The 115,343-nt window shown below is 38.1% G+C and carries 118 protein-coding genes, 5 tRNA genes, 1 other RNA gene, 2 pseudogenes and 2 other annotated features (1 of these 128 running past the window's edge); of the genes and pseudogenes, 97 read left to right on the top strand and 29 right to left on the bottom strand.

The annotated features are described in order from the left end of the window. From AC5WOF_RS00630 to AC5WOF_RS00615, 4 genes and pseudogenes are all read right to left on the bottom strand, one after another. Positions 1–467 (bottom strand): annotated as a pseudogene (locus AC5WOF_RS00630) (nucleotidyl transferase AbiEii/AbiGii toxin family protein); it reaches 352 nt to the left of the window's first position. Between the two features lie 89 nt (positions 468–556). After that, positions 557–1,162, bottom strand: a complete 606-nt coding sequence (locus AC5WOF_RS00625) for a type IV toxin-antitoxin system AbiEi family antitoxin domain-containing protein (RefSeq protein ID WP_496048017.1) — start codon at positions 1,160–1,162, stop codon at positions 557–559. Between the two features lie 125 nt (positions 1,163–1,287). Continuing rightward, the gene (locus tag AC5WOF_RS00620; protein WP_496048016.1) at positions 1,288–2,199 is read right to left on the bottom strand and encodes a Na/Pi cotransporter family protein; all 912 of its coding nucleotides are present in this window, start codon (positions 2,197–2,199) and stop codon (positions 1,288–1,290) included. 97 nt (positions 2,200–2,296) lie between these two features. After that, positions 2,297–2,587, bottom strand: a complete 291-nt coding sequence (locus AC5WOF_RS00615; RefSeq protein ID WP_496048015.1) for a hypothetical protein — start codon at positions 2,585–2,587, stop codon at positions 2,297–2,299. Positions 2,588–2,663: 76 nt separating this feature from the next. Between AC5WOF_RS00615 and AC5WOF_RS00610 the strand changes: the two genes are divergently transcribed. From AC5WOF_RS00610 to glyS, 27 genes are all read left to right on the top strand, one after another. Further along, positions 2,664–3,005, top strand: coding sequence for a histidine triad nucleotide-binding protein (locus AC5WOF_RS00610; RefSeq protein ID WP_496048014.1), 342 nt, complete (start codon positions 2,664–2,666; stop codon positions 3,003–3,005). Positions 3,006–3,176: 171 nt separating this feature from the next. Continuing rightward, a complete protein-coding gene (gene rpsU / locus AC5WOF_RS00605) occupies positions 3,177–3,356 on the top strand; it encodes a 30S ribosomal protein S21 (RefSeq protein WP_240873640.1) in 180 nt (59 codons plus the stop codon). Between the two features lie 14 nt (positions 3,357–3,370). Then, positions 3,371–3,814 carry a GatB/YqeY domain-containing protein gene (locus AC5WOF_RS00600; protein ID WP_496048013.1) on the top strand — a complete coding sequence of 148 codons (444 nt, stop codon included), beginning with the start codon at positions 3,371–3,373 and terminating at the stop codon, positions 3,812–3,814. A gap of 54 nt (positions 3,815–3,868) precedes the next feature. After that, positions 3,869–4,549: an NfeD family protein gene (locus tag AC5WOF_RS00595; protein ID WP_496048012.1), complete on the top strand. Its 681-nt coding sequence runs from the start codon at positions 3,869–3,871 to the stop codon at positions 4,547–4,549. A 52-nt stretch (positions 4,550–4,601) separates the two neighbouring features. Then, on the top strand, positions 4,602–5,585 hold the full coding sequence (gene floA / locus AC5WOF_RS00590; protein WP_496048011.1) for a flotillin-like protein FloA: 984 nt from the start codon (positions 4,602–4,604) through the stop codon (positions 5,583–5,585). 59 nt (positions 5,586–5,644) lie between these two features. Next, a complete protein-coding gene (locus AC5WOF_RS00585) occupies positions 5,645–6,052 on the top strand; it encodes a hypothetical protein (RefSeq protein ID WP_496048010.1) in 408 nt (135 codons plus the stop codon). 165 nt (positions 6,053–6,217) lie between these two features. Continuing rightward, complete coding sequence (locus AC5WOF_RS00580; RefSeq protein ID WP_496048009.1) at positions 6,218–6,493, top strand: hypothetical protein; 276 nt, start codon at positions 6,218–6,220, stop codon at positions 6,491–6,493. Positions 6,494–6,969: 476 nt separating this feature from the next. Next, a complete protein-coding gene (locus AC5WOF_RS00575; RefSeq protein WP_496048008.1) occupies positions 6,970–7,593 on the top strand; it encodes a TetR/AcrR family transcriptional regulator in 624 nt (207 codons plus the stop codon). Between the two features lie 20 nt (positions 7,594–7,613). Continuing rightward, complete coding sequence (locus AC5WOF_RS00570) at positions 7,614–9,971, top strand: PEP/pyruvate-binding domain-containing protein (protein WP_496048007.1); 2,358 nt, start codon at positions 7,614–7,616, stop codon at positions 9,969–9,971. A 130-nt stretch (positions 9,972–10,101) separates the two neighbouring features. Then, positions 10,102–10,494 (top strand): GntR family transcriptional regulator, encoded by a 393-nt coding sequence (locus AC5WOF_RS00565; RefSeq protein ID WP_496048006.1) that lies wholly within the window; start codon positions 10,102–10,104, stop codon positions 10,492–10,494. Continuing rightward, complete coding sequence (locus tag AC5WOF_RS00560) at positions 10,491–11,183, top strand: ATP-binding cassette domain-containing protein (RefSeq protein ID WP_496048005.1); 693 nt, start codon at positions 10,491–10,493, stop codon at positions 11,181–11,183. The genes AC5WOF_RS00565 and AC5WOF_RS00560 overlap by 4 nt, the downstream gene beginning before the upstream one ends. Before the next feature lie 12 nt (positions 11,184–11,195). Continuing rightward, positions 11,196–11,930: an ABC transporter permease gene (locus AC5WOF_RS00555; RefSeq protein ID WP_496048004.1), complete on the top strand. Its 735-nt coding sequence runs from the start codon at positions 11,196–11,198 to the stop codon at positions 11,928–11,930. A 22-nt stretch (positions 11,931–11,952) separates the two neighbouring features. Further along, positions 11,953–12,876: an ABC transporter ATP-binding protein gene (locus AC5WOF_RS00550; protein ID WP_496048003.1), complete on the top strand. Its 924-nt coding sequence runs from the start codon at positions 11,953–11,955 to the stop codon at positions 12,874–12,876. 15 nt (positions 12,877–12,891) lie between these two features. Further along, the gene (locus tag AC5WOF_RS00545) at positions 12,892–14,031 is read left to right on the top strand and encodes an ABC transporter permease (protein ID WP_496048002.1); all 1,140 of its coding nucleotides are present in this window, start codon (positions 12,892–12,894) and stop codon (positions 14,029–14,031) included. A gap of 100 nt (positions 14,032–14,131) precedes the next feature. Further along, positions 14,132–14,461, top strand: coding sequence for a hypothetical protein (locus AC5WOF_RS00540; RefSeq protein ID WP_496048001.1), 330 nt, complete (start codon positions 14,132–14,134; stop codon positions 14,459–14,461). A gap of 90 nt (positions 14,462–14,551) precedes the next feature. Further along, positions 14,552–14,740 carry an alpha/beta-type small acid-soluble spore protein gene (locus tag AC5WOF_RS00535; protein WP_496048000.1) on the top strand — a complete coding sequence of 63 codons (189 nt, stop codon included), beginning with the start codon at positions 14,552–14,554 and terminating at the stop codon, positions 14,738–14,740. A gap of 110 nt (positions 14,741–14,850) precedes the next feature. Then, positions 14,851–15,120 (top strand): YabP/YqfC family sporulation protein, encoded by a 270-nt coding sequence (locus AC5WOF_RS00530; RefSeq protein WP_496047999.1) that lies wholly within the window; start codon positions 14,851–14,853, stop codon positions 15,118–15,120. 12 nt (positions 15,121–15,132) lie between these two features. Further along, entirely contained in the window at positions 15,133–16,320 is a 1,188-nt protein-coding gene (gene yqfD, locus AC5WOF_RS00525) for a sporulation protein YqfD (RefSeq protein WP_496047998.1), read from the top strand. Positions 16,321–16,325: 5 nt separating this feature from the next. Beyond that, complete coding sequence (locus tag AC5WOF_RS00520; protein ID WP_496047997.1) at positions 16,326–17,300, top strand: PhoH family protein; 975 nt, start codon at positions 16,326–16,328, stop codon at positions 17,298–17,300. Between the two features lie 2 nt (positions 17,301–17,302). Beyond that, entirely contained in the window at positions 17,303–19,411 is a 2,109-nt protein-coding gene (locus tag AC5WOF_RS00515; protein WP_496047996.1) for an HD family phosphohydrolase, read from the top strand. Continuing rightward, positions 19,412–19,879 (top strand): rRNA maturation RNase YbeY, encoded by a 468-nt coding sequence (gene ybeY / locus AC5WOF_RS00510; RefSeq protein ID WP_496047995.1) that lies wholly within the window; start codon positions 19,412–19,414, stop codon positions 19,877–19,879. It abuts the gene before it with no gap. Positions 19,880–19,892: 13 nt separating this feature from the next. Continuing rightward, positions 19,893–20,579: a diacylglycerol kinase gene (locus tag AC5WOF_RS00505; RefSeq protein ID WP_496047994.1), complete on the top strand. Its 687-nt coding sequence runs from the start codon at positions 19,893–19,895 to the stop codon at positions 20,577–20,579. Positions 20,580–20,791: 212 nt separating this feature from the next. Next, positions 20,792–21,694, top strand: coding sequence for a GTPase Era (era, locus tag AC5WOF_RS00500; protein ID WP_496047993.1), 903 nt, complete (start codon positions 20,792–20,794; stop codon positions 21,692–21,694). An 85-nt stretch (positions 21,695–21,779) separates the two neighbouring features. After that, positions 21,780–21,917 carry a YqzL family protein gene (locus AC5WOF_RS00495; protein WP_496047992.1) on the top strand — a complete coding sequence of 46 codons (138 nt, stop codon included), beginning with the start codon at positions 21,780–21,782 and terminating at the stop codon, positions 21,915–21,917. Between the two features lie 14 nt (positions 21,918–21,931). Then, complete coding sequence (gene recO / locus AC5WOF_RS00490; RefSeq protein ID WP_496047991.1) at positions 21,932–22,693, top strand: DNA repair protein RecO; 762 nt, start codon at positions 21,932–21,934, stop codon at positions 22,691–22,693. A 1,051-nt stretch (positions 22,694–23,744) separates the two neighbouring features. After that, on the top strand, positions 23,745–24,635 hold the full coding sequence (gene glyQ, locus AC5WOF_RS00485; protein WP_496047990.1) for a glycine--tRNA ligase subunit alpha: 891 nt from the start codon (positions 23,745–23,747) through the stop codon (positions 24,633–24,635). Then, complete coding sequence (gene glyS, locus AC5WOF_RS00480; RefSeq protein ID WP_496047989.1) at positions 24,625–26,703, top strand: glycine--tRNA ligase subunit beta; 2,079 nt, start codon at positions 24,625–24,627, stop codon at positions 26,701–26,703. Before glyQ ends, glyS begins: the two co-directional genes overlap by 11 nt. A gap of 165 nt (positions 26,704–26,868) precedes the next feature. Here glyS and AC5WOF_RS00475 read toward each other — a convergent pair whose 3' ends face one another. Further along, on the bottom strand, positions 26,869–28,719 hold the full coding sequence (locus AC5WOF_RS00475; RefSeq protein WP_496047988.1) for an MFS transporter: 1,851 nt from the start codon (positions 28,717–28,719) through the stop codon (positions 26,869–26,871). 380 nt (positions 28,720–29,099) lie between these two features. Here AC5WOF_RS00475 and ccpN point away from each other — a divergent pair, with 380 nt between their 5' ends. From ccpN to AC5WOF_RS00405, 14 genes are all read left to right on the top strand, one after another. Beyond that, complete coding sequence (ccpN, locus tag AC5WOF_RS00470; RefSeq protein ID WP_496048806.1) at positions 29,100–29,756, top strand: transcriptional regulator CcpN; 657 nt, start codon at positions 29,100–29,102, stop codon at positions 29,754–29,756. A 13-nt stretch (positions 29,757–29,769) separates the two neighbouring features. Then, positions 29,770–30,579, top strand: coding sequence for a pyruvate, water dikinase regulatory protein (locus AC5WOF_RS00465; RefSeq protein ID WP_496047987.1), 810 nt, complete (start codon positions 29,770–29,772; stop codon positions 30,577–30,579). A gap of 9 nt (positions 30,580–30,588) precedes the next feature. Then, on the top strand, positions 30,589–33,243 hold the full coding sequence (gene ppdK / locus AC5WOF_RS00460) for a pyruvate, phosphate dikinase (protein WP_496047986.1): 2,655 nt from the start codon (positions 30,589–30,591) through the stop codon (positions 33,241–33,243). A 404-nt stretch (positions 33,244–33,647) separates the two neighbouring features. Then, entirely contained in the window at positions 33,648–35,465 is a 1,818-nt protein-coding gene (gene dnaG / locus AC5WOF_RS00455; protein ID WP_496047985.1) for a DNA primase, read from the top strand. Between the two features lie 18 nt (positions 35,466–35,483). Next, on the top strand, positions 35,484–36,587 hold the full coding sequence (gene rpoD / locus AC5WOF_RS00450) for an RNA polymerase sigma factor RpoD (protein ID WP_496047984.1): 1,104 nt from the start codon (positions 35,484–35,486) through the stop codon (positions 36,585–36,587). A 208-nt stretch (positions 36,588–36,795) separates the two neighbouring features. After that, entirely contained in the window at positions 36,796–37,935 is a 1,140-nt protein-coding gene (locus tag AC5WOF_RS00445) for an acyl-CoA dehydrogenase family protein (protein ID WP_496047983.1), read from the top strand. 363 nt (positions 37,936–38,298) lie between these two features. Continuing rightward, a complete protein-coding gene (locus AC5WOF_RS00440; RefSeq protein WP_496047982.1) occupies positions 38,299–38,883 on the top strand; it encodes a GNAT family N-acetyltransferase in 585 nt (194 codons plus the stop codon). A 223-nt stretch (positions 38,884–39,106) separates the two neighbouring features. Next, positions 39,107–40,519, top strand: a complete 1,413-nt coding sequence (locus tag AC5WOF_RS00435; RefSeq protein ID WP_496047981.1) for a M1 family metallopeptidase — start codon at positions 39,107–39,109, stop codon at positions 40,517–40,519. An 83-nt stretch (positions 40,520–40,602) separates the two neighbouring features. Then, a complete protein-coding gene (locus AC5WOF_RS00430; protein ID WP_496047980.1) occupies positions 40,603–41,334 on the top strand; it encodes a tRNA (adenine(22)-N(1))-methyltransferase in 732 nt (243 codons plus the stop codon). Next, positions 41,307–42,410, top strand: coding sequence for a Nif3-like dinuclear metal center hexameric protein (locus AC5WOF_RS00425; protein WP_496047979.1), 1,104 nt, complete (start codon positions 41,307–41,309; stop codon positions 42,408–42,410). The genes AC5WOF_RS00430 and AC5WOF_RS00425 overlap by 28 nt, the downstream gene beginning before the upstream one ends. Before the next feature lie 97 nt (positions 42,411–42,507). Continuing rightward, an RNA gene (gene rnpB, locus AC5WOF_RS00420) (RNase P RNA component class A) lies at positions 42,508–42,924 on the top strand. Positions 42,925–43,056: 132 nt separating this feature from the next. Further along, complete coding sequence (locus tag AC5WOF_RS00415) at positions 43,057–43,344, top strand: hypothetical protein (RefSeq protein WP_496047978.1); 288 nt, start codon at positions 43,057–43,059, stop codon at positions 43,342–43,344. Between the two features lie 2 nt (positions 43,345–43,346). Further along, a complete protein-coding gene (locus AC5WOF_RS00410; protein ID WP_496047977.1) occupies positions 43,347–44,414 on the top strand; it encodes a M42 family metallopeptidase in 1,068 nt (355 codons plus the stop codon). Positions 44,415–44,543: 129 nt separating this feature from the next. Further along, the gene (locus AC5WOF_RS00405; protein ID WP_496047976.1) at positions 44,544–45,158 is read left to right on the top strand and encodes a DedA family protein; all 615 of its coding nucleotides are present in this window, start codon (positions 44,544–44,546) and stop codon (positions 45,156–45,158) included. 63 nt (positions 45,159–45,221) lie between these two features. Here the strand turns inward: AC5WOF_RS00405 and ftsW are convergent, their stop codons facing one another. Continuing rightward, positions 45,222–46,337, bottom strand: coding sequence for a putative lipid II flippase FtsW (gene ftsW / locus AC5WOF_RS00400; protein ID WP_496047975.1), 1,116 nt, complete (start codon positions 46,335–46,337; stop codon positions 45,222–45,224). A 178-nt stretch (positions 46,338–46,515) separates the two neighbouring features. Here ftsW and AC5WOF_RS00395 point away from each other — a divergent pair, with 178 nt between their 5' ends. The 11 genes from AC5WOF_RS00395 to AC5WOF_RS00345 all read left to right on the top strand — a co-directional run bounded on the left by AC5WOF_RS00395 (position 46,516) and on the right by AC5WOF_RS00345 (position 53,872). Beyond that, positions 46,516–47,205, top strand: a complete 690-nt coding sequence (locus AC5WOF_RS00395; protein ID WP_496047974.1) for a zinc metallopeptidase — start codon at positions 46,516–46,518, stop codon at positions 47,203–47,205. A gap of 6 nt (positions 47,206–47,211) precedes the next feature. Continuing rightward, positions 47,212–47,649 carry a YhcN/YlaJ family sporulation lipoprotein gene (locus tag AC5WOF_RS00390; protein ID WP_496047973.1) on the top strand — a complete coding sequence of 146 codons (438 nt, stop codon included), beginning with the start codon at positions 47,212–47,214 and terminating at the stop codon, positions 47,647–47,649. Positions 47,650–47,851: 202 nt separating this feature from the next. Continuing rightward, entirely contained in the window at positions 47,852–48,124 is a 273-nt protein-coding gene (locus tag AC5WOF_RS00385; RefSeq protein ID WP_496047972.1) for a DivIVA domain-containing protein, read from the top strand. 87 nt (positions 48,125–48,211) lie between these two features. Next, complete coding sequence (locus AC5WOF_RS00380) at positions 48,212–48,529, top strand: DUF4190 domain-containing protein (protein WP_496047971.1); 318 nt, start codon at positions 48,212–48,214, stop codon at positions 48,527–48,529. 117 nt (positions 48,530–48,646) lie between these two features. Then, complete coding sequence (locus AC5WOF_RS00375) at positions 48,647–49,276, top strand: O-methyltransferase (protein WP_496047970.1); 630 nt, start codon at positions 48,647–48,649, stop codon at positions 49,274–49,276. After that, entirely contained in the window at positions 49,273–49,509 is a 237-nt protein-coding gene (locus AC5WOF_RS00370) for a PGPGW domain-containing protein (protein ID WP_496047969.1), read from the top strand. The genes AC5WOF_RS00375 and AC5WOF_RS00370 overlap by 4 nt, the downstream gene beginning before the upstream one ends. A gap of 49 nt (positions 49,510–49,558) precedes the next feature. Continuing rightward, complete coding sequence (locus tag AC5WOF_RS00365) at positions 49,559–50,056, top strand: DUF6042 family protein (protein ID WP_496047968.1); 498 nt, start codon at positions 49,559–49,561, stop codon at positions 50,054–50,056. A 14-nt stretch (positions 50,057–50,070) separates the two neighbouring features. Next, complete coding sequence (gene msrA, locus AC5WOF_RS00360) at positions 50,071–50,541, top strand: peptide-methionine (S)-S-oxide reductase MsrA (protein ID WP_496047967.1); 471 nt, start codon at positions 50,071–50,073, stop codon at positions 50,539–50,541. A 167-nt stretch (positions 50,542–50,708) separates the two neighbouring features. Further along, positions 50,709–51,848, top strand: a complete 1,140-nt coding sequence (locus AC5WOF_RS00355) for a cysteine desulfurase family protein (RefSeq protein WP_496047966.1) — start codon at positions 50,709–50,711, stop codon at positions 51,846–51,848. 7 nt (positions 51,849–51,855) lie between these two features. Beyond that, complete coding sequence (thiI, locus tag AC5WOF_RS00350; protein WP_496047965.1) at positions 51,856–53,028, top strand: tRNA uracil 4-sulfurtransferase ThiI; 1,173 nt, start codon at positions 51,856–51,858, stop codon at positions 53,026–53,028. A gap of 181 nt (positions 53,029–53,209) precedes the next feature. Continuing rightward, on the top strand, positions 53,210–53,872 hold the full coding sequence (locus tag AC5WOF_RS00345; RefSeq protein WP_496047964.1) for a TerC family protein: 663 nt from the start codon (positions 53,210–53,212) through the stop codon (positions 53,870–53,872). 45 nt (positions 53,873–53,917) lie between these two features. Here the strand turns inward: AC5WOF_RS00345 and AC5WOF_RS00340 are convergent. Together AC5WOF_RS00340 and AC5WOF_RS00335 are read right to left on the bottom strand one after the other, a co-directional pair. Beyond that, positions 53,918–53,992 (bottom strand) — tRNA-Gln (locus AC5WOF_RS00340). Between the two features lie 199 nt (positions 53,993–54,191). Beyond that, positions 54,192–55,505, bottom strand: a complete 1,314-nt coding sequence (locus tag AC5WOF_RS00335) for a helix-turn-helix domain-containing protein (protein ID WP_496047963.1) — start codon at positions 55,503–55,505, stop codon at positions 54,192–54,194. A 296-nt stretch (positions 55,506–55,801) separates the two neighbouring features. Here AC5WOF_RS00335 and AC5WOF_RS00330 point away from each other — a divergent pair, with 296 nt between their 5' ends. The 13 genes from AC5WOF_RS00330 (at position 55,802) to AC5WOF_RS00270 (ending at position 63,494) form a co-directional block, all read left to right on the top strand. Beyond that, positions 55,802–56,110 (top strand): hypothetical protein, encoded by a 309-nt coding sequence (locus tag AC5WOF_RS00330; RefSeq protein ID WP_496047962.1) that lies wholly within the window; start codon positions 55,802–55,804, stop codon positions 56,108–56,110. Positions 56,111–56,231: 121 nt separating this feature from the next. Further along, positions 56,232–57,320, top strand: coding sequence for a GspE/PulE family protein (locus AC5WOF_RS00325; protein WP_496047961.1), 1,089 nt, complete (start codon positions 56,232–56,234; stop codon positions 57,318–57,320). Further along, positions 57,313–58,320, top strand: coding sequence for a type II secretion system F family protein (locus AC5WOF_RS00320; RefSeq protein ID WP_496047960.1), 1,008 nt, complete (start codon positions 57,313–57,315; stop codon positions 58,318–58,320). Before AC5WOF_RS00325 ends, AC5WOF_RS00320 begins: the two co-directional genes overlap by 8 nt. A 9-nt stretch (positions 58,321–58,329) precedes the next feature. Next, positions 58,330–58,641 (top strand): competence type IV pilus major pilin ComGC, encoded by a 312-nt coding sequence (locus AC5WOF_RS00315; RefSeq protein ID WP_496047959.1) that lies wholly within the window; start codon positions 58,330–58,332, stop codon positions 58,639–58,641. Then, a complete protein-coding gene (locus tag AC5WOF_RS00310; RefSeq protein ID WP_496047958.1) occupies positions 58,632–59,072 on the top strand; it encodes a prepilin-type N-terminal cleavage/methylation domain-containing protein in 441 nt (146 codons plus the stop codon). Before AC5WOF_RS00315 ends, AC5WOF_RS00310 begins: the two co-directional genes overlap by 10 nt. Further along, positions 59,065–59,409: a PilW family protein gene (locus AC5WOF_RS00305; protein WP_496047957.1), complete on the top strand. Its 345-nt coding sequence runs from the start codon at positions 59,065–59,067 to the stop codon at positions 59,407–59,409. The genes AC5WOF_RS00310 and AC5WOF_RS00305 overlap by 8 nt, the downstream gene beginning before the upstream one ends. Beyond that, positions 59,346–59,852 (top strand): competence type IV pilus minor pilin ComGF, encoded by a 507-nt coding sequence (locus tag AC5WOF_RS00300; protein WP_496047956.1) that lies wholly within the window; start codon positions 59,346–59,348, stop codon positions 59,850–59,852. The genes AC5WOF_RS00305 and AC5WOF_RS00300 overlap by 64 nt, the downstream gene beginning before the upstream one ends. Next, a complete protein-coding gene (locus AC5WOF_RS00295) occupies positions 59,845–60,219 on the top strand; it encodes a hypothetical protein (protein ID WP_496047955.1) in 375 nt (124 codons plus the stop codon). The genes AC5WOF_RS00300 and AC5WOF_RS00295 overlap by 8 nt, the downstream gene beginning before the upstream one ends. A gap of 26 nt (positions 60,220–60,245) precedes the next feature. After that, entirely contained in the window at positions 60,246–60,779 is a 534-nt protein-coding gene (locus AC5WOF_RS00290) for a shikimate kinase (RefSeq protein WP_496047954.1), read from the top strand. A 13-nt stretch (positions 60,780–60,792) separates the two neighbouring features. Further along, on the top strand, positions 60,793–60,969 hold the full coding sequence (locus AC5WOF_RS00285) for a YqzE family protein (protein WP_496047953.1): 177 nt from the start codon (positions 60,793–60,795) through the stop codon (positions 60,967–60,969). Between the two features lie 263 nt (positions 60,970–61,232). Further along, a complete protein-coding gene (gene ispG / locus AC5WOF_RS00280) occupies positions 61,233–62,333 on the top strand; it encodes a flavodoxin-dependent (E)-4-hydroxy-3-methylbut-2-enyl-diphosphate synthase (RefSeq protein ID WP_496047952.1) in 1,101 nt (366 codons plus the stop codon). Positions 62,334–62,472: 139 nt separating this feature from the next. Next, a complete protein-coding gene (locus AC5WOF_RS00275) occupies positions 62,473–62,694 on the top strand; it encodes a DUF378 domain-containing protein (protein WP_496047951.1) in 222 nt (73 codons plus the stop codon). 80 nt (positions 62,695–62,774) lie between these two features. Beyond that, positions 62,775–63,494 carry a gamma-glutamyl-gamma-aminobutyrate hydrolase family protein gene (locus AC5WOF_RS00270; protein WP_496047950.1) on the top strand — a complete coding sequence of 240 codons (720 nt, stop codon included), beginning with the start codon at positions 62,775–62,777 and terminating at the stop codon, positions 63,492–63,494. A 123-nt stretch (positions 63,495–63,617) separates the two neighbouring features. On the opposite strand, the gene AC5WOF_RS00265 is transcribed toward AC5WOF_RS00270, so the two are convergent. Together AC5WOF_RS00265 and AC5WOF_RS00260 are read right to left on the bottom strand one after the other, a co-directional pair. Then, entirely contained in the window at positions 63,618–64,631 is a 1,014-nt protein-coding gene (locus AC5WOF_RS00265; RefSeq protein WP_496047949.1) for a cytochrome d ubiquinol oxidase subunit II, read from the bottom strand. Then, positions 64,631–65,965: a cytochrome ubiquinol oxidase subunit I gene (locus AC5WOF_RS00260; RefSeq protein WP_496047948.1), complete on the bottom strand. Its 1,335-nt coding sequence runs from the start codon at positions 65,963–65,965 to the stop codon at positions 64,631–64,633. The genes AC5WOF_RS00265 and AC5WOF_RS00260 overlap by 1 nt, the downstream gene beginning before the upstream one ends. 183 nt (positions 65,966–66,148) lie before the next feature. Between AC5WOF_RS00260 and AC5WOF_RS00255 the strand changes: the two genes are divergently transcribed. From AC5WOF_RS00255 to AC5WOF_RS00175, 17 genes are all read left to right on the top strand, one after another. Next, positions 66,149–66,460 carry a DUF1294 domain-containing protein gene (locus AC5WOF_RS00255; protein WP_496047947.1) on the top strand — a complete coding sequence of 104 codons (312 nt, stop codon included), beginning with the start codon at positions 66,149–66,151 and terminating at the stop codon, positions 66,458–66,460. Between the two features lie 59 nt (positions 66,461–66,519). Further along, positions 66,520–67,362 (top strand): VanW family protein, encoded by an 843-nt coding sequence (locus AC5WOF_RS00250; protein WP_496047946.1) that lies wholly within the window; start codon positions 66,520–66,522, stop codon positions 67,360–67,362. A gap of 205 nt (positions 67,363–67,567) precedes the next feature. Then, a complete protein-coding gene (locus tag AC5WOF_RS00245) occupies positions 67,568–68,566 on the top strand; it encodes a 3D domain-containing protein (RefSeq protein WP_496047945.1) in 999 nt (332 codons plus the stop codon). Between the two features lie 113 nt (positions 68,567–68,679). Further along, on the top strand, positions 68,680–68,877 hold the full coding sequence (locus tag AC5WOF_RS00240) for an SEC-C metal-binding domain-containing protein (RefSeq protein WP_496048805.1): 198 nt from the start codon (positions 68,680–68,682) through the stop codon (positions 68,875–68,877). A 149-nt stretch (positions 68,878–69,026) separates the two neighbouring features. Then, positions 69,027–70,187, top strand: a complete 1,161-nt coding sequence (locus tag AC5WOF_RS00235) for a hypothetical protein (protein WP_496047944.1) — start codon at positions 69,027–69,029, stop codon at positions 70,185–70,187. A 101-nt stretch (positions 70,188–70,288) separates the two neighbouring features. Then, complete coding sequence (locus tag AC5WOF_RS00230) at positions 70,289–70,456, top strand: hypothetical protein (RefSeq protein ID WP_240873712.1); 168 nt, start codon at positions 70,289–70,291, stop codon at positions 70,454–70,456. 68 nt (positions 70,457–70,524) lie between these two features. Beyond that, on the top strand, positions 70,525–71,364 hold the full coding sequence (locus tag AC5WOF_RS00225) for a PHP domain-containing protein (RefSeq protein WP_496047943.1): 840 nt from the start codon (positions 70,525–70,527) through the stop codon (positions 71,362–71,364). 97 nt (positions 71,365–71,461) lie between these two features. Beyond that, the gene (locus AC5WOF_RS00220) at positions 71,462–71,998 is read left to right on the top strand and encodes a phosphatidylglycerophosphatase A family protein (RefSeq protein WP_496047942.1); all 537 of its coding nucleotides are present in this window, start codon (positions 71,462–71,464) and stop codon (positions 71,996–71,998) included. A 338-nt stretch (positions 71,999–72,336) separates the two neighbouring features. Beyond that, positions 72,337–72,519, top strand: a complete 183-nt coding sequence (locus tag AC5WOF_RS00215; RefSeq protein WP_496047941.1) for a hypothetical protein — start codon at positions 72,337–72,339, stop codon at positions 72,517–72,519. A gap of 55 nt (positions 72,520–72,574) precedes the next feature. Continuing rightward, a tRNA-Met gene (locus AC5WOF_RS00210) sits at positions 72,575–72,651 on the top strand. Between the two features lie 5 nt (positions 72,652–72,656). After that, positions 72,657–72,733, top strand: a tRNA-Asp gene (locus AC5WOF_RS00205). A gap of 36 nt (positions 72,734–72,769) precedes the next feature. Further along, a tRNA-Ile gene (locus AC5WOF_RS00200) sits at positions 72,770–72,845 on the top strand. A gap of 13 nt (positions 72,846–72,858) precedes the next feature. Further along, positions 72,859–72,933 (top strand) — tRNA-Val (locus AC5WOF_RS00195). 32 nt (positions 72,934–72,965) lie between these two features. After that, on the top strand, positions 72,966–73,118 hold the full coding sequence (locus tag AC5WOF_RS00190; protein WP_496047940.1) for a hypothetical protein: 153 nt from the start codon (positions 72,966–72,968) through the stop codon (positions 73,116–73,118). 347 nt (positions 73,119–73,465) lie between these two features. Further along, complete coding sequence (locus tag AC5WOF_RS00185) at positions 73,466–74,662, top strand: hypothetical protein (RefSeq protein ID WP_496047939.1); 1,197 nt, start codon at positions 73,466–73,468, stop codon at positions 74,660–74,662. A 616-nt stretch (positions 74,663–75,278) separates the two neighbouring features. Continuing rightward, positions 75,279–76,625, top strand: coding sequence for an MFS transporter (locus AC5WOF_RS00180; protein ID WP_496047938.1), 1,347 nt, complete (start codon positions 75,279–75,281; stop codon positions 76,623–76,625). Between the two features lie 65 nt (positions 76,626–76,690). Continuing rightward, positions 76,691–77,308, top strand: a complete 618-nt coding sequence (locus tag AC5WOF_RS00175) for a flavin reductase family protein (RefSeq protein WP_496047937.1) — start codon at positions 76,691–76,693, stop codon at positions 77,306–77,308. 611 nt (positions 77,309–77,919) lie between these two features. Here the strand turns inward: AC5WOF_RS00175 and AC5WOF_RS00170 are convergent. The 3 genes from AC5WOF_RS00170 to AC5WOF_RS00160 form a co-directional block, all read right to left on the bottom strand. Further along, positions 77,920–79,050, bottom strand: a complete 1,131-nt coding sequence (locus tag AC5WOF_RS00170) for an NADH:flavin oxidoreductase (protein WP_496047936.1) — start codon at positions 79,048–79,050, stop codon at positions 77,920–77,922. Positions 79,051–79,112: 62 nt separating this feature from the next. After that, positions 79,113–79,496 carry a hypothetical protein gene (locus AC5WOF_RS00165; protein WP_496047935.1) on the bottom strand — a complete coding sequence of 128 codons (384 nt, stop codon included), beginning with the start codon at positions 79,494–79,496 and terminating at the stop codon, positions 79,113–79,115. Positions 79,497–79,515: 19 nt separating this feature from the next. Next, complete coding sequence (locus tag AC5WOF_RS00160) at positions 79,516–81,126, bottom strand: FAD-dependent oxidoreductase (RefSeq protein ID WP_496047934.1); 1,611 nt, start codon at positions 81,124–81,126, stop codon at positions 79,516–79,518. Positions 81,127–81,277: 151 nt separating this feature from the next. Between AC5WOF_RS00160 and AC5WOF_RS00155 the strand changes: the two genes are divergently transcribed. After that, positions 81,278–81,757, top strand: coding sequence for a MarR family winged helix-turn-helix transcriptional regulator (locus AC5WOF_RS00155; RefSeq protein ID WP_496047933.1), 480 nt, complete (start codon positions 81,278–81,280; stop codon positions 81,755–81,757). Between the two features lie 612 nt (positions 81,758–82,369). On the opposite strand, the gene AC5WOF_RS00150 is transcribed toward AC5WOF_RS00155, so the two are convergent. The 6 genes from AC5WOF_RS00150 to AC5WOF_RS00125 all read right to left on the bottom strand — a co-directional run bounded on the left by AC5WOF_RS00150 (position 82,370) and on the right by AC5WOF_RS00125 (position 88,823). After that, entirely contained in the window at positions 82,370–83,395 is a 1,026-nt protein-coding gene (locus tag AC5WOF_RS00150; RefSeq protein ID WP_496047932.1) for a CobW family GTP-binding protein, read from the bottom strand. Positions 83,396–83,414: 19 nt separating this feature from the next. Continuing rightward, on the bottom strand, positions 83,415–83,765 hold the full coding sequence (locus tag AC5WOF_RS00145) for a hypothetical protein (protein WP_496047931.1): 351 nt from the start codon (positions 83,763–83,765) through the stop codon (positions 83,415–83,417). Positions 83,766–83,842: 77 nt separating this feature from the next. After that, a complete protein-coding gene (locus AC5WOF_RS00140; protein WP_496047930.1) occupies positions 83,843–84,727 on the bottom strand; it encodes a polysaccharide deacetylase family protein in 885 nt (294 codons plus the stop codon). Between the two features lie 265 nt (positions 84,728–84,992). Then, a complete protein-coding gene (locus AC5WOF_RS00135) occupies positions 84,993–86,087 on the bottom strand; it encodes a GerAB/ArcD/ProY family transporter (RefSeq protein ID WP_496047929.1) in 1,095 nt (364 codons plus the stop codon). 22 nt (positions 86,088–86,109) lie between these two features. Further along, positions 86,110–87,270 carry a Ger(x)C family spore germination protein gene (locus AC5WOF_RS00130; protein WP_496047928.1) on the bottom strand — a complete coding sequence of 387 codons (1,161 nt, stop codon included), beginning with the start codon at positions 87,268–87,270 and terminating at the stop codon, positions 86,110–86,112. A gap of 29 nt (positions 87,271–87,299) precedes the next feature. Then, positions 87,300–88,823, bottom strand: a complete 1,524-nt coding sequence (locus AC5WOF_RS00125) for a spore germination protein (protein ID WP_496047927.1) — start codon at positions 88,821–88,823, stop codon at positions 87,300–87,302. 503 nt (positions 88,824–89,326) lie between these two features. Between AC5WOF_RS00125 and AC5WOF_RS00120 the strand changes: the two genes are divergently transcribed. Both AC5WOF_RS00120 and AC5WOF_RS00115 read left to right on the top strand, forming a co-directional pair. Further along, positions 89,327–90,448, top strand: coding sequence for an oxidoreductase (locus AC5WOF_RS00120; protein ID WP_496047926.1), 1,122 nt, complete (start codon positions 89,327–89,329; stop codon positions 90,446–90,448). 107 nt (positions 90,449–90,555) lie between these two features. Further along, complete coding sequence (locus tag AC5WOF_RS00115; RefSeq protein ID WP_496047925.1) at positions 90,556–92,283, top strand: sigma-54 interaction domain-containing protein; 1,728 nt, start codon at positions 90,556–90,558, stop codon at positions 92,281–92,283. A 90-nt stretch (positions 92,284–92,373) separates the two neighbouring features. On the opposite strand, the gene AC5WOF_RS00110 is transcribed toward AC5WOF_RS00115, so the two are convergent. Beyond that, a complete protein-coding gene (locus tag AC5WOF_RS00110; protein WP_496047924.1) occupies positions 92,374–92,976 on the bottom strand; it encodes a DUF1989 domain-containing protein in 603 nt (200 codons plus the stop codon). A gap of 216 nt (positions 92,977–93,192) precedes the next feature. On the opposite strand from AC5WOF_RS00110, the gene AC5WOF_RS00105 reads away from it, so the two are divergent. Then, positions 93,193–94,023, top strand: a complete 831-nt coding sequence (locus AC5WOF_RS00105) for a carbon-nitrogen hydrolase family protein (RefSeq protein ID WP_496047923.1) — start codon at positions 93,193–93,195, stop codon at positions 94,021–94,023. 196 nt (positions 94,024–94,219) lie between these two features. Here AC5WOF_RS00105 and AC5WOF_RS00100 read toward each other — a convergent pair whose 3' ends face one another. Beyond that, positions 94,220–95,086 carry a LysR family transcriptional regulator gene (locus tag AC5WOF_RS00100; protein WP_496047922.1) on the bottom strand — a complete coding sequence of 289 codons (867 nt, stop codon included), beginning with the start codon at positions 95,084–95,086 and terminating at the stop codon, positions 94,220–94,222. 189 nt (positions 95,087–95,275) lie between these two features. On the opposite strand from AC5WOF_RS00100, the gene AC5WOF_RS00095 reads away from it, so the two are divergent. From AC5WOF_RS00095 to AC5WOF_RS00080, 4 genes are all read left to right on the top strand, one after another. Then, positions 95,276–95,926 carry a DsbA family oxidoreductase gene (locus AC5WOF_RS00095; RefSeq protein WP_496047921.1) on the top strand — a complete coding sequence of 217 codons (651 nt, stop codon included), beginning with the start codon at positions 95,276–95,278 and terminating at the stop codon, positions 95,924–95,926. Between the two features lie 120 nt (positions 95,927–96,046). Further along, positions 96,047–96,439, top strand: coding sequence for a RidA family protein (locus AC5WOF_RS00090; RefSeq protein WP_496047920.1), 393 nt, complete (start codon positions 96,047–96,049; stop codon positions 96,437–96,439). Positions 96,440–96,996: 557 nt separating this feature from the next. Next, positions 96,997–98,202: an S-methyl-5-thioribose kinase gene (mtnK, locus tag AC5WOF_RS00085; protein ID WP_496047919.1), complete on the top strand. Its 1,206-nt coding sequence runs from the start codon at positions 96,997–96,999 to the stop codon at positions 98,200–98,202. Positions 98,203–98,475: 273 nt separating this feature from the next. After that, on the top strand, positions 98,476–99,723 hold the full coding sequence (locus AC5WOF_RS00080; RefSeq protein WP_496047918.1) for a Glu/Leu/Phe/Val family dehydrogenase: 1,248 nt from the start codon (positions 98,476–98,478) through the stop codon (positions 99,721–99,723). A gap of 227 nt (positions 99,724–99,950) precedes the next feature. Here the strand turns inward: AC5WOF_RS00080 and AC5WOF_RS00075 are convergent, their stop codons facing one another. From AC5WOF_RS00075 to AC5WOF_RS00060, 4 genes are all read right to left on the bottom strand, one after another. Further along, positions 99,951–100,733, bottom strand: a complete 783-nt coding sequence (locus AC5WOF_RS00075; protein ID WP_496047917.1) for an alpha/beta fold hydrolase — start codon at positions 100,731–100,733, stop codon at positions 99,951–99,953. A gap of 150 nt (positions 100,734–100,883) precedes the next feature. Continuing rightward, a complete protein-coding gene (locus tag AC5WOF_RS00070) occupies positions 100,884–101,192 on the bottom strand; it encodes a hypothetical protein (RefSeq protein ID WP_496047916.1) in 309 nt (102 codons plus the stop codon). Positions 101,193–101,463: 271 nt separating this feature from the next. Next, on the bottom strand, positions 101,464–101,979 hold the full coding sequence (locus tag AC5WOF_RS00065) for a tetratricopeptide repeat protein (RefSeq protein ID WP_496047915.1): 516 nt from the start codon (positions 101,977–101,979) through the stop codon (positions 101,464–101,466). A gap of 183 nt (positions 101,980–102,162) precedes the next feature. After that, complete coding sequence (locus tag AC5WOF_RS00060; protein ID WP_496047914.1) at positions 102,163–103,383, bottom strand: tetratricopeptide repeat protein; 1,221 nt, start codon at positions 103,381–103,383, stop codon at positions 102,163–102,165. A gap of 348 nt (positions 103,384–103,731) precedes the next feature. Here AC5WOF_RS00060 and AC5WOF_RS00055 point away from each other — a divergent pair, with 348 nt between their 5' ends. The 5 genes and pseudogenes from AC5WOF_RS00055 to AC5WOF_RS00035 all read left to right on the top strand — a co-directional run bounded on the left by AC5WOF_RS00055 (position 103,732) and on the right by AC5WOF_RS00035 (position 108,303). Next, positions 103,732–103,941, top strand: coding sequence for a hypothetical protein (locus AC5WOF_RS00055; RefSeq protein WP_496047913.1), 210 nt, complete (start codon positions 103,732–103,734; stop codon positions 103,939–103,941). Between the two features lie 174 nt (positions 103,942–104,115). After that, positions 104,116–105,459, top strand: a complete 1,344-nt coding sequence (locus tag AC5WOF_RS00050) for a phenylacetate--CoA ligase family protein (RefSeq protein ID WP_496047912.1) — start codon at positions 104,116–104,118, stop codon at positions 105,457–105,459. Between the two features lie 32 nt (positions 105,460–105,491). Further along, on the top strand, positions 105,492–106,727 hold the full coding sequence (locus tag AC5WOF_RS00045; protein ID WP_496047911.1) for a phenylacetate--CoA ligase family protein: 1,236 nt from the start codon (positions 105,492–105,494) through the stop codon (positions 106,725–106,727). A 96-nt stretch (positions 106,728–106,823) separates the two neighbouring features. After that, positions 106,824–107,636: pseudogene (locus tag AC5WOF_RS00040) on the top strand (bifunctional 3-deoxy-7-phosphoheptulonate synthase/chorismate mutase); the annotation flags it as partial. Between the two features lie 55 nt (positions 107,637–107,691). Beyond that, positions 107,692–108,303, top strand: a complete 612-nt coding sequence (locus AC5WOF_RS00035; RefSeq protein WP_496047910.1) for a chorismate pyruvate-lyase family protein — start codon at positions 107,692–107,694, stop codon at positions 108,301–108,303. Positions 108,304–108,405: 102 nt separating this feature from the next. Here the strand turns inward: AC5WOF_RS00035 and AC5WOF_RS00030 are convergent, their stop codons facing one another. Then, positions 108,406–108,675 carry a hypothetical protein gene (locus tag AC5WOF_RS00030; protein ID WP_496047909.1) on the bottom strand — a complete coding sequence of 90 codons (270 nt, stop codon included), beginning with the start codon at positions 108,673–108,675 and terminating at the stop codon, positions 108,406–108,408. 27 nt (positions 108,676–108,702) lie between these two features. Further along, the gene (locus tag AC5WOF_RS00025; protein ID WP_496047908.1) at positions 108,703–108,963 is read right to left on the bottom strand and encodes a hypothetical protein; all 261 of its coding nucleotides are present in this window, start codon (positions 108,961–108,963) and stop codon (positions 108,703–108,705) included. Positions 108,964–109,127: 164 nt separating this feature from the next. Between AC5WOF_RS00025 and AC5WOF_RS00020 the strand changes: the two genes are divergently transcribed. Beyond that, positions 109,128–109,841, top strand: coding sequence for a hypothetical protein (locus AC5WOF_RS00020; protein WP_496047907.1), 714 nt, complete (start codon positions 109,128–109,130; stop codon positions 109,839–109,841). Positions 109,842–110,333: 492 nt separating this feature from the next. Here the strand turns inward: AC5WOF_RS00020 and AC5WOF_RS00015 are convergent, their stop codons facing one another. Then, the gene (locus AC5WOF_RS00015) at positions 110,334–113,021 is read right to left on the bottom strand and encodes a valine--tRNA ligase (protein WP_496047906.1); all 2,688 of its coding nucleotides are present in this window, start codon (positions 113,019–113,021) and stop codon (positions 110,334–110,336) included. Between the two features lie 23 nt (positions 113,022–113,044). Continuing rightward, positions 113,045–113,298 (bottom strand) — a binding site (T-box leader). A gap of 182 nt (positions 113,299–113,480) precedes the next feature. Beyond that, on the bottom strand, positions 113,481–114,560 hold the full coding sequence (locus AC5WOF_RS00010; protein ID WP_496047905.1) for an alpha/beta fold hydrolase: 1,080 nt from the start codon (positions 114,558–114,560) through the stop codon (positions 113,481–113,483). Between the two features lie 183 nt (positions 114,561–114,743). Between AC5WOF_RS00010 and AC5WOF_RS00005 the strand changes: the two genes are divergently transcribed. Next, positions 114,744–115,037 carry a hypothetical protein gene (locus tag AC5WOF_RS00005; protein ID WP_496047904.1) on the top strand — a complete coding sequence of 98 codons (294 nt, stop codon included), beginning with the start codon at positions 114,744–114,746 and terminating at the stop codon, positions 115,035–115,037. A gap of 42 nt (positions 115,038–115,079) precedes the next feature. After that, positions 115,080–115,325: a binding site (T-box leader), on the top strand. The last annotated feature ends 18 nt before the right edge of the window (positions 115,326–115,343 follow it).

Raw genomic sequence — 115,343 nt, 5'->3', positions numbered from 1 at the left:
GCGAGTTTAATCATCGTTTCAAATTTTTCAGCAATAACTGATTCTTAGGAGTATACAAACATTTGGGCATAATCCATATCCAATAAAGTAGGGTATTGCATAAGTTTAGGTTTTGGTACAATTACGTCACCAAATCCGATATCAATCTGTAGTTTTTTTATCGCTTGGCCTAGACGACACTCAATTAAGACACGTACACCTTCATAGTCGGCTCCTTCTTTAATGCGTATTGTTTTAATGGTGTCTGTTACATATAAAATACCATCATCTTCTTCAGTTTGACATATCTCTCTGAATATTTCCCCAATCTCTTCAAGTTGTGAAGCAAGTAACTTTGCCAAAAAGTCTACATCTTTTGTTGTTCTGTGTGGGTCATTAAAAATTACACACAACAGAAGCCCGCCTTTTAAAACAAAGTTTTTCTTAAAACGGGAACAAGATAAGCGATAGAGTAAACGTTCAAGCATATACATTGTTAAAATTTCATCAAATGACCTACCTTGCTGTTTGGCCAAGTTTAACAATCTAGCTCTGATTGAACTAGACATGTCTTTGATCATATAAGTACCTCCAAGTAAGTTTTTACCATTTTGTAGATTCTTAATTTTTTAGCATATTCTATAAGTCTTTGCAAGTTTTTTTCAGGATTGATTATATATCTTTCTATCATCTCTTTGACGATATCCATACCAATCTTGTTCCGATAAATGATAGTATCGCATACTGTTTTTTCCAAATCGTATATTTTTATGGTGCAATTACCGATCATCGTCTCCATGATACCTGTTTCAAATCGATATTTTGATAAATGGAATATTTTTATTGGAGGATAACTTGGTATGATTGGTTTACGCATGGTGCGTGGAATAGCTACTGTATGTTCTTTCGGGATGTAAGTGGTTAGTTCATGATAACTAAGGGCTGAAAAGAGGAAAAGTACACTTTCTGGTATTATTCCCATAACGTCAGCGATTTCATTATACTCTTGTTCGATCTGTGTCCATTTATAAAGCCCGCGTTTTATTCTTTCCAATCGTCCATCTTTAAGCAATGTATGAATATCATAAGTATTAAATCCTTGACTTTTTAAGCTTTTTGCTGAAATAAAAGGTTCCTTAATTTCTAATATTTGTTCTACTATCTTTTCTTTATCATTTCTCAAATTAATTCCCTCTTTACACGTATGCACTTAATTTTAACTGCATACGTTTTGTTAGTATAATAGCAAGATTATTCCAATATATCAAGTAATCATTCAGTGATTCTCTCTAATCTTTAGTTTCCCATCTAGCTAGGCACCATCCACTCCACCAACTTAGCAAATCCAGCACATACAGGAAGCACTAACAATGAGCAGACGATGTTGTAGATCGTTTGGGTATGTGCGACTTGAATCGAAGGATTGCTCGAAAATTGAGAGACTACATCTAGGAGAAGAGGGATGAGTGGGAGGAATAAGAGTGCTCCACTAACATTTAGTACAAGATGTGCAATCGCAACTCTTTTGGCGGATGGTTTGGTTTGGAGTGCTGCGATCAAACCAGTCGCACATGTACCCACATTGCTTCCGATTACGACAGCAATAGCAAAAGGCAGCGTAATGACGGAAGAGGCATAAAAACCCATTGTGATGGCTACCATAGCACTACTGCTGTGGATGAGTGCAGTGATCACCATACCTGTAAGAAATCCCATCAAAATGGGATAATCAGTACTTGACATCAGCCAATCGATATATCCAGCTTGCTCTAAAGGAGTGGCAACACCTTGCATGTATTTTACTCCGGCAAAAATAAGCCCAAGTCCAAACCATATTGATCCCGTGCGCTGTTTCATTACAATCAAAATAAGTCCAATAACGACTAAAGGCCAGGAAAAATCATCTAATTTTAATGCCAATAATTGTGTAGTAATCGTGGTTCCGATGTTGGTGCCAAGGATGATGCCTAATGATTGAGCAAAAGTTAGCAGTCCTGTATCAACTAAACCAATAGTGAAGACTGTCACTGCTGTACTGCTTTGCAGTAATGCGGTTAAGATTGTTCCGCATACCATCCCCCGCCAAGGTGTTTTGGTAAAGCGTAACAATATGTTTTGGAGATGTTTTTCTGCTAGGCTTTCAAGACCATTTCGCATCATTTTCATTCCATATAAAAAGATAATAAGTCCCCCACAAAAGGGTAGTAAAATAGCTGCCATAATCCTTCCTCCTCCTTACATCATATGGGGAAGAGGACATGCACATGCTAGATAATAAAAAAGCGATTCCTTGTTAGGAATCACTAGAAAAGAGGAGTTATTTCTTTTTGGGCTGCCTGTTTAAAAAAGGGGGGGCATCTATCTCACCAAGCTCAGGATAAAATGTATCTTGCCATTCTGGGTGTTCAGATGGTGCTTGTTGTTTGGAGCGAGTATTTTTTTGGTCACCTGCTGGTGTTGGTTCTCCTAGATAAAACCAAGGGTCTTCTTGAAATTCATCGATAAAAGGTCCGTTAGGTTGATTCCACTTTTTTTCTACTTCCTCTGTCACCAATTGTTTGACTAATCTCCGTAACGCAGCTTCACTAACTGTATATTTTTTCGCCAAAATGAACTCTCCCCTTTGTTAAAATCGTGTTATAGTGTATGCTGATAAGATGCAAAGGTGAATAGTGGAGGTTACAATGGACTGTATTTTTTGTAAAATTATATCGGGAGAAATTCCATCAAAAAAAGTATATGAAGATGAAGATTTATATGCCTTTTATGATATTCAGCCTGCTGCACCTACTCATGTCTTACTCATTCCAAAAAAGCATATACCTTCCATGATGGATGTAAAAGAAGAAGATAAACAACTGATGGGTAACTTAATACTCGGTATCCAAAAAGTAGCTGGACAGTTGGGTATGGATAATGAGGGTTTCCGTGTTGTCAACAACATAGGAGTGTTTGGGCAACAAACGGTGCCTCATATTCATTTTCATCTGGTAGGTGGACGTCAACTGACTTGGCCTCCAGGTTAAGAAGCTTTGACATCGCCTCATTTGATGATTTATAATGGAGAATGACCTTTTGTGTTCAAAATTTTACAAGGTTATTGCAGGTGTCGTGGATGCTGACCTCCTTTATATTGGATCAGGCCGCTATCTGCTTACTCTAGTGGCTTTTGTTTGCCCTTGGAGGGAGGGAGAAGCATGGTTGAAACACGTGTGAGAAAAAATGAATCACTCGATACTGCTTTACGTCGTTTCAAACGTTCCATCTCAAAAGATGGGGTTTTATCGGAGGCTAGAAAGCGCGAGCGTTATGACAAACCCAGTGTGAAACGGAAAAAGAAAGCGGAAGCAGCAGCACGCAATAAAAAGCGTAGATAAGAGGTGTCCGATCTGTGAGCTTAATCCAGCAGTTGGATCAAGATATGAAAGCTGCGATGAAACAAAAAGACAAAGAAACATTGTCTACCATTCGCATGGTTCGTGCCTCCATTAAAAAGGTGGAGATCGATAATCGAAGCGGACTAAGTGAAGATCAAGTATTAGAGGTACTTGTACGCGAGATCAAGCAACGCAAGGACTCTCTGCAAGAATATGAAAAAGCAGGTCGTGAAGATCTTGCTTCAAAGGAAAAACGTGAGATTGAAATTTTGTCTGCGTATCTTCCTGCGCAATTAACCGAAGAAGAACTTCTTGAAATTGTGAAAAAGGCAATTGCTGATACAGGTGCTTCTTCGAAAAAAGAAATGGGCAAGGTGATGAGTGTTGTTGTGCCGCTTACAAAAGGGCGTGCGGACGGCAAGAAAGTAAATCAGTTGGTCCAGCAGTTACTCGGATGACAGCGTGTTTTTTGCGCTGTCTTTTTTTCAACATCAAGAGAGGGGATAGAAGATATGACCCTTGGAACCACTCTGCTTGCAGCTTCGACTAGCTGGGATATCGTTACACATCCTGCTATCATGGCTATTCTTCTAACGATTGGTTTAGCGGGCATTTTTGTAGAATTACTAGCTCCTGGACATATTATTCCCGGTGTAATCGGCATTGGAGCTTTTGTGCTGTACTTTTATGGGCAATTTGCAGCAGGGATAGCTGAATTGAGTGCACCTATTATATTCGTAGTTGGATTAATATTACTCATAATTGAGATGCTTGTACCTGGAGGTATTTTCGGAACATTGGGTACTATCGCTCTCTTTTATTCTGTAGTAACAGCTGCAAAAAGTGTGGCCGTAGGACTCAGTGCTTTGGCTATTGGAATCGTTGCTACTGTCTTGTTCATTTGGATTCTTTACAAATTTTTTGGGTTTCGTACTACATGGCGCAAAATTATTCTTTCGAGTCAGCAAAATAATGAAGAAGGTTATACTTCTTCCAAAAATCGTAAATATTTGATTGGGAAAAAAGGTGTGGCACTGTCCGCACTGAGGCCAGCTGGATGGGCCATGATCGAAGGTCAAAAAGAAGATGTGGTAAGTGAGGGAGAGCTTATCCCAAAAGATGCGGTGATTATTGTCACAAATGTAGAAGGAACTCGAGTAGTTGTAAAAATAGTGGATGAAGAGATAGAATAATTAGGTTATTATTAGGGATATATCCATATCATATCATGTTAGGAGAATTTTAGTGGATGATACTAGTTTGTTAGGTCCTATTGTTATTGTTGTTTTAGCGATTATTGTTTTGTCTATCTTGTTCTCATTTGTTCCGGTAATGCTTTGGATTAGTGCAATGGCATCAGGAGTTTATGTCGGTTTGACCACACTGATCGGTATGCGTCTTCGCCGAATTACTCCTGCTCGAATTGTCAATCCATTAATTAAAGCACATAAAGCTGGTCTTGGTGTAAACATTCAGCAGTTAGAAACACACTTTTTAGCTGGTGGTAATGTTGACAGAGTAGTAGATGCTCTTATAGCTGCACACCGTGCTGATATCGATTTGGTATTTGAACGTGCAGCGGCGATTGATCTGGCAGGACGTGATGTATTACAAGCAGTCCAAATGAGCGTAAATCCTCGTGTCATTGAAACTCCAGTCGTTTCAGCTGTAGCCAAAGATGGGATTGAATTAAAAGTTATTGCTCGTGTAACCGTAAGAGCAAACATTGAACGTCTTGTTGGTGGTGCTGGAGAAGAAACGATTATTGCACGTGTAGGAGAAGGAATCGTTACCACAATTGGTTCTTCCGCTAGTCACAAAGCGGTACTTGAAAATCCAGACAGTATCTCCAACACGGTTCTTTCCAAAGGTCTCGATGCTGGAACCGCTTTCGAAATCCTCTCGATTGATATTGCAGATATTGATATTGGTAAAAATATTGGTGCAGAACTGCAAACAGATCAAGCAGAAGCAGATAAAAGGATTGCTCAAGCAAAAGCAGAAGAACGCCGTGCAATGGCTGTAGCCCAAGAACAAGAAATGCGTGCACATGTAGTAGAGATGCGTGCCAAAGTTGTAGAATCAGAAGCAGAGGTGCCAAAAGCACTTGCAGAAGCATTGCGCTCTGGGAAGATGGGAGTGCTTGACTACTACCAACTTCAAAACATAGATGCGGATACCAAAATGCGTCGTACCATAGGGGATACGGGCGAAGATGATACAGAGTAATCTCTTAACGAAATCCCATATCAGTCTCTTGCTTATGGGGAAGGAACGGGAGGGATGATATGATTGCCATCTTAGAATTAATCAAAACGCTCATCCCTTTTGGCATCGCTTTTCTAATATTGTGGGGTATTGGTCGTCTATGTTGCACTTCTAGTGCGAAACAACCAGCAGGGGATCAGTTGAAACATAAGCAGAAAAAATCGAAGCAGATGAACAAGAAACCAAGTACAGATCCAAATCAAGGCTCTGCTCAAAAAGAGAGTATGATAGATAACAAATCTGACTTTTTCTCCTCCAAAAAATCCATGATCCCGTCAGATAGGCAGCATGATGAATTAAATACTGTTTTGCCATTACCAATAGCGAAACAAAAGAAACTAAAACCATTGCAAAAAGCGTTTTTGCTTAAAGAGGTTTTAGATTCACCAAAAGCAATCAAACCATATAAACGAAAATATCCTAGGTAAAATTCAGATCCTCTTTATGAGGGTCTTTTTTGTAATGTATTATTTTTATCAGCTATCCTATTATTCAGAAGTGTGCTAATCTAATTATAACTTTAGGTGACTTCTGCATGGATAGCGGATGTTGTCCCTAAAATCAGTGTTAAGGTCAAATTCTTAGGAGCTTTCGTGAAGAGCATCTATCGCGTCGCTGGTTTTGTTTTCGTCCTCGCGGTTCTCACGGAATGGAAGGAGAACCTTCCCTACATCCTTTCCGCCGTAGTAGGCTTTGCATGCATCATCGTAGCGACCTTCCGAGCAATGCGCTGGATTGTGAGGGGAATGCTGTTCACTTTCGGTGCTCTCATGGTCTTGGGTGTGTTCTTCGGGATGGTATTCATCGTCATTGGAATGGTTTATGGTTTCGCCATGACTATTCGGGCGTTGCTTCGCTGTGCTCGTTGAGAATACACCAAGTGGATGTGAAAGTTTTGTTATTTGTGTCTTCACGTCTACAGTCTGGGTTGAGTCTCCTCGATCCAGATCCCGTAAATAAGTTATTTTTCATAGATTTTAAAAGTGGTTTTATTTATGTAATCCATCAATAAAAATATTGGTGGATTTTTTTATTATTTTAATGGTTGGCCAATTGGGTTATCAATGATGAAAAGTTTAGTAGAAACGGGTAAAACATTGCGTGTTAGTTAAAACATCAGTTTTAATTATGGAAAAGCCAGATTCCTTAGTGGGAATGGCTTTTTCTGTTTCTAAACATTCCCCATCCCACTTTTTTGTTGTGTGTATTTAAAAAGGATATATTGTTGTTGCCATATCTCTAGATGAGTAAATGTTTATAACCTTTCCTATTGACCACATTGGTCAATAGTCTTAAAATGTAATTGACCACATTGGTCAAACGTGAAAAGAGAGGAAAACTTTATATGACCTCTAAATTTCTTGCTTTAGATCCTGTTAAACAACAACAAATATTAAATGCTGCAATGAAAGAATTTGCTCTAAAAGGTTACAGAACAGCATCTACTAATCAAATCGTGGAAACAGCAGGTATTTCCAAGGGATTATTGTTTCATTATTTCTCCAATAAACAAAAGTTGTATTTGTACCTTTACGATTATTGCGTAGAGGTAATCTTGGAAGATTTTTTTGGACAAATCGATTTTGACCAAAAAGATATTTTACTGAGATCTCGAGAAATGCTATTGATTAAACTTCGATTGATGAACAAATATCCTGTAATATTTGATTTTCTTATAGCAGCCAATATAGAAGAAGCGACTGAAATAAAAGATAAACTTAACTCTCGCAATCAAGAAATTATTCGAGATAGTTATGTTAAAATGTTTGCTTCGATCGATGCGTCTCTTTTTCGCAGAGATATCGATCCTTCAAGAGCATTGGATATCATTATTTGGACGATTGAAGGCATATCTAATAAGGTTCAGGCTCGAGATAAGTTTAAAAAAGCTGAAGAACTTCAGAATGGCAAGACATTACAAGAATTGGATAAATATCTAGAGATACTCAGAAAAACACTATACAACTAGGAAAACAGGAGATGTTTGACATGAGTCATCATGTGAAAAGTTTTGCAGAATTAACTCCAGCTGATTTCTCTTTTGCAGGTGGGAAAGGGATGATGCTGGCAAAGATGTTTCAAGATGGGTACCCCATTCCAGATGGATTTGTCATTCTATCTACAGCTACTGGACCAGAGAACTTTGTTGATGGGGTTTGGACGGAGGTAGTCACTCATTTAAACAAAATTCGATTCAGATATCCTCAAGCTAAATTTGCTGTTCGTTCTTCTGCTTTAAGTGAAGATTCATCAGAAGCATCATTTGCTGGGGAGTTTGAAACCGTATTAAATCAATCTACAGATGAAGAGATAAGGGAAGCCATTCAAACGGTAATTCATTCTGTTCATCATGAAAGAGTGAAATCTTATACTTCGATTAAAGGAATGAAAGAAGATCATCAAATCGCGGTTGTCATTCAAGTAATGGTTCCGTCCCAGATGTCAGGGGTCTTGTTTACTGCTGATCCAGTGACTGGTAGTAGTGTGAGCATGATTGGAAATTTTGTTAATGGCTTAGGAGAACAGCTGGTTTCTGGAGAAGCGGATGCCTATATTTTTGAATTGACTCGTATTCGAAAAAAATATAATGGTCCATATAGAATGAAAAAATACGCATTGCAACTTTATGACTTGGCGATAGAGTTAGAAAAACAATTTGGTTTACCACAAGATTTGGAATGGGCCGTTGCAAATGAAAAGTTATATATCCTTCAAGCTCGACCAATCACTACACTATCCAAGGGAAACATGGAAACTTATGACATAAACTATTCGTTATCAGGAGACTACCTCTGGACCAATGCTAATGTTGGGGAAGCTGTGCCAGATGTTGTTACTCCTTTCACATGGTCGATCTTGCAATATTTAGATGAGGAAATCAGTGTTGTTCCAGGATACTATCTCATGTCGGGAAATATATGCGGAAGAATTTATACCAATATCAGCAGGAGGTTATCGGTTTTCTCTGCATTTGGGATCAGTCCTAAATTCGCGCTTTCTCTCATTGGCGATGTATTTGGCAATATACCGCAAGAGATGGAACTACCAGTCTATCCATTTACTCGGTGGGAATTATTAAAATTGATGGTACCAAAAGTAAAACACTATCTCAAAGAAGTTCAGATTGCCTCAAAATCCATAACGAAACAAATTTCAGATACTCCACAGTGGTGTCAAAATATAAAAAAGCAAATTGCAGCAGCAACGACAACTGCTGAGATAAAAAATATTTGGGAAGAGGAGCTGCATCCTTATCATCGTAAAGCGTGGCTGACACTTCTGTCTGGGGGAACAAAAGCAGTTTTAGCGATGAGATTGAAGACAAAACTAGCAAAAATGGTCGGAGAAGAAGATGCAAATGCTCTGCTTTCAAACTTAAGGGGAGAAGGTGAATTAGCAAGTCTTGGACCTGTGTTAGGGATATCCAAAGTATTGGCCGGTGAATGGAGCAAGGAAGATTATGCTCGCCAGTATGGGCATCGAGGTCCTTATGAGTTTGAACTGTCCATTGCTGATCCAGCTGAAAATAGCGATTGGTTGGAGGGACAGATAAAAGAATTCCAACAATCCAACATAAATGTGATGGAATTATTGACCACTCAAGAAACCAAGAGTAAGGCAGCATTTGCTCGATTTGAACAAAAGTATCCGCTTAAAAAGCGATGGCTAAAGGAACAACTAAAATTAGCGGCAGAAGGTGCACAGCTAAGAGAAACAGTACGTTCTGAGTTTGTTCGCGTACATCGTGTCTTACGAGCCTTTATGCTTCAAATTGGTAACATAACAGGAATCGGAGAAGATATTTTTTTTCTTTATCTCACAGAAATAGAAAAATTGTTATCTGATGAAGAGAATATAATAAGGTTTATCTCAAAAAGAAAAGAAACATATGCTAAGTTTAAGTCTTTGCCACCTTTTCCAGCAATTATACGCGGGCGATTTGATCCCTTTTCATGGGCTAAAGATCCTCAAAAGAGAGGAGATATTTATGATCCAACCATCCCATCTACAGAAATGGATACAGAAGAGTTAAAAGGATTTGCAGGGGCTGCTGGGAGGATAGTGGGAAAAGTTCGCGTTTTGATAAGCCCAGATCAAGGAAAGGAACTGCAAGCAGGTGAGATTTTGGTAGCCTCTAGTACGAATGTAGGCTGGACACCTTTATTTCCAAAAGCAGCGGCCATTATTACAGATGTAGGAGCACCACTTTCCCATGCTGCGATTGTTGCTAGAGAATTAGGAATTCCAGCGGTTGTTGGGTGTGGAAATGCGACTACTCGTTTAAAGACTGGAGACCGAGTAATCGTAGATGGCGGCCAAGGATTGGTTCATATCATCGGAAAATAATAGCTGAAGGCAGTTGGGAAAATCATTCCTAACTGTTTTTTTATTTTATGATAAAAAACACTTGCATTAAGTGTGTTAGTTGTTATAATACACTTATAAGAAAAAATACTCCTGAAAGGGAGGAGCATACATGGAAGATAGAAAGGTTGGCTCTTTTGTTTTTCAAATCGATCTTAGCCAACCCTTATACGAACAAATCTTAGATCAGATTAGAAGTTCAGTAGCACGGGGGGAGATCGGTTTGGGAGAGAAGATACCATCTGTACGTGAGTTAGCGATTAGTTTAAAGGTGAATCCAAATACAGTTATGCGAGCATACCAAGAATTGGAGAGAGATGGATTGACAGAAAAACGTCGCGGGCAAGGAACATTTATTACTACATCCAAAAACAACATCGCATCGTTTAAGTCAGAATTAGCAGAGCGCTATTGTTTAGAGTTTGTGGAAAAGATGAAAAGCTTAGGCTATAACGAGAAAGACATGATTCAATGGATCACCAATGAGAAAGGAGTAAACAAATGAATGTAATTGAATGTGAAGGGCTGAGTAAAAAGTTCGAAAAAAACTTCGCATTGCAGGAAGCGGAAGTTCAAATTCCAGCAAATCGCATTGTAGGTGTTTTAGGACCGAATGGTGCAGGGAAATCTACTTTTTTTCGATTACTTGTAGGACAAATCAAAAACGACGCAGGTGAGATTCAAGTACTCGGGCAAAAGCCAAACTGGAAATTGAATCACCAAATTTCCTATTTACCAGATCGTGCACGTTGGTATCTCGATTACAGTGTAGAGAAGACGATCGAATATGGTAAAAACTTTTTACCTGGTTTTCAAGAAGACAAAGCTTTTGATCTAGCAAACAGAATGAACTTAGATGCTTCGATGATGACAGCCAGCATGTCTAAAGGACAAGAAGCAAAACTGATGTTAATTTTATGCATGGCTAGAGAGGTACCTTTGGTTATATTAGATGAACCTTTTGCGGGAATTGACATGATTGCGAAAGAACAAATCATGGAGACCATCATCGATTTAGCTAGCGAACGAGAGCAAACGATTTTGATCAGTACACATGAAATAGCAGAAACAGAAGGATTATTCGATTATGTGGTCTTTTTTAAAGAGGGGGCAGTCATTCTCAGTGGGGATGTAGAAGAAATGCGGGAAAAGCAAGGTTCTCTACAGAGTATCTACCGGGAGTTATATCGATAGGAGGAATGAAATTTGTTTTGGAATCTAGTCAAACATGAAATGAAACAGAGGAGTACGGATAAAGATAAAAATTCGAGTCACAAAAGATACATCAAGTATATTTATTTAGTCGTCTTCTTAGTTCTTGCTGTCGTGTTTATAACAAGGCTTGCGCTTACTGGAGAGTTAGAGCCGGTTCAAATTTGGAATGTGTTATATGGCTTACCTTTTATTTTAATTGGAATCTCCCGAGGAACAATCAAACGAGAGCAGCGCAGTAACACCATTGGTTGGTGGTTATCTTTGCCTTACAGTCGTCAGACACTGATTTGGGCCAAATTTCTTGCAGCCATGTGGAGATCGATATTAACTTACCTCATTATTTTTGTGATTGGATTAGCAGGTTTTTTCTATGTCTTGCTTCTCGATCCTAAGTTACAGCTCCATGATATAGGCAGTTTCTTATCAACTGGTGCAAATGTTGGTTTGATCATGATTGTCATCGGTCCACTTGTTATTGCTTTAGGCATGTTTATGGGAACATTGGCTTTGACCGAGTATCGTTATTTAGTCTCTCTATTTTGGATCGGATTTTGGGTACTTTGGGCTCTCGTGATCTCATCATATGCAGAGGTGATATTCCATTTCGTAGAACACCAGTATATGGCGTTTCCTGAGTTTTCCTTAATTGCTTGGATACCATGCTGGATCATCACCTACATGCTAATTGCTTCTATGTCTAATCTTTTGGAAAGAAAACTGGTCTAACAGGTATCGAGGAGGAGATTATATGACGAATATGCTTGAATTTCATAAAGTAAAAAAAAGTTATGGCAAACGTATCGCAGTGAATCAATTAGAAATCTCAGTCAAAAAGGGATCATGCTTTGGATTGCTTGGTCCCAATGGTGCAGGGAAATCAACGATGATGAAACTGATTTCTGGCATTATACAGCCAGATTCTGGTCAAATAAAAGTAATGGGTTTAGATATGAAAAAGAACCTAGTAAAGATCCAACAAAAAATAGGATATGTTCCACAATCTATTACCCTGTACGAAGATTTGTCAGCAATCGATAATTTACTTTTTTTTGGTGAATTGGCTGGAGTGACAGGAAGCAAGTTGCAAGATCAGATTCAAGATGTACTGGCCAAAACAGGTTTATCTGACCGTGGAAAGGACGAAGTTCGTACGTATTCTGGAGGTATGAAACGTCGGATTAATATCGCTGTAGCATTGTTGCATAAGCCTGACTTATTAATTTTAGATGAACCAACTGTGGGGATTGATCCTCAATCTCGTAACCTTATTTTTGAATTGATTCGCTCGCTGCACAAGCAAGGAGTGACAATTATTTATTCTACACATTACATGGAAGAAGTAGAGGCACTGTGCGACGAGATTGCAATTGTTGATAATGGAAATGTCATTGCTGTGGGCGAACTAGATGAACTTCTAACAAAGCATACAAAGCCATCTGTTTATATGGAATCTGCTCAGAAGTGCGAACAACCAAAAGTACCTTCTGCAACAAATGTAATAGAAAAAGGCAATGGTTGGGTAATTGAAACAGAAGAACTACTTCCAACAATTCAATATTTAACGGAAATAGCAACGAATCAAAAACTAATTATCAAAAAATTAGAAATACTACGTCCGTCATTGGAAGATGTTTTCTTAAAATTAACTGGTGTAAGTCTCAGAGATGTGTAAGGGGGAGAGTCAAAAATGAGTACAGTATTAAAAAAAGAGTTGAAAATATTTTTAAAACGAAAAGGAAACTTTTTTTGGTTGTTTGCTATGCCGATCTTTTTTATCGTAGTTATGAATCTTATGTTCTCCAATTCAGACTCAAAAGTAACAGTTCAACTAATAGACAGAGACCAATCTACTCTCTCTCGTGCATTTATAAAACAGTTGGATGGAATAAAAGAGATAGATGTGAAATTAGAAAGCAGCTCATCTTTTAACGATCAAGTAAAGCAGTTACAAAAAGGAAACATTTCATCTCTTGTGGTAATTCCGAAAGGGTTTGAAAAACAATTCGCAACTAGTGCTTCTCAGATTCAATTTTATCGAGATGGGAATGCAAATCAAGCTGCAGCAGCAGTGGATGCTGTGCTAAACGGTTTGAGTAATCAATATCGAGAACAAAAAATTAAAACAAGTTTATTGAGTGAGGGTCAGCCAGAATCGAAAATAGCAGGTACAATGAAAGCTCCTATAACCATCACTACAATCAATGAAACATCTAGTGAAATTAATGGTATTACTCAAGTTGTTCCAGGTTATATGATTATGTTCTCCTTCTTTATCATCATGACGATGGTAACAAGATTTACAGCGGAGCGGGATTCGGGTATGGTTTCTCGTTTACAAGGTACATCCATCAGCTCCTGGCAGTATTTACTGGGCATGTGGTTACCAAATGTATTTATGGTTCTGTTTCAATGTTTAGTGTTGCTCCTATTTGGTCATTTTGCCTATGGCTTAGTTTTCGGCAACTTTTTGCTTGTCTTGTTGATCGTAATATCCCTAAGTATCTGCGGAGCAAGCATCGGTATAGCAGTTTCCATGTTAATTCGATCTGATCAGGCTTCAAAAGGGATTACTCAATTATTTACATTAGGTGGTTCCATGTTAGGCGGACTTTGGTTTCCCTTTGATATGCTTCCCTCTTATGTACAAGTATTTGGGAAAATGACTCCTCAATACTGGGCACAACATGGTTTACAGGAAGTGATGGCTCATGGGGCAAAAATAAGTGATATATGGCCAACCTTTGCTGTTTTACTTTCTATTGGGTTTGTGGGTTTAATCATTGCAAAGTTTAGTTATTCCACCTTTTTGCGTCGAGCTGTAAATTAGGGTATAAAGGAATAGCACAGTACTCTAAGATAATTCTACTTGCCAATCAGTAATAGTTATTTATAGAATAAAACTATTATATATTGATGGAGGTAATTAATTGAAACGATTAACAGCTATATTTCTCTCCATGCTGCTATTGTCTGTTGTATTTGCTACTGCTCACTCGGAAGTGAGTTATGCAAAAATAAGGTCACACTCCAGCTATCATACCAGTAGTTCGCATTCCAGCTACTATTCACCATCTTATAAATCGAGTAGTTATTCTTATTACAAGACAAAAAAGAAAAAAAGCATCTTTAGTAAGTTAGGCTCTTTCGTTGGTGGGGTTATCATCGCAGGTATCATATTTATTGTGCTCGTCATCATTGTCTTGATTGTATTATTTTTTGTCATTCGTCGGTTTATTCGACGACGACTTAGGCATTAGGCCAATTTTGCCAGCTCTGGTAAGATGTAATACAAGTAAAGATAGAACCTCCTTCCCATACTAAAGGGTAGATAAGGAGGTGCAAGACCAATGCCAAGAAGCACAAATAAATTATTAGTACCAGGTGCAGCAGCAGTATTAAACCAATTTAAAGAAGAAATAGCTAGTGAGTTTGGTGTGACCCTTGGAAAAGATACAACTGCTCGATCGAATGGATCAGTAGGTGGAGAAATAACGAAACGGCTTATCGCTCAAGTCGAGCAGCAACAAACCAAATAGTATAGGAATGAACGACTCCATTTCAGGAGTCGTTTTTGATTTCTGGATTTTTTCTTCTACTCTCTCTGTTTCGTGCATATTCTTAACAAGGAGATGGAGGGAGGAAAACGATGAAACGACTTACACAACTAGCTTCCAATTGGTTTGATTTACCCCCTGAAGTGGTTGGGACTCTCCCTCGCATAGAATGGATCGGACAACAGTTACAAATCGAAAATTTTATAGGTGTCCATCAATTTAACCCAGATTTACTCACGTTAAAAACGGCTACAGGTTTTCTTACTGTGGAAGGTGACTCTCTTGTGATGGAAGCTATTTACCCAGATAGAATATTACTTACTGGAAAAATCTCTGCAGTACATATGAAGAATAAGGAATAGGGGAGAAGGCATGTGAGAGGTGGTACAGTAACTATTGAATGCTTGGGGCAAAATATTTCAATCTTATTGGATCAAATCGTACAAGCTAAGATTGTCCTTAAGAATGTACAATGGGTAAGTAAAGAAAAAGTGCGAATTACCGTTTTGTTATCAGATATCATGCAAGTTTGGAAGTATATGAAACAATATAAAATAGCTGGGAAAATAGTGAAGAAATCAGGGCCTTTTTTCATGCTCAAAAAGATAAAGAAGCGAAAGTTTTTTGTCATTGGTTTTTCTATTTTTTTATTTTTGCTATTCTTCTTTTCTTCGTTTATTTGGTATATAGATGTGGAGGGAAATGAGCAATTACCAGATAAATATGTTCTATCTATTTTACAAAAGGAAGGTATTTATCCAGGACAGCTTAAAGTTGGACTTCCTAATACGGATCAACTGCAAAGAAAACTTCTAAAACGAATTCCAAATGCTTCATGGATTGGAGTGCGTATAGAAGGTACTCGCATCATTGTCACGGTGGCAGAAAAAAAACGGGTAGATTCGATCGGGGAAAAGAAGCTGATTCGTCGGCCTGTAGATTTGATTTCTAAAAAAAATGCCTTCATTATGGATGTACGTGTTTTTCACGGGAATCCGGTGGTCAAAGTACATGATGCCGTGAAAAAAGGGCAATTGTTGGTTTCAGGTACTTATGGAGCCGCAGCATCTCCAAGTAAGGGGACAATTGTTGGGGCTAAAGGAATTGTTTTAGGTGAGGTTTGGTATGAATCAGAGGTAGTTGTGCCCCTAAAGTATGTACAAAACGAATATACTGGAGAAAAAACACGTTATACATGGCCATTTGTGGGGCCATTTATCTTAACTAATCCATTTTCTACGCCTAAACCTTATGCAAAATCAGAACTAATGAGAAGAATATCGGCACTGCGTATTGGAAAATATCAATTACCGATCGGTTTGGTACGCGATGTTTATTGGTCTGTTAGACAAGTAACCTATACTCGGAATCATACAGATGCGATTACTTTAGGAAAAAAAAGAGCTAGATTGGAAATGACTAATACTATTGCTCCAGAAGGTAGAATTTTAGGGGAAAAAGTTTTGCACCAACGCATAGACAATGGTAAAGTTTATTTGAAGATACATTTTGATGTGGTTGAAAATATTGCTCAAGAAAAGCCTATACTACAAGGGGATTGAAACATTTGCAAAGCAATGAAAAACGGATTCACATTGAATTTCAGACTTCTGATGAAGCAATTAAATTGTTTGGCCCGCATGATACGTTTCTCAAAGTGATTGAAGCAGACAGTAAGGTCAAGATCGTTTCGAGGGGCGGAGAAATTGTAGTCTCTGGACCATCTGAACAAGTAGATAGAACACAGGAATTATTTCGCGTCTTGCTGACGCTTATTCGCCAAGGCTTGGAGTTAAATGAACGTGATGTTGTATATGCCAAGCGACTTTCGGAAACGGACAAGGCCGATGAATTATTGGAACTGTACCAAGAAGAAGTAGGTATTACCCAAAAAGGTCAAAAGGTGAGAGTCAAGACATTAGGCCAACGGCATTATGTCACAGCTATCCAGAAAAAAGACATCGTCTTTGGGATTGGACCTGCAGGTACTGGGAAAACTTTTTTGGCTGTCGTTATGGCAGTGATGGCTTTAAAGACCAATCGTGTTAAGCGGATCGTGTTAACAAGACCAGCAGTAGAAGCAGGGGAAAACTTAGGATTCTTACCTGGTGATCTTCAAGAAAAGGTAGACCCTTATTTACGCCCTTTATATGATAGCTTATACTTCATGCTTGGAATGGAACAAGTTGCGAAAATGATGGAACGTGGACTAATTGAAATTGCACCTCTAGCGTATATGCGTGGACGAACATTAGAAGACGCATTTGTCATTTTAGATGAGGCTCAAAATACAACACCTGAACAAATGAAGATGTTTTTAACTCGTCTTGGATTTGGCTCCAAAATGGTCATAACTGGTGACGTAACCCAAGTGGATTTGCCTCGAGGAAAAAATTCAGGATTGCGAGTGGCAGAGCGGATACTTGAAAATATTCCGGATATTCGTTTTGTCTATTTAAAACAAGCTGATGTTGTTCGACATACACTGGTACAACAAATTATTGAAGCATATGCAGAGGAAGACAACCAAGGAGCCAGCTAGTTATGGGAAAAAGCCAAAGAGCTTCTTTTTTTCAAGGACAGTGGAAAAGTCATTTTTCCATACAGATACTCATTTACGCGATCTTCGGGGTCGCGTTCTATTTGTTGTTGCTTCCACATGCCTTGCCGCAGTTTGTCGATATAAAAGTTGGGAAAATAAGTAGAGAAACGATTATTTCTCCTATAACTAAAATTGATGATACAGCGACAAAAGCAGCAAAGGATAGAGCAGCAAACTCTGTAGATCCTCAATACACAAAAAACGAAGAATTAACGAACAGTCAAATTGAAAAAATTGATTTGGTGTTTGCTGATGCAAGAAGGATCATCGGAGATAAAACGTTGAAAGAACCCGAAAAATTGAAAAGCTTAAAAGATGCAATTTCCCAAGAACTACCAGAAGAATTTTATATTAAATTAGTACGAACTTCTTTAACTGAATTAACAGATTTACGTCTAACTACCAGAGACATTGTGTCCAATATATTAGAAGAAGGAGTTCGTTCTCAAGAACTTGCCACGAAGAAAGATCAGGTAGACAGCATGTTGGTCACTTCATCACTATCGAGTAATTCACGCTATTTGGCACGTGAGATCACCAGATATTTTTTAATTCCTAATGAACTATATGACCAGAAGAAAACAGAATCCCTTCGAGAAGCTGCGAAAGATTCTGTTGAATCAATTCCGATCAAAAAAGGGCAAGTGCTCGTTTCTTCCGGGGAAGTTGTCACTCCTGATCAATATCGAAAATTAAAAGAAATAGGTTTGATACGCGAACAAACAAATGTCCTGCCTTATGTGGGTTTACTGATTCTTGTCTTGTTGGTTTTGGCTATCTTTCGGTTTTATGTGCAGCGCTTTCATTCCTTCCTGCATGCAGATAACAGCCAACTTTTATTGCTGGTATCGATCATGCTACTTACACTGATTGGGATGAAGATAGTTACATTAGGACAAAATTTAGAATGGAGTACAGTAGGTTTTCTCGCTCCTGTCGCGCTCGGAACGATGCTGATTACCTTGTTGTTAAATTCAAAATTATCTTTAGCAGCAAGTTTATTATTATGTTTAGCAGCAAGCATATTTTTTAACGGAGATAATCAGTTGTTGTTTGATTTTCGTTTTGGATTAGTTGCATTGATCAGTGGGATGATCAGCACCTTCGCCCTTGACGGTGTTAAACGAAGAAGTGCCGTGTTAAAAGCAGGTGTTTTAACTTCTCTTGTGAGTATGGTAGCTATTCTTGCTCTCTATACATTATGGCCAGCAGAACGTGATTGGGCGCAACTTTTTCAATCACTCTTGTTCGGCTTAATTGGCGGTATTTTCTCTGCTGTGCTCACGATTGGCTTTTTGCCCTATTTTGAAGCCATGTTTGGAATACTATCTCCTCTGCGTCTTTTGGAGCTTAGCAATCCTAACCATCCATTACTTAAAGATTTACTTTACAAAGCTCCTGGTACTTATCATCATTCCATCATAGTCGGAAACTTGGCGGAGGCAGCAGCTGAATCAATTGGTGCTGATGGTTTTCTTGCGAGAGTTGGAGCTTATTATCATGATGTTGGAAAATTAAAGCGGCCACAATTCTTTATCGAAAACCAGATCCATCGAGATAATCCCCATGATAAAATATCACCAAATCTGAGCAAAACAATTATTTTATCACACCCAAGAGATGGTGTAGAGATGCTGAAGGCTCATCGCATTCCAAAAGCAATCAAAGATATTGCTGCACAACACCATGGGACAACTTTGTTGAAGTTTTTTTATTACCGTGCACTAGAACAAAGCAATGGAACACAGGTTATTGAGGCTGATTATCGCTATCCTGGTCCAAAAGCACAGTTTAAAGAAGCAGCTATTGTCGGGATTGCCGATTGTGTGGAGGCTGCTGTACGCTCCATCTCCAAGCCAACTCCATCACGAATTGAAAATATGATTAGTAAAATTATCCGAGATCGTCTAGAAGATGGACAATTTCATGAATGTGATTTGACATTTAAAGAATGTAATTCTATCGCTAAAGCGATGGCAGCAACGTTGCAGGGGATTTTTCATTCCCGCATCGAGTACCCAGAGGATATACCAACAAAAGGGGCAAAATAGATGGTAACCATTGAAATAGAAGCAGAAATACCTCTGACAGAAGAGGAAAAAGCAGCGATTGACAGAGTGCAAGAAGTATTAGATAAAGTAGCTCAGATGGAAGAACTTCCAGAGGTTTCCGTATCGTTAACCTTAGTTAGTAAGGAAAGAATCCAAGAAATCAATCGAGAGTATCGGGAAAAAGATAGTCCTACAGACGTTCTCTCATTCCCGCTATTTGAAAATCGATCGGAATGGAGCAAAGAAGATTGGGAAGAAACGATTGAACTTGGAGATATTATTCTCAGTCTTCCTATAGCAAGTGTTCAAGCGATAGAATACGGTCATTCCTTACTGCGAGAGATTTCCTTTTTGGTAGTACATGGATTTTTGCATTTACTTGGTTATGATCATGAAACAAAGGAAGAGGAAGAAGAAATGTTCGGCTTGCAAGAGAAAGTATTATCCGAGTTAGATATTACGAGATAGGGAGAGATGTTTCATGTGGGTGACTAAAGTACTCAAAAGCTTTCGATACGCGATCGAAGGCTTAAAGTATGCGGTTGTCACCCAGCGCAATATGCGCATCCATTTTATTACGGCATTGGTTGTCTTATTATTAAGCCTTTGTTTATCTTTATCAAAGCTAGAAATATTGCTGTTGTTTGTCTCTATCACATTGGTATTGTTTGCTGAATTGATCAATACATCCATCGAAGCAGTAGTAGATATGATCACAGGAGAATTCCATCCGCTTGCTAAGATTGCCAAAGATGTTGCAGCAGGAGCTGTATTTTTAACAGCAGGACTTGCTTTTATTGTTGGGACTAGTATCTTTTTTCCTTATTTACGGTTTATTCACACCAGTATTTCGGAACATTCTCTCTATCCGCCAACGATTGGGCTTACAGCAATTGTATTAGTTACTTTTTTTGCAACTTTTTTGCTGAAAGCATGGGTTTCGAGATATTGGAAAGACTGGGAACCGAGTTTGATCATGTCTCTCACCTTTTGTGTAGCGACATTAATCATCTTGGTAATTTGGCAGCTTCCTATAAGTATCTTGGTGTTATTTTTAACGGGCATTGCCGTGCAGTCACGTATTAAAGAAAACACCAATTATCGATCGATGTATTTTGGTGCGCTTATGGGGATTGTCATAGCTGTACTCGGATTGCAGCTTTTGTAGGAACCACCAAATACAAAATGAGCTAATGTTCCCTGAGGGAGCAGCATTATTTTGAGCTATCGCACATAATCCTGTCTCGCCTTTTGTCGACATGTAGTAATAGAATGGTTTTTAGCTAATATGCCTGTAACTTTATACAATTTACAGGGGGAGTAAGCAAACGGGTAACGTTGCAGATCTGCTCCCTTTTGCTTTTCAAAAGGAGGATTTTTATGACAAATAAGTTCCGTTCCGGATTTGTGGCACTTATTGGACGACCAAATGTGGGGAAATCAACATTGATGAATGAAGCAATCGGCCAAAAGATTGCCATTATGTCGGACAAGCCTCAGACAACGAGAAATCAAATCAGAGGCATTTATACAGATGAACATGGTCAGGTTATTTTCCTTGATACACCAGGGATTCACAAACCTAAGTCTAAACTAGGAGAATACCTCGTTAAAACAGCGCAAAATGTGTTTACAGAAGTAGATCTTATTTTATTTTTAGTCGATGCAGAAGAAGGTTTAGGCGGCGGGGATCAATACATAATCGAACGTCTAAAAGGGGTTTCTACACCAGTATTTTTGGTGGTCAATAAAATTGATAAAGTTCATCCTGACAAACTTTTGCCATTTATCGAGCAATACCGTCAGCTTCATGACTTCGATGAGATTATTCCTATATCAGCTTTAAAAGGAAATAATACAGGTCGTTTGCTTGAGTTAATTTTAGAACGCTTACCAGAAGGCCCCATGTATTACCCAGAAGATCAAGTGACGGATCATCCTGAAAAATTCATCATGGGTGAGATTATTCGGGAAAAAGTGTTAGAATTAACACATGAGGAAATTCCTCATTCTGTTGCAGTAGTGGTAGAAGAGGCGAAGTTGAGGGAAAATCAACAAACTTTATATTTACGAGCTGCTATTGTCGCAGAACGTAAATCACAAAAAGGAATTTTGATCGGCAAGCAAGGCGCAATGCTAAAGCAAGTCGGTAAACTTGCTCGTACCGAAATGGAACGTTTATTTGGATATCGCATATTCTTGGATTTATGGGTTAAAGTGCGAAAAGATTGGCGCAATGAATCCCAATATCTGAGGGAATATGGCTATCGCGATGAGGAGTAAAAAATAACCAATAACTTTGTCTCATATAAATCATGCTCCTCGGTCATGCTAACTCTGAACCCCTCTCTAGAAAGGAAGAGACTCGTTGCGAAATTTCTCATGGAGCTGTTTTCAGGTAACGGGTAGCATCGATGCCTATCTTTTATACAAAGATATAGAGGCTTTAACAGTTGAGCAGGATGAAGAACAGTTAGAGGACGTTGAGCAAAAAGAAGAGGCCTAGTAGAAAGGACAGCAATGATTATCAAATTGCAAGGAATTGTCCTTCGAAATCAACCATATGGAGAAAGTGATCATTTGCTGTTTATTTTTTCCCGTGAACGAGGAAAAGTAAGCATGATCGTAAGAGGTTCCAAAAAACCAAGAAGCAGATTTGGTGCAGTGACAGAACCTTTTACGATTGCTGATTTTGTCTGCTATCAGCATAGTCCAACAAGTATGCCGTCCCTTTCTCAGGCAGATATCATTCATCACCATCAAACTATACGATCAGATCTTTTATTGACTGCTTACGGCGCATATTGGTTAGAATTAGTGGATCGAATTATCGTAGAAAAAGAACCTGCTCTAACTTTATATAATCAGCTTGGACTGTTGCTTTCTCAATTAAATGATGGCAAAGACCCAGAAATATTGACGCGTTTACTAGAACTCGCGATCCTAGCAGCGGCTGGCTATAAACCTGTATTTTCCGAGTGTGCTAAATGTGGGACTCCTTGGCAAAATGGAGAAGCAGCAGCCTTCTCACTGACACAAGGCGGTATGGTGTGTACCAAGTGCATGACGCCGAGAGATATCAGCATTACCCCTGCAACTGCATACTACTTGCGGATTTTAAATGATATATCTGCTGATCAACTGGGAAATGTCAATATAAAATGGGAAACCAAACGCGATATGGAGACGATATTGCAATTTTATTTGGATGCACAATTGGATATAAAGACCAAGTCAAGAGCCATCCTTCAGCAGTTGCGGTCAACTTGGAATGGAAAATAACAAAGCAAACAATGGATTTTCTCTATTGTTTGCTTTTTCTTTCGTTATTAGGTTTTCTATGGTGTTGGCTGCATAGGGTACCCACATGCAGCCAACTGGAACGACAAGAACTACTCGTTCCAAGTGCTGAGGTAGTTCACTGGGGACGGAGGGTCTTGGGGATCGGATTTCTCCGTATCCACCGTGTTGTCACCCCCGAGACTCAGGACTACCGGCTGCCCCACAGAAGGAGGGGGTTCGGGATTGGAAGTCATTTTTGACTCCAGTTCTCTATGATAGCCCATCTCAGTTGATGGACTATCTCTATTTTAATGAAAGGCAGGTTGATTGTAAATTAATTATTGAAATTTAGGAATACACAGTTAATTGGTCAGGAAAAACGAGAAATAAGGCCTTAGAAATTCTTCTACTTCTGATCAAGTAATAACGACGAAGAAAAAAGGGGAATTGCATAAACCTTTTCAAGTTCATTCTAATGTGATCCAAGGCAGCGGGTAAATACAAAATAAACTCACGAAGGGTGGCCGCAGATGCCAAGAAGTCCGAAGACCCCTCCGCCCAGCGACACGGAGAGGCGCTTGAGAACAGCATGGATGCGATCAAGAAGCGCTTTGGACTCTGAGTTCTAGCTCAACCATGGTAAACGGTGGAGTTAGGTGATGGATACATGTATCATCTCCTAACTCCGCCTAGGTAAATAATTTTTTTAATAGATGTTTGATCATACACATAAGTATTATATTATGTTGATTCACAGTCTTAACATTGACAATTCCCTATTGCATTTGGTAAGCTAAAAAAAATTTGAAGTGCGATGACAGAAAAGTAGTAACGAATCCCCCACTTCCTAGCGAATCAGGGAGAGTGTGAGCCTGATAGTGGCATTCGTGAATAGGCGTTCTTGAGCATTAGGTTGAAACTGAAAGCGGACCAAAATGTGTTTTGGTCAAATAGGGTGGAACCGCGGGAAAAAAGCTTCTCGTCCCTATGTGATGTTTTTTATCATCACATGGAGACAAGAAGCTTTTTGTATTTTTTGGAGGTGAACGTGTTGAATTTTCAACAGATGATCAAAGCACTACAAGAGTTTTGGAGTGAAAAAGGATGTATATTGGTTCAATCATATGATGTCGAAACAGGTGCTGGAACATTAAATCCGATGACTTTTTTGCGGGCGTTAGGTCCTGAGCCATGGAACGTGGCTTATGTCGAGCCATCCCGTCGTCCAGCTGACGGCAGATATGGAGAGAACCCAAACCGACTTTATCAGCATCATCAATTTCAGGTCATTATGAAGCCTGCACCAGACAATATCCAAGAGATATATTTGGATAGTTTACGGGTATTGGGATTGAATCCATTGGATCATGATATTCGGTTTGTAGAGGACAATTGGGAAAATCCTACTTTTGGTGCAGCAGGGCTTGGATGGGAAGTCTGGTTAGATGGGATGGAAATCACCCAGTTCACTTATTTTCAACAAGTAGGCAGTTTGGAAACAGAGTTGGTCTCCGCTGAGCTTACATATGGGTTAGAACGCCTAGCTTCCTATATTCAAGAAAAAGAAAACGTATTTGATTTGGAGTGGGTAGAAGGCGTCGCATATGGGGATATTTTCTATCAAGCAGAATATGAGCATTCCAAATATACCTTCGAAATATCGGATGAAGCATTTTTATTTTCGCAATTCGATGCTTTTGAGCGAGAAGCAGGCAGGGCTTTGGATCAATTACTCGTTTTTCCTGCATATGATTACATTTTAAAATGCTCTCATACGTTTAATTTACTGGATGCTCGTGGATCGATTAGTGTCACAGAAAGAACGGGCTATATCAAACGAGTTCGTAACTTGGCAAGAAGATGTGCGAGAGCATTTATTGAAGAGCGAGAAAAATTAGGATTTCCGCTACTTAAGCAAGGAGGCGTTCAAAGTGAAGCATAGTTTTCTATTTGAAATTGGTTGTGAAGAGATTCCTGCTCGATTTGTTCGAAATGCAGCAGAACAATTCTCAGCAAAAGTCGAGAAATGGTTTGCGGAGCAAAGAATTTCCATCGGTGCTGTTCAAACCTTTGCGACGCCTCGTCGTTTAGCAGTATTGGTGAACGAAGTAGCAGAGAAACAAAGTGATCGCACGGAATTACTGCGTGGTCCAGCTGCGAAAATCGCCAAAGCAGAAGATGGCTCTTGGAGCAAGGCCGCGATGGGATTTGCCCGTAAAAATGGTGTGGAACTTTCTTCGTTAGAACTCAGGGAAGACAAGGGAACCGAATATGTCTATGCAATAAAACAAGAAGTTGGATTACACACAGAAGAAGTAATAATGAATTCTTTTGTGTCCATCTTAGAGAGTTTAACTTTTCCAAAAACGATGAGATGGGAAGCTACCAAGACGAAATTTATTCGTCCGATTCGCTGGTTAGTCAGTCTTTTCGATAATAAAGTGATTCCGGTTTCTTTTGCAGGAGTTACTGCTGATCGTATGACAAGGGGACATCGGTTTTTAGGGAAGGAAATCGCTATTTCTGAAGCAGAACAATATCCATTGGCTTTACGTGATCAATTTGTAGAAGTGGATATGGATACACGGCAAGAGAATATTCGAAACCAGCTTATCGAGCTGCAAAAAGAACACAGTTGGGATATTCCGATTGATCTAGATCTATTGGAAGAAGTGACTCAATTGGTTGAGTATCCAACAGTAGTCAGTGGTCAATTTGCCACCAAATATCTGAACTTACCCAAAGAAGTACTCATTACCACTATGCGCGAACACCAACGGTATTTTCCTGTGCAAAATGAGTCTGGTGCTTTATTGCCGTATTTTGTGACGATACGAAATGGGGATAAAAATGGTTTATCGCATGTCAGCCAAGGAAATGAAAAAGTATTGCGCGCAAGATTGGCGGATGCTCAATTTTTCTTTGCAGAAGATAAAAAGGTAACCATTGATCAAGCAAAAGAGAAATTAGTTAATATCGTTTACCAAGAAGCACTTGGTTCAATGGCAGAACGTGTGGAACGTGGGGAAAAATTAGCCTTAGCCATTGGAGAGACAGTGGGTCTTTCGGAGCAAGAAAAACATCAACTAGCGAGAGCTGCTTCGATTGCAAAATTTGATCAGGCAATGCAGATGGTCGGGGAGTTCCCAGAGTTAGAAGGGTATATGGGCCGTGAATATGCCTTACTTCAAAGAGAGATACCAGAAGTAGCAGAGGCACTCTATGAACAAGTACTGCCTCGCCATGCAGAAGATGAGTTACCTGTGAGTAATATTGGCTTCATTTTAGCTCTGGCTGATCGCTTAGATTCACTTGCTTCTGGATTTGGTATTGGGCTAACTGCTAGCGGTTCTCAAGATCCATATGGCTTTCGAAAAAAAGCATCCGCTATTGTTCAATTGTTGTTACAACGACCAAAAATGAACTTATCCTTAAGCAAATTAATTGAATTGGCACTGGCGGTTGTCGAAAAATCAGGTAGGCTCCAACGTCCTAACATAGAGGTTGCAACGGAACTATTGGATTTCTTTCGCTTACGATTGAAAGCACTTTTGTCTGAGCGATCGATTCGTTATGATGTGGTAGAAGCAGTGTTAGCAAGTGATATCGATAACCTTTCCAATGTGGTGCAAAAAGCAGAGGTATTGATGGAAAGTGTGCAACGGGAAAACTTTAAGGTGGAAGTAGATGGATTCATACGGGTAGCTAATCTAGCTACAAAAGGTAAGCAACAAGTTGTAAACCAGTCCTTATTGGAAAAAGAGGAAGAAATAGCTCTGTTCCATGCTTTTCAACTTTCTTTGGATGAAGTAACACAAGCTCAGGATGCATCATCTGTATACAGGGCATTGAAGAAGATCGTTCCAGCTATTCACACCTTTTTTGATCATGTGATGGTGATGGTGGATCGTGAGGACATCAAAGAAAATCGTTTGGCACTATTAAAAAGTATTCATCAACTAGTTCACTCTTTTGCTGCTTTTGAGCATATTGTATTTGAAGGGGAGTAATGAAATTTACCCTAGTTTAAGTAAATAGTAAGAAAAACCACATCATTAAGTGTTAGTACAGGGGATAATTTCTATTATCTTGATATAGGTTTTAAATCTGGACTGCGTCCCCTTTATTCAAAGGGGACGCAGTTACGTTACCTAAGCCCTAAAGAACAGGTAATGTTATTTGTCCCATTCTCCATGGATGGAGTTTAGTCTTGCAATTTCCTGATCGATCTGCTCTAGATCCGAATCGTCTAGTACATGAAGAATTCGAAGAGCCTCCAAATACCTTTGTACGGTTCGAAAGTCATCCCTCTCAATTTCCTGATCGATCTGCTCCTGAGCCGTATCGTCCAGTACATGACCAGCCTCCAAATGCATCTGTACGATTCGAATGGTACTCTTTACTCGAAGGTCAATTTCTGCTGCAGTCAACTGATGCAAATCTTCTATCTCCAATTGATACGCGAAATCCTTAACCTTTACTTCAGGTTGCCAAGGATTCCGGAGATAGTGCCGAAGATTTTGTCGATCAAGCATTTTCAGGTGAGTGATGAGCTGCCGACGAGTTTGGGTAATCATCTCAGAAGACAGCCTACCGCTTGCTGAACCCTGCACATGATGGAGAAGAGCTATTGCCAAGGACAGATTTTGGATTCTCTGTACAAGAACTTCAGGTGATAGTTCTTGCAATTTTCTTGTGTCCAAAAATTGCTTCTCGTAGAGTTGTACACTACTCACCACAGTATTATGATCGGCTTTGCCGAAGGCAAGTTCCCAAGCAGCATTATGTCTGCCGAGTTCCAAATCCTTATAACCACCACGGTTTTGGGTTCTGCTGGAGCCCCGCCTAGTCTTCAACCGAATAGAGAAGAGCAGAAATAGGGCGACTAGGAGCAGAGGAATAAGGGAGAGCCACATGTCAGCTTTCCAGATTCCCCACATGATCCCCGAATAAATGGTACCAATCACACCACCAATTTGACGGAGAAAACCATAGGTAGCAACTCCTGCACCTAGGCGTCCATGATATACCCTTGAATTGATTTCTTCTGACATACTCAGACTGCTGCTGGAAATCGCCATTCCAACCATCATCCCAGCCAGAAGAAGCAGCCAGAACTGCTCCCCAACTCGGATGAGAATCAAGCTTGCGGTCAAGAGGAAAATACTCCCCAACATAACGGGACGAAATCCTTTCTTTACCACCCATTTGGGAACAAAAGTAGCAGAGGCTACCCCATTTGTCATGGTGGTCAAGAGAAGAATAGAAGCCGCTGATTCTCCACCGGCATAGAGCGCGAAATAGGTCAGAAAGGCTAGATAAACAGCACTGATTCCTAGACTAGGAAGTGAAATCAGAAAGGCATCTTTGTCAAACAGCCTCTTAGCTTCTCCAACAGAGTGGGAAACTGCCTTCCTGACCGACCTCAGCACCTTCTGTTTCATCGGAACCTGCTCCTGTGAATGGATCAGGGTCATACCCCAAAAGATCAATCCAGCAGAAAGCAGTCCCAAGATCTGTACAGTGAGCCAAAGTTTTCCCGCATTGTCTGAAAGCTTTAGGCCGAAAAACATCGCCAGACCTGCGCCCAGATAGGAACTTGCACTGGTGAAACCAGTGATTCTCGCCTGAACGTGACGACCACTAGGCATGCTCATTCGCATGAGTACGGATAGCGCATTCACGACAAGTGAATAGGCAATCGCATTCAAAATACGAACCGTCATGTATCCCCATGTTGTATTTGTAAGAGGATACAGGGTTAGCGTTCCGATCAAAGCGGGAAGAGATATGCTTAGTAGTTTCTTCGGTCCATATCGATCCGTCACCCTTCCAAAGAGAAGTCCACAAATGGCAAAAGTGAGGATAAATGATCCAATGATCTGCCCTACGGGCATTCCCTGCTTGTCGAGGATGACATGCAAAGCCTGATTGATCAGGTCAGGGATTGCCGCAACGGTGATCACCTGACCGATCATGAGCGGTACGAGCCAGAAGGGAAGCGACTTCGATCGGAAAGAAAACATGATATTCCTTTTTTAGGTAGAATGGGACTCTTTTATATACATTTTATTAATAATCTGAAATAAAGTAAATAATAAACGATATCAATGGTTTTGTTTGTGTTTATGGTTGTTATTACTTTATTTTTATAATAATCCTTTGTTTACATGGTGAAAGCGTTATTTACTTTAGTTTACAAAATCTGTAATAGCCTTATAATAGATAGTATCACTATCATCAAATCTCCATAGTTGGTATTCTGGGGAAAAACGGAATAGGAAACAAATAATATTATTTATAAATATTGAAATACATAGAAAACAAAAAACGATAGGCAAGGAAGAAAAAATATAGTATATACTATATAAGGAGATTATAATATAAGTATGTCACATTTGGAGAAATAGGAGGTGTAAAGACCATCGAACTTACGAAACGCCAAGAAACAATCATCGAAATTGTAAAAGAAAAGGGACCTATTACAGGGGAACAGATAGCAGAAAAGCTCCATTTAACTCGTGCAACTTTAAGACCAGATCTAGCCATTCTCACCATGTCAGGTTTTCTTGATGCAAGACCGCGAGTTGGATATTTTTACACAGGTAAAACTGCTAATCAATTATTAGGAGAGCATATCAAAAGTTTATCTGTGGGTGAATATAAGTCTGTCCCTATCGTAATCCAAGAGAACACATCTGTCTACGATGCAATTTGCACCATGTTCCTAGAAGATGTTGGAAGTATTTTTATCCTCAAAAAAGAAGGATATTTGACAGGTGTTGTATCCCGAAAAGACTTATTAAAAGCGGCCATGGGAAAATCAGAACTTTCATCGATTCCAGTAGGTGTGATCATGTCAAGAATGCCAAATCTGATAATTTGTCGAAGTGAAGATTCCTTGTTTGAAGCAGCTATGCAAATGGTAAACCATCAAGTGGATTCACTTCCAGTGGTTCGGCAGCATCAAGTATATCCCCAGGAATGGGAAGTAGTTGGCCGAATTACGAAAACTTCAATTGTCAAGGCGTTTGTTGAACTAGGACAAGCAATGAAAGTATAGGGAGGTGAACCACTTGCTCGGCCATTCCATTATATATTTGGTTTCCGATTCAATCGGAGAAACAGCAGAGGCAGTAATTCGTGCAGCAGCAAGCCAATTTGGGTCCAAATCTGTTGAGATACGCCGTGTTTCATATGTAGGTGATCGAAAAACAATTAAAGAAGTCATTGAAATCGCAAGAGAAGAAAAAGCTCTGGTCGTTTTTACACTAGTGGTTCCTGAAATGCAGCATTACCTCATAAGTGAAGCAGTGAGAAATCAAGTGCCTTATGTAGATTTGATTGGACCTGTGATGAATGGAATTAGTCGATTACTAGGAAAAGAACCAAAAAAAGAGCCCGGGCTTATCCATAAATTAGATAAAGAATACTTTAGAAAAGTAGAAGCAATTGAATTTGCAGTGAAATATGATGATGGAAAAGATCCTCGGGGTGTTTTACGTGCAGATGTAGTATTAATTGGAGTATCTCGTACTTCCAAAACCCCACTTTCGATGTATCTTGCACATAGAGGGTTGAAAGTGGCGAATATCCCGCTTGTTCCAGAAGTAGAACCACCTGATCAACTCTATTTGATTCCTCGTAAGCGTTGCATTGGGCTTATCATTGATCCTGAACATTTAAATAGTATTCGACGGGAACGCCTCAAAGCATTAGGGTTAACTTCCGAGGCTAGTTATGCGAATATGGGTCGAATATTAGAAGAATTAGAGTACGCTGAACAAATCATTCGTCGAGTTGGATGTCCTCAAATTAATGTGACCAATAAAGCGGTAGAAGAGACTGCAAATATCATCTTGGATATGATCAACAAACAGGGGTGAAAGCAATCCATGACAACAAAAAAAGTGTACTTATTTCCAGAAGGTTCCAAAGATCAGAAGTATCTCCTTGGCGGGAAAGGTGCAAATCTAGCGGAAATGACAAATGCAGGTTTGCCCGTTCCGGCAGGTTTTACGATTACGACGGAAGCTTGTCTCGATTATTATCGTGAAGGTGAACTTTTATCCAATGTGTTAATGGAACAAGTATACACTGCATTAGATCAGCTAGAGCAACAGACTCAGAAACAATTTGGCAACGACATAAATCCACTCTTGGTTTCGGTTCGGTCGGGTTCCGTTTTTTCTATGCCGGGAATGATGGATACGATTTTAAATTTAGGTCTTAATGATCAAACAGTAGCAGGCTTAGCGAATTTGACCAAAAATCCAAGGTTTGCCTATGATTCTTATCGTCGTTTTATCCAAATGTTTTCTAATGTAGTGTTAGGAATTGATCACTACTTTTTTGAAGATGTCATTGATGAGCTAAAAGAAAAAAGAGGTGTTTCGGAAGATACAGCTCTTTCTGCCGAAGATTGGCAAGAAGTGATTGGACGTTACTTAAAGATCGTTCAAACCAAGACGAATTCACCTTTTCCTCAGGACCCAAAAGTTCAGTTATCTCAAGCGATAAAAGCTGTGTTTCGTTCTTGGAACAACGCAAGAGCAAAAGTGTATCGCAAGATCAATAAAATTCCTGATGATTTAGGTACTGCGGTAAATGTGCAGTTGATGGTTTTTGGTAATTTAGGCGATGATTCAGGAACTGGAGTTGCCTTTACGCGCAATCCATCAACTGGAGAAAAGGAATTGTATGGAGAGTTTTTAATCAATGCTCAAGGGGAAGATGTGGTTGCAGGAGTAAGAACTCCAAAGCCAATTGCTGATTTAAAAGAACAGATGCCATCTATTTATAAAAAGTTTGTAGAATTATCTAGCCTATTAGAAGGACATTATGGAGATATGCAAGATATTGAGTTTACAGTGGAACGAGGAAATCTATATATTTTGCAAACACGGTCTGGTAAAAGAACAGCACAAGCAGCTGTCAAAATTGCTGTTGATCTTGTAAGTGAGGAGAAAATTAGCAAAGAAGAAGCGCTGCTCCGCATCGATCCAGATCAAATGGATCAAATGTTGCATCCTCGTATCGATCCAAATGTCACTTTACAAGTCATAGCCAAAGGTTTACCAGCATCTCCTGGGGCTGCATCTGGCAGTGTAGTATTTGATGCAGATGAAGCAGAGAAAATGACAGAAAAAGGACATAAAGTAATTCTCGTACGTCCTGAAACTACTCCTGAGGATATCCATGGTATCCTTGCAGCTCAAGGGATATTAACTAGTCGCGGGGGAATGACTAGTCATGCTGCTGTAGTTGCTCGTGGAATGGGCAAAGCCTGTATCTGTGGCTGTGAGCAATTAAAAATAGATTTGCGAAATGAATTGGTTGTAATAGGGAATCTCACGATTGCAAAAGGGGATCATATTACGATTGATGGAAGTACTGGTCAAGTAATTCAAGGAACAGTACCTCTGATTGATCCTAATCTTTCCACTGAATTTGAACAACTTTTGCTTTGGGCAGACGAAGTTCGTCGTTTGAGAGTTCGAGCAAATGCTGATAATCCAGTAGATGCGAAAAAAGCTAGAGAATTTGGAGCTGAAGGCATTGGACTTTGCCGGACAGAACATATGTTTATGGAGCCTGATCGAGTCCCGATCGTCCAACAAATGATTTTAGCAGACAATGAAGAAGAACAACAAAGTGCCTTATCCAAATTACTGCCGATGCAGAAAGAAGATTTCAAAGGAATTTTTGCGGCGATGGATGGATTACCAGTAAATGTTCGTCTTTTAGATCCTCCTTTACATGAGTTCTTACCAAATATGGAGGAGTTAGTAGTAGAGCTGACGAAAATGCAGTACGAGAAGACAAATCCGAAAGAGTATGTAGCAAAAGAAGCTTTGCTAAGGAAGGTTCGCGCACTGCATGAGTTCAATCCTATGTTAGGACATCGAGGCTGTCGGCTTGGCATGACAAATCCAGAGATTTATCAGATGCAAGTAGAAGCACTCTTTTTGGCTGTTGTAGAATCAAAACAAACCGGAATTACTGTAATTCCAGAGGTAATGATTCCTTTAGTAGGGCATGTGCAAGAATTAAAAGCTTTGCGAAGAATGGTTATCGCAGTTGGAGAAAATATTCAAGAAGAAACCGGAGTTTCTTTTGATTACACCATTGGTACGATGATTGAAATTCCTCGAGCAGCGCTAACTGCGGAAGAAATAGCAGAACAAGCTGACTTTTTCTCGTTTGGAACAAATGATTTGACACAGACTACCTTTGGATTTAGTCGTGATGATGCTGAGGGCAAGTTTTTGCACACTTATGTAGACCAAAAGGTGCTGCCAGAAAATCCATTTATTGTGTTGGATCAGGCTGGTGTTGGTTCCTTGATCAAAACGGCAACTGTAGCAGGGAGAAAGAAGAAAGAAGGGCTGAAAACAGGAGTATGTGGAGAGCATGGAGGAGAGAAAAGTTCCATCCAATTTTTCCACGACACAGGTTTAGATTATGTCAGTTGTTCACCATTTCGAGTTCCAATTGCAAGGTTGTCGGCAGCACAAGCACAATTAAACAGCTCTGTCAAAAAAAATTAAAGAATTAGACCCGGTGTTACCGGGTTTTTTTGTGGATTTTGTATGCGATAGGTAAATCTTACTAATCTAATTTTGTAATAAAATCTATTTTATAATTTGTATTTTTAGGGTATATTAATGATTGTATGTCCTAAATACGGGAAATTATTCAATTAGAAGGACTCTATACAGTTTTGTAGAATAGAGCATATAAGATTACTTCAAGTAAAATCCATTTTTTAGGAATCTTTTTGCATTACATCTCGATTCACTGCAAAAAAAGAGGAGATACATAAATCTTTCGTACATGTAAACATTACCAAATAAATTTCTAGTAATTTTGCAGGAGATTCTTTTTTTGCGGCGAACTATTCCAAGTGCTAATTCATCTTCGACAATGGTAACAGGTAGGGGCAGTGATGTCGATGGGAAAAATATCTTCAGAGGTCTTAGAGCGTATCCGCAAGGAAGTAGACATCTTGGATGTAGTAAGTCAGTATGTGAGTTTAAAGCGTGGCGGTCGCAATTACTTTGGTCTTTGTCCTTTTCACTCCGAAAGAACTCCTTCTTTTACTGTTGCAGCACATAAGCAAATTTATCATTGTTTTGGTTGTGGTGCTGGCGGAGATGTCATCCAATTTCTCATGGATGTCGAGCAGTACACTTTTCAAGAAGCTGTCATTCACTTAGCAAAAGAAAAAGATATTGCAATACCAGACGAAGCATACACTGTTTCGGATGAAGATCAAGTTATTAGTCGATTGCGTTTTGTACTTTCCACAGCAACAAAACTTTATCACCACTTATTATTGCATACCCCCTATGGAAGGGAAGCTAGAGAATATCTAGCGAACCGAAAAATAAGTTTGGAGACCATGAAAACATTTGAAATTGGTTATGCACCGTCTACCGAATGTTTGATACCCTTTTTTCAGAAGCGAGGAGTATCCATTGATTTATTGGTAGAAGCTGGTCTTGTCGTTGTTCCAGATGATAAAACTCGATCTGCTTATGATCGATTTCGTCACCGTATTCTCTTTCCAATCACTGATCCCCAAGGAAGAGTAGTGGGATTTGGTGGTAGAGCACTTGCGGATAATGGTCCAAAATACTTAAATTCTCCGGAGACACGCCTTTTTCAAAAACGGAATCATCTGTTCAATCTTTCTCGTGCCCGGAAACATATCCGCAAGGATGGACAAGCTATACTGATGGAGGGTTTTATGGATGTCATCTCACTTTGGCAAGCTGGGATTTCTCATGGGATAGCTCCACTTGGAACTGCTCTAACAGACACACAGGCCCGCCTTATTGGTCGAAATACGAACAAAGTAACACTTTGTTTTGATTCCGATGAAGCAGGGCAATCTGCAACTGAGCGTTCACTGGAAATGATGAAGGAACAAGGATTAAAAGCAAGGGTAGCTCAGATGCCGGTAGGTCTGGACCCCGATGATTTTTTACGAGAAAAAGGGGCCACTGCATTTCGAGAAGAAGTCCTCGGTGGTGCAAAACCGATTGCTCAGTTTATGTTGGATCGCATGAAACGAAGTTACAAGTTGACAGATGATGATGATCGTCTTAGTTATATTGCTGCTGCGATACGTTTTATCGCAGCATTGCCAACCGCTACTGAGCAAGATTTATATGCCAGACACCTATCTGAAGAGTTTCATTTATCATTCGAAGCAGTGAAAGAAGAACTGAGCAAACAAAAATTTCCCAAAAAGAAGAGCATACAGAGGGATAAAGAAAAAGTCAAGTGGAATAATGGTAATCAAACGGTGAGCAAACATACGCTTGGAATGTCGCCAGTAGAAACGGCAGAAAAATATTTAGTAGCACATATGATACAAAATAAGCAAGTAGCTGGCTGGGTGGAAGATGAGTTGAAGGATTATCATTTTAAAGGGGACTATGGGTCTTTCATTCCTTATTTATGTGCTTATTATTCAAAAGGAAATCAAGCTGGTTTTGTCCCCGTTATCCAATCGCTTCAAGACTCAGTTCTAGTAAAAAAGATTACTTCGCTTGGAATGTTAGAAATACCATCAGAAGTGAGTAAGGAAATGATAGGGAACTTAATAGATAGAATACGCAAATCTGATTTAGTTGAAGCGATAAAGCAGCAAGGAAAGCAAGTAAGACAAGTGGAAAACGCAGGAGAGCCATTAAAAGCAGCAGAGTTGGGATTACAAGTGATAGAACAACTTAGGAAAAAACAGAAAATGTTTAAGCAGTAGGAGGAAGGAGGAGTTAGATTGGCAAACGAATCGCATGTCGATGAAATTACATTGGATCAAGCCAAAGAACAGTTAATAGAGTCCGGGAAAAAACAGGGTGTTCTAACTTATAAATCGATTATGGAAAAATTGGCATCATTCGAACAAGACTCTCAACAAATAGATGACTTCTTTGAGGTGTTAACGGAACAAGGTATTGAAGTTATTAATGATGGAGAAGACGAATTTAACCATAATGATGATACGGAAAATGATAACTTCCTACAAAATGATTTGAGTGTTCCACCTGGCGTTAAAATTAATGATCCAGTACGGATGTATTTGAAAGAGATTGGACGAGTTCCGCTTTTATCAGCAGAAGAAGAAGTCGATCTTGCAACTCGCATTGAAGAAGGCGATGAAGAGGCAAAAAGAAGATTAGCAGAAGCTAATTTGCGCTTAGTAGTGAGTATTGCAAAAAGATATGTAGGACGTGGAATGTTATTTCTCGATCTAATCCAAGAAGGTAATATGGGTCTTATCAAAGCGGTAGAAAAATTTGACTACCGTAAGGGATTTAAATTTAGTACGTATGCAACTTGGTGGATTCGACAAGCAATTACGCGTGCAATTGCTGATCAAGCAAGAACTATACGTATTCCTGTTCATATGGTGGAGACCATTAATAAATTAATCCGTGTATCTCGTCAATTGCTTCAAGAATTAGGCAGAGAGCCCATGCCAGAAGAAATCGCAAAAGAGATGGGGTTAACTCCAGAAAAAGTTCGTGAGATCATGAAAATAGCTCAAGAACCTGTATCTTTGGAAACTCCAATCGGTGAAGAAGATGATTCTCATCTCGGTGACTTTATTCCAGATGATGATGCAACAGCTCCAGCTGAGGCTGCTGCATATGAACTCTTAAAAGAACAGCTTAAAGATGTATTAGATACATTATCGGAAAGAGAAGAAAATGTTTTGCGATTGCGTTTTGGATTAGATGATGGTAGAACTCGTACCTTAGAAGAAGTAGGAAAAGTATTTGGAGTAACACGTGAACGAATTCGTCAAATTGAAGCAAAAGCACTCCGCAAACTTCGTCATCCAAGCCGAAGCAAAAGGTTAAAAGACTTTTTGGAATAAAACACAACACGATTACTCACCAATCTACTCCCAGATTGGTGAGTTTTTTGTGCTCTCATTCTAACTCTATTCTAAGTCCAATGCAAATTAGCGAAGTGGCGAAATAAGCCTTTATCATCTGAATAAACAAAAAAATTGAAGAAAACAAACCTTCTCGCCTATAATAAGGTTGTAAGCGCTGTCAATAAGGGTTGTAGGGGGACAAAGAATGAACTTTGATCTTACGAAAGAGCAATCCATGATTCAAAAGTTGATGCGTGAATTTGCAGAAGAAGAAGTAGCTCCAAACGCAGATGAACGAGATATAACTGGTGAGTTTCCAAGCAGTATCTTTAGGAAAATGGCTGATTTATCATTAATGGGTCTTAACTTCCCAGAAGATTATGGCGGTGGTGGGGCTGATACTATTTCCTTTGCAATTGCAGTCGAAGAATTAAGTCGGGTTTGTGCCTCTACGGGAATAACCTACTCTGCTCATATTTCACTTGGATGTGCTCCCATCTACTTATTTGGTTCTGAAGAACAAAAAAAGAAATATTTGATACCACTTTGTAAAGGGGAAACATTAGGTTCCTTTGGTTTAACGGAACCTAATGCAGGTTCTGATGCAGCTGGAACACAGACATCAGCTGATAAATTAGCTGATGGATGGTTAATACAAGGTTCCAAATGCTTTATTACAAATGCATCATATGCCAAATTTTTAAGTTTAACTGCCAGAACAAACTTAACAAAGGATAAGCGTGAAATAACTGCTTTTATTGTTCCAACACATTTGAATGGAGTCACTATAAATGATAATTATCATAAATTAGGATTAAAAAGCTCAAATACAACAGAAATATTTCTAGACAAGGTTCACATACCGCTAGAAAATGTGTTAGGTGAAGTGGGAAATGGATTTCGTCAATTTTTGGTCACTTTAGATGGTGGGAGAATTGGTATTGGTGCGATGGCTGTAGGTATTGCCCAAGGTGCTTTTGAATTAGCAAAAAAATATGCTGGACAGCGGATGCAATTTGGACATTCGCTTTCTAAAATACAAGCAATTCAACATAAACTTGCTGATATGGCAATGGAAATCGAAATAGCTAGAAATTATGTTTATAAGGCAGCTTGGCTGAAAGACCAGGGCAGGAAATTTACAAAAGAGGCTTCTATTTGTAAATTATTTGCTTCAGAAGTTGCAATGCGAGTTTGCAACCAAGCTATTCAGATTCATGGTGGTTGGGGATACATTCATGACTTCAAAGTGGAACGGTTTTTTCGGGATGCCAAGTTAACAGAGATCGGTGAGGGTACTTCTGAAATACAACGAAATATAATTGCCCGGGAAATAGGATGTTAAGTTTTTTTCTATTCAAGCCACAACTTATGAAAAGTTGTGGCCTTTCCTTAAGAATATGAACGGTAGCATTTTCTCACTTTTCCAAGCAGCATGAGCTTTATCGCTATCTCATTATGACGATACATAAAACAAAAATCTTCCCAGTTGCAGTTAAGAACTGGGAATTCTAGTATATGGTATTGCAGTAAGGATTGATCAAATCATCATAAATTAATTTTTTCAAGATTGTAAAAATACTCTATTTTAAACGAATAAGTAACACGCTCATTAGTAAGAAACTTCTATTTCTGTAGGGGAAAGTGGTTCATTGACAATTTCTCCTTGTGTATGTAGAATCACATATGAGGGAGAGAAGTTATCGAGATGTTACCTATATTGGAAAATTTTCCCCATTCATTTGAGACAGAGCGATTATTTATTCGAATGCCGCTACCAGGTGATGGAGAAGTCGTTCATGAAGCAATGATGGAATCGATGGCAGAGTTGAAAGAGTGGATGCCATGGGCACAATCCTGTCCATCAAAAGAGGAAACAGAGGCGAATGTTCGAAAAGCCCATGCCCAATTTTTAGAACGGACCGATTTACGCTTTCACCTGTTTGAAAAAGATACCAAAAAATTTATTGGTAGCAGTGGATTACATCGTATGGATTGGTCTGCCCGAAAATTCGAAATTGGATATTGGTGTCGAACATCCTTAACTGGAAAAGGATATATTACAGAATCTGTTCGGGGGATTTCTGTTTTTGCTTTTCAGATTTTAAATGCCAATCGAATCGAGATCAACTGTGATGAAAGAAACGTAAGAAGTAGAAAAGTTGCAGAACGTTTGGGCTTTCAATTGGAAGGTATATTACGAAATTATCAGTTAGGTGTAGATGGTCAGCTGGAAAATGTATGTGTTTATGCGTTAACAGATACTGATTTTAAAGAACTGAGTGAAAAATAATAAAAATAAAGCTAGATATCAGTATAGGAATGTTGTTTTTTGTTTGGAATTATTTTAATTATAAGATTATTAAAAAATTGTATAAATAGGTAGCTGAAATCAAGTCATTTCATAACATAATTATTAATAGATAAGAAATACGCAGGAAAAGCGTTTCGTTTTCTACATGTTTTTCTTCTATTTGGTAATCCTAATTTTTAGGTACCAGTGGAGGAGTGGAAAAATGAAACGTAAATTATTAGCTACTGTGCTTTTAGGAACAATAGTACTTTCTTTTTTATGTAATATAAACCAAATGTTTGCAACAGAATCAAAGACAAATAGGCCTACCTATCAAATTGATGCTACTTATTTAGAAAAAAAAGATATCGTAAAAGGACATATGTCTGTGACATTGCCTGAAATTCGAAATGAAATTCAAAACGAAGTATATTTTCGTTTGTATCCAAATGTTTTTCAGCATTGGAAATATGGTAAAGAAGCCAAACCATTAAAAGAAGGCCATATTGCCATTTCTCATGTAAAAGTGAATGGTGTAAAACAGAGTGTTAACATTAACGACACGGTAATGAAAGTAAGACTTCCTAAGCCATTACAAAAAGGAAGAAGTGCCAAAATAGAATTAGATTATGAGCTTTATTTACCTCATGGAGGTACACGATTAAACAAATATAAAAATACTGCTTTTCTGGCACAATGGTATCCAATGCTTGCTGTTAAAGATAAAGATGGATGGCATACAGAACCTTATACAACAACAGGTGATCCGTTTTATAGCACGATGTCTGATTTTGATGTGACATTCCATGTGCCCAAAGGTTATCAAGTTATTTCAACCGCGAAAGATATTCATCAAACCAAGGAAAATGTGCATTTACAACAGTATAATGTAAGAGATTTTGTTGCGGTTTTGACCAAAGACTATCACGTAATAAGCAAGAAATCGGGAAACACAAAAGTGAATTTATGGTATACCAATACTACAAAAGACGTTAGTGAGCCGCTATTGAAAGCTGCAGTAGATGGATTGCAATTTTATGGAAATCGTTTTGGCCATTACCCATACCAAGAAGTAGATGTAGTCTTAGGTGAAACTGGATATGGCATTGCAGGAATGGAATACCCAGGTCTTGTAACTTCACTTCCTAAAGTTCCGACATCAAATGGGATTTCCCCTGCAGTAAATGTAGTAGTCCACGAATTAGCTCACCAGTGGTGGTATGGAGTAGTAGGTAATAATCAAGCCAAGGAGCCTTGGTTGGATGAAGGTTTAACTACCTTTTCTGAGTTTCTCTATATGCAAAAGCGTATGAAGCAAGATGATGCACCTTGGTTAAAAAGAGTTGCTATCAAATCAGATGAAATACATCGATCAGCAGGAATTACGTCAGCTCAGCGTTTGTACGATTATCCTGACGAACTCTATGGAATTATGGTCTATTTACGTCCAGCAGCGATGATGTTTGCTTTAATGGATGAAATAGGAGAAGAGAAAGTCATGAAAATCTTAAATACGTACTATCATCAATATCAGTTTAAAATCGCAACCACCTCAGATTTTTTGCGTATTGCAAATCAAGTATCAGGGAAAAATTTAACTCCTTTTTTTGAGAAATGGTTGTATTTCAAAGGATGAGCATGAAAACGAGCACTTATGTTGCTCGTTTTTTCTTTGGGGTAAGATATAATAGAGTGAGGTGAAATAGGGCAGGTGGAAATGTGAAGGAAAAATTGTCAAAAAGATTAAAGGAAGTAGCTAAGTTTGTTCCTATTGATACTACAGTTGCTGATATAGGTGCGGACCATGGTAAACTATTGGTTTTTTTAGCACAGCACAATAAAATTGCCAGAGGGGTAGCGGGTGAACTAAACCTAGGGCCAATGAAAAATGCTACTGATTTTGTACATAGAAATGGATTTCAAGAAGTCATCGATGTAAGGTTAGGAGATGGCCTTGATGTCATTCATGAAGAAGTAGATGTTATCGTAATTGCTGGTATGGGTGGCTCTCTCATTACCAGCATTCTAGAAAAAGGACGAAAAAAGTTAGATGGAGTAAGCAGGTTAATTCTTCAACCCAATATTGGTGAAAATCGTATTCGAAAATGGTTGGATCAAAATAATTGGTATTTGGTAGATGAAGAAATCGTAGTAGAAGATGGGATCTATTATGAGATTATAGTTGCAGAACAAAATGAATCTGTTTCTGCATATCATCAGCTTCCACTTCAAAAAGAGCGGTTTTTTCAGATAGGACCACTATTATGGAGAAAAAAGCATACCCTTCTGATTCCGAAATTAAAATTCGAATTGCAAAGAAAGTTGGAAGTTCGCAAGCAGCTCAATAATGCCAAGTCAGAAGATGTAAAAGAAAAAATGGAGGAGATCGATTCTGAAATTAAAGATAAAGAGCAGGTGATACAATGGCTATCGATGGACATCAACTTATAGAAGTTTTTCAGCAGATGGTACCTCCTAATCTTGCATTAGAAAAAGATCGGATCGGATTCCAATTGGGAAATTTAGAGCGTAAAGTTACTGGTATTTTAGTAACACTGGAAATAACGGATGCAGTTGTCAATGAGGCAGTTGCTTTAGGAGCCAACTGGATTTTTACGCACCACGCTCTTATTTTTCAGCCGCTTGATTCTGTTCGTACGGATCAGCCGAGGGGAAAATTAATTGAAAAATTAATTACAAACCAGATTCAAGTATATGTAGCCCATACCAACCTAGACACGGTAAAAGATGGCGTAAATGATGTATTAGCAGATGAGATAGGTTTGCTGGAAAAGAAGACATTTCTCATCCATGGTAGTGATCCATTATTAAAATTTGTTGTTTTTGTACCTTCCAGCCATCTGGAAACAGTGAGAACTGCAATTGGTAATAATGGAGCAGGAGCTATAGGAGGATATAGTCATTGGACATTTGCAGGAAAAGGAACAGGAACATTTTTACCAGGTAAAGACAGCATTCCTTTCACGGGTATTCAAGGAGAGTTATCCAAAGTAGACGAATACCGATTGGAAACCATAATGCCAAAATCGCTGGAAGATCGGGTGCTTCAAGCAGTATTTGCTGCTCATCCTTATGAAGAGGTAGCCTATGATATTTATCCTCTTTCTCAAAGTGTTTCATATGGAATGGGTAAAGTTGGGAACCTCTTGGGAGAAATGACATTGGAAGATTTTGTCCTGCATCTGAAAAAAGCGTATCGATTGGATCATGTTCATGTTGTTGGAAACGGAAATGAAAAAGTAAAAAGAATAGCTCTTCTTGGTGGAGCTGGAAGCCGTTATGTAATGGAGGCAAAGAGACACGGGGCTGATGTTTACCTTACAGGAGATATCGATTATCATACTGCGAAACTTGCACTAGAAGAAAATATTTCTCTCGTTGATATAGGGCATGCCACAGAACAGCGAGTTGTCCCGCATGTTTGTCGTCAATTGAAAAACCTCTTAGAAGGAGATGCAAAAGTTTTTCCTTCTGAAGTCGATCAAAATCCATTTCGAGTACTATAAACTTGTTTCCCATCAAACAGGCAATGAATAAAATCTGTTTCAAAGTTATATTTTGCTATTGATTAAGTTTAGTACTTCTGTTATTATCTTATTTCATGGAAGTAAACAAAGCAATCGCCGGTGGATAACCGAAAGGTGCCACGGGAGGAAAGTCCGAGCTCCATAGGGCAGGGTGCCGGCTAACGGCCGGTGGGGGCAACCCTAAGGCTAGTGCCACAGAAATGAAGACCGCCGATGGAGGGAAACCTCACAGGCAAGGATGCAACGGTGCGGTAAGAGCGCACCAGCAGCATGGGAACATGCTGGCTAGGTAAACCCCACCTGGTGCAAGACCTGATAGAGAATCCGTATCTTTGGATACAGCTGTTGCCCGCAGTGATTCAGGGTAGGTCGCTGGAGTTAAGTAGCAATACTTGGCCTAGACAGATGATTGCTGCTCCATTTTGTGGGAGATATGACAAGCTATCGATTACCACTTGGAGAACAGAACTCGGCTTATTGGTTGCTTCCTACTTGCTTGTTTTAGACGCTGGGCGTCTTTTTAATATGAAAATACAAAGCAGAGACTAGTTCTTCGGACTAGTCTTTTTTATTCGTATAAATGGTATAGAAATGCTTATCCTATATAAAAAAGGTAGGTACTTATATGGAGGCATTTTCTACATACGAAGCTTATCTGAATCGTTATAAGACATATTATGATGAAGAAGGTGATGAAAGGCCTGGTATGATGACGAAGGAAGAGTTTTGTAGGCAATTCAAACTATTACGAGAAAGTTACCGAGCTTATCATGATCTGATTCAAATGGGTCAAACTACAGAAGCATCGCAATATTATACGCAGATCATTAATCAACTTGAAAATCAGTTAGCAATTGCGGATGCATCTGATAATTTTAGACAGGAAATATACATCGGATTCAAAGGAGAGTAAACATGCGATTGTTACAACGATTAACAGAAGCAAATGGTGTTTCTGGGTATGAACATGAAGTGCGAGATATAGTAAGAGATGAACTGCAACAGTTTGATGTCCATATTGTAGGAGATGGTTTAGGCAGTATTTTTGGTGAAAAAAAAGGCATAGCAGATAAACCTCGTATTCTGTTAGCAGGTCATCTGGATGAAGTTGGTTTTATGGTTTCAGAGATTACAAAAAGCGGTTATTTGCGCTTTACACCTTTAGGTGGCTGGTGGAGCCAAGTTCTTTTATCCCAACGTGTGATCGTCTTGTCTGGAAATCGTAAATTTACAGGAGTTATTGGTTCTAAAGCGCCTCATGTCTTAACAGTAGAGGAACGAAATAAAGTTTATCCGATGAAGGAAATGTATATTGATATAGGAGCACACAGTGATAGTCAAGTTAAAGAATGGGGAATCCGAGTTGGTGATCCAGTTGTTCCCACCTGTCCATTTGAAATTTTGCCAGACCAAGACACGATATTAGCAAAAGCGTTAGATAACCGAATGGGTTGTTATGTTGCAATAGAAGTATTGCGTAGATTACAAATAGAGGAACATCCCAATACGGTAATAGCAGGTGCAACTGTGCAAGAAGAAGTGGGTCTTCGAGGGGCACAAACAGCAGCGTATGCGGTGGACCCAGACATCGCCTTTGCGATTGATGTAGGGATAGCCGAAGATGCACCGGGACAGGAAAATTTGTTGCATCCTAAAATGGGTGAAGGACCGGTTATTACTTTTTTAGATGCCACTATGGTACCTAATATTGGTTTGCGTGATTTAGTATTGGATACAGCTTCAGAAAATAATATCCCTATTCAATCGGAAACCATGCTTGGTGGGGGAACAGATGCAGGAAGATTTCATATGAATCAACGTGGGGTTCCTTCTTTAGTAGTTGGGGTTGCAGCTCGTTATATTCATAGCCATGTTTCGATGGTGAGCAAAAAAGATGTTGAAAATGTAGTGGAATTAATGGTAAAAGTAATTCAAAAGATCGATGAGAAAAAATACAGAGAGCTTATATCTTTCTTGCATTAAAATAATGGGTAGAGGATATGGTAAATGAAACTTGTCAGTCGGCAAGTTTTCTTTATTATTTTGTGCAACTGCATTATTTGTGGTATTGTATATTTTAGCTAATAAAGCATTGTTAAACGGGGTTGTACCATGGATCAATGGTTGGTTGAGTTTTTACAACACTATGGATATATAGGAGTTTTTCTTTTTTTTGTACTAGGTATCGTTGGATTACCTCTACCCGATGAGATTATGATGACTTTTTTAGGATACCTCTCTTCCATCGGACAGCTGCATCTTATCTATACTTTCCTCAGCGCTCTTTTAGGCTCCGCAACAGGTATTACAATCAGCTATATTCTAGGCAGAAAGTTTGGATATCCTTTTTTACGGAAATATGGGAGCAAAATTTTTATCACGAGAAGAAGATTGCGGATTTCCCAGTTGTTGTTTCGTAAATATGGAAGTGCTCTTCTTTCTGTTGGTTATTTTATTCCAGGAGTTCGTCATGTAACAGCTTATCTTGCGGGAATTTCTTGTATGTCTATCACGAGATTTGCCTTATTTGCATATATAGGAGCAATTGTCTGGTGTGCAACTTTCATCGGTTTAGGCCATGTACTCGGTTCCAATTGGGAAATGTTATTTGAATATATTCATCGTTTTGGTACGAAGGCACTCTACATCATAGTACCACTAGCTGCCATTTCATTTGGTTACTATTTTTGGAGTCAAAACCGTTCTGTCAATAAAAAATCATCCTAGATAAATGCTTGTTATCTCCATTAAACAAAACAAACCTGCTATCCACTGAGAATAGCAGGTTTTTTATTTTTCCTTCGTGATTATTTTTTTTCGAATGTTTTGGTACCGAGATATATTGAGTAAGATTCCAGTTGCAATCAGTTGAAACATTAAGGATGAACCGCCATAGCTAATAAAAGGTAGTGGAACACCTGTAACGGGCAACAATGCTGTGACTACACCGAGGTTGAAAATCACTTGTATAGCAAAAAGACTGACAATACCAATACTGAGCAAGGTACCAAAAAGATCTTGTGCACGGGATGCGATCCGTATTCCTCGGATGACATATATACCAAATAAAACAATTAATGTTCCAGCTCCAATAAACCCAAGTTCCTCCGCAATAATGGAAAAAATAAAATCTGTATGTGCTTCGGGTAGATATGCCATTTTTTGAATACTGTTACCAAGACCTACGCCTGTTATGCCCCCTGGTCCAATAGCGTACAATGAATAAATAACTTGGTAACCATGATTCTGGGGATCACTAAATGGATTAAAAAGAGCCATTACTCGATTAACACGATATTGATCTAAGAAGAGAACAGCAACAAGAATGGGTATCCCCGCACTTGCAAGCAGGAAAAGTTGCCTAAGTTTAGCTCCGCCACAAAAAATGATGATCATACACGTGCTAAAAATAATGATTGTTGCACTATAGTGAGGTTGTATTACCAAAAACCCACAAAAAATAGTGATGATGGTAAGTGGAGGAAGGATTGTTTTCTTAAAACTGTCTAATACCTCTTGTTTTTTCACCATGATGGATGACGTATATAAGATCATTACAATCTTTACAAATTCAGAGGGTTGGAATGTAAACGATCCAATGCTGATCCATCTTCTTGCACCATTAGTCTCGCTGGCAAATAGCAAAACAAATATTAGCATAAACAAAGACACCAATAATAGCTTTCCTACATGCTTCCGATACCAATGGTAAGGAATATTGGAAAAGATAAAAAAAAGAACTAATCCAATTCCAGCAAAAATGAATTGTTTGTTGAAAAAGTAGTAGGCGTTTTGGTAATCCAAAATTCCTTTATAATAGCTTGTACTAAAGACCATCACAAGACCATATCCAACTAGAATAAACGTCAATAGGATAAGCCAGAAGTCTGGCTTTGTTCGTTGCATTGAAAAACTCCTCATTTGCATCTTCTTGGATATCTTATCAAATGTAAAACCAAAGCTCTAGTTTTTTGCTTAAAGTGAGGTTAATCCGTTAAGTAAAATCTCTATATAACCCATATTTTCCATAGGGCATAAAAATCCTTCACCTGCACAAGATAGAAAGAGAAAGTAGGGGTAGGATATGTTTTTTGTATTGGACATTTTTGTCATGCTTGTTGCGGTTTTGATCACTATTTATGCTCAAATTAAAGTGAAAAGTGCTTTTCAGCGCTGGTCACAAGTAGCCGCTAGGTCTGGTTATACGGGCTTAGAGGTTGCCAGGCATATATTAGATCGAAACGGACTCCAACATGTCCAAATTGAGCCTATTCGAGGTAGTTTTAGTGATCACTATGACCCAACGAGCAAAAAAATACGACTTTCGGAAGCGGTATATGACAAATCATCGGTTGCTGCGATCTCGGTTGCAGCACATGAATGTGGACATGCTTTGCAACATCAGGAAGGTTATCGAGCTCTCGTTATTCGACATCGGTTGGTACCCTTTTTAAATTTCACTTCTGGTGCAGCTCCGATTTTATTACTTATCGGTTTTTTTCTGCAATTATCCAATCTAATTCTAGTCGGTATTTTGTTTTATTTAGTAACAGTATTGTTTCATCTTGTGACATTACCAGTGGAGTTCAATGCTAGTTCAAGAGCCAAACATATAATTTTCTCGGAAGGCATCATTGCAAGAGAAGAAGAAGCAGGAGTTCAAAAAGTATTAAATGCTGCGGCTTTTACTTATGTTGCAAGTGCGTTAGTAGCTATTATTGAGCTAGCTCGATTTATTCTTTTGTATGTTTTATCTCAAAATAACGAGAGGTGATGGGTTATGCGGCAATTTTTATATGGTTTTCTAGTAATCTTAGCTATAGGTGTGATGGGATGTGTGAGATATCATTCTCAATCACCTGTACAAGAGCAAAATATGTTGCCTACAAGATATCAAACGAATATAGATCGCACAAATTCGCTGTATACCAAAAATGCCAATTTTGTTACACGCAAAACACCTTCCACAGGTGTAAGGATTGAAAATGAAATAGCTAAAAAAGTTTTAAAGGTATATCCTCAATTGCAGTCTGTTTCAGTTGTTATCATTAAAAATAGAGCTTATGTTGCTGTAACACCGAATTCCAAGATGTCTACATTAGGTCATTTGAGGGTTGGTATTCCTGCACTTGTGAAAGATATGGATGCAGCTGTTGAAAAAGTTTATGTTTCAGATAACCCCAGCTTTCGTAAAATGGTAGAACAACGCAAAAAATAAAATACACAAGATGGTCTCCTAAGCCATCTTTTTTTATGATTCAAAAAGTAATAGGAATAACCTTAATTACAGGAAAAAAACAGTCATGTTTGTCGATTCAGCATTGTAAAGCTTTTCAATTGACAAGTTTACTTTACGATAACCAAAGAATTCGTATATAATAAAAAAATGAAACGTTGATGTTGATAGGAGTGTCTGGATAGTGAAACGTTTAACACCGATGGAGATTTTTAACAAAGACTTTAAACAATCGATGCGTGGGTATGATGTAAATGAAGTAAATGAATTTCTTGACCTTGTTATCCGAAACTATGAAGAAATACTCAAAGAAAACGAGTATCTAAAGGAACAACTAACAACATCGAAGAAACATAATACAGCTAGACAGAAAGCCATACCTAATATGAGCGAGTATGACGCTGTAATAAATGAAATTTTGACAAGATTAGAACGAATTGAGAAAGTCATGCGGTAGGTAATAGATAACAACATAAAATATGTATGATTTTATCCTGATCTATAGAAACTAAGGATAGTTTCCATAAGGATCAGGAGGGTTATTATGACCAAAGAGAAAAAGAAGCGAAATAAGAAACACCAAGACACAGAAACTGCTGCTGAATTAACTCCAACTGGTGTAAATCCTGTTGATGCACACAGAGAAGAAAGAGAAGTACATGGTACAGGGATTGGTGTAACAGCATTGATCCTGTCAATACTAGCATTCTTTCTGTATCCATTTGTCTTATCTACTTTGGGAATTATACTGGGAATAGTTGGTGGACAAAGAGGTAGTGCTACTGGCTGGTGGGCAGTAGGAATTGGTGCTTTTGTTCTCCTCATCCGGATACTTGCTTTTCCAATACTAGCTATTTTTTAGCAGCCTCTCTATTTGAGAGGCTTTTCTTTCCACTCTAAATAATCTAGTATATAATAGGGAAACGGTATGGAGGTTCTAGTATCAAGATTTAAAATTGTAATCTCTAAGGAGCATCTAATGGATCAAACCAAGTATATCCGTGATCTATTTGTTAACGAAGATGATGTTTTAGCATCAATTGGTTCACGTTTAACTTCATTAGGACTGCCCCTTATTTCTGTACCATCTGAAGTTGGTAAGTGGTTGACAATGATGGTGCGGATGACTGGTGCAAAACAAATATTGGAAGTAGGAACATTGGCAGGGTACAGTACCATATGCTTATTACGAGGTTTGAATGAAGACGGACATTGTACTACAATCGAACTTAAAGAAGAACATGCTAAATTGGCCAAGGACCATCTAAATAAGGCGGGACTTCTTGATTGTGTAACGACTTTAATAGGCGATGCTTCCTTACAATTAGCAAAATTAATTCAAGAAGAAAAGAAGTTCGATTTTATATTTCTTGATGCAGATAAAGTGAATTATCCAACATATTTGGAACAAGTTATGCAGTTATCTCTACATGGTACTGTAATTGTTCTTGATAATTTGTTTTTGGGTGGTCGAGTTCTTGATGAAGAAGATCAACATCCAGCTCCAACTGCTGTTCGAAAAGTAACAGAGATGTTAGCAAGTCATTCTCGCTTAGAATCGATGTTGTTACCTGTCGGAGATGGGTTAGGGGTGGCCATAGTCCAATGAATCGATCTACAAAACAAGTTATGATAACTGTTGGTGGATATTTTTTTTTAATTCTAGGTGTGATTGGTGCAATACTACCTATTATGCAAGGATGGTTCTTTTTTCTAATCGGTTTAGTGATGTTATCCAAAACAACACCATGGGCAAGAAGGTGGCTTCACAAACTCCGGCTTCGCTTTCCAAAGCTAGCGTCGAAAGCGGATAAATTGGTTTCTAAATGGCGAAGAAATTAAGATTGTAACAGAGTACAAGATGAAGAATAGCGCTGCAAAGGGGAAAAAGATGCGCATTCAGACAATTCTCAGTACGGGCTGGTCAGCAGAATATATTCAAGTACCAGCAGTATTTTTTGAGTTTGGTTGGAACCTCTATCTGCCACAGGGAATGAATTCAGTTGTGCTGAGTGTTGTTGCTTTTATTTATCAAGGATACTCCAAATCAGAAATATTTTTATATATGGAACAAGAGGCAGAAAAGCTAGCTATTCAACCCTTTCCATTGGCTGAAGCACAAAAAAAACAAATATATCATCACTTGTTGCTTCGTGAACAATGGTGTGAATCTATATTAATTCGTTCTGATTTGACTTATCCAACGACAGTAAAGGAAATGATTCAGTTATTAATTGATATCGGTATTTTAATTGAGGTAAATCATCGAGAAAAAACTTATTTAGATTTGATTTTAAAGCCTTTTCCACGTCCAGAAGAGTCTTTGTTACTAACACCTGAAGAAAATGATCAAGCAATGAAACAAAAAGAGTTTTACCGACTCTCATAAGGAGGATTTAATTCATGGCTAAAGCAACTTTTGGTGCAGGATGTTTTTGGGGAGTAGAAGAGCTTTTTCGTAAAATACCTGGTGTTAATAGTACTTCAGTAGGATATACAGGTGGAACAAAGGAAAATCCTACTTATGAGGATGTTTGTACTGATAAGACTGGTCATGCTGAAGTGGTCGATATCGATTTTGACCCAAGTGAAGTTTCTTATCAAGAATTGCTAAAAATATTTTTCGAAAACCATAATCCTACTACATTAAACCGTCAAGGTCCCGATTTAGGTACTCAATATCGTTCAGCTATTTTTTATCATTCTGAAGAACAAAAACATCAGGCAGAACAGGTGAAGAAAGAACTCGATCAATCTGGGAAGTTCTCCAAACCAATCGTAACAGAAATTACAGTTGCAAAGTCTTATTATCCTGCTGAAGAGTATCATCAAAAGTATTTGCAAAAGCGAGGAAAAGACTCTTGTCATATCTAAGGCGAGTGAAAATCGCCTTTTTTTCTTACAGAGATTAGGCTTTTATTTGAAACGTTAGGACTTGCCAGCAGGCAAGTTTTCTTTCATATAACACAATCATTTTTTGTTTTTTTATCCTTATCTGATAAGATAAGATTTATCATATTTTTTGGGAAGGATTCGTTTTCATGCATTATCTTGATAACAGTGCTACTACTAAGCCATTTAAAGAAGTTATCGAAATGATGAGCCAAGTGATGGAACATACTTATGCCAATCCTGCATCTCTACATGGACTTGGGTTTGAAGCAGAAAAAATAGTTGAATACGCTCGTCATTTGATCGCGAATGAGCTAAATGCTATTCCTTCAGAAATCGTGTTTACTTCTGGAGGAACAGAAGCAAACAATCTTGCAATTCAGGGAGTTGCAAAAGCCTATCAAAATAGAGGAAGGCATATTATCACAACCAAAATAGAGCATGATTCTGTTTATGAAGTTTTTCGTGACTTAGAAAAGCAAGGATACTCCGTAACGTATCTTTCTGTAAACGAATCAGGTGAAATATCGTTGGAAGAACTAAAAGCTTCCCTCAGCGATAAAACCATATTGGTATCGATTATGCATGTGAATAATGAAATAGGCTCTATTCAATCTTTAGAGGAAATTGGACAATTACTAGCTTCCTATCCAAAATTATTTTTTCATGTGGATGCTGTTCAATCTTTCGCTAAGTTACCTATTGATGTTAATAAGATGAAGATTGACTTGCTCTCTTTATCTGCACATAAATTCCATGGACCTAAAGGTATTGGAGCTTTATATTTGAAAAAAAATAAATTGATCCAGCCGTTACTGATTGGCGGCGGACAAGAACAAGGATTCCGGTCGGGTACGCTTGCTGTTCCATTGATTGTAGGAATGGGGAAAGCTTTAGAAATTGCTTTACACAAGAGGGATGTTTTTTATCAACAAGCGAAAAATTGGAAAAATGATTTGCTTTCTGTTTTATCCAATTTAAATGGGATTGTTTTAAATGGAACTAAAGGAGTCCCGTATATTTTGAATTTTTCCAGTCCAGGAATAAAATCAGAAGTACTGGTTAGGGCACTCGAAGAAAAAGGGCTATATGTTTCGAGTAAATCTGCTTGTTCTTCCAAAAAAGAAACTCCTAGTCGTGTACTTCTTGCCATGGGTAAAAAAAAGCCGGAAGCAATAAGCGGAATACGGATCAGTATGGGAATGCTAACAACGCCCCGAGATATAGAAGTTTGCAAGGAAGCAGTCGCAAATGTCATACCTACTTTACAACAATGGATAAAGGTGTAGATGATTCATGAATTGGAATGTTATTTTAATACGATATGGTGAAATTTCGCTTAAAGGCAGAAATCAAAAGTTATTTGAAGATCGTCTTGTTCAGAACATTAGAGAAAAATTAACAAATTTTGAAGGCGTTCATGTAACACGGGAACATGGCCGTATTTTTGTGGAACTTGGTAATCATTCTGCACCTCCCATTATCGAGACACTAAAAGATATTTTTGGAATTGTCAGTTTTAGTCCAGCTATTCGCATACATTCTCAAATCGAAGAAATAGAGAAGACTGCTGCTAATGTCTTTGCTTCTTATCCAGGAATTTCAACGTTTAAGATAGAGAGCAGACGAGCAAACAAACGGTTTCCAATACGTTCTAGTGAGATCAATCCACGTGTTGGACAATATATTTTGGATAAACTGCCACAGGCAAAAGTAGATGTTCATAACCCAGAATTAGAAATAAAAATAGAAGTTCGCATCAAAGGAACTTATATTTATGGAAAAGAAACTGTAGGAGCTGGGGGATTACCAGTAGGTACTAGTGGAAAAGTATTATTATTACTATCTGGTGGTATTGATAGTCCTGTAGCAGGTTATTTAGCTTTGAAGCGTGGGGTGGAACTACATGCTATCCATTTCCATAGTTATCCATTTACTAGTGAACGAGCAAAACAAAAAGTATTAGATTTATCCAAAATCTTGACACGTTTTGGAGGGAGAATACGACTGTATGTAGTTCCTTTTACCAATGTTCAGACAGAAATTCGAAAACATTGTTACGATAATTACAGCATCACTATTATGCGACGTATGATGATACGGATTGCTGAGCAAGTTGCGGAAAAATTTGATTTAAAAGCACTTATAACTGGTGAATCTCTTGGACAAGTTGCAAGCCAGACATTAGAAAGTCTTCAAGCAATAAATGATGTGACAAGTATGCCGGTTTTGCGACCCTTGATCAGCATGGATAAAACGGAAATCATGAAAATTGCCAATAACATTGGTACATATGAAACTTCTATTCTACCCTATGAAGATTGTTGTACAGTATTTGTACCAGAGCAGCCAAAAACAAAGCCGACAATCAAAGTATGTAATCGTGAAGAAAAGAAACTAGATGTGGAATCACTGGTAAACGAAGCAGTGGAAGGTATAGAATGCATTGATTTTCGATTAAAAACTTAAGGGGAATTTCCAGCTATGAAGTAGCGAGGAGAAGGGAAAGCTGTATGATGTGCAGTTTTCTTTTTTTGTTGAACGAAGTTTAAATGATTTGCTTAAGTTGGAAGTTTTCATTATTGGTTATACCACTTGAGTATTTTACATAAATTGTCCAAGAGGACAAACTGGGGAAAGGAAGAAATAGATGGAATCTACATTTTGGATTAGTATGTTTACCATTGTCCTCTCCGATCTCCTGTTAAGTGGAGATAATGCTGTTGTAATAGGTATGGCAGCAAGGAGATTACCAAAAGAACAACGCAAACGTGCGATATTAATTGGTTCTGGTATTGCTGTTATATTGCGTGCGTCTCTTACAACCATAGCAGCTTATTTGTTGCACATTCCTTTTTTAATGACAGCTGGAGGATTGTTGTTATTTTTTATCGCAGGTAAATTAGTGGTTGGTGATAATCATGATATGACGCATGTAGAAGCTGGGGGTACTTTTCGCAGTGCGATTAAGACCATTATTGTAGCGGATGTTGTGATGAGTCTGGATAATGTGATGGCAGTAGCTGGTGCTGCCCATGGAAATGTGTGGTTAGTGCTATTTGGCTTAGCACTCAGTATTCCGCTCCTGATGTGGGGAAGTGGATTTGTTGCTCGATTTATCGCGAGATTCCCTTTTATTTTATATATCGGGGGGGCAGTACTCGGCTATATTGCAGGAGACCTAATTATTCATGACCCTTGGGTATTTCAATATGTGAGGGATATTGAATTTCTGGAAATCTTGCCATACGCAACTGCTATTCTCATCTTACTGTCTTCAGTTCCAAAACTGGTTCCTCATGTGAAAAAATAAATAGGCGCTCCTTTTGAGGAAAACGCCTTTTATAATTTATGCGAATGGCTGGGGAAGCAGGATTCGAACCTACGCATCACGGAATCAAAGTCCGTTGCCTTACCACTTGGCCACTCCCCATCACTAAAACTAGTATGAGATAGATGCGTTTTTTTATGCATTTTGTTATAAAAAAAGTTTTTTATTTAAGTTTACTATTTTTTTAATCAGGCATAAAATAAAGCTAGCCCCTTACGGCTAGCTCAAATAATAGCAATTTTAACTTACAAAAAATAGTTCCATTTAAGTGTGGATTGGCTCGCTTGTTGTTTTTCGCATATTAATCACCTCCTCTTTGGAGTTGGATACTCACAGATACCAAGCTGTTAACATAGTTTTGATATTGCTCACCATCCAAGTAAGTCTGACATTGGCACAGTTTGGTGAGTGAATCTCTTTCTTGTTTATACAGTTTGTGATCTTGAGCAATGTGCAGTGCTTTTTGTAGAGATAGAACAGCTTTCTCCGTAAAATCTAATGAAAGATATAGATCACCTAATGCATTGTATGCATCATATATTTGATCCATCCGACTCCCATCGGAGGTTTTAACGGCTTCTATCAAATGAGACTCAGCCTTTGAATGTTCTTTCATTTGGAGATAAATAAGTCCTAGTTGTAAGCGAATATAAGTAAACCAGTTTTCGTAACTTACTCTTGGTTTTAACCGTAGAGCAGTTTGGTAGCAGATAAGTGCAACAGAAAATTCTTCCTGTTCAAAAAATATATCGCCTAAGCTACTCCAAAGCTGGAATGATCGATCGTAACTCTGACTGATACGAGCAATCTCAATACCTATCTCAGCACTTTGAATTGCTTGAGTGTAGCATTTGTTTTCAATTAAAGCATTTACTTCCACGTTATAAGGGTAAATAAAACTTAGCCCCGTTTCCTGCGATCCAAGGTTATGTTTGCAATTTTTGACCATTTCCAAACTTTCTTCCAATTTATCTTGTCTTAACAAGTAGAGAGAGTGATTGGAAAGCAAAATAGCTTTGGTGTATTTTCTTGTGCCCTGCTCTACAAAAGAATCAATTCCTCGCTGATTATAGGCAATGGTCTCATCATAATTTTTTTCTTGGAAAAAGATACGTGCAAGTTCTCCAAAACAGGATGATTTTAAATTGGTAGATTCCCAAACTCCTAGATTTCGATCAATTAACTTGATTGCTTCAAGTAGAACATTTTTGGCTTTATCATAAGATTTTTTTTGATAATAAATCTTACCTCTTAAGAAGTTGACCATTGGTTTGACGTGAATTTTTTCATGTAATCCTGATGCTTTCAGCTGTTTTAAGCCTTCTTTTGCACCAACCAAATCAATAATGGTTTCTATTGACTTTAATTGAAGATGTTCAACTTGGGCGATATTATTTTCTTCTTCCAGCAACTCTTGCAGTTTTTCTGTACTGTAACCTAATTTTTCTAAGTAGTAAAACCGCTTGTGTTTGCTGACTGTTGGATCACCTCTTTCGATTTTACTAATCGTACCTTGGGAAATCTCTTTATCTTCAAAAAATTTCATAGGGAGACCGCGAGATGTTCTCAGTTTACGGACAATTTTGCCGAAGTCTAGCGAATTATATCGATCCATCTGGTTGATCCCTGCCTATAGATGTTATTTTGTTTGTTCAAAGATTCGATGTCAAATCCTGTTTTCCTTCTCCGAAACTTGGATTTTTCTGTCATTATTATGGAAAATATTAAATTGTCTCTTTTTGTGTGTTTTTGAGCGAAAAATTGTAAATTATTAGCGAATATACAGATGAAAATAGATTTTAATAATGATTGAGTACCGAGTTATTGGGCTTTATACTTAATTATGGGAAAGAAAGTTACGGATAAAGTTTACTATTCCGATGATTTAAAAAATAAGGAGTGTCACTTACTATGTTGACGTTGAGAGTATCAGGAAAAAAGGATCAACTACAAGCTTTTATGAAGCATTTTTCGGCACAACCCTATTACAAAATTATGTTGGATTCAGAATTAGGTACAGTATCCGTGGAAGAAGAAATGACAACACAATTCGAGTTTTTATCTTCATTACTTAAACCTAAAATTCGTAGATCATTGACTGTTTCCCTTACTACTACTGATGGTAAAGAAATTAATATTGATTTGCTCGATGGACAGGTAATCCAAGTAGATGATGAAACGACTTGTATCTATGGTAAAAACTACGACATATTTGCGTAATCAGGGGCCGAAATTCAGGCCTTTTTATTTTTGACTAAAAAATACTTTTTTTGACAAATTAAGAGGTTTAAGGGATGTATAAGTCGAAATAGGTATATACGTTCTGTTTGGAGGTGATATTTTGGATGTCATTGCGTTTGTTAACAATTTATTTTTTGAGGCAACATCTAATCGAGCTAGTGATATTCATATAGAGCCAAGTTGTGAGAATCTGATTATCCGTCAACGTATTGACGGTTACTTAGTAGAGACAAACCGTTTACCGCTTGAAGAGGCAAACGCAGTCATTTCTCGTCTGAAAGTAATGGGGCAACTAGATATTGGAGAAAGGAGGCTCCCACAGGATGGAGCAATGACGGTTGAAATGGGAGAAAAAAAGATAGAAGTTCGTTTAGCTACGATCCCTGTTCTATACGGTGAAAAGTTAGTATTGCGTTTATTGCCCAGTCAATTAGCAGTTAGTAACTTAACACATCTCGGCATGGAACTTGAAGAAGTCACTCGAGTATCGGATTTATTAAAAAGAACAGGATTGATAGTTGTTACTGGTCCGACAGGTGCTGGGAAAACAACAACACTTTATACATTACTTCGTTTACTCGATCATCATCAGCGAAATATTATCACTCTTGAAGATCCAATTGAGATACAACTATCTGGTATTAATCAAGTTCAGGTACATCACAAGATTGGTTTTACTTTCGCTAAAGGATTACGAGCAATATTGCGGCAAGACCCGGATGTCATGATGATTGGGGAAATACGTGATCAAGAGTCTGCGGAAATTGCAATTGAAGCAGCACTGACAGGGCATCTTGTCCTTACATCTTTACATACAACGGATGGATCAAGTGTCATCACTCGATTGATTGATATGGGAATACCAGCTTACCTTGTGGCCTCTGCACTCAGTGGAGTAATTGCTCAACGGTTGATTCGATTATCTTGTACGAAGTGTAGGGGGAAGGGGTGTCCTCGCTGTAAAATGAGTGGTTACTATAATCGATCAGGAATTTTTGAAGTGCTGTATTTAGATGAATCCGTGCAGAGTTTAATAATGAAAGAACCTTCAGTTGGCCAGATTAGACAACATTTTCAAAGGAAAGGTGTGCACATGCTGGAACATGCACTGCGTAAAAAATATGATTATGGATTAACAACAGAAGAGGAACTTAACTATTTGGCATTGGATGTGATGAAAAGTGGATAAATGGAGAGACGAGAAAATTGCGATGTTTAGTTACCATTTAAAAACAATGTTGGAAAATGGTATTTCCCTCGTAGAAAGTGTTCAAATGATTACTTCAGAGCAAATTATTCCAAAGAGAGATGGTAACTTACTTATTCAAATGATTCAAAAAGGAGAGAGTTTCTCTGCTTCTTTACAAGCAATCGGGTTTCCAGCAATTTTTTGCGCTTTCGTGAAGGCAGCTGAACATCATGGTGATGTTCTTTTTGCTCTAAATCAGTGTCATCGATATTATTTATCGAGATCCAAATGGTTTCGTAAGTTAAAACAAGTTACTTTCTATCCGTTCTTTATTCTTTGTTCTTTAAGTATAGGGTTAATTTTTTTATCCACGGTGATCTTGCCTGTTTTTTCTGAGTTATTTCAATCATTTTCATTGGAGTTACCGTATACTACTAAGTTGATTTTTACCCTATCGCGAATATTTCCATATATTTTTATATCTGGGTTTATTCTTTTGCTTTTTTGTATTTGGGGAAGAAGAAATCCGAGATTTCAACATGTTATGAAGCGGATTCCCATAATCACTATTTATTATCGGTATAGGTATACGCAATATTTATCTTTGCAGTTAGGTTCATTTATGACAGCAGGGGTACCTATGCTATCTGCTATTTCATTACTCGAGCAGGTAACGCCTTGGCCTGATTTATGTAAGTATTTAGAAAGTACGAAACGAAAACTTATCCATGGTGCTACTTTAAGCAATATTGTCCAAGAAAAATCATCTACTCTGCTTCCTGTCTTTTCTCAGACACTTATTTTGGGAGAAGAGACTGGAAAATTAGGGGAGATGTTAGTACAACTATCTACTACTACCGAAGAGTGGTTAACAGAAAGATTAGAAAGATGGATGGCTTATTTAGAACCAATTTTAACACTTTCTATTGGATTAATTATGGCAGTTGTAGTCATCTCATTATTTTTGCCAATGTTCGGTCTCATCCAGGCAGTTCAATAGGAGGAAAAAATGAAAAAGGAAAAGGGTTTTACATTAGTCGAGATGTTAGTTGTTTTATTTATTATTGGCATTATCATTGCAATCGCGCTGCCCAATTTTATAGAAGCCAGCAAAAAGGCAAATGTACAGGCAGATAGAGCAAATCGACGAATGATTGGTATGCAGGTAGATAATTACTACTTGGATCATGGTATCTATCCTAAAACTATCCAAGATTTAGTTTCTCAAAAATATCTTCGTACCATCCCAGACTGTCCAGGAGATGCTGGGAAGTACAAACTAGTATCAAAATCGGGAGAAATTCAAGTCGTATGCAAGTAAAAAATAGGAAAGAGGCCGGCTATACTTTGGTTGAGTTGCTGTGTACGTTAAGTATTATGGGGATGTTCATCTCATTAGCAGTACCAAATTTATCTGCTTTGGTAGCTAAAGCTACGTATCTTCAACTTCGATATCAAATTATTTCACAATTAGAAGATGCACAACTAACTGCTATGGCGAGAGAAACAGAAGTATCTGTTTTGTTTTCCAATAGGACAATAACTACATGGGTAGATGGGAAAACACAACATAAAACGATATTACCCGATGATCTGAAAATATCCAGTAATTTCAAGGAGAATCGAGTCTTATTTCGAAGGACTGGGCAAGTCCGAGGAGGAACGATCCACTTAAAGAAAAATGAAAAAAACTGGATGGATGTTGTGATCCAAGTAGCCAGTGGCACAACAAAAGTAATCTTTCATGTATAAAAGGGAAAAAGGATTTACTCTTGTAGAGACACTTGTTGCATTGATGGTAGGGACTACGCTAATTGGTTTTGTTGTGCCATTATACTTAACTGGGAAGATGTTTTTCCATGATCGCATGCTAGAAAACCAAGCCAGAATAGTAGCTCAAGAATTATTGGAAGAAAGGCTTAGCAGGTTACAGATTCGTAAAAAAACATGGAAAATGAGAGCATATACCATACAGGAAGAGGTGACTTACTCACAACGATTATGGAATCTAAAGATACTTGTCAAATGGAAAAATCAACAGGGAATAAGCCGTATGGTAAAACTCGAGACTCTTCGATTTCAGAATTAGGATTTACTTATATTGAAATGATTTTGTCTTTTGCGATCGCTACTACTATATTTCCACTATTCTTTGGATTATTCTACCAAGTCTTCAACAGTATTCATTCTCAGCTTGCAACTTATGCATTATTTAGTCAATTTGATCGTTTTTCTTTGCAATTGCAGCAGGATGAAGCCAATGGTGTCAAATTCTTAATCGATCAAAATCAATTAGAGATGATCATGAAAGATGGGTTACGGGTACGTTATCGCTGGAAACAAGATCAATTAGTGCGGAGTGTAAAAGAATCTTCATCTGCCTCTTATCGTGGAAATACCATTTTGTTATATCAAGTAAAACGAGTTTATTATCAGAATTTACAAAATGGAGTGAAAATGACAGTTATCCTCTCAAATCATAATGCTACGTTCACAGGATCTGCCTATATTTGGGGGCGTATAAATGAATGAAGAAAAGGGCTTTATTCTTCCTGTTGTCATGGTATTAATTGCTTTGATGTCTAGTTTGTTTTTATTTGCTTCTATGGAATGGAGCAAATGGAAGAAGCAAGACCTGCTAAGATTAAAAATGATCCAAGCTGGGTATGCTGCTGAAAGTGGAATAGCGGAAAGACAACAGGAACTACAAAATAGACCAGATGATTATCGTACAGAACAAAAGAAGTATGGGGAGTATACGGTAAATATTTCTGTCTGGGAATCAATACCTGAGAGTATCTTCATTCAAGCTGTAGCCAAAGGGAAAGACAACATTCAACAGACCAAAACAGTGGAGATAGATAAAAAAACGATGTATATCTTGTATTGGTTAGAATGACAATGTTCGTTATAATAGTTTTTACTATGAAAAAACATCTCATTCTTGTTGGATTTATGGGTACAGGAAAATCAACTATTGGACAGCAGATCGCAGCTTTGACCAAAATGGAGCATATTGATACAGATGATATGATTCAGCGAGATAGAGGCTGCACTATCCCAGAAATTTTTGCTAATTATGGAGAAATGACTTTTCGAAATGTAGAAACAGGTATTCTTGAACAATATGTACAAAATACACGTTCAAGTATTATTACAACAGGAGGTGGAATTGTATTACGTGCTGAAAACCGAATTACGATGCATAAGTATGGGTGGGTTTTTGCACTGGATGCTGATCCACAAGAGATTATTCGGCGTTTGAAAGAGGACACCACTCGTCCATTATTGCAAGGAGGATCTTTAGAGGAAAAGGTACACCAGTTGTATCAAACCAGAGGACCTTTGTATCAATTTGCAGATTTTCAAATCGATACGAACCATAAATCAATTAAACAGATTGCTCGGGAAATCATGGATATTTGGTTTAATCTCGCGAAAAGCGGTGATGCTAATTAACGAGGTGGGAATAATGTCTTTTAAAGATTGGATTACCTATGTTATTGAAAAAATGGTGTGGTTTATGGAAACACCAAAAAAAGATAGAAAAGCGATGAAGTATGCAAGAAGAGAACCATGGGCGTATCGCTGGTTTGGTATGATTCCCATGTCGATGAAGATAGCTGCGAAAAAAGTACGGAAAAGATAACATTTTTTTGTATTTAACGTTTGTGTTGGGATTAGAGGATAAATTAAATTATCCGTTAAAAAGGGGCATAAGCCCCTTTTTGGTTTGCCCGAATATGATATAATGTTAAACTGAACTTGTAGAAAACTTCCATCTGTTAATATTTCTGTTGTGAAGATGAAAGTATGTATTTTTTGTGTTGAGAAATTTACCCATCTGAGTGTAGCGGTTTGAGGGAAATATATCTTCCTATTAAGATTTAACTTCTTAAGGAGCGAGTGCTCATGATTCATCGTACGAAAACAAGACCAGTAAAAGTAGGAAATCTCCAAATAGGTGGCAATGATCAAGTTGTTATTCAAAGTATGGCCACGACAAAAACTCATGATGTGAAAGCTACAGTAGCGGAAATCAATAGACTTACCGAAGCAGGTTGCCAAATAGTACGAGTAGCTGTTCCGGATATGCGGGCTGCTGAAGCTATTCCAGAGATTAAAAAGCGGATTACGGTTCCATTAGTAGCAGATATTCATTTTGATTACCGTTTAGCATTAAAAGCAATTGAGGGTGGAATTGATAAAATTCGTATCAATCCTGGAAATATTGGGCGACGTGAAAAAGTAGAAGCAGTTGTCAAAGCTGCTAAAGAGCGTGGAATTCCTATTCGTATTGGGGTTAATGCTGGTTCATTGGAAAAGAGAATTCTAGAAAAGTATGGTTATCCTACTGCTGATGGTATGGTAGAAAGTGCTTTGTACCATATTGGTATACTGGAAGAGCTCGATTTCCATGATATTATTGTTTCCCTCAAAGCATCTGATGTTCGTTTGGCTATTGAAGCCTATCAGAAAGCATCAGCTGCATTTGACTATCCATTGCACCTTGGTATTACAGAGTCTGGAACATTATTTTCTGGTACAGTCAAAAGTGCAGCAGGATTAGGGGCAATCCTTGCTCAAGGGATAGGTTCGACTTTGCGTATTTCACTTAGTGCGGACCCCGTTGAAGAAGTAAAAGTAGCCAGAGAACTGTTAAAAACATTTGGATTAGCTGCAAATGCTGCTACTTTAATTTCTTGTCCTACCTGTGGAAGAATTGAAATAGATTTAATTTCGATTGCCAATGAAATTGAAGATTATATCTCCACCATTAAAGCACCAATCAAAGTAAGTGTGCTAGGCTGTGCTGTAAATGGTCCCGGAGAAGCAAAAGAAGCAGATATTGGTATTGCGGGAGCAAGAGGCGAGGGATTACTCTTCCGTCACGGAGAAATTATCCGTAAAATCCCAGAAGCTCAAATGGTAGAAGAGTTGAAAAAGGAAATCGATAAATTAGCCGAAGAATATAAGCAGAAAGAAAATTCTACTAATATACGCTCTTCCTGAGAAAAAAAGGTAAGTACATCCATCGTACTTACCTTTTTTGTGGGATCAAAAGTCAATAGCCCTCCTAGATGGTTCTGTATGAAAAAGATAATTAAGTACCATACTAACAGAAACAATCTGTTGAAGGAGGACCAAAATTGTGGGTAAAGTTGCTCTTACATTAGTGATAATTGGCGCTCTGAATTGGTTACTTGTTGGCTTATTTCAATGGGATCTTGTATCTGCTATTTTTGGTGGAGATGCAATCCGCGAATCATCTTTACTTAGTCGAATCATTTACACCATTGTCGGGTTATCAGGTATTTATGCGATCAAATATCTGTTTGAAGATCGTTCACATGCAAGGGACGTAAGGGAATAATTTCAAACTCCAGTTCATATAGAGCTGGAGTTTTTTGTTGCATAAGATATATAAGATTTTTATGTAGCAAAGGAGAGATCATGTTGTACCCCATAATTGGAATTACAATTGATCAAGATGATCAAAAATTTTTTATCAATCATGATTACGTTCAATCCGTTATACAAGCTGGTGGAATCCCATTACTTATTCCATTTTTACGGGACCCAATCATGATACAAAAAATGGTCGAACAATGTTCAGGGTTACTTCTTACTGGTGGGAAAGATGTAGATCCGTTTTACTATGGTGAAGAACCTTCGCTAAATCTAGGTGTAATCATTCCTGAACGAGACGAAATCGAATTGAAAGTTTTTGAATTATTCATACAGCAAAATAAACCTATTTTAGCTATTTGCAGAGGATGCCAACTAATGAATATCGCCTTAGGAGGAGATCTTTACCAAGATATACCTTCACAAATAACCCCGGCACTAAACCATGACCAACATGCACCACGTGGTTATCCAACTCATTCGATTGACATTAAAAAAGAAAGCCTGCTTTTTGACATTATGGGGGAAAAGAAGATTCGAGTAAATTCCTATCATCATCAATCTGTTAAAAATGTATGTCCTCCATTAATCATCAGTGCTTTTGCTGCTGATGGTGTAGTAGAAGCTATTGAAAGTATCAGTCATCCTTTTTTGCTAGGTGTACAATGGCATCCTGAAGGGATGTCAATCTTGCAAGATAAGCATGCGATGAAACTATTTTCTTCTTTTATAAATGCATGTAATTTAGCAGAAAAATATCATTAAAAATTTACAGATTATATGGTTTAAAAGCGTGAAGAAAGTATCTTCTGTTAATTTTTGGATGGTTACCATCTGATCACCAAAGCGAATGATAAATTAGAAAATGCTGGGATGCCCCCAGCATTTTTATTTTTCATTCCGCACATATTTTGCATTAAATAAAAACAACCACATTAAGAGAACAAGAGATGGGATCAATAGGATCAAACCAGCAATAAATGCAAGGACTAAAGCCCATCCCATCGTAGAATTAGTTAAGCCGCTTTGCAATGTGATGTACGGATAAAGTAAATAAGGTAAGTGGGAGTAACCATAACCAAAAAAGGCGAATGCGAATTGCATCATGACAGCAATAAATGATAATCCAAGTGATTTACGCCTCCAGATAAAAAACACAGCCACCAAAAAACAAAGAAAGGAACAAATAAAAACAGGGCTGATGTCCCATGCTTTTGCAAAATGATTAGGATTATGCTGGGATAATCCCCAAAAGACAAGAACACTTGCAAGTATTGTAGGACCACTCCAAAAAAGCGCATATTTACGCAATTGTTCCATGGCAGGCAAATCTCCAGCTTTCTTTGCATAGTAAGTTAAAAAACTAGCACTGATATACAAGATACTTACAATTGCTAAGAAAACTACTGTCCATGAATAGGGGCTACGAAATAATGCACCAGATAAAAACTCGATTTTCTTTCCGTTCTCTACAATAAAACCACCTTCTGAGATTGTGAGACCTGTAGAGAGAGCCGCAGGAATAAACAATCCGGTCATTCCATATAGAAACAAGAAAAATTTACTATCTCTTCCGCCATAATTAGCAAACGCATAAAAGGAGCCTCGAATGGTGAGCAAAATTAACGCAATGCCACCAGGGATAAGTAAAGCAGTTCCATAATAATATGCTGTGTCAGGAAAAAAACCGACGATGCCAACAATGAAAAAAACGAGAAATACATTGGTAACTTCCCAAACAGGAGACAGATAACGATCAATAATTTTATTTACGACATGCTCTTTTTTCGTCAGATAACTGTAATAGGAGAAAAAACCAGCTCCAAAATCGATTGATGCAACAATGATATACCCATAGAGGAATGTCCACAGTACACTTATACCTATTAATTCAAGTGGCATTAGGAGATACCTCCTTCGAAAGCTTGTATCTCTGCTTCAGCAGGTTTTCCTTTAAATAATCGATACAGTACAATACAAGCAACAATTGCCAGTAAAAGATAAAGTCCAGTAAATAAGAAATACATCAATTTCACATTTGCTGCTGTAGTTGCTGCTTCACCAACTTTCATAATTCCTGTTATGATCCATGGAAGACGACCAGCCTCCGCAAATACCCAACCCAGTTCCATTGCGATGAAAGACAATGGAGCTGCAATAACGATTCCATATAAGACGATGGGATGAAATGGATTTCCCTTTTTCCATATCCAAAGGATTAAAAATACAGCAGTTATGAACAATAAGTAGAAACCAATACTTACTTTTGTATCAAATAAGTAATGAATATATAGAGGCGGCCACAAATTTTTCGGTATACTATCCAAACCAATCACTGTTCCGCTAGGGTTATTTGTTGCTAAAATACTCAATGCTTTTGGAATTTCAATCGCATATTTTATTTCATTTGTTTTTGGATCCAATGATCCAAATAAGACGAGAGGTGCACCTTTCTTGGTTTCAAAATGCCACTCCGCAGCTGCTAATTTTGCTGGTTGGTGTTCTGCTAGAAATTTTGCAGATATATCCCCCATTAAAATGGTGGTTATGGACAGGATGAATGTGGTGACCATTGTTAATTTCAATGCTTTTCTATAATAAATATGTTGTCTTCCACGTAATATGAAAAACGCTGCCAGCCCTGCTAGCAATAGGCCAGATATCAAATACGAGGAGGAGACAACATGCCCTACTTTTGAGGGTGTTGCAGGATTCAACATTGCGCCGATAGGGTCAATATCCACTACCTTCCCAGCCGCATCTAATTTAAAACCAGCAGGAGTGTTCATAAACGAATTTACTGTAGTTATAAATACTGCAGAGAGAGTAGATCCGATAATGACAGGGATAGAAGTTAACCAATGCCAATAAGGATTTTTAAAACGATCCCAAGTATACAGGTATATTCCCAAAAATATCGCTTCGAAGAAGAACGCGAATGTTTCCAAAAATAATGGCAGACTGATCACATTTCCAACTAATTGCATAAAAGTTGGCCAAAGCAAGGATAACAGTACTCCGATACATGTACCTGTTACTACTCCGACAGCAACCGTGATTACAAATCCACGTGTCCAGCGCTTTGCCATCATCGTGTAATGCATGTCTTTCTTACGAATACCTATAAATTCTGCTAAACTTACAAATATAGGAACTCCGACTCCAATGGCAGCCCAGATAATGTGAAAAGCAAGTGTCTCTTCAGTAAGCATTCGACTCCAAAAGGCAGAATCCATTTTTGAGTCCTCCTTCATCAATGTCTAAATTGTATACAATTATCTTACTCTCTGTGAACAACTTTGTACACTGTTTCACATACTTTTTATGATATATAAAGAAAAACGTCATTAATTGATCATAATTTGTTAAGTGATTCACAATGTCTTGATGCAAGTTTGTCTATCTGATAAAATAATTTTATGAATATCTTCGTTATCATTTATATCGTGGTTGCCAATATATTTGGATTTTCTCAAATGCTTTATGATAAAAAACAAGCAAAGCTGAGTCAACAAAGAATTCCTGAAAAGAGACTTTTTCTCGTTGCTGCGCTAGGAGGAGCGCTTGGTTCTTTTATTGGTATGCAAGTTGTTCGGCATAAGACAAAACATTGGAATTTTTTAATCTTTATTCCTTTCTTATTTGTATTGAATCTTGTAATTATTTACCCAATGGCGATTTTTGGAATAAATTATTGGATCACCTATGTAATTCATTTTCTAATTGCATAAATTTGTTTTGGTAAGTCCCGTCTTCTTTGTACAAACTATATACAGAAGGGGGGATTTTTTTGTTTACTTATTTATATGCTTGTATGCTTCTGCTTTTACCCCCGATTTTTCAAGATGGGTCTCCTAATCCAGTCATTCATGTAACATATGGGGAAAAACAGTGGTATTTGGATTTGCGTCAAGCTGGTTTTGACGGCATAGATCCAACGACGTTAGATCGTCAGGAGTTACATCGTTGGTTTGCTAAAATTGCGAAACAAATCAATCACAACCCCACGTCTGCACACTATGAAAATCGACAAATTGTACCAGAAAAATCGGGGGGAAAAGTCATCCTGTCCGAAATGGATAGTTGGATGGATTTAATTCACTTATATATAGGGAAAAAAATAAAAATTCCCGTTGAAATACAACGTCCAAAACTTACTACAAAAGAACTTCGTAAATTAAAACGAAAATTATTAGCATCATATACTACTTTTTATAATAATAGTATGGATAATCGATCTCATAATGTTGAACTTTCCGCTAAAGCTATTGATCATATTGTGGTGATGCCGGGAGAAATTTTTTCTTTCAATCAAACCGTTGGCAGGCGTACCTTAGCCAAAGGTTACCGGGAAGCCAAAATAATTGTAAAAGGCGAATATAGTGAAGGAATTGGAGGAGGGATATGCCAAACATCTTCCACCTTGTTCAACAGTGTAGATAAGGCAAAGCTCACGATAATTGAACGTAAAAGTCATAGCAGAAATGTTCCATATGTTCCCAAAAATAAAGATGCAACTGTTTCGTGGGGAGGACCTGATTTTAAGTTTAAGAATCTCCGAAATAACCCTATTCTCATTGTTTCTGAAGCGAAAAAAGGATATGTGACTGTACAAGTTTTTACCAGTAAATGAGAACTAAAAAAAAGAAAAAAAAAGGAACATTTTTCATTTAAATAGAATATCTCCAAAAGTCCTGTTATAATGGGCAACACACAATAGGTACACCTAACAAGGAGGTGCGAAGCTGTTACTGAAAACTTCAGACAGTCTAGACGATACGAATTAAGTGTGCCTTTTCTTAAAAATGAATTTTTAAGTTTTTCGGTAACAGTGATCAATGAAGAAATTCCTAATATTAGGAGTAATAGCAATAGTACTTTTATCAGGTTCTTTTGTCGCTTATGCTGCAATGGAGACAAAAGTGACGGTCAAATTTAGTGATGGAAAAACTACAGTTGTGAGCGAGGGTTTACATAATACACTTGAAGAGGCTTTAGCTGGTGCAGGACAAAATGTGCAACAGTTAAAAGCTAATTATCAACCCTCTATCCCGTGGAATAAATCATTAGATGGAGATACAACAGTAGATCTAAAATGTAAATGTAAAGTAAATCTTGAGTTAGGCGGCAAGAACCTAGGTACTTTCGTCACTTCTCAAACAACAGTTGGTTCCTTTTTAGAGGAGAGAAAGATTTTTTTATCTGCTTGGGATGAACCAAATGTTTCGATGAATGAAGCTATAACCCAGAATATGAGGATCGTTGTGGACAAAGTAGAGCAGCGAGTGAAAAAAGAAACAAAAACCATTAAATTCACAACCAAAGAAGTAAAAGATGACAAGTTGGAAAAAGGAAAGAAAGAAGTAACAACCAAAGGAAAACCAGGAAAAGAAGAATATCAAATCGTAGCTCTCTATAAAAACGGGAAGCTATTGATAAAAGATGGAAAACCTGTCCTTACCAAAACATTAATCAATAAAGTAGCTCCTGTCATGGAACTAGTAAAACTAGGAACGAAAGAACCAGAAAAACAAGATGAAGGTTCTATCTCTGCATCTGTTGAACTATCTGGTCAAGCAATGACCTTTGAATCAACTGCTTACACTTCATATGGAAGTAAAACAGCAACTGGTACCACCCCTCATAAAGGAACTGTTGCTGTTGATCCAGATGTAATCCCACTCGGCACCAAACTTTATATCGAAGGCTATGGATACGGTGTTGCAGAAGATACAGGTGGAAGAATCAAAGGACATATCATTGATCTTTATTTCTCAAGTGAAGCTGATTGTGTACAATGGGGCAGACGAAATGTAAAAGTCCATATTGTGAAGTAATGGAAAACCCTGCAATGAAATTTTATTGCAGGGTTTTTTGGTTTTTCATCGAACCTGATACATAACACAAATATTTTGTCTGTGGACTTTTTTTGAAATTTTCTTTGTCTTATATGCTTATTTCCGATATACTGGATTACAAGGAAATTTCCATCCGAGGTGTTAGTATGGTAGGTCGAAATCAACCCTGCACTTGCGGCAGTGGTAAAAAGTATAAAAAATGTTGTGAACGTGTGATCGTTTTTCACCAAGCTGAATTGACTAGAGAAAATCGAGAAAGAGGGCAGAAAGGGGAATTGCTCTCTATCTAGATAAATGGTTTCATCGATATGCCAAAGTAGATGATCAAGATAAATGGGCTACCCGATTTAAAGAAATATTACAGTTACCTTTAGATCAACCTATTCCCAAAAGCTTTGCTTTCTCGTTTCATTATTATTTGCTATTTGATGCACCATGCATGAACGGAAGACGGCCAGTAGAACTTTGGGCATCCACTATTCGACATCATCGAATGGATGGAGAAAGAGTGATTCAAAGCCTATCAGAATTAACTTTTTCTTGTTTTGAAATGTTGGACTCTGATCAGGAGACGATGACATTTCGCTCGCTCCAGACGAATAAAGACTATGAGGTGATGAAACAAGATGCTATACCAAGAGACAAACTGGTGTTCGCCAGGCTCATACGGATAGGAAATCGCTATGAACTATTTGGCCCTTATACATCGTTTGTGCATGAGATGAGAGGGGAGATACTCGTGCAGCTAGAGAAATACAACCACCATGATGATGAACAACAAGAACTTACGATTCGAGAAACCAGCTGGAGAGTACTCGGTTGGTCGATTCAAAGAGCAAATGAATTAGAAACAATGGAGCAACAATTGACAAGTGCTCCAACAGAAATGCGTTTAGACAGTAATCAAGACTTCTTTTTATCTGCCATGGAACATCAAGCAGAGAGACCTGGACTACCAGTATCTGTCTTGAATCATTTAGAGCAGTTCTACGTTTCGGAAGTTACCAAACTACAAAAAGGTACGCAAGCTTGGTATTCACGTTCGTTAGAAACGCTATTCCAATATCTCTCCCTTCGTTTTGGACAATCATTTGAATGGTCTCTTCTAAATGAAGATGTATTAGCGCGTTTTTTCAGTGTTTGGTATATGGACCATCATCAATCTACTCCAATATCAGCGCGTATATTTTTAAACACGTGTAAACACCTATTTCGTTGGCTAGAGTCTGCTGGTCATGCCAATGTGTTTCAAGCATTTAAAAAGGTATATGTACCATTCATTCGATTGATCCCAGAAACGATTGAAGCTCGTACTTGGATGATGGAAAACGGAGTTACGAAAAAAAATCAAGATGAAGCAGAACAACGAAATATGTTTTTGCTCCATGTTACCTCAGCTGGGCCTGTAATTTTAATTGGTGAGCAATGGAGACCGATTCAACTCCGAAGTTTCCCTCGTATGTGGACGGAAAAAAGATTTTGGATCAAAGGAACCATCCAATCGGATAACAATCAGTATGCGTTTACACAGGTTGAGAATATGTATCCTGTTGTTTCTATGGAAGAAAACGAGCATATCGAAGTTTTACTTCAAAAATAAAAAAAGCAATCTCTCCAATGCAGAAGGGGTTGCTTTTTATGTTTAATTTTTGGATATTCCACACATACTAAACCTACACTCAGCAAAAGGGGGCGTTTTTCGTGGATAAGCAAAATCGTGTCGAACAAACCAAGAAAAACGATAATGTAGAACAATTAATGGTTGAAGCAGCAAATGAATTAGGAGTATCAGCAGATACACGTAATATTCAAGAAAACCCCGAGAAATTTGCTTCCAGATTGAAACGATTAATCCGTGCAGTGAAGTAAGATGAAGTTGAGTGTAGGCACCCATGAAAGGGTGCCTTTTTTGGTATGATAGATGATGAGGTGATAGGATGAAAAGAGCAGATTTACATTCTCATACGATAATGTCAGACGGAACCCAAACCCCGACAGAAGTTGTGAAACTTGCTGCCGAACTGGGTTTAGAAGCAATAGCAATTACCGATCATGATACCGCAGGAGGATATCAAGAAGCGTTAATTGCTGGGCAAAAATTAGGAGTAGAAATTGTACCCGCAGTGGAAATGAGTACAGTATTGGATGGACAAGCAATCGATATCTTAGCATATTTTATTGACCCCTATCATCCTGCATTTCAGCGACTTTTGGATAGACAACAAAACATGAGAAAAGAGCGTAATCACTTAGTTTTAGAGGAGTTAGAACAATTAGGAATCTATATTACAATCGATGAAGTGGAGTCCAAACAAGAAATTAACTCTGAACAAAAAAATGTAGGTCGAGTGCATATTGGTCAAATACTTGTTGAAAGGGGACTGGTAGGAGATTTAAATGAAGCATTTGATAAATATTTAGGTACAGATGGTGTAGCGTTTGTTCGGCTAAATAATACATCCCCAGATGAAGCCATTCAAGCAATCAAAGAAGCAGGTGGAGTAGCAGTCATGGCCCATCCTGGGATATATCATCGCGATGATCTCATCCCAACCATTGTCGAAATGGGACTCACTGGTATAGAAGTGAATCACCCTGATCACACGGAAGAAGATAAAATTCGATATGAGGCATTGGCTGAACAATTTAATCTTATTCCGACTGCAGGTTCGGATTATCATGGTGTACGAAATGGTCAAATGCATCATGCCAATTTAGGCACATGCACCACACCTTATAGTACAGTAGAAAGACTCAGGGCAGCAGCGAATAAATAAGTTTGATACTCTCCTTCAGACACTGCTTTATTTTAATTTATTGGGTTTCCTTTCTAAAGTATTTCGTTTATGATTTGGAAACAGGGGGAGTATAAAAATGAGAAAAGTTTTAAACAAGGAAATCAAAATGGCTGTTATGCAAAAACTAAAAGATCGTGGTGTTTCGATAGCCGCCATCGCAGATATTGTGTATCAGATGCAGAAACCTTATGCTCCAAACCTACAGTTGGAAGCTTGTGTGGAAAGTGTCCTTGCGGTTTTGAAAAAACGTGAAATTCAACATGCTATTTTAGTGGGAATCGAATTGGACATTTTAGCTGAACGAGATATGCTGTCTGAACCATTGCTATCACTGGTTCGCTCTGATGAAGGATTATTTGGGTGTGATGAAACACTAGCTCTTGGCTCTGTTTTTGGGTATGGAAGTATTGCAGTTACTACTTTCGGACACCTAGATAAACATAAAATTGGCATTATAAAAGAACTGGACACGACAAAAAATGGTCCAGTAAATACCTTTATCGATGATTTAGTTGCAAGCATTGCAGCAGCAGCTTCAGGACGAATTGCACATAGACTGAGGGATGAAGAAGAAGGCGAAGAAGAAATGGAAGATATTGATGCTTATTTGTAGCAAACGATGTAGAGGTTCCATCTATCTAAATGGAACCTCTTTTTTTATACAGAAAAACCGAGTGTCTAAACTCGGTTAAATGGAGGAGGGAACAGCTAACAAGCATCTGCCTGTAATAATAAGGTATGGAGATGAATTTTTTTTGTATGTGCAGGAGTGGAGCATGGTGTCCATTTTATCCAAAATATAAATGATTAAGAATAACAAATGAAATAAATATTAATTTTTAAAGGTATATCCTTTTGCGATGAGGAATCATACATTCGGATGAGAAGCGTCCGTTAAGCATGAAACAGATAGTAATTAGGTACACTAGAAGTAAGAGGTGAACTATCCAAATGTCAACAAATTGGGTTTATTGGTTGAAATTATATGAGACAAAATTCCAAGCGAGATGTTTGGCTGCACGTATGGAAGAAGACTGGTGGCTTTATGGCTACGATAGTCCAGATCGTGTAGAAGTTTTTCGTTCTCGTAAAGGTCGGTTTGGAGTAAAATATATATGGAGAAAAAATTTATAAACTTATACTTGCATGTTAGATGTGCCCATAGTATAATAACAAATGTCGCCACTGACGCGGGGTGGAGCAGCTCGGTAGCTCGTTGGGCTCATAACCCAAAGGTCGCAGGTTCAAATCCTGCCCCCGCAACCAAATATGGGGCTGTGGTGTAGAGGCCTAACATGCCTGCCTGTCACGCAGGAGACCGCGGGTTCGAATCCCGTCAGCCCCGCCATTTCGTTTTACGTTTACCAATTATTGCAAATATTCCGGGCCTATAGCTCAGTTGGTAGAGCAGTCGGCTCATAACCGATCGGTCACAGGTTCGAGTCCTGTTGGGCCCACCATACAGTTGCATAAGGGCGGTTAGCTCAGGGGGAGAGCGCTTCCTTGACACGGAAGAGGTCGGAGGTTCGATTCCTCTACTGCCCACCAATCAAACTCCTTAGAAATAGGGAGTTTTTTTGTTGTATGCAGATGGGGTTTTAGCGGAGAAAATGCAGATTGTAGACCTTTATTACACTAAAATATTATTACCCAATTATTTTGAACAGAATTTTTTAATTGGGGTGACATCATGGGTAAGTGTAAAAGGAAAAGACAGCTCAAGAAAGAATTGACGTCATCGTAAATCTTCTATTGAGAAGTGGTGCCCACAACGTGGGCAAAACTTTAAATCTCCTTTCTCATATTGTCACTGATAGGTAAAGTAAAGTTCTTTGTTCATTTAAAATCTCCTTTAATATATCGCCTTTCCGATAGCAATCAAACATTTCGGCCTTATCAGGCCATTTTTTGACCATTTTCATATGTTGTGTAAGTATTGTTTAAGGTATCTTTAAAATGGTATTCGTCACTACTAACAAAATCAATCACAAGTATTTTCCTATTGTATAAGTATTTGAATATATAAAGAATATTATGTTCGTTTATATTGAGCATATACAAAATGCAATAGAAGGCTGGGATGGATATGTGGAAAAAAATGCTTGTCTGGTCTCTTTGTTTATTCATCTCTTTACCTCTTTTTACAGGATGCAGTTTATCAACCATTCTTTTTGGTCGATGTTATTCCACCGGGAAAGATGGGCAGTTACAAGAGAAATTGCAAACATTGGAGAAAAAGTATGGAAAGAAGTTTGCTATCAAAGACAGTGGATGTGAAGAATATAATGTTGATATGCCAAATACAATGATTTGGCGTGCTACTGTTTATCCAGTTGATCAACCAGATATCACCTTTACTGTAAAAGAAGGAGAAGGTGATGATAGCTATTTAAAGACGCTATATGAATATCAAGCATCCAATGAAGTGAAACAAATATTAAGTGGTGTATCAGGTGACCAAATATCCCAAATGTATGTTCGAGTAGATTTTACATGTGATGATTGTCATAAGAAGATCAGAAACAATATTAAAAGTGCTCTAGAGAAATCCATATATGAAGTTGGTTTTTTTTCTGGTCCACAGCTTACCATTCGTCTTGATCTTCATAGTATATCTGATCCCAAACAGTTAAAAGAGGTATCAACTCTTATTTGGAAGGTTAGAAATCAACTGATGGACAATGGATTTGCAAAAGCTGTTTTAGAGGTTCATTACCATAATGGCCCATTTACAGAAGGATTGAATGGCAGTGGCATGTTTGGCCCTATTGCAGTAGCCTATATTCATAATCCTACTGATATTTATGAACAACTAATAGCTGATAATGGTTTAGGAAGAGAAGATGTTTGGAAATATCAAGCAGAGGAAGAAGTATCTCCACTAATCAAAAACATTTTTGGAGAACAAACGGATCATATTTATGTGTTGGTGAATACTCCTTACAGTAAACCGAATGCTCAGGAGATCGATTACAAAAAAGCACTAAAAAAAGCTGTAACCACTCCACTTCCTAAGGTATTAGATCCAAACATGGAAGTTCATATTCATTTAAAAGCCCCTATAAACTCATCTAGCAAAAAAACGTTGGAAGATCGAATCTGGAAAACAAAACAGGTACTTATGACCCATGGATTAGGTAATATGAAATTAATAGCAGATTATACGATAATATCTGCGAATAAAGAGGAAAAATTCGCTTACTTTGATGGACTTATAAAATCAATTACACATAAACAAATCACTTCTCAAATTCAAGCTAGTACTAGTGCAAAATAAACCAAAAACGAAATAGCACTTCAAGACACCGATGAACAGTGCTGACTGGCCACTCTATCTAGAGATTCATATTTGTACTTTTCAAATTGAATTTAGTGAAAGAATTTGACCACAAATTGACCACGCACTTATGAGAACTAGGGTAAATAGAAGGGATCAAGTAGCAAATGGAATTTTGAAAACCTGCAATTTTATTGGATTTCCTGCACGGAATAACTAGATTAACTTGCTGCGTTACTAGACATGGAAGAGGTCAGAGGTTCGATTCCTCTACTGTCCACCAATCAAACTCCTTGGATATAGGGAGTTTTTTTGTTATATACGGATGGCTATTTTCTAGGAACATTTTTTTAAATGGATTCACAGTTTCTTCTTGTATAAAAGGGAATCCTGTTTCTTATTATGCCATTCTGCATAATTTTATTCGTTTACTTGGTTGTTCCTATATTTTAACTTTGATATTTTTTTAATACAGAAGAAAAGTTAAAAATTGTTCACATTTTAACTAAAGAGGAGAGATGTTTATGAAAGCGTTTTCGTGATCTGTATTCTCCTGAAAAAAGGAATTATTTATTCGTAAGGATGTGTATCAAAATTATCATTGGGAGGGTTTATGATGTCTCAAAACGTTCGTAAAGTAACCCCTTTGCAATTGGAAAATGAATCATACTCTAGGAAATCCCCTGTTTCCAGAGCTCAGCTAATCTATGCATCTATTGTTGCCTTTTTTGCTTGGGTATTCTCTGTATATGACTTTATTTTATTTGGGACGCTACTACCAGTTATAGCGGAACAATTTCATTGGAGCACAGTGGAAAGTTCGCAAATTGCAACATGGGTATCGGTGGGAACGTTTCTGATTGCCTTAACGGTAGGGCCAATTACAGATTACTTTGGTCGTCGTAATGCTTTAGTAATTACCACAGCTGGAGCAGCCTTGAGTTCTGGATTAACTGCTCTTACAATTGGTCCTTTGTATCTCATTCTAGTTCGTGCGTTATCTGGTTTTGGTTACTCGGAACAAGCAGTTAATACAACCTATTTATCTGAAATTTCTGGAGAGAAAAGAAGAGGAATTCTTTACAGTTTTATCCAAGGTGGATGGCCAGTCGGAGCTCTGCTTGCTGCATTTGCAAGTTCTATCTTGTTACCGTATGTTGGTTGGAAAGGTGTATTTTTAGTAGGTGCCATTCCAGCTATTATCATTATTTTGTTACGATTAAAGTTAAAGGAATCTCCTAAGTTTGAAGAAATTAAGCACGTTCGAAAACTCTTAAAAGAAGGAAAAGAGGAGGAAGCAAATCAAATTGGTGAGAGAAGCGGTATTGATACACAAAAAATGAACAAATCAACAATTGCACAACTTTTCGCACCAGATATAAGACGTCATACTATCTTTCTTGGGCTCGCATTTTTATTAAATTGGTTTGCCATTCAAATATTTAGTGTTTTATCGACCACTGTTCTTACGGCAGGTAAAGGTATCTCATTTAATAACTCTTTATTTTTACTCATTCTTTCTAATGCTCTTGCTTACGTCGGATATATCATTCATGGTTATCTCGGAGATCGATTTGGAAGAAGAGGTGTTATTATTTTCGCTTGGTTTATGTCAGGTCTTTCTTATACCTATATGCTTTTTGTAGCATCAGGATATTGGTCCGTATTGATATCTTATAGTATCGGCTTATTTTTCTTAATAGGATCCTACTCTGCTTTGTTTACCTATATGGGCGAATCTTTTCCTACAAGAATTCGTGGCACTGGCACCGCAATCATCAATGCTACAGGACCTATTGGAGGAATATTGGGTTCATTCATATTTACATTATTTGTAAGTTCGAATAGTATAATAATTGCTGCTTTTGTGGCAGGAGTATTACCTTTATTACTCTCAGGATTATTGATGTTTGGTGCGCGATCGATTTCACCTTCACGATCTCTAGAAAATATATCTAAGTAAACATCTGCTAAGTTAAATTAGAATTTTAGGTAGAGTAAAACTTACTAGTTTGAATATGCAAATTAATGGAGAAAGTGAGGTTTTTATTATCATTGAAGATCGACCCTGTAGATTTAAATCAAAAGCAATTGTATAAATTATTAGCTGGATCAGTTGTTCCTAGGCCAATAGCCTGGGTATCAACACTCAGTAGCAATCATGTATTGAATTTAGCACCTTTCAGCTTTTTTCAGGTATTGTGTACTCATCCTCCAATGATAGGTATTTCAATCGGGCCTGGAGAAGGGGAAAGAGAAGGTACAACAAAGGATACTTTAAAAAATATAGTAGACTTAGAAGAATTCGTAGTAAATATCGTAACTTATTCTTTGGCGCAAAAGATGCATGCAAGTTCAGGAGAGTATGAACCGAATGTAGATGAATTCAAGATTTCAGGTGTGAATTCAGAAAAAAGTGAGATGGTAGTCCCTCCGAGAGTGAAGGAATCTCCAATTAATTTAGAGTGCAAATTAGTAAAACTCATTCATTTAGGATTTGAAACTCTTGTAATTGGACAAATAGTATTTTTCCATATAAGAGATGATCTATATTTTGATGGAAAGATCGATTTGGAAAAACTACAAGTTATAGGTCGTCTTGCAGGAAATTATAGTTACGTGGACAAATTCTTTCGTTTAAAATGAAGTTCCCAAGTACACGACTTTATAGCATTACGAATGAGAAAACCCATCGCTTAAAAATCGTGGGATGAAAGCGAGAATTGGACGAGGAGAAGGGATTTCCCTTCTCCAGTCCAACCTCTGAAAAAAGTAAATTTACAAACTAGCGTTCTTATAGTTATATATATAGTCTCTGCAGGCGAAAAACCAAGTTTCTCGCGGCAAAGAAGAAATCAACATACATAAACCGTGGGCACACGGGGTCAGCTTGGTAATGAAATAGGAGGCTATCGACCCAAGAATCCAACGGCTTTAACCATGTAGAGTTGTCAACAAATCGAGTTATCCTGTAAAGGAATTAGAGATAATATGGTTATTGCTATCTATATCAAAACAACCGACTACCTGTATGATCTGAACGAGTTTAGTAAATAGATGGTTGATGAAGGAGATGTTACAAAGATACCGCAATGATTCGTTCTTTTTTAGGCCACTTACAAAAAGATAGGATAAATTTATTTGAACAGAGGGAGTGAATTGCGACTTAGTATTGTTTTCCTAGTAAATAGAAAATAACTTGAGATGCCATATCGGAACATAGAATTCAACCAGTTATGTTTTTCTTTTTACTCTAACTAAAACAATGTTTTCAATACTTCCCTTGTAAAGGGCACAATCTCACTAATACGATTGTCTCGAATTTTGACAACCCACGAAGGATCAGCCAACAGAGCACGACCAACTGCAACTAGGTCAAATTCTCCTTGTTCTAGTCTCGTAATTAGATTCTGGATATCGGTGTTGTTTGTCTCTTTTCCTTGGAATACTGAACTGATAAGGTCTTGATCTAGACCTACTGAGCCAACTGTAATGGTTGGTTTTCCTGTTAGCTTTTTGACCCAACCTGCTAGATTGAGAGAGGATCCCTCAAACTCAGGTTCCCAAAATCGACGAGTAGAGCAATGAAAGAAATCGACACCTGCTTTTACTAAAGGTGTTAAAAAATCTTCTAACTGGCCAGGAGTTTCTACTAATTTTGCTGTATAATCTCCTTGCTTCCATTGGGACAAACGAAACGAAATAGGAAAATCGGTTCCTACTGCACGTCGACAAGCCTCAATCACCTCTACTGCAAAACGGGTACGACGAACGAGGTTACCCCCATAATCATCTGTACGGTGATTCGTCTTTTCCCAAAAGAATTGATCAATTAAATAACCATGTCCTCCATGTATTTCAATTCCATCAAACCCTAGCCGCTTTGCGTTGGAAGCAGCTTGTGCATAAGCTTCAATCACTGTATGAATCTCTGATTTTGTCATCGGTTCCGTTACTTTTACACCAGATACGGCAAGCCCTGAAGGTCCAATAGGCTGCACGTGTGGATTCGGATGGTCTCCTGCATTACGTTGCATTCCAACATGCCATAGTTGCAATATGATTCGACCATCTACCTTGTGAACCTCATCAACTACCTTTGCCCATCCGTTAAGTGCGCCTTCATCATGGATATTAGGAACATTAGGGTCATTTCCGGCAGCTGGATGATTGATAAAAGTTCCTTCTGTCACAATTAATCCAACACCATTTTCTGCTCGACGTCGATAATAGTCTGCTACATTCTGTCCTGGTATCCCTCCTGGAGAAAAACTACGAGTCATTGGAGCCATTACGATTCGATTTGATAGCGTTACATTACCGAATCTAAAAGGTTGAAACAACGACTCAACAGTAGTCGACGATTGAATTTCTTTATTATTTTCCACAATAATGATCCTCCTAAAAATGGGAATATTATGTCCTTCTAATCAAAAGTAAAGAAAATGATTTAATTTTTTGCTTCCAAAAACGGTTTATATTTCTCCAGATAAGCAAAAAGAAGATAGGTATTTAGGCAAATGATAACCAATGCAGGTAAAATGGAAACAATATCCAAAAATAAATGAAAGAAAAACATATTCACGGAAATGGGCATAAACAAAACCAAAGCAAGTGGAACAAAACGATTTATCAGCAAGCATGTTCCTACTAACAATTTCATTAGAACTACGAAAATCATGATGTAACCGGTTTTTATTAGCGCATCCATAAAATCAGCAGCTGGTCCAGCATAATGTGGGGCGGGCATGAGATTTAGCAGTCCAGAAAAACCAAATCCTAATAACATCAACCCAAATAAAACACGAATAACTGTTGTAGATTTCCCCTTCATCCTATTCACTCCTTGTGTATTAACTAATGTTGGATTTTCTATGAAATAAGATCTGGCGAAATACTTCTGCTAGAATCTCCGCTTTATTTTCTATCTCTTCATTTGTGCGCCAAGCGACAAAACCATCAGGTCTTATTAGTACAGCACCTCCACTAGGTATCCCGTATGCCTTTTGCCAATTATTGTCTATATCCACTAAATCTTCATCCCTACTTATTTGGTATGCTTGTATTGGAATTTCTAAACGTAAGGAAACATCTGATGCTGCATGTAACCATTCTTTCCCTTTATCTCCTGAAAACAATACGAAGTTTTTTCCTAGTAAATCAATTGTTGAGATGCGTTTTCCTTGATAGCTGCACCAAACATGTGGAGCTCTTTTGCCAGGTATACCATCTAATCGTAGTTCATCTAATCGAATCTCTATATTTTCTTCCGTGACAATTGCATCTGATTGGTATAAATAACCGATAGCAGGGATAAGAGAATGCACGCGACCCTTTCCATTTGTAAGATTGAGAACAGATTGATTTGTAGCAAATTGAGCTACAGGATTGCGTTCCTGTTCATAAGTGGTCAACAAATCAGTATTTGCTTCATCACGTAAAACAGCAGCTAATTTCCAAGCTAAGTTATGAGCATCTTGTATTCCTGTATTTGCACCATATGCTCCTTTTGGTGGCATGACATGAGCTGCGTCTCCTGCTAAGAAAACACGTTCAACTTGATAATGTTTCGCAATTCGTGAGGCAGCTTCCCATGGAAGAATGCTTAGTATGGTAACATCTAAATTTGGTAAACCGATTGCCTTACGTATGAGATCACTGCAGCGATCCTGTGGAAAATCATCTGGTGATTCTCCTTTATCAGGATGGTAGGCAATATGAAAACACCATCGATCCTTGTTATTAACAGATAGCAATCCGCCTGGTGATTCAGGATTCGTAATATTACATACAATAAATTCATTACCTTCTACCAATTTCCGCAGATCCGCTTGAAAATAAATATTGATGTAATGCCCAAAAGAGCCTCCCTCTGTAAACTCAATCCCTAAAGCTTGACGCACTTGACTTTTGGCTCCATCAGCGGCAATCATGTATTTGGCATAAACGGTTTCTGCTTGTCCCGTTTTCCGATCTCTTATCACCGCTTGAACACCAGTTTTTGTTTGTTCAAAAGAAATGAGCTCAGTATAAAACCGAATATCTCCACCTAGTTGTTGTGCTTTCTTAAGCAAAACAGGTTCTGACTGATCTTGAGAACATGCGCAACCTTTAATAGGACTGATGTTTTTTACTTGTTCTCCAATTAATTCTTCTAATTCATGTCCATTAGGAGCTATTCGTTTGACCTCGTTTAAATCTGTCTCCGCTAGCACCTTCACTTCAATAGCACCATTGCTTTTTTCTAGTACCTTCCCAGCTGCTCGAATCTCTTTTTCAATTCCAAGTTCTCGGAAAATCTCCATGGTACGGATGTTCATACCATTTGCGCGGGGATGAATAGAGGTACCAGCATGTCGTTCTATAAGAATATAAGGAATGTTTTGGTTTGCTAGACAAAGTGCTGCAGATAAACCTACCAAACCACCACCCACAATCAAAACAGGGGTTTGTTTTTTAGACATCTTAGCTGAACTCCTTTCCAATATTTGTGCTTTTCAAAGATAAGCAGAAAGCGTAGAATACATTTTAGGAGTATAGTTACAGTGTGTATACTCACTAAATGATTATAAAGTGAGTATACACACTAAATAACAAGACGTCAAGGAGGATTTTATGGATACAAAAGTTCCTTTTCCAATAGAACCACCAACACCCGAGTTTCTGTTAGAAATATTGTTCAAAACTACCCATTCTATTCACTCTCAATTTGAGGCTCATCTGTCTGCACAAGATGTGCCTACCTATTTGACTGGACCGAGGATGCGATTTTTGATATGTATTGAAGAAGCAGGAAAGATCAGAATGAGTGATTTAGCAACAAAATTAGGAATCAAAAAGCGTACCGTAACTCAATTTGTTGATGCCTTAGAAAAAGAAAATATTATCGTACGTATACCTGATCCTAATGACCGTCGTGCCACACTGATACAGATTACAGATACTGCTGCACCGCTTATAAAAAGAACTGGGGTTGCAATGCTCGAAGCAGCAACAAAGGTATTGGCTTCCTTTCCTTTAGAAAGTCGTAGACATTTGCTTTATCTTTTGTATCAACTCGCGGATGTTAAGGAATCGAACGATGATATGAACTGATTTCTAAAAGGAAAAACTGTTAAGATGTAAAGTATTGAAAACTCGTCATGTTCTCTAATAGAATATGACGAGTTTTGCTAGATAATATTACTTGCATTATTATTTGGTTTTTAACATCCCCTCTTATAGAGAGTAAAGATCATAGAAGTATAGAGTGTTATCTATCCAGCAAAAGACAGAAATCAAATCAAAAAGTATCTTTCTTAACAGACTGTGTTAGAGCAGGAATATACCCGTTTTCGGAGTTGTACTCCATATACCGAGCCTTGTATCGAGTCCTTCTTTTCTCATTTCAAAACTGAAACGTTGTACTTTTTTCAGTGTCAAATAGAAGATGAACTCCATCAAGCAATGGAAGAATACATGGTTCTACAATCATGAATGGTTCCAGAAAAAGTTAAACCAGTGTGCTCCGGTTGAATTCCGAAACGCACTGGCGGCCTAGCGCATTTTTTATAACGGTCTACTTGACGGGATTAAGTTCAACTGTCCAACAATTGGGGTGCAGTTCACGGTTGTTTCTTTATATTGATTGATTTGTCTTAAAAAGGACTAGTATCTTTAATCAGTCTGATATGGAGGATTAAAGATAAAATAGTTGTGTATTATATTCTAGGCAATCACTTTGAGTTCCACCTTTTGTGGTGTTGAGCCTAATATATGTTGAAACGATTGTAAAGAATGTAATATTGCCTCTGGATTAACTGAGCGCATAATAAAAACTAGATTAGAAAAATGATTATCTTGTGGCCAATGATCAAGATGAGTTGGCGGATGAATGATATGTTGAACACCGTTTAACATCACTGGACCAATTTCACCGATATCAAGGAAACCTTTTACTCTCCAAATATCTTTTCCATGTCTGTGAAGCAGCATACTGAGCCAAAGACCAAATGCTTGCCAATCTAGAGGTTGATCGAAGGCAATAGAAAGAGAGCGAATTGGATTCATATGGGTATTTTCAAATGACAGTGATTTTGATTGTAAAGAAGTGACTTCGGGTTTAGCATGTGTACTTTCAGATGAGGGCAGAAGTAGATTTTTTGGATCGGTTTGTCCAAAAACAACTTCTATTAACTCGGCTGTTGGATTAAGGATAACAATTTTTTCTTTTAATTCTCGAATCTGATTAGATTCAGCAATATCGGTTTTTGTGAATAATATTTTGTCAGCAGAAACAATTTGCTTAACAAACTCACCATTATTATTCATCTGAAGCGCTCCATTTACCGAATCTACAGTAGTTAATACCTGACTGATGTAAAAATGATGTTGAAGTACTGAATGAGTAAGAACAGTAAACAAAATCGGAGCAGGATCAGCTAATCCAGTCGTTTCAATGATTATATTTTCTACCTTGGCAATTTCATTGCTCTCCATTCTGTTTAACAAAAGTGAGAGTGCTTCTACTAGATCTTGGCGTGTTGAGCAGCATATACATCCACCCTTTAATAAAAGGGTGGTTTCTTCTTTACGTTCCAATAAGTGATGGTCCAATCCTATTTTCCCAAATTCATTAACAATAACGGCAGTATTTGGGTACTTTTTTAGAACATTGCGTAATAAAGTTGTCTTTCCGCTACCTAAAAAACCAGAGATGATCGTAATGGGGATTTTCCCTTTATGGTTTAACATATTATTGTCACCCCTGTTCTTAACTTAAATTTGTAGTGTAAAGTTGTTCCAAAAAAACAGGATCAAGTGGATCGAGTTGTCGTTTGAGCATTTGATCGACAGCAGGCCACAGTTGACTCATATCATGTATGATATCAGAGTTACCTTTTTTATCACGAAGTATAAATTTACTTCCATTCCATTCTTCCAATTTTAAACCAGTAGATTTTATTATACAATTGGCTAGTTTTGTTCGACGAATTCTTTCTTGTTGACGAATTCTTCTTATTGATTCATTTTCAGCGATGATAGTAGAGTTAGCTTGTTCCATTACGCGGGAACGATCAGTCCAATGTACTTGGTTAATAAATTCACTACATAGAACACACATGTAATTAAATACCTCCTCTTAAAAATAAAGAAAAACGAGGAATTTTTCTGTTTTCCTCGATTAGATTATTTTACCTATTATTTACGTGGATTTCTTTGTGCAAAATCATTTGCAATTTCATCAAATGTAACCCAACGAACCCCTTCATGTGTGTTGATATACTCGATTAGGCGTTCATGCATTAGTAGAACTTGGGGACGACCGCTAACATCTGGGTGGATTGTCATGGTGAAAACAGCATAATCATTCTCACGGTACACCCAATCGAATTGATCCCGCCACATCTGTTCAATGTCTCTCGGATTAACAAAACCATGGCTATTAGGAGACTTTTTAATAAACATCATAGGAGGTAAATCATCTAAATACCAATTGGCTGGAATTTCAATTAAATCTGTCTCTTTCCCACGAACCAACGGTTTCATCCAGTTTTCTGCCGGCTGTGAATAATCAATGCGTGTCCAACTATCTCCGACTCTTACATAGTATGGGTGGAAATCGTTATGCATCAAGCTATGATCGTATTTGATACCATTTTTAAGCAAGAGTTTGTTTGTGAGATTTGAGAATTCCCACCAAGGAGCAACATAGCCAGTAGGTCTTTTTCCAGAAATCTTTTCGACTAACTCTATGCATTTTAACAATACTGCTTCTTCTTGTTGTTCGGTCATAGCAATCGGGTTTTCATGTGAATAACCATGGATACCGATCTCATGACCAGATTCAACTACTTTGCGTGTTTGATCAGGAAAGGTTTCGATGGAGTGACCGGGTATAAACCAAGTTGTTTTTAACTTGTATTTCTTAAATAAATTCAATAGGCGAAGAGTGCCTACTTCCCCTGCGAACATTCCACGGGAAATATCGTCAGGAGAATCTTCACCACCATATGATCCAAGCCAACCAGCTACAGCATCAACATCTACACCATACGCTACCAAAATTTCTTTCTTTTTCGCCATTATTTATACACTCCTTTAATTGTTAAATTAGAAAGTGTAATCATATAACATGTTCTAAAGAGGTTTTTTATGGAATGAAACCTTCAATTTTTAAAAAGTGAGCATGATGGTTACCTAGATTACCAATATGCATGGTCAACTAGGTACTTATTATCCTCCTGAAAAGTTATTGTAAGCGCTTAACAAAATTGTACTGATTCATATACGTTGAAACAATTAATTAAAACAAATATTTTATGCATTCTTGCATAGATGAAAAGCATGATTAATGACTTGCTTTTCCACATTTACGGATATAGCCGATGATGAGAAGTAAGAGTGGGAGGGAAAACAAAGCGATCGGAAAAACATAGGTTAGATATAAGTTTCGAGGATATGAAATAGAAGCCTCTACAATATTTTTTGGAACGTAGGCAAGTAAAATAACAACAGGACTAATAAACCACATTAATTTTCTCCAATTTTTTACATTTAACCATTGTGCAGTACCATAACAGGTGACAAAAAAATAGATACTTAATTTAATAATAACACTGGCAAACCATACGATTATCACGATAGCATCTAAATTTTCTACAAACTGAAATACGGAAATAGTTTTTGTCATTTCAAAAAATGGGTACCACATCTTTGCGGAAACATTAGGTCCTAAGGTTAACAAGATCATGACAGTCGAAAGGGTTATAAATATACTAGCAATCGCCACACCCCAAACACCACTTGGGATTTTTTTTTCAGATTGTCTGGTAAATGCGAGAATCATTGTTAAGATGACACTTTCTCCTAAAAAAGATGCTGGGTGAAATGATCCCTTTATGATTTGTAGCAATCCTGAATCATAGTAAATAGGTGATATATTTGGCAAACTAACATTATTTATACTAAGCAAAATAACAATGGATACCATTAATGCGACAATCGGACCAAGCACTTCACTGCAAAGACCGATGGAAGTAATGCCTCCTAAATATGATACATATACGATTAGTAATAACATGATTGCCATGACGGGGAACATAGGAGTTTTAGGGAGAATGAGAGTTTGGATTAATTCAGCACTTTGGTTTAAAATTATCGCGATTACTGTGTACCATTGGATAAAATAAACCAGTACAAAAATTTTCCCTATCCATTTTCCAAGAATAATTTCACTATATTCAACAAGTGTTTTTCTAGGATAGAGGTGACTTAGTTTGGTAGCAATATATGCAATAGTCATGCCTATTAACCCAGCCACTATCGTTGAAATCCAAGCATCTTGCTTGGCTAAAGCAATGGCAGGTGTCAATGTAAGAAGCATTGTCATACCAAAATTCATACAAAACATCATCCAAAATATTTGTACATTTGATATTTTCAATGATATCTACCTTCCTCATATATCATTTGTTAATTTCCGGTTCTTTTAGATATTCAGCGGCGGTAGATCTGCCAGTGCAAACAAGATTGAATTTGATGTGCACATTTACAGGTATATCTGTATAAATATTTAACCATCTACTTTTTGTTTTCTTCCAAATGGCAGGGTGTTTCGTATGTATAGCTTCTCCAAGTCCTATCGGATCTACACGCAATTCATGTTGTAATCGGAAAACGAGCGATTCCATTCTTCTTTTAATATCTTGAGAAAACATTTGTTGGACAAGTTCTAAATTTTTTTTATCGCCCAAGTCAAGTTTCGTCATATTCTCTGTGAGAATAGCAATGATTTCCATTGAAATATTTATCTGTTTTACTTGCTCCTTATCGATAACGGGATCTATGCTCGAGTGTACTTTCACAATCTCACTGCTGACAATTTCATTTTTTTGCTTGGAGATAGGAGTTGAAATACCACTATTTATCGTTTTATCTTTAAGAAGGTTATAAATAGCAGCTTCTTTGTTTGACAGATAGCCTACAAGCTTTCCATTTTGATATACTGCTGCGTCTTGTACCTTAAAACTTTTTTCTTTCGTTTCTTGTTTATTCACTAACTGAATCGCACCTGTAACGACGGATTGGTTTGTGGAGGACGACAAACTGTTTAAATGTTCGACTAAATTGCTCTCTTGTCCTGACCCGAATCTTTCTAAATCCCGGATTCCTTCCGCAGGTATTTGTTCAAATAAATAGGGTGTATCTAGTATTTCTTTTGCAGTAGCATTGCGAGTGGTCAAAATATATGTTTGGAGTCGTGAATCCCGTGGTCTCGACAACGTATCCATCACATTGTGAATTCCATGCTTTGCAAAATTTTCTCCAACAAGTATCACTCGGCGATGTCCCAAAAAAATGCGTTTAGATAACTTTCTCTGCAATTTTTGACGGATATCGTAGAAATTTTTTCCTCTTTCGGTGTATACAAGTGTTTGTGATTTTTTATCGTCTTGTTTCTTTTGATAATTAGCTATTTGTATGGTGGCTTCGATTTGGTCATCTTTTGTTAGATCAAACCCACTTGCCATTACAAGTGCAATATCATTGATTTCGATACGGTCCCAACATCCAGTTAGAAAAAGACACGTCATTATACAAATCAATAAGTTTAAACATTTTTGCATAGTTAACATCCTTGTTTAAGAATCTTATATTATTGCCGTTCTTCCCGAAATGATGAGTAGTGCTCGTTTAATTTTTGTTCAAGGTACTTTCTTCTTTTCCAAGGTAATCGAATAAGTACATCTTTTATTCCTTCCCAATCAAAAGGAGCAATGGGGGTAAAATAAGGTATACCAAAAGATTTTAAGCTAACAAGATGAATTAATAATGCAATCAGACCTGCGCCAACACCAAAAAGTCCAAAAGTACTAGCCATGGCCATTAAAATAAATCGAAACAATCGAATGGCTCCAGTCAATTCTGTTTTTGGGATAACAAAGGAAGCTATTCCTGTCATCGATACAATAATAATCATAGGAGATGAGACAATTCCTGCCTCAACAGCTGCTTGTCCTAGTACAAGTGCTCCTACAATACTGACTGCTTGACCTATGGGTCGAGGTAATCGAATCCCTGCTTCTCTTAGAGCTTCAAATACGATTTCCATCAATAATGCTTCGATGATAGTTGGGAATGGTACATGTTCTCTTGAACTAATGATGGTTTGCATTAAACTGGTTGGTATCATTTCTTGATGAAAGGTAGTAACAGCGATATAAAAAGCAGGTAAGATCAATGCTAAACCGAAAAATAAAAAACGTAACCAGCGTACCAAAATGGTGATGTAAAAACCTTGATAGTAGTCTTCAGCAGTTTGGAGCGAACTCCAAAATGTTACAGGAACAATAATTGAAAAAGGGGTACCGTCGATCAGAATAGCGACTCTTCCTTCAAGTAGTGATGCTACAACAGTATCGGGTCTTTCACTTATTTGTGTTAATGGAAAAGGGGAATAGGGTGCATCGCGAATCATCTCATCGATATAACTCGATTCCAAAACACTGTTAATATCCATTTTTTTAATTCGTTTGGTCAGTTCGTTTAAAACTTTTTGGTTAACGATTCCCTCTAAATAGATCATCGCTATACTCGTTTTTGATATGGAACCAATTGTAAACGATTGAATTTTGAGCAGCGGGGTATGTAATTTTCGTCTAATTAAAGAGGTATTGACTCTGATATTTTCAATAAAGCCTTCACGAGGTCCTCGAATGAGTGCTTCTGTATTTGGTTCTGTAACGGATCGTTCTTGCCATTGTTTCATGCTTATCGATATTGCTTCATTTAATTGATCCAGTAATATCACCAGTTCTCCGTTGAGAATGGATTGAAGTACCTCTTGTATTTTCTGGATTTTTTTGATTTCTGAAGATGTTTCTAGCTGATCGATAATATCATGAATCGATTTAAGTGGTTTACTATCATTTATCTCTTTGCTCTTGTCTTGTTTTAGTAACACCATATCGAGATGTTTGGTATCTGTCATGCCGTCGATATAGATAATCAATGAAGGATACATATTCATTAAATTTAATTTTCTTATCACGATATCTGAACTGTTAGATAATATACTTTTAATTTGTGTTTCATTTTTTGTTAGTGAATGACTAAGGTTTTCAGACAGGTTTGGATGAGGAATCGAAATCTGTTCTGAATTTTTTTTGAAGAAATTCATTGTTTCACCTATCGATCTAGTAAAGTTCTTAGAACAATATCTTTGACTAAGTGTCTCCTCGTTGCAAAAAAATTATGTAACTGAGGTTGGATGTATAAGGAGAGTTCTTTATTAGTAACCTAAAATAATTAAATTAGTATATTTGAAGGAAGAACAAGAATGGTATGGAAGGTAATTGGTTTTCTGATTATTGTTGGATTATCAACATTAGTGATGTTTTTTTCTGTTAGATAGGTTTTTAGATACGAATAGCATTAGAACAAAGCGAAGGTATATCTTGTAATTGAAAAAGATAGGCTTTCTTTTGATTGTGATTAGTACAACTCCCTTTCATTTGAACATAGGTGTCAAACAATCCCGCTAAACCTTAGAAATAAGCGTGATGAACTTATGCAAATTTGCATAAGTTCGTGAAGGGACTGTATTGTTTGCTTGAATGGATCCGTGATATTTTTATCTCAATTAAGATAAATAATCATATTCCTAAAGGAGCTAAATAACTCATGAATAATGCATCTAAAACAAAATTATTTTCAAACATAAAATTGAAAAATGTATCTTTGAAAAATCGGATTGCTTTAGCACCGATGACGCGTACCAGTGCAACAAAAGATGGTCAAGCTACAGAGCGAATGGCACAATATTATACAAAATTTGCTCGTGGTGATTTTGCATTACTGATTACAGAAGGAATTTATCCAGATGAAGCATTTAGTCAAGGATATCCAAATCAACCGGGACTTACGAATGAAAGACATGTACAAGCATGGAAAAAAGTAACTGAATCAGTTCATAAAGAAGGCGGCTGTATTTTTGCACAAATTATGCATGCTGGAGCAATTTCACAGGGAAGTTATTATACAGAAGAAACTGTGGGCCCTTCAGCAATCATGCCAAAAGGAAAACCACTAGCTGCACATGGTGGCAAAAGTAAGTGGACCTTACCGCGTGAAATAACAAAACAAGAGATTAATGATGTCATCTTATCGTTTGGTAAATCTGTGCAACTGGCAATGGAAGCTGGATTTGATGGAGTAGAAATTCACGCAGCAAATGGTTATTTGTTAGATCAATTTTTAACAGATTATACAAACCAACGCACGGATGAATATGGTGGATCTGTTCATAATCGTGTTCGTCTTTTAGTGGAAGTGATCCAAGAAATGCGCCGCCAAGCTAATTCGAAATTTGTGATTGGAATTCGGATCGCACAATCAAAAGTGAATGATTTTCATCATAAATGGGCTGGCGAAGAAAAAGATGCAGCTGTAATTTTCTCAAGTCTAGGAGAAGCAGGTGTAGACTACATTCATATTACAACAGAATTGGATGCTACCAAACCTGCATTTGGAGAAACAGGTCTAACCTTTGCGGCTTTGGCCAAAAAGTATGGCAAAGTTCCTGTTATCGCTAATGGAGACTTAGGTGATCCGAAAAAAGCAGAGGAAATCCTTAACAATGGAGATACAGATCTCATTGCACTTGGTAGACCTGCTCTAACCAATGGAGATTGGCCGATTCGTGTACGGGAAGGAAAAGTTCTTCAATCATTTGATGGAAATGCATTAGAAAATCTCTTTAAACCAGTCGCGACTATCAAAGATGAAGAATTAAGTAAAATATAAAAATCTTTATGTAATACAAAAAGTGTGCAAAAAATAAATGCACGCTTTTTGTGTCTTTCCTTTTTACCCTTGACAATTATCTAATTCTAGGCAGGGATGTGAACGGAATGAATAAAAATTTGTTTTCTACTATTTCTTTGGACGATATTCCTCTGGGTATTGTTTTTTTGGATAAATATTTTTCGATTTTAGATATGAATAAGTATGCTTGTGAAGCTCTTTTATGTACAAAAGAACAAGTTTTACATCGTATGTGGTTCAATAAGTTTCCTTCGATCATTCCGAATGATATCCATCAAATGGAACAAAAAATATTCCCATTTAAATATAGAAATATAAATTATCATTTACAAATACATCCTATGTATAGTAAAGAAGAACAAACGGCTTTTGTATTTATTATCAAAAAAACAATGGAAGTTGAAGAGTTAATGCAAGAAGTCGAGTACTATCGAGATCTTAGTGCTGATCTACAAGCGATTTTTGATATTTCATATGATGTGATCTATGTTTCTGATGCAAATGGTATTACATTACGAGTAAGTTCTGCTTGTGAAAATCTCTGGGGTCTTAAAAAAAGAGATTTAATAGGGAAAAGTATCTATGAATTAGAGAAGAAAGAAGTTTTTAAACCATCTATTACGAGATTAGTACTAGAAAAAAAAGAAAAGGTGTCATTAATCCAAACAACTAAAGCTGGACGTAAACTGATGGTAGTAGGTACACCGATCAAGGATGACCAAGGAAATATTGTTCGTATTGTAAATGCTTCTCGTGATATTACCAGAGTAAGCCAACTTCAGATGGAGCTGGAATCACTTAAGAAATTATCCGATGGATATAAACAAGAATTGATGGAATTACGAAAAAAAGATGAGGTTGAAACCAATATCATTTATCGGAGTAGTCACATGAAGAAGATCATCAATCTAGCTCAAAAAATCTCCAAAACAGATACGACCGTTTTACTCACTGGTGAATCGGGTGTGGGAAAAGAAATTCTAGCTTCCTTTATTCATAAATGGAGTCTACGGCATAGTAAACCATTTGTTACTTTTCACTGTTCTTCTATCTCGGAAAAATTACTTGAAACAGAATTATTTGGCGAGGAACAGGAAGATCAACCTGAGAAAACAAGGTTAGGTCTCTTTGAGATGGCTCATGAAGGTACATTATATCTAGATGAAATCAGTAGTTTGTCTCTTTCATTACAAGCAAAATTATTACGTGTCTTAGAAACAATGGAGGTTGTTCGGGTAAAAGGAAGAAGACATACAAAAGTGAATGTAAGAATTATTGCTTCTAGCAATCGAGATCTTCAAGAAGAAATCGCTGCAGGTAGGTTTCGTGCAGATCTTTATTACCGGTTACATGTGGTTGAAATGAACATCCCTCCATTACGCCAACGAAAAGATGATATTCTCGTATTAGCTATTCATTTTTTGCAAAAAGCAAACAAAAAACATAAATTGAATAAGAAATTGACTGATACTTCTATTGAAAAATTACAAGCTTATCATTGGCCAGGAAATATAAGAGAGTTACAAAATACGATTGAAAGTGTGCTTTTAACCTCTGATGATGAACTAATTAGTTCCTATGATTTGCCAAAAAAAATTACAAGTATTTCTATGCCATACAAAGAAGTTCAAGTAAATAATATTATGCCATTAAAAGAGGCTGTAGAAATGGTAGAAAAAGATTTATTAGCAATGGCACTACAAAAATATGGTTCTACCACCCGAATAGCTAACATCCTTGGTGTAAATCAATCAACTATTAGCCGTAAACTTCGTCAATATCAACTAAATGCAAATATATTTCCAGAAAAATAGGTTGTATGACAAAAAAGGAGTTGAGAGATTCTGCTCCTCAAGAATCTCTTCTTGTTCAATTTGATAGGTCTCCGAGTGTCCAACTTAGGTTTAAATTTCTTGAACGATCGTGGCTTTAATATCTGTAATCACCCAGCCACACAATGGTGTTTGATCTTGAGGGCATGCAGAGACTCCTACGATCACATCAGTCAATGCCTGAAAGATGACATAATCTCCAGCATGGGATTTTGGTTCTTGTGCTTCACCAAAAGTACCATCTGGCCTCAACGGAGAATTTTGGAACAAATTGAGTGGATCGGGAATTTTTTCATATTCTACTCCATACTCCTTAAAAGCTTCAGCAAAGTTTGTTCTGCAATTTCTATGATTTTCAATTCCGAAATCCAATAGATATCGCATTGGATCACAGCAAGGAAACATGGTATCATGCACCCCCACTACATCTTCTACTAATTCAAACATTGGATTTCTCAAGTTGCTGTATAGGATGTCTCCTTTCTTTATGGAAACTCTACCGTTCATCGTTCGAGTATGAGCTGTGGATAAATACTCTTCTTTCTTGTCTTTATTCAATGCAATGAAATCAGCCACTTGTTTTCCTTTTACGTCTGTTACCACAATAAATTCGTTTTTGTATACGCTAAATGAGCGCCCTTCTCCGCCTGGTATTAAGATTTCTCTTTTCGTCATGAGAATACCCCTTATTTAGTTATCTATATTTTTATCAATTAAAATTACCCATTTAAATCACACTTATTATAACGATGATTTCCACTTAAACAAAAGAATTGAGCTGTATTCTCCTATGCGAATCAGCATAGCTTTTTTGAATCATAAACTTTTTTCTAAGCTATAAATAGATAAAATCAAAATAAGGGTAGAAACAGGTAAATTGGAGGCCTTAACATGTTTCACGATGATAGAAATATAAATGTAGCAGCAGTTCAAATGAATACCATTTTAGGTAATCGACAACTGAACTATGCAAAAGCAAGTAAATTGATCGAGGAAGCAGCAGAGAAAAAAGCAAAGATCATCGTGCTTCCCGAACTATTTGATACGGGATATCGTGTGGAAGAACAAGATGCAGAGTTAGCTCAGCCTATTCCTGGACCTGTCACTGATTGGATGGAATCGGTTGCAAAAAAATATCAAGTAGTACTTGTTGCGGCGATTTTAGAAAAAGAAATAGAAACCGATTTCATCTACGATACTGCAGTTATAGTAGGTCCTGAGGGATTCATCGGTTCTTACCGTAAATCTTTATTATGGGATCAGGAGAAATATCGATTTAAAACGGGGAATCAAATTCCGATATTTTCCATTGAATCACTTCATATCGGATTGCAAATTTGCTATGAAGTTGGGTTTCCAGAAGGAGCACGAATTCTTAGCATGAAAGGTGCTAATTTATTACTTTATCCATCAGCATTTGGTAAAGAAAGACTATATGCTTGGAAACAGGCGACTCGCGCCAGATCTCTTGAAAATGGTGTCTTTTTAATTGCGGCAAATCGAAGTGGGACAGAGAAGGGAGAAACTACTTTTGCTGGTCATTCACGAATTATTGATCCCAAAGGACAGGTATTGGCTGAAGCCTCTCAAGATGATGAGGTGATTATTTCTACTATCGATTTAAAACAAGTTCAAGAACAAAGAAGAAAAATTCCATATATACGAGATTTGGATCATAGCTTATTTCACAAAGAATATAGAAAAATTTTAGATGAAGATTGAACTGTATTTTACTGACAATTTATTAGAATGTATGGATTGATAATGATGCAACACCCGCAGAAATATTTAAAACAAATGATTGGCCTTTCAACAAAAACTCGGTTCAACCGTGGAGCTCATGGGGTTAGCTCGCTAATGAAGTTATAAGACTATCACTCCAAGAATTCCACGGCTTCAGCCGTGTGTGGTGTGTCAATTAGACAGTACCCACGACTTTCAAGCATTGTGAAAATGCAGCGAATGATTTATTGTAGTATTTCTCTGATCGACGGACGAACCGAGTCGTTGCATATCGATACTTTTCAGGAATGATGTGGGTATGAATACCTTCTTTTTCTTTAAGCGTTGATTCTGGCAATAATGTATATCCAATCCCTGCTCTCACACAATTTAGCATAGTTTCGGTTGTACTTACTTCAATTATATTTGCTTTTTCTCCCCGATCTCTTTCAACCCATTCTTCAATCATAGCTCGAAACGGACATCCTTTAGGAAATACAACCCAAGTGGTAGCAGGAGCAGTTGTAAATTCGCATGGTTTGTTCTTGTCATCACTTTTTACGAGAACGACTTTATCCTCTATTAACAATTCTACTTCTAACTTCGAACTTTCTAGTTCACCTGTAAAAAATGCACCATCTAGTTGTTGATCTACTAATCGTTCGTAATTTTGTAGTGAGGTTCCTGTTACCAATGATAAAGTAACAGATGGATACTGTTGTTGAAAATTAGAAAGGGCTTGGATAAACAGTTGAGAAGAACTAACTGTTTCCACGACTCCAATTTTAAGCTCACCAGTTGGATAGTTCGGTTCTTTAACTGCCATCACGGCTTCTTGAGAAAGTTGAAGGATTTCAGATGCATATTGATTTAACAAGCGACCTTTTTCGTTAGGAAATACACCTTTTGGATGTCGTTGAAACAAAGGGGTTCCTAATTCTGTTTCCAATTTGCGGACACGAGCCGTAATATTCGATTGAACATAACCCAATTTTTTTGCCGCTTTAGAGATACTACCTTCAGCGATAATAGCCCTGATCACTCGCAAATCTGCTAACTCCATGTCAATCTATCTCCTCTAGGTATCATTAATTTTGATATATATATTAATATAGATCATTTTACTATATAACATTTGAGAGATAAAATGCTACTGACAACGGAGAAACAAAACTACACAAGGAGGAAGATCATCGAAAAAATATCCTTGCTTATGTTTGATAAGAAGTACCAATCATTTGGGGGTGATACTATGTCACTAAAAATCCGAATTTATTCTGATTATGTATGTCCGTTTTGTATGTTAATAGAAAAACCTCTTGAAGAAGCAATACAAGGCAAAGATGTCGAAGTGGAGTGGATGCCTTTCGAGTTACGTCCATATCCTGACGAGACATTAAAACCAGAAGGTGATTATTTACAAAACATTTGGATGCAGGCGGTTTATCCAATGGCTAAAAAGATGGGAATCCCCATTGTATTACCTAAAGTTTCTCCTCAACCATATACACATTTAGCCTTTGAAGGATATCAATTTGCTAAGGAACATAACAAATCAAACCAATACAACCATCGAATGTTTCGTGCATTTTTTCAAGAAGAAAAAGATATTGGAGATATTGATGTATTGACTAAGTTAGCAGAAGAAATTGGGCTGGATGGGCAAGAATATAGAAAGGCATTAGAAACAAGAAAATACAAAAAAGTGCATCAACAAATACTTGATCATGCTTATACGGAGGCTGATATTCGGTCTGTTCCCACTCTCGTAATAGGCAGAACGGTTGTAAAAGGCGTTCGTTCGAAGGACACATTTGAAAAAGTAATGAATGATGAATTACACAAACAAAAAACAGAACGTAACTTGGAAGGATTATATTGTGGAATTGATGATTGTAAGTAAAGCGCTCGACGATAAGGATAGACATATAAACTATTTTATAAACACATAAACGTATATGCCCGATTCTAATATAGGAAATTTCGATACATTATATTTTTATAACGGAGAGGATGAAAGATCATGTCTTTTAAACAAGTACACACGCAACCAGATCCATACACACCATTTCTTATTTCACAGGGGATCAAAGCTAACGGATTGGTTTTCGTATCTGGTCAAGCTGCGATCGGCGATGATGGAAATTTAGTTGGCATTGGAGATTTCGATAAACAAGCAGATCAAGCATTTCAGAATTTGGATCGTGCATTAAAGGCTGCTGGATCAGGTGTTGACCGAGTGATTAAAGTAACCATTTATCTCACTTCCATGTCTCATTTTGAAAAAATCGTAGAACTTCGACGCAAATGGTGGTCACAACCCTATCCAGCAGACACCCTCGTTGAGGTATCTTCTCTTTATTCGCCTGATGCAATGATTGAGATCGATGCTATTGCACATGCGGATGAAGATTAATAACCATAATTCTAATTCTACCAATACTACTACTAAACGTATCATGTTCATGTAAACTCAGGTGAACTTTGAAATACTAGAACCAACTCAAGTAGTAGCAGAACAAGTAGGAATTTTGTTGGATGGAATTTAAATGATCTCTCAGGAAGAGAAAAAAGGCACTGAATCGCTAGATTTACAGGGATTCGGTGCCTTTAAAAAAATCTGCAACTTTTAAGCCTTGTTCTATGTCAAGACTTCACTTCTCCAGATCTTTATTAATAATTGCTTTCTTCAATGGTAGAATCGTCCTCGGAACTCAAATCTATCATTCGAATTTCGCTGCCCAACTCTAATTGCTTAAATAAGCAGCCATCGAAAAGCTAGTGTCTAGGTAATCCACAATCACTTTGTATATATTTTTAGCATATTAATAACATTAACGAGTTTACGCTGTTTATCTTAGTGGGCGGTCGCCAAGATATCAAATGTGCGCCAATAAATCCTTGTCATTATGGAACGCCATCAGCCGGTGTTCGATTAGGCTAGATAGAATTGGTATTAGGAAGGATGCGAAAATGACAAATTATCACACCTTAACACAAGCAGAAGCGGTCAAGTATGTACACGGCATCGAGGATGTATTCCCGGATGGTGTGCAGCTGAAGTCTCGAGCCATCGGCGACGGCAATCTTAACCATGTGTTTCATATATCGGACCCTGTATCTGAGCGATCCTTGATTCTGAAGCAGGCGCTGCCTTACGTCAAGGTGATTGGCGAATCGGTTCCCTTGACACTGGACAGAGTACGCCTCGAATGTGAAGCATTACGCATTCACGGAGAGCTTTGTCCTGATATGACACCAAAGGTATATGCGTATGATTTGAATTTAGCGCTGATGGTCATGGAGGACTTGGGCGACCACACTGTCATGCGCCACGGACTGATGGAGCTGGGGCGTTATCCGTTGTTTGCCTCGCATATCGGATTATTTTTGGCGCGGACGTTGTTCTTCACCTCGGATCTGGCCATGGACCAACTGGAGAAGAAACTGCGGGTGAAATCGTTCATCAATCCGGAGCTTTGTAATATAACCGAAGATCTCATCTTATATGCTCCTTATACAAAGTCTCGGGTGAATATCGTGGAACCTTCTATTCGTGATGCCGTTGAGCAAATTTGGTCGGATGAGGAGCTGCATCTGGAGGTCATGCTGCTGAGGGAGAAATTTCTGACGAAAGCACAGGCTCTGCTGCATGGTGATTTGCATACAGATAATATCTTTATCAGACCGGATTCTACAAAGGTCATTGATCCCGAATTTGCTTACTACGGTCCGATGGGCTTTGATATCGGGACTGTTATCGCCAATCTTCTGTTGAACTATTCAGGCCAAGAGGGTTGGAGCCGGGATGTGCTGGAGCGCACCGATTACCGTGATTACCTGTTGGATACCATACAAAACTTATGGACACAATTTGAGTTTCAGTTTCGCGAGTTTTGGAACGAGCATGTTGCTGACCGGATGGCGAAGACCCGAGGATATCAAGATTTATATATGGCAGGACTGCTGCAGGACACTATCGGATTTGCTGGGGTGATAATGTTGTGTCGTGTCTATGGTTTTATCCATGTTGCGGACATCGACCACATCGAAGATGCGGATGCCCGCGAACGAGCACAGCGGATTGCATTGGAGATCGGTGTGGCGTTGATCAAACGGAATCGCTCCGCCCGCTCTATTGAGGAAGTGTTGGATATCGCTTTAAATGTTGTAAACTAATCCAGTCTTTGAATGACTTATGCATGATTGAAGTGACCCTTGAAATGCCTACTTAATGGTGTAGGATTAAGAAAACAGCTGAATCCGCCCTTAAGTATTTTTATTTCAACTCAACTGACAGGTCTAAAATTATATGCTGTACAAAGACTTAAACAAGACGTTAAGATATATATATTATGTAAAACAATACCTTGAAATAAAGCTAGTGTGTGATTGAAATTCCTTGATCCAATTTACATGTCTAAAATCTAAAAAGTAAAAGAGGAACCGAAGATGAAGGCAAAAGAGAATAATCCATTTTTAACAGTACAAAAACAGATTGAAACAGCAGCACAGAAATTGGAACTTGAACGACATGTGATAGAAATCTTAAAGCACCCCAAACGTGTACTAAAAGTTGCATTTCCTGTAAAAATGGATGATGGATCAATTCGTGTCTTTGAAGGATTCCGCTCGCAACATAATGATGCTATGGGCCCAACCAAAGGAGGGATTCGTTTTCATCCAGATGTGAATGAAGATGAAGTGAAAGCATTGTCTATGTGGATGACATTTAAATCCAGTGTTGTTGGCTTACCGCTCGGCGGTGGAAAGGGCGGAGTGATTGTTGATCCTCGGTCATTGAGTCAAGATGAACTAGAGCGGATCAGCCGGGGTTTTTTTGAAGCAATTATCCAAATTATTGGTCCAGATAAAGATATTCCAGCTCCAGATGTATATACGAATTCACAGATTATGGGTTGGATGATGGATACGTTCAGTCGGTTTAATGGTTCGTTCTCCCCAGGAGTGATTACAGGAAAACCTTTGAGCATCGGAGGTTCAAAAGGACGAGGAGAAGCGACTGCACAGGGTGTTGTATTTACAGTGATCGAAGCGATGAAGCAGTTGAAAAAGCCATTAGAAAATGCAACAGTAGCTATTCAGGGTTTCGGTAATGCAGGGCGGAATGTGGCTAAGTTGTTAACCGAATTGGGAAGTAAGGTTGTTGCTGTTAGTGATTCAAGAGGGGCTATTTATGATGCAAAAGGGTTGAACCTTCAACGATTGATGAAGGTGAAAGAGCAAGGAAATATTCGAGATTATGGTGCTGATTATCAAATCAACCCAGAGGAACTGTTTGAACTGGATGTGGATATCCTTGTTCCTGCTGCTTTAGAAAATGTAATTACATTAGATAATGCTCATCGAATTCAGGCTAGAATTGTGGCAGAAGCAGCAAATGGACCGACAATACCGGATGCTGATAAAGTCTTATTTGAGAAAGGGGTGCTAGTCATACCAGATATTCTTGCAAATGCTGGGGGTGTGACAGTTTCCTATTTTGAAGGAGTACAAAATGCAATGAATTATTATTGGAGTGAAGAAGAAGTAAACAGAAAATTAAAAGTGATTATGGTTGATTCCTATCACCAAGTAAGTCAACTTGCAAAAAGGTATCAAACCGATTTACGTACTGCTGCCTACATAAAGTCAATTAAGAAAGTAGTGGAAGCAATGCAGGCGAGAGGTTGGATTTAAAAGGGTATGAAAGAACTGATAAATATGGTAGTACTTTTTTCATTGATTCCCACTTAACAAACACCAATTTGCAAGTTGAATAGTGCATCCTTTGTCAGACTTCAAATAAGATTAACGGTCATAATTTGTACAAGAAGACTCCCAACTCTAGGAAAGTTGGACTGAATGAAAAGACGACTACTCATTCAAAATGAATAAGAGTCGTTTTTTTGTTTCGTTAATACCGATCAATGTAGGAAACGATGGATCTCTCCCAACACCTTGCGATGCTCCTGTGAAAAGACCCCGTGACCGGAATGGGAAAATAGAATCAGCTCGGAATCTGGAATACGACGGTTCAGGATTTTAGCATGCTTTGGGCTGAAGACCCAATCATCCTTACCGTGAATAATAAGCGTTGATGCCGAAATTCTTCCAATCCGATGGTACGAATCGAAACTCTTGCTTGCCTCACGATGAATTTCCATGCTTCTAGGGCTTGAAGGAGCGATCTGCATTCGTTCCACGAACGAAGCGATTAAGTCCGAATTCTTTTGGATATAGGCTTTGGAGTAAAGCATACTTAGCGTGTCTTGCGGGGAAAATCCAGCGTTCTTTCGCATCATCCACTTCATCATCCGAAAAGAAGGCGGCACCCGTTTTACCCCGCAGGTCGTGGAACATAGGATTAATTTCGACACACGGCTGGGTTCTTCGATTGCAAGCTCTTGTGCAATCATTCCCCCCATAGATTGGCCTAAAATATGTGCCTTTTCGATATCGAGCGCGTTCATTAGCCCGATGACATCCTTTGCCATATCCGAGATGCTGTACGCTTCTGTTGGATCGTCGCTACGACCTGTACCCCGATAATCGAGTATGATGAATCTGTTCCTTTCGCCTAATGCGGTCTTGATTGCCGGGCTCCACCAGTCCATGTTGCTGTTTTTTCCTGAAAGTCCGATCAAAGGAAATCCTTCCCCAATCGATTCATAACAAATGTTAATGCCGTTGACGAATGCTTTTTCCAAAATTACTCACTCTCCAGTTTCGTAATCTCTGGTCGAGAATGAACGATATTCAAGATCAATATATTCTACGAAAGGAAATAGAGTGAGGATGAAAAGGGAAAGACTCTCAGTCAGATGACGGCTTGAGCCTTTCCGTTTAGAATTCCTTTTTTATTTCTCTTCTGCCGATTGTTGTGTCGATGTTGATTCCCAGGACACTTCCGAGTTTTGTTCCTGCGAGGATTTTTCCTTTATTCGTTCCAGTCCTATTGTCATTACTTCTTTGCCGGTTCCTATGATACCGGTCTTCAATGCATTGATGAACGTTTCGAATTGTAAACTGGATAGTTGTTTTTCATCACTCGTCACATTCACAAGTTCTTTGCCGAGGTTAACAGCGCCGCTTTTCAATGCAGCAGAGGAGAGCTGGATGATCTCTTTCTTTACTTCCTTGAAGACCCCTTTTATAATTTCTGACATGTGCTTCACCTCCTTTCCGATCCTGGGATTTACCCAGGTAAGGGGATGATTCTTGCTCTAGTTTCGTATTTTCTTCTTGTGATGCTTACAGGGAGCTTCTTGTTTCTTCGCCTCAGCTGAGGGTTGTCCGGGTAATCGAGGCCGTTCTAACAGCTGATTCGCTTCATGAACGGCGGTTACATTGCCTTTCTAATAGCGGAGATAATCCTGTGGAGTACTCTCTTTGAATTTCTATGTGTTTCTCTGCCTTCTCTTTTTTATGATTTTTTCTTCAGTTCCTCAATTGATCAAAATGCTGTAAGACAGAATTTGCTTTGTCAGGTTTTCCTGCATTTTGGTAAGCTGAACTTAAGTTCCGCAGGACTTCTTGTGCTTGCTCTGGAGTAAGGTAATTGGAATTTACTTTATAGTGGTCAAGCAGAAAGGTGAAGTCTTCGATTGCTGTTTCCGAGCAATGGAAAAAGGACTCCGGTAGCCTCAGACAAATGTTTCCACGCAACAACCGAATTTCTTTATGGTTTGAGTCTAAAGAAACGGCCAGATTCAATAGATCTAGTCCCTCTTGCGCTTTATCCGCTTTTTCCAGAATTTTAACAGCATCCCGTCCTAATAGAACAATCGTACTGCCATAATAGGCTTTAATTAGCGCATTCTCAGGCTCGGCTTCACAAAGCTTTGAGAGTATCTCGTTTGCTTTTATCACTGCTTTTTTGTCTCCGTCCACACCTTTATTATGGAGTGTTTTGGCTTCCTCGAATTGTTCTATTTTGACGCTTTGATCTGTCATTCCTATCGACCTCCGATATTGAAAATCTTGGTACTTCTGCAAACCGTAAAAGCAACACAAATAAATCTCTTCTGGCATAATTTATTTGTTGCGATATGTGCTGTTCCCATATGGAGGTTGGATTATTAAATGATCAGCGAGTCTGAGCCGTGTTCTCTTTCCATTCAAATAAGGAACTTGTTCCTATTCCTTCTCTATTTGCTGTTTTGCCAAGCTAAGGAGCTCGCTCCCGGCGGCACGAACGGCCCTTTTTATCAAAATTGATGTGGTGCTCTCGGCGATCGGTTTATGCTCAACAGCTGGTTTTCCTTCCAAAGACTTAAGCTTTAGCTGGAGGAGATGCCGAAAATCAGGGTCCTGTGTTTCATTCTTCAGCCTTTTCCAGCACATAACCGCAGCTTGATTTCGACCGATTCGGCAATATATCTCACCAAGTTCGTAGATAATCTTCAAGTAAATTTCCGTCTCAAGGAAGCCTGTTTCATTCAATTCCCGATCGATGAGAAATGTGTAATCTTCAATTACCGTTTCGGCTACGTGGAAATGCTTTTCAGGCAATCTAAATGCGGTTCTGCCTCTCAGCAGTCGAATCCTGTCATCCTGAGGGGCGGCATTTACTGCTCCGTCAAGAAGCTTAAGTCCAGTTTTCGACCACTTCAATTTATGCAATACTGATGTCGCATCCCGAGCCAATAGTAACTTGGTGACGCCATAGTATGCATCTACAAGCGGGTGGTCAGGATAGTTGGGGCGCACTCGTTCCAACAATTGTTGCATATCTTGAAGGGCCTTTTTATTCCCTTTCTGGGCGGCCTTGTGTAGGGTGATAATCTGTTTAAGTAAAATCTCGATATTTTTCTCACTTGGATTCACCAATTGTTCATTCATCTGTTTATTCATCTGAGTTAATTGTTGCAATATTTCATTTGCTTCTTTCAATTTTCCAGCATTTTGGTAAGCAGTACTTAGATCCTCCATAATTTCCTTGACTTGCTTATCAGTGAGGTAACTGGGATCTTCTTTATGACGATCCAGCAGGAAGGAGAAGTCTTCGATCGCCGTCTGTGAGGAATAGAAGAAATCTTCTGGCAGTCGCAGACATACTTTCGCACGTAACAACCGAATCTCCTTTTGATTTGGATCCATGGAAATCGCTTGATTCAAAGAATTTAGTCCTTCTTGCGCTTTATCCGCTTTTTCCAAAGGCTGGTCAGCATCTCGTCCTAATAGTGCAAGAGCAGTACCGTAATAGGCTTCAAAAAGAGCGTTGTCAGGCTCGATTTTGCGAAGTTTTAAGAAAATTTCACAGGCGGTTTTCACCGCATTTTTATCTCCATCTAGGCCTTGTGTAAGCACCCTTTTTCCTTTTTCGAATTGCTCTATATGAGTGTAGTTTTTTTCCATTTCAATTCCTCCTTCCAAATGTCATTCTCGAGCAACTGCCAGTGGAAAGCTTCTCCAAATCGTTATTTTTAAAGTCAAGTAAAAAAAGTCCACCCTGATCTGAGCCACTGGCTGGACCGCTTATCAGGAGACGTGTATGGAGATATTGGAAATCTTGATCATTTTCCAATCTGAGTAACAACACGGATTACCCCTTCCTTAAAATAAACGATATATGCTAGTTACGATATGTATGGTTTATATAAACGGTTTGGATGGAATGCTCTTTTTTTACATTATGTGTGTTTGTCTGAATCAAGTCTGACTTTCCTTGCATTTCATAAAGAATAAATGGAAGGAGGGCAGAATGTGAGTGATATAGAGCTAAATAAAGAAGAGAAAAAAGCAGAAAAAGCAAAAAAAATAGAAGAGAAACAAGCTAAAGATAAACGGAAACAAGAAAAGAAAAAGGAAAAAGCAAAGAAAGAGGAAAAAGCAAAAAAAATAGAAGAAAAGCAAGCCAAAGAAAAGCGGAAACAAGAAAAGAGAGAGGCAAAAAAGAAGGAAGAAAAAAATTAATATAGATGGATTGAAACTATTCAAAGAAACAATTAGAGAGTAATAACAGATGTTACAACTGCTGTTGATAGATGAGGGAATGGTTACGCCTTTTCGCGTGGATCATGCCCTCACTCATTCTTTACTTCGGGGAGATTCTAAGTGTACTAAGTATACATGGAATGGAGGATTAAGATGAAGTTTCAAACTCATAAGATGACAGTCTCCATTGACAATCATTCATCCCATCTAGAACAATTTAATGAATTTTATAAGCAATTGTATGATGAAGGAAAAACCATCGAAAAACTTCCTCATCAAAATATAGAAGATTATCAGTTAAAAGCTGTTAACGCCACTCTTGCTCATGTGTGGAACCGAAATGAATACTATCGTTCAACGTTGAAAATGGCAGGCTTCACAGAACCTAAAATCGATAGTTTAGAACAATTAGCTACTGTTCCGATGCTGAAGAAAGATGTCATTAGAGGTGATAGACAAAAGATATTATGTGTCGATCCGAGAGAAATAGGTCAGGTACACCTCACCAGCGGCACATCGGGTAAGCCAATATATACCTCTTATACATTAGCTGATCAATATGTATACGATCTGTTACCGAAATATTTGGAGCTTTTTAAGGAATCGGAGGATGATGTCGCAGCAATTGCGCTGCCTTATGAATTTGCGTTGCCTGGTCTTGGCTTCCAGCGATTATTTCAATTTGCATTTGGTACGGGAGTTCTTTCGCTTGGAAAAGGTGGTTATATGGCTCCTATCGATAAGTCGTTGGAGTTAATGAAGGAATATCAAGCTACGGTACTAACTACAACCCCGTCTTACGCAGCCCTCCTAGCAGCAGAAAGTGAGAAGTTCGGTATAAAAATTGGTGAAGATATTTGCTTAAAGAAAATTTGGCTTACCGGCGAAGGATGCTCCTCCACCTTCCGCGAGAGGTTGGAAAAGTCGTGGGGATGCGAAGTCTCGTTTTTTTACGGCTCAACCGAGTGCGGGGTTGTTGGTGTAGAATGCAGTAAGCATAGAGGGTACCATGTCATGGAAGGACATGTGAAAGTCGAAATCATTGATCCGGTTTCGGAGAAAGTGCTTCCGTACGGTCGAACGGGAGAAATCGTTGTGACCACACTGCTTCGTGAAGGAATGCCGATGGTACGTTACAGAACTGGAGATCTTGGTAACTTGCAGAAATCCAAATGCGATTGCGGAATCACGATGGACGTTTTGCAGCTAAGAGGCCGAATGGAGCAGATGCTGCGCTTGGGTACCGAAGACTATTCTCCATTCTTAATCGAGCACTTTCTCATGGAGATTCCCGAAGTAGGTTTATGGTATCACCTTAAGTTGAATCAAGGATTGCTCACAATAGAAGCTGAGAAGTACCAGACGAAGCTAAGTGACGAGCAATTGGCGGCAAAAATTCAAAAGTATATGGCTGATCGGATTGGGATACATTGCGAAGTCGTAATCAGAGACGATATTCCTCGTACGTTCGGCAAAGCGATCAGAGTATTCAATTAGCTATACAAAAACGAGAGAGGAGGTGCGCATTAATGAATGACATCGATAAAGAGAGAGCGCGAAAATTTCAGGAGATGTATGTGCGTATTCTAAAATCCCCTCTGTATAAGACGAAATTATTGGAACATGCTTTAAACGGCATTGAATTGAGTAACATCCAGGAGCTTCCGTTAACTACAAAAGAAGATTTGCGGAAAGCTGGTATCTTTGGTCACCTTGCCGTCGATATGAAGGAAATCGCTCAATACCACGAATCGACCGGAACGACTGGGGAACCTTCAGCTGCTTGGTTTACGCAAACAGATTTGATGAATGGTGGAAGACAATTGAAGGAATGCGGCGTGCATTTGACGTCTGAAGATCTGGTGCTGATCCGCTTTCCTTACGCAATGGCACTGCCTGCATTTTTAATGCAGCATGCAGCCTGGCTTACTGGAGCCGGAGTTGTTCCTGCAAGCGGACGTACTATTGTTACTCCTTACCTTAGGGTGTTAAGTCTGATGAAACACCTTTCTGTCACGGTGTTAGCTGGACTCCCGCGTGAGATGGAATTGCTGGCCGAAGCGGCTCGTCTCGGCGGTTCTGAGCCGAGCAAGGACTTTCCAACTCTGCGCGCTATATGCGTCGCTGGTGAATTAATGAGCGACAAGAGAAGGGAACATATAGAAAAGCTGTGGAACGTGCCTGTGTTTAATATGTATGGTTCGACGGAAACTTCCAATATCGCTACAATGTGTGAGTATGGCACAATGCATATTGCAGAATTAGATATTTTTATAGAAGTACTAAATGAGGATGGTTCGAGCTCCCTTGCTTCCGGAAAAAGAGGGTTTGCGGCGATCACGACGCTTTCCCATCAAGGTTCTCCTCTGTTGAGATACTTTAATGGGGATATTATCTCTGTAGAACCCTGTTTATGTGATTGTGGTCGAACTGGAGCGAACTTGGTTCATTACGGCAGAAGCAAGGATCGAATACGTTTTGGAAACATCGTCTTAGACGCAATGGATATTCAGGAAGCCGTATATTCATTGTTTCCTGCTCCGGATGCTTGGAAGGTGCTAGAGCAGGCAGAGGGATTGCACTTTTTACTAGATTCGCATGATTCTAGAAAATGGTCAGAGGAATACGTCCGTTCTCAATTATCTTCTCGACTTCAAGTGCCAGTTTCCGTTGAAATCACTACATTGGTTGATCGTGTTGAGCTCATGAATAACGTTCCATCGATAAAGCCTGTATATATCAAAAAGCGAAGTAACGACACATAGAAATAGATCCATAGAATTCGATAACATAACGATAATTGGTTAGGAAGATTCCTATTATACGGAAAGAAAGGATTGTTAATCATGAGCGATAAATTGCAGCAAGAGAAATCACAGCTTCTCGTAAGCCGTCAACATAAAAACGAAGATACGATTATTAATATTAAGCAGTCGGTGATTGGTGGTTCTTCCCATACGCTGATCGCAGGTCCCTGCTCAGTCGAATCGAGAGATCAGCTTGTAACGGTTGCTTCCGCTCTAAAGGAAGCCGGCTTAACGATTTTACGCGGTGGGGCGTTCAAACCGAGAACATCTCCTTACGATTTTCAAGGGCTCGGTGAAGAGGGATTGAAAATTATGAAGGAAGTTGCGGATGAATTTGGATTGATAACCAACAGCGAAGTTATGAGTCCCATTCAAATCGATACAGCTGCCCGTTATATCGACATTTTTCAAATAGGCGCTCGTAACATGCAGAACTTCGACCTGCTGAAAGCCGTCGGTCAAACGAAGAAACCTATTCTACTGAAACGTGGTCTTTCCGCTACTTTGAAAGAGTTTATGTTAGCAGCAGAATATATACTACACCAAGGAAATGATCAAGTCATGTTAATGGAACGTGGTATACGTACTTTCGAGACAATGACTCGCAATACGCTTGATATTTCCGCTGTTCCAATTTTAAAGCAGGAGACCCATCTTCCAGTTCTAGTGGATGTCACCCATTCTACTGGGCGGAAAGATATTTTGCTGCCTTGTGCAAAGGCGGCGTTAGCAGCTGGCTCTGACGGGCTTATGGTTGAGGTGCACCCGAATCCCTCAGCTGCTCTCTCCGACGCCAATCAGCAAGTCAACATAGATGAGTTTCATACGTTCTGGAAAGGGCTTTGCGATTCCGGTCTGTACCATTGACCATTTTTTAATAACTGTCGAAAAGCGCGCACAATTGTCTGACGGAGGTGAGAGTATGGTAGACTCACAATTTGAGCAAAAGGTATCGGATGTTTTACAAGGATTGATATTCGACCTTTTGTTAGTAACGGATGGAAGGACAACGGATTTGCTAGAAATGCTGTCAAACGAGAAAGTTTTTGCACATGTGATACGGCAAGAACAAATTGGTGAAGAGGATGCAAACCTGATGGGTGAATCCTCGGGAGGCCCGTCCTATATTCGAGAATCGGTATTGATCTGCGAGAAAAGTCGATTCGTCGTGTCACACAACATTGCGCTTGTATATTCTAAGCATGTACCTCCTGTTTTGTTCGAGAAAATTGCGCATCGACAAGAGGGAATAGGAAAAGCGATCAGCTCACTCGGATTGCGCACATTCCGAGAGGTGACCGACTCCGGATTCATTAACGAAGAGGAAACGGTTGATCTTTTTCAACGACCGATTAAGATTCACTTTCCTAATATGCAAAATAAGGTGCCTTACAAAAAATACTTCATTTATTTCGGATGTAAACCTGGGATTCAGATGCTAGAATATTTCCATCCGAGCATCATCGGACACCATTTGCAGCAATGGATGATGAAAGAACAAACAAATAAGAATACGGTTCTGAAAAAAGAATAACGGATCAATTCCTAGCTCTACAGAATGAACGTATTTCTTAGAGTTTTCCAATGCTTTTGAGGATGCAAGCCTCAAAAGTGAATGATCTGCTGAGAGGCAGTCTTATTTTTTTGCTTTCATTTGTTCGACGAAATCGATTCCGGAGTCGAGTATTTGTTTACCAGCATGTTGTACGCCCATCTTTATGGCTTCGAATAATTGTACTAAAACGATTTCGATGGGTTGATCACGATTTTCTACAGCTTCTATGATTTTTTGCTTAGCTATGTCTGCTCCATTTTTGACCGATGTCGTGTAGGTAGCAGTACAGGATCTGAATGCCTGATTGATTTCGTGAAAAATTTTTGAAGACTCTTTATTTTCTCCAGCCAACTGCTTCACCTCCTTATGATACTGCATTTAGCTATTCTCGACTCTTTCCTCGTTTTGAAACTGATTCGCTTCAGCCTCTACTCGTTGGATTTGGTTTTCAACGCGGTCACAACCATCGTCATCCTGTATCAGAACGGAATCAATCGTTCCTGTTAGTTTCTTGCCGTTCCGAGATGTAAGCAATGCAACGATAACGCCCACCACTAGTACGAAAACAAGTACGCCACATAAACTCATACCCAGAATGAATAATATTTTATCCGCAACATCCATGTTCCTTGTTTCCATCTACTTTCACTCCTCTTATGAATAATTCAGTATATGAGCAAATATCTCAGATCATATAGGTACTGGACTATTATTAGATGAATTCCACTTCAGTCCAATCTAGATTCATTAACCCACATAAACATATAAGGAGTCATAAACATATAAAAGGAGGTTTCCGATCAATGGATGATATCCAGAAGAAAACGGATTCTGATCCGGTCACAGATGAAGAAGCACTTTTAACAGCTTCGAAACAGGAAAGCGATTTGGAGTGGAAACGGTTTATCCAAAAAGAGTTGGGGAAAACGGATTCTAATCCGATCGCAGATGAAGAAGTACTTTCGGCAGTTTCGAAACCGGAGAGCGATTCGGAGTGGAAGTTGTTTGTTCAAAAGGAGTTAGATAAATTAGAGAATCAAGAAAAGGGTGGAGAAAAAGAAGACTCAGAGAAATCATCGGTTGAGAAGGAGTCTACTCTCAGTACCCTTATCGAGAATATGCCTGTAGAAAAATTGGTCAATTCGGCATTACGAATTATTACTAAAAAAATAGAACCGAAAAAAACAGAGCCGGAAAAAGCAGAACAGGAAAAAACAGAGCCGAAAAAAACAAAACGGAAAAAAACAGAACAGGAAAAAACAGAATCGAAAAAAACAGAATCGAAAAAAATAGAGCCGGAAAAAACAGAGCTGAAAAAAACAAAACTGAAAAAAATAGAGCCTGAAAAAACAGAGTCGAAAAAAACAAAAGGGGAAAAAACAGAACTGAAAAAAACAGAATTGGAAAAAACGGAGCCGAAAAAAACAAAACGGAAAAAAACAGAACAGGAAAAAACAGAATCGAAAAAAATAAAACCGAAAAAAACACAACCTAAAAAACAGAACCGAAAAAAATAGAGTAAAAAAATTGCTGGTAAGGAAGAAAGGTTTCAATTATATACATGTATCGATAGCAGCTTCTGGAGAAAAAAGGTGATGCCTACAAAAGTTTTTTATATCGTTTATTCGATGAGTTCGCAAATGACTTCACCTCGCCATCTTAGAGGTGGGAGTCCTCTTGTGCGAATTTGAGAGAATATTACTAGCTATAATGAAATGTTGAAGCTTGAAGACTGACAGTTACTTTGCGGACGTAATGCTTGGAGAAACTGTTTACAGTACACAAGGTTTTGACCTATACATATTACGGGGATGAATGACATGGGGGAGTAGATCACCTTGACATGGAAGAGGTTGGAGGTTCAATTCCTCTACTGCCGACCAAAGGAGCTCCTTAGACTGCATGAAAGAGGATGAAGAAACGAGGTTATCGATTACATCTGAAATGGAACCAGACAATAAACCGTAAATAAAAAGGGATGAAAACGATTAATTTCATCCCTTCGTCTATTAGTTTTGAAGTTCAGCCAGACGGGTTTTTACTTTTACTCTTTTTTCAAGATAATCCTTCTCTTTATTTCGTTCCTCTTCTATTACATGTGCAGGTGCTTTACCAATAAATCCTGGATTGGATAATTTCTTTTGCACACGATTTACTTCAGAATCTAGTATTTTTAATTCTTTCTCTAAGCGGTTCAATTCTTGTTGGATATCAATCAATCCTGCTAGTGGCAAGAGTATTTCAGCTCCTGTCACCACTCCACTGATGGTTTTCTCTTGGATGGAAATGTTCGAATCAATGGTCAAACTATCAGCATTACATTGTTTACGAATCCATTGTTCTCCATCTTGCAAATGATGTAGTGTCTTTTCATTATCTGGTTTTATAAAGATGTTTATTTTTTTACCCATAGGTGCATTCACTTCAGCGCGTATATTTCGAACGCTGCGAATGACTTCCTTATAGAGTTTCATTTGTTCTACTGCTTTAGGGTACTGGTATTGATTTTGTGAAATTGGCCAATCAGCAGTTACAATGCTTTTTCCCTCATGAGGAAGATTCTGCCATATTTCTTCTGTTACAAAAGGCATAAATGGATGTAACAGTTTTAAAATGTTGTCTAATGTGTAACAAAGAACGGAACGAGTAGTTAATTTAGCCTTTTCCTCATCTCCATAGAGAGAGAGTTTAGCAAATTCGATGTACCAATCGCAGAATTCATCCCAGACAAACTCGTACAAGGTTTTACCTGCTTCATTGTAGTGATAGCTATCAAGTTGTTTCGTGACTTCAGAAATTGTTTCTTGCAGTCTGGTGAGAATCCATTTATCTGCTGTGTTCAATTCACCAGATAAATCAATATCTTCAGCATCAAAGTCATCCAAATTCATGAGTACAAAACGAGAAGCATTCCAAATTTTATTGATGAAATTCCGTGCTGATTCAACCCTTTCCCAACGAAAACGGAGATCTTGACCTGGTGTTGAACCGGTAGAGATCATAAAACGCATTGCATCAGTACCATATTGATCAATGACATCCAATGGATCAATTCCATTGCCGAGGGATTTAGACATTTTAATTCCGTCAGCGTCACGAACCAAACCATGAATTAAAATATCTTGGAAAGGTTTTTTATCTGTAAATTCTAAAGCTGTAAATATCATACGTGCTACCCAAAAATAGATAATATCGTGTCCTGTAATAAGTACACTGTTTGGGAAATAACGCTTCAAGTCATTTGTTTCTTCCGGCCAGCCCATAGTGGAGAAAGGCCACAATGCGGAACTAAACCAAGTATCGAGTACATCTTCGTCTTGAGAGATATTGGAGCTGCTACAGTGTGAACAATTGGTTGGATTATCAAGAGTTACTGTTATTTCCTTACAGTTTTCACAGTGCCAAGCTGGAATTCGATGTCCCCACCATAACTGTCGAGAGATACACCAGTCGCGAATGTTTTCAATCCAGTCTAAGTAGAGTTTCTCAAAGCGTTCTGGAACAAATTGAACCTTGTCCTCGCTTTTTTGAAGGGCTACTGCTCTTTCAGCAAGTGGTTTCATTTTTACAAACCATTGTGTTGATAGGTATGGCTCAACAACTGCACCACTGCGTTCACTATGTCCAACGGAATGAATATGTTCTTCTATTTCTACTAATACTCCTGACTCTTGAAGATCAGCTATAACTTGTTTGCGTGCTTCAAAACGATCCAATCCTTGATACTTACCAGCATTTTCATTCATTTTTCCTGATTCGTCCATCACTACGATCTGTTGTAGATGATGACGTAGACCCATTTCAAAATCATTAGGATCATGAGCAGGAGTTACTTTTACTGCACCAGTTCCAAACTCTTTATCCACATATTCATCAGCAATAATTGGGATTTCTCGGTTTGTTAATGGAAGTTTAACGGTTTTACCAATTAAACCTTGGTATCTTTCATCATTTGGATGTACAGCAATAGCAGTATCACCAAGCATAGTTTCTGGACGTGTGGTAGCTACTTGAATAAAACCAGTACCATCTGTTAGAGGATAACGTAAATGATGAAGTGCACCTTTTACTTCTTTATGGATAACCTCAATGTCAGAAAGTGCTGTTCGTGCTGCGGGGTCCCAGTTAATGATGTACTTTCCACGATATATCAAGCCTTTGTTAAATAAATCAACAAATACTTTTCGAACAGCTTGGGATAGTCCTTCATCCATCGTGAAACGTTCTCTGGAGTAATCCATTGAAAAGCCCATCTTTTTCCATTGTTCATGAATGATAGATGCAAAATGATGTTTCCACTCCCAAACTTTTTCGAGAAATTTTTCTCTGCCTAAATCATGACGAGAAATACCTTCTTCTCTCAGTTTTTCTTCTACTTTTGCTTGCGTTGCAATTCCAGCATGATCCATGCCAGGAAGCCATAAAGTATCAAAGCCTTGCATACGCTTCATGCGAATCAAGATATCTTGCAGAGTAAAATCTAGAGCATGACCCATATGTAACATACCTGTTACATTAGGTGGGGGCAAAACAATACTAAATGTCTCTTTGTTTTTATCCTCCGAAGCTTTGAAGAGTTCATGATCTAACCAAAATTGATACCTATCTTTCTCAACGGATTTTGGATCATACTTTGTTAGCATTGTGATTTCTTTTGTTGAACTTTCCAATGTGAAATCCTCCTTAAAAACACTCATAAAATATAAAAATCCCTTTCATCTCAAAGGACGAAGGGATTAATTCGCGGTACCACCTTTGTTAACAAAAGTACAATAAATACAATAGTACTCTTGTTCACTCGCACCTGTAACGTAGGTTTACGGCTCCAACTACTGATCAAAATTTTTGACTTTGGCGGAAGCACTCTGGAGTGACATTCAATAGTAAATCCCGAAGAATTTCACAGCTGCCACAAAGGCAAATTCTTCTCTCTGAAGGGTTATCCTATTTACTCTTCTCCGTCAATGGTTTTACATATGGTAAATATATTCTACTCAACATAATAGTAGAAAGCAACCTAAATATCATCCTCATTTTGTTTCATTTAGGATGAAGCCATACATTTTTCAAACTTGTTGTATAGATGGAAGTATTAGAAAAAGCATTGATCTGTCTTACTCCATTGAAAAATGGCGACAGTCGATGCTTTTTTGTGTTTAGTTTTGAGTGCCAAAATGTTGATTTGTCCAGTTAAGAGCATAGGTGAACCAATCTTGATTGTTTTTCATGAAATTAATATCATGTCCTGCATTTTTCAGAACATAAGCATCAACGGAAGGAACATTCGGTCCCAAGTATGGTTTTTCTATATTTGTCACTGCTTTAGGTGTAGAACAGTCAGCATCTGATCCACAAAAGAGATAATCCTTTTCGCCCATCACCAAAAGTACAGGTACGCGGATGTCTTGGATTGTATTTAGCGAAAGGAGAAGGCTCGTAATTTCTGTAATGGTAAGGGTTTGTTTTAGTTTCTCATCCTGAGCAATAACAGCAGAATCGACATCTCCTGGCTTCATGAATGATTGATAACGGGTATTTGGACGAGTGGTCAGATATCCAAGATCTTGTCCCAAAAGACCAAATCTAGGATCAAGTGAAGCAGGATAAAGGTTTAGTGTGAGTTCAACTTTCTCGAGTGTATTACTCTGAAAGCCCCTTACCGGGTCTGTTAGAATGACTCCATCAACATCTTGATAGCGGGTGGCTTCTTCCATTGAAACATGGGAACCGTAGGAGTGTCCGACTTCAATTACTTTGCTATAAGCGATAGAGCCATTGGGACCAGCCACTTTTCCTCCTCGAAGGGCTTGTACCAGCTGATGGGCTACCCATGCATCCGAAGCCATATCAATACTTGTACTGAGTGGATGCGAACTTTTTCCTGATCCAATTCGATCAACATTTAAAGTTGCATATCCTGAATTGATCGCTGCATCTACATAGGAATATTGACCATCAAATCCTGGAAAATCCCAGTAATTATGATCGTAAGTGATTCCATGCAGGAGAAGTTGGATAGTAGAAGGAGTCTTCCCTTTAGGTAAGCAAAGTTCTCCATAAACCAACTGATTAACAGGGCCGCTAGGAGTAAGAGAAACAGGAATATTACTAGCATAGCACTGCTTTTCAGGAATGGGTTCCGCAAATATAGTCTGACTTTCAAAGAGAGGAACAAAAATAGACAGCGTGATTACGAACAATATAATAGATACTTGCTTAAAACGTCTGTAGATCAATTTATCGTCCTCCTTTTTGGTGTGCTTTCTCTGAAAGATGTAGATAGAGAACGTAACAAGTTTTAAACAGTATACTCCATAATAAGAATGAAATAATAGTTACATTTTAGCAAGTTATTATAATTTAAATATAACTATTATTTTATATTAAAACAATGATCATGATCTATTAAGAAGTAGCCGTTGCCTGATGGGTTTGTACAACTGGTAAATCGATATGAATATCTTTTGGTTAACAGTTCGATGATTCGATCAAAGAAACGTGGATACAATTCTCGATTTGCAATCGCATTTTTACCATTTGCAGCACAGAAAGAAGCCCCAAACCTTCACCTTCTTCAAATCGAGAGACCTGTATGTCAATGGACGCTTTATTTAAACTGGAAAGAGGATCATTATTTTTCTCAAGCAGCACTTCAGTTTCGTGATTTTGTAATTCAATTTTTTGGTGAAGTAAAGCAAATCGACTGGTGTTGACAAAGGTAAAGAAAAAAGTTAAGATTTCATTTAAATCAAATATTGTCTGCAAAGATTGGAAATAGTAGAAGGAAGTATTAGTTTTTAGAGAGCCAATGGTTGGTGGAAATTGGCAGCTAATCTCCTTTGAACTCATCCATGAGCTACTCCCTGAACAACTCATTAGTAAGGGATGTCGGTTTTCTGCCGTTAACAAGATAGATAGTGTTGGCTATCGAAAACGAGTGGATTAATCATGTTTGGGTTAATCAATTAGAGTGGTACCGCGAGCAAAGTCTCGTCTCTATTTTATATAGAGGCGGGGCT

This window comes from Shimazuella sp. NTD250 (assembly GCF_059510375.1).
Note: the sequence above shows the minus strand (reverse complement) of the source record. Positions and strands in the feature narration are given on the sequence as shown.

Excerpts from the sequence above, each read along its gene's own strand:
- ftsW (WP_496047975.1), bottom strand. The coding sequence starts at position 46,337 with ATGCAACGAACAAAGCCAGACTTCTGGCTTATCCTATTGACGTTTATT.
- AC5WOF_RS00165 (WP_496047935.1), bottom strand. The coding sequence starts at position 79,496 with ATGAAGGGGAAATCTACAACAGTTATTCGTGTTTTATTTGGGTTGATG.
- dnaG (WP_496047985.1), top strand. The coding sequence starts at position 33,648 with ATGGGAAAAATATCTTCAGAGGTCTTAGAGCGTATCCGCAAGGAAGTA.
- AC5WOF_RS00145 (WP_496047931.1), bottom strand. The coding sequence starts at position 83,765 with ATGTGTGTTCTATGTAGTGAATTTATTAACCAAGTACATTGGACTGAT.
- AC5WOF_RS00355 (WP_496047966.1), top strand. The coding sequence starts at position 50,709 with ATGCATTATCTTGATAACAGTGCTACTACTAAGCCATTTAAAGAAGTT.
- AC5WOF_RS00260 (WP_496047948.1), bottom strand. The coding sequence starts at position 65,965 with ATGGATTCTGCCTTTTGGAGTCGAATGCTTACTGAAGAGACACTTGCT.
- AC5WOF_RS00270 (WP_496047950.1), top strand. The coding sequence starts at position 62,775 with ATGTTGTACCCCATAATTGGAATTACAATTGATCAAGATGATCAAAAA.
- thiI (WP_496047965.1), top strand. The coding sequence starts at position 51,856 with ATGAATTGGAATGTTATTTTAATACGATATGGTGAAATTTCGCTTAAA.
- AC5WOF_RS00445 (WP_496047983.1), top strand. The coding sequence starts at position 36,796 with ATGAACTTTGATCTTACGAAAGAGCAATCCATGATTCAAAAGTTGATG.
- AC5WOF_RS00125 (WP_496047927.1), bottom strand. The coding sequence starts at position 88,823 with ATGAATTTCTTCAAAAAAAATTCAGAACAGATTTCGATTCCTCATCCA.
- AC5WOF_RS00285 (WP_496047953.1), top strand. The coding sequence starts at position 60,793 with ATGTCTTTTAAAGATTGGATTACCTATGTTATTGAAAAAATGGTGTGG.
- AC5WOF_RS00065 (WP_496047915.1), bottom strand. The coding sequence starts at position 101,979 with ATGACAGATCAAAGCGTCAAAATAGAACAATTCGAGGAAGCCAAAACA.
- AC5WOF_RS00155 (WP_496047933.1), top strand. The coding sequence starts at position 81,278 with ATGGATACAAAAGTTCCTTTTCCAATAGAACCACCAACACCCGAGTTT.
- AC5WOF_RS00315 (WP_496047959.1), top strand. The coding sequence starts at position 58,330 with ATGAAAAAGGAAAAGGGTTTTACATTAGTCGAGATGTTAGTTGTTTTA.
- AC5WOF_RS00380 (WP_496047971.1), top strand. The coding sequence starts at position 48,212 with ATGACCAAAGAGAAAAAGAAGCGAAATAAGAAACACCAAGACACAGAA.
- msrA (WP_496047967.1), top strand. The coding sequence starts at position 50,071 with ATGGCTAAAGCAACTTTTGGTGCAGGATGTTTTTGGGGAGTAGAAGAG.
- AC5WOF_RS00180 (WP_496047938.1), top strand. The coding sequence starts at position 75,279 with ATGTCTCAAAACGTTCGTAAAGTAACCCCTTTGCAATTGGAAAATGAA.
- AC5WOF_RS00575 (WP_496048008.1), top strand. The coding sequence starts at position 6,970 with ATGACCTCTAAATTTCTTGCTTTAGATCCTGTTAAACAACAACAAATA.
- AC5WOF_RS00050 (WP_496047912.1), top strand. The coding sequence starts at position 104,116 with ATGAAGTTTCAAACTCATAAGATGACAGTCTCCATTGACAATCATTCA.
- AC5WOF_RS00130 (WP_496047928.1), bottom strand. The coding sequence starts at position 87,270 with ATGCAAAAATGTTTAAACTTATTGATTTGTATAATGACGTGTCTTTTT.
- AC5WOF_RS00025 (WP_496047908.1), bottom strand. The coding sequence starts at position 108,963 with ATGGAAACAAGGAACATGGATGTTGCGGATAAAATATTATTCATTCTG.
- AC5WOF_RS00585 (WP_496048010.1), top strand. The coding sequence starts at position 5,645 with ATGATTGCCATCTTAGAATTAATCAAAACGCTCATCCCTTTTGGCATC.
- AC5WOF_RS00395 (WP_496047974.1), top strand. The coding sequence starts at position 46,516 with ATGTTTTTTGTATTGGACATTTTTGTCATGCTTGTTGCGGTTTTGATC.
- AC5WOF_RS00090 (WP_496047920.1), top strand. The coding sequence starts at position 96,047 with ATGTCTTTTAAACAAGTACACACGCAACCAGATCCATACACACCATTT.
- AC5WOF_RS00550 (WP_496048003.1), top strand. The coding sequence starts at position 11,953 with ATGACGAATATGCTTGAATTTCATAAAGTAAAAAAAAGTTATGGCAAA.
- AC5WOF_RS00185 (WP_496047939.1), top strand. The coding sequence starts at position 73,466 with ATGGATATGTGGAAAAAAATGCTTGTCTGGTCTCTTTGTTTATTCATC.
- AC5WOF_RS00095 (WP_496047921.1), top strand. The coding sequence starts at position 95,276 with ATGTCACTAAAAATCCGAATTTATTCTGATTATGTATGTCCGTTTTGT.
- AC5WOF_RS00530 (WP_496047999.1), top strand. The coding sequence starts at position 14,851 with ATGAAACGACTTACACAACTAGCTTCCAATTGGTTTGATTTACCCCCT.
- AC5WOF_RS00100 (WP_496047922.1), bottom strand. The coding sequence starts at position 95,086 with ATGGAGTTAGCAGATTTGCGAGTGATCAGGGCTATTATCGCTGAAGGT.
- AC5WOF_RS00105 (WP_496047923.1), top strand. The coding sequence starts at position 93,193 with ATGTTTCACGATGATAGAAATATAAATGTAGCAGCAGTTCAAATGAAT.
- AC5WOF_RS00390 (WP_496047973.1), top strand. The coding sequence starts at position 47,212 with ATGCGGCAATTTTTATATGGTTTTCTAGTAATCTTAGCTATAGGTGTG.
- AC5WOF_RS00405 (WP_496047976.1), top strand. The coding sequence starts at position 44,544 with ATGGATCAATGGTTGGTTGAGTTTTTACAACACTATGGATATATAGGA.
- AC5WOF_RS00370 (WP_496047969.1), top strand. The coding sequence starts at position 49,273 with ATGAATCGATCTACAAAACAAGTTATGATAACTGTTGGTGGATATTTT.
- AC5WOF_RS00620 (WP_496048016.1), bottom strand. The coding sequence starts at position 2,199 with ATGGCAGCTATTTTACTACCCTTTTGTGGGGGACTTATTATCTTTTTA.
- AC5WOF_RS00330 (WP_496047962.1), top strand. The coding sequence starts at position 55,802 with ATGTTGACGTTGAGAGTATCAGGAAAAAAGGATCAACTACAAGCTTTT.
- AC5WOF_RS00310 (WP_496047958.1), top strand. The coding sequence starts at position 58,632 with ATGCAAGTAAAAAATAGGAAAGAGGCCGGCTATACTTTGGTTGAGTTG.
- AC5WOF_RS00505 (WP_496047994.1), top strand. The coding sequence starts at position 19,893 with ATGTGGGTGACTAAAGTACTCAAAAGCTTTCGATACGCGATCGAAGGC.
- era (WP_496047993.1), top strand. The coding sequence starts at position 20,792 with ATGACAAATAAGTTCCGTTCCGGATTTGTGGCACTTATTGGACGACCA.
- AC5WOF_RS00610 (WP_496048014.1), top strand. The coding sequence starts at position 2,664 with ATGGACTGTATTTTTTGTAAAATTATATCGGGAGAAATTCCATCAAAA.
- rpsU (WP_240873640.1), top strand. The coding sequence starts at position 3,177 with ATGGTTGAAACACGTGTGAGAAAAAATGAATCACTCGATACTGCTTTA.
- ppdK (WP_496047986.1), top strand. The coding sequence starts at position 30,589 with ATGACAACAAAAAAAGTGTACTTATTTCCAGAAGGTTCCAAAGATCAG.
- AC5WOF_RS00235 (WP_496047944.1), top strand. The coding sequence starts at position 69,027 with ATGAACGGAAGACGGCCAGTAGAACTTTGGGCATCCACTATTCGACAT.
- AC5WOF_RS00060 (WP_496047914.1), bottom strand. The coding sequence starts at position 103,383 with ATGGAAAAAAACTACACTCATATAGAGCAATTCGAAAAAGGAAAAAGG.
- AC5WOF_RS00545 (WP_496048002.1), top strand. The coding sequence starts at position 12,892 with ATGAGTACAGTATTAAAAAAAGAGTTGAAAATATTTTTAAAACGAAAA.
- AC5WOF_RS00295 (WP_496047955.1), top strand. The coding sequence starts at position 59,845 with ATGAATGAAGAAAAGGGCTTTATTCTTCCTGTTGTCATGGTATTAATT.
- AC5WOF_RS00290 (WP_496047954.1), top strand. The coding sequence starts at position 60,246 with ATGAAAAAACATCTCATTCTTGTTGGATTTATGGGTACAGGAAAATCA.
- AC5WOF_RS00265 (WP_496047949.1), bottom strand. The coding sequence starts at position 64,631 with ATGCCACTTGAATTAATAGGTATAAGTGTACTGTGGACATTCCTCTAT.
- AC5WOF_RS00175 (WP_496047937.1), top strand. The coding sequence starts at position 76,691 with ATGGAGAAAGTGAGGTTTTTATTATCATTGAAGATCGACCCTGTAGAT.
- AC5WOF_RS00300 (WP_496047956.1), top strand. The coding sequence starts at position 59,346 with ATGGAAAAATCAACAGGGAATAAGCCGTATGGTAAAACTCGAGACTCT.
- AC5WOF_RS00560 (WP_496048005.1), top strand. The coding sequence starts at position 10,491 with ATGAATGTAATTGAATGTGAAGGGCTGAGTAAAAAGTTCGAAAAAAAC.
- AC5WOF_RS00115 (WP_496047925.1), top strand. The coding sequence starts at position 90,556 with ATGAATAAAAATTTGTTTTCTACTATTTCTTTGGACGATATTCCTCTG.
- mtnK (WP_496047919.1), top strand. The coding sequence starts at position 96,997 with ATGACAAATTATCACACCTTAACACAAGCAGAAGCGGTCAAGTATGTA.
- AC5WOF_RS00015 (WP_496047906.1), bottom strand. The coding sequence starts at position 113,021 with ATGAGTGTTTTTAAGGAGGATTTCACATTGGAAAGTTCAACAAAAGAA.
- AC5WOF_RS00565 (WP_496048006.1), top strand. The coding sequence starts at position 10,102 with ATGGAAGATAGAAAGGTTGGCTCTTTTGTTTTTCAAATCGATCTTAGC.
- AC5WOF_RS00535 (WP_496048000.1), top strand. The coding sequence starts at position 14,552 with ATGCCAAGAAGCACAAATAAATTATTAGTACCAGGTGCAGCAGCAGTA.
- recO (WP_496047991.1), top strand. The coding sequence starts at position 21,932 with ATGATTATCAAATTGCAAGGAATTGTCCTTCGAAATCAACCATATGGA.
- ybeY (WP_496047995.1), top strand. The coding sequence starts at position 19,412 with ATGGTAACCATTGAAATAGAAGCAGAAATACCTCTGACAGAAGAGGAA.
- AC5WOF_RS00425 (WP_496047979.1), top strand. The coding sequence starts at position 41,307 with ATGGCTATCGATGGACATCAACTTATAGAAGTTTTTCAGCAGATGGTA.
- AC5WOF_RS00240 (WP_496048805.1), top strand. The coding sequence starts at position 68,680 with ATGCTTATTTCCGATATACTGGATTACAAGGAAATTTCCATCCGAGGT.
- AC5WOF_RS00245 (WP_496047945.1), top strand. The coding sequence starts at position 67,568 with ATGAAGAAATTCCTAATATTAGGAGTAATAGCAATAGTACTTTTATCA.
- AC5WOF_RS00410 (WP_496047977.1), top strand. The coding sequence starts at position 43,347 with ATGCGATTGTTACAACGATTAACAGAAGCAAATGGTGTTTCTGGGTAT.
- AC5WOF_RS00220 (WP_496047942.1), top strand. The coding sequence starts at position 71,462 with ATGAGAAAAGTTTTAAACAAGGAAATCAAAATGGCTGTTATGCAAAAA.
- AC5WOF_RS00110 (WP_496047924.1), bottom strand. The coding sequence starts at position 92,976 with ATGACGAAAAGAGAAATCTTAATACCAGGCGGAGAAGGGCGCTCATTT.
- AC5WOF_RS00045 (WP_496047911.1), top strand. The coding sequence starts at position 105,492 with ATGAATGACATCGATAAAGAGAGAGCGCGAAAATTTCAGGAGATGTAT.
- AC5WOF_RS00070 (WP_496047916.1), bottom strand. The coding sequence starts at position 101,192 with ATGTCAGAAATTATAAAAGGGGTCTTCAAGGAAGTAAAGAAAGAGATC.
- AC5WOF_RS00255 (WP_496047947.1), top strand. The coding sequence starts at position 66,149 with ATGAATATCTTCGTTATCATTTATATCGTGGTTGCCAATATATTTGGA.
- AC5WOF_RS00515 (WP_496047996.1), top strand. The coding sequence starts at position 17,303 with ATGGGAAAAAGCCAAAGAGCTTCTTTTTTTCAAGGACAGTGGAAAAGT.
- AC5WOF_RS00475 (WP_496047988.1), bottom strand. The coding sequence starts at position 28,719 with ATGTTTTCTTTCCGATCGAAGTCGCTTCCCTTCTGGCTCGTACCGCTC.
- AC5WOF_RS00570 (WP_496048007.1), top strand. The coding sequence starts at position 7,614 with ATGAGTCATCATGTGAAAAGTTTTGCAGAATTAACTCCAGCTGATTTC.
- AC5WOF_RS00415 (WP_496047978.1), top strand. The coding sequence starts at position 43,057 with ATGGAGGCATTTTCTACATACGAAGCTTATCTGAATCGTTATAAGACA.
- AC5WOF_RS00375 (WP_496047970.1), top strand. The coding sequence starts at position 48,647 with ATGGATCAAACCAAGTATATCCGTGATCTATTTGTTAACGAAGATGAT.
- AC5WOF_RS00305 (WP_496047957.1), top strand. The coding sequence starts at position 59,065 with ATGTATAAAAGGGAAAAAGGATTTACTCTTGTAGAGACACTTGTTGCA.
- AC5WOF_RS00440 (WP_496047982.1), top strand. The coding sequence starts at position 38,299 with ATGTTACCTATATTGGAAAATTTTCCCCATTCATTTGAGACAGAGCGA.
- AC5WOF_RS00225 (WP_496047943.1), top strand. The coding sequence starts at position 70,525 with ATGAAAAGAGCAGATTTACATTCTCATACGATAATGTCAGACGGAACC.
- AC5WOF_RS00140 (WP_496047930.1), bottom strand. The coding sequence starts at position 84,727 with ATGGCGAAAAAGAAAGAAATTTTGGTAGCGTATGGTGTAGATGTTGAT.
- AC5WOF_RS00035 (WP_496047910.1), top strand. The coding sequence starts at position 107,692 with ATGGTAGACTCACAATTTGAGCAAAAGGTATCGGATGTTTTACAAGGA.
- AC5WOF_RS00020 (WP_496047907.1), top strand. The coding sequence starts at position 109,128 with ATGGATGATATCCAGAAGAAAACGGATTCTGATCCGGTCACAGATGAA.
- AC5WOF_RS00595 (WP_496048012.1), top strand. The coding sequence starts at position 3,869 with ATGACCCTTGGAACCACTCTGCTTGCAGCTTCGACTAGCTGGGATATC.
- ispG (WP_496047952.1), top strand. The coding sequence starts at position 61,233 with ATGATTCATCGTACGAAAACAAGACCAGTAAAAGTAGGAAATCTCCAA.
- AC5WOF_RS00365 (WP_496047968.1), top strand. The coding sequence starts at position 49,559 with ATGCGCATTCAGACAATTCTCAGTACGGGCTGGTCAGCAGAATATATT.
- AC5WOF_RS00435 (WP_496047981.1), top strand. The coding sequence starts at position 39,107 with ATGAAACGTAAATTATTAGCTACTGTGCTTTTAGGAACAATAGTACTT.
- AC5WOF_RS00120 (WP_496047926.1), top strand. The coding sequence starts at position 89,327 with ATGAATAATGCATCTAAAACAAAATTATTTTCAAACATAAAATTGAAA.
- AC5WOF_RS00215 (WP_496047941.1), top strand. The coding sequence starts at position 72,337 with ATGTCAACAAATTGGGTTTATTGGTTGAAATTATATGAGACAAAATTC.
- AC5WOF_RS00335 (WP_496047963.1), bottom strand. The coding sequence starts at position 55,505 with ATGGATCGATATAATTCGCTAGACTTCGGCAAAATTGTCCGTAAACTG.
- AC5WOF_RS00150 (WP_496047932.1), bottom strand. The coding sequence starts at position 83,395 with ATGTTAAACCATAAAGGGAAAATCCCCATTACGATCATCTCTGGTTTT.
- AC5WOF_RS00080 (WP_496047918.1), top strand. The coding sequence starts at position 98,476 with ATGAAGGCAAAAGAGAATAATCCATTTTTAACAGTACAAAAACAGATT.
- AC5WOF_RS00160 (WP_496047934.1), bottom strand. The coding sequence starts at position 81,126 with ATGTCTAAAAAACAAACCCCTGTTTTGATTGTGGGTGGTGGTTTGGTA.
- AC5WOF_RS00345 (WP_496047964.1), top strand. The coding sequence starts at position 53,210 with ATGGAATCTACATTTTGGATTAGTATGTTTACCATTGTCCTCTCCGAT.